The sequence below is a fragment of the Bacillus manliponensis genome (assembly GCF_000712595.1).
Lineage (GTDB): Bacteria > Bacillota > Bacilli > Bacillales > Bacillaceae_G > Bacillus_A > Bacillus_A manliponensis.
Genome location: NZ_JOTN01000018.1, coordinates 1 through 89,535 on the forward strand (window position 1 = coordinate 1; position 89,535 = coordinate 89,535).

Sequence of the window (89,535 nt, forward strand, 5' to 3'; positions counted from 1 at the left end):
AATATTATTCCGCAGTAGCTCAGTGGTAGAGCTATCGGCTGTTAACCGATCGGTCGTAGGTTCGAGTCCTACCTGCGGAGCCATGCTTCCATAGCTCAGCTGGTAGAGCACTTCCATGGTAAGGAAGAGGTCACCGGTTCAAGCCCGGTTGGAAGCTTGCGAAAGGTATTGAAACTTTTTGGCCCGTTGGTCAAGTGGTTAAGACACCGCCCTTTCACGGCGGTAACACGGGTTCGAATCCCGTACGGGTCACCACTTTTGGAGGATTAGCTCAGCTGGGAGAGCACCTGCCTTACAAGCAGGGGGTCGGCGGTTCGATCCCGTCATCCTCCACCATATATATTTTAAGTCGGAGGGGTAGCGAAGTGGCTAAACGCGGCGGACTGTAAATCCGCTCCTTCGGGTTCGGCAGTTCGAATCTGCCCCCCTCCACCATTTGTATAAAATACAAATAAGTTGTAAAAAATAACCTTAAGAAGGTTTATTTTTTTGGTGAGACAAGCTAAATCAATGGGCTATAGCCAAGCGGTAAGGCAACGGACTTTGACTCCGTCATGCGCTGGTTCGAATCCAGCTAGCCCAGCCATTTAAGAGCCATTAGCTCAGTTGGTAGAGCATCTGACTTTTAATCAGAGGGTCGAAGGTTCGAGTCCTTCATGGCTCACCATTTTTTGCGGAAGTAGTTCAGTGGTAGAATACAACCTTGCCAAGGTTGGGGTCGCGGGTTCGAATCCCGTCTTCCGCTCCAACTTGGGGCCTTAGCTCAGCTGGGAGAGCGCCTGCCTTGCACGCAGGAGGTCAGCGGTTCGATCCCGCTAGGCTCCATACGATGTAAAAACCGTAAGTCTTTTGAAGACTTACGGTTTTTTTGTGTTTACAATAGAAATAAGTAAGTCATGATTATATGGAAAAGATGTGTACGAATTCGCGTCTGTATAAAAGGAGGGAATAGTGAATGAAAGTTGTGATTGCTTCAGACTCGTATAAAGAAAGCTTACGGGCAATAGAGGTATGTGAAGCGATTCAAAGAGGCTTTACACATATCTATCCAAAAGCTGAATATGTAAAGATTCCAATTGGTGATGGGGGTGAAGGAACCGTTCAATCGCTTGTTAATGCTTCTGATGGGGAAATGGTTATGGTATATGTGACAGGTCCATTAGGAAGGGAGATAGAGTCCTTTTATGGTCTTTCTGGAGATAGGGAAACAGCCTTTATCGAAATGGCAGCAGCCTCTGGTTTACAGCATGTTTCAGTAGAAGAGAGAAATCCACTTATTACAACGACTAAAGGCACTGGAGAGCTCATTTTACATGCACTAGAACAAGGCGTAAAGCGAATTATTTTGGGGCTCGGAGGAAGTGCAACAAACGATGGGGGAGCTGGTATGCTATCTGCACTAGGAATTCAGTTTTTAGAGCAAGATGGGAGCAAACTAGAACCCGTTGGTGGTAACTTACATAAAATTGCTACAATCGATACAACAAATTTTGATAAGCGTCTCGCATGTATTCAAATAGAGGCTGCATGTGATGTAAATAACCCTCTTATAGGAAACACAGGAGCAACATATGTATTTGGTCCCCAAAAAGGGGCTACAGCTGAAATGCTGGATATATTAGAGCGGAATTTACAGCATTATGCTATCGTTATTCAACAAGCTTTACAAGTTAATGTATCTTATATTTCTGGAGCTGGAGCAGCTGGCGGTTTAGGAGCAGCTGTTGTTGCCTTCTTGGATGGCACATTACGAAAAGGCATTGATATTGTCTTGGATTATACAGAATTTGATAAGCATGTACAAAATGCAGATATAGTGGTTACAGGAGAAGGTAGAATAGATGAACAAACAGCATATGGAAAAGCGCCAGTTGGTGTAGCAAAACGGGCTAAAAAATATGAAGTACCTGTTATTGCAATTGCAGGCTCTGTTTCTCATAATTGTATACCAGTGTATAAAGAGGGCATCGATGCTGTTTTTAGTGTGGTTACGAGCGCAATGACATTGGAAGAAGCGTATGGTACAAGTAAAGAGAATATAGAACTTACAGCACGAAATATAGCGGCTGTATGGAATATTTGTGAGCGGAATTGTTTATATTCAAATTAATATAGTTAATAGGGGGAAAATATAATTTAACCGGTTCTTCGATATGAAGAACCGGTTATTTATTCTACCATTTGTGGATTGTGTGAGAAAGTTAGTACATAACAGATAATATGAACATCATATAAGAAATAAAAAGAGTGATAAGAAGAAAACATATAAATATAGTATCTTTCACGTTCATTTTGTTATTTCTTTAAGGGCGTTCAGTATGAAGTGGAATTTGGCCTTGCCAAGAGCCAGAAACTTTACCAATTTTATTTATTTCTACATCTAATGTAAGTGGTTGTTCAAAAGAACCTTTTTTATCAAGATCTTCAATAAATGTAACAACACCTTCTGGTCGATCTTTATCACGAATTGCAATCCGTTCTGATTTTTCCCCTGCTACTTGGAGTTCAAAAGGAAGGTTATCTGATGCTTGAATAAAAGATACTACACCATCCTTACTTTCTGGATGTTCACTTTGGCTTCCATTCACGACGCCATCGTTTATTAAATCTAGTCCAGCCGTATCAAATTCAAATGGAACGAGACTCCCATCTTCTTTTTCAATCCTATAATGGATAGATATACGTGAATCTGCTACATACAATTCTTTGAAGTGTACTGTAATTCCTTGATCTGTTATTTTTTCATCTAAGGGAAGAAAATGACCATTTTTCGTCATGTCTAGTGTGACGCCATTTTCATCTGTTATCCCTTCATTGACCACTTTATCATTGGCAACTTCATTCATAAAATAAGAAGCGAGATTAGTAGCTGCAACTTGTACTTGTGGAATCATTGCTGTCGCAAAAAGTCCTACAGCAGCTACCGCTGTATACATTAAACGTTTTGATTTTGAATTCATATTAGTAAACCAGCCTTTCTTTTTCTCTGTTTTAAAGTGTATATGAGACACATTTTCTTTTTTAGAACGATCTTCAAATGTTTTCCATGCTTGTTCTACATCAACGTGAATTTCCTTTGAGGCGTGTGTATACTCATCTTGAAATATCGAACTTTCCCATTCCTTTAGCTCATTAGCCTCTGTTAATAAACTTTGGCAATCTTTACATGTATTAAGGTGTTTTAAAAATTTCTTTTTTGAATCACTAGAAAGTTCACCATCTATATAAGCTTGAATAAACCCAATATCATTACAATTCATTTGTTATACATCCTCCGTCTCATTATAAATTTTACGAAATTTTACTTTAGCTCTTACTAATAATGTTCCAATAGAAGATAAGTCAATTTGGAGCACTTGTGCGATTTCCTTATATTGAAATCCCGAAAATTTCATTAATAACATTGTTCGCTCTTGATCATTCATCTTTTTTAATATTGTTTGTACTTTTGTAATTTCTTCTTTTCGTATCCACTGATCATCTAATGATGAGCTGCTTTGTGTCCCGTGGTATTGTATTTCTTTATCGACTCTTGCTTGATGTCTCTTTTCTGAACGTAAGTGATTATAAGCGACATAAGTAGAGGATTTAATTAGCCAGCCAGGTAAATTTTCGATTTGTTTCCAATCAGTTCGATATAATTGTAAAAATACTTCTTGTGCTAGTTCTTCAGCGATAGTTTGTTTTTTGACAATCCATAATATTTGTTTCACAACGTAAACATAGTATCGTTTGAATATGTCTTCAAATGTCACATCTGAAATATGCCTCTCTTCATTTTTTATAGTTAACATGTAAGTTAAAACCTCACTCTCATTTAATGCCTGCATTATAGAGAAACCAGAAAATCAAGTTTTGTGACAAAAAAATTATTATCTACAAAAAAAAGCCATCTAATTTAAAAAATAACTGACAGTATTGACTTTAGATGGTAGCAAATTCATTGTAATCAATAACTATTACTATGAGGAAGGGATTGTAACCCTTAGTAAAATATAGTCTCTAGTTGACTGAAAATAATGTATATTAATGCAAAAAAATGTCGAGTTGAGTCAGATTATAGAAAAGATTTAAAATATTTAGTGAAGGCATAAAAGGGGGAGACTATCTATGAAAAAACAAATTTCAATTATTGGGGTTCCGATGGACTTAGGACAAATGCGCCGTGGCGTGGATATGGGACCAAGCGCAATGCGTTATGCAGGTTTAATCGAAAGAATTAAAGAAATCGGTTATGACGTAGAAGACATCGGTGATATTTGTATTGAAAGAGAAGAAGAAAAAGAGGCAAATACGAAATTACGTAATCTTACACAAGTTGCAAAGGTTTGTGAAGAACTAGCAACAAAGGTTGATAATATTATAGAGAAAGATCATTTTCCACTTGTTTTAGGTGGCGATCACAGTATTGCAATTGGAACGCTTGCAGGAGTAGCAAAGCATCATGAAAACTTAGGGGTTATTTGGTATGATGCACATGGTGATTTAAATACAGAAGAAACTTCACCATCAGGTAATATCCACGGTATGTCGTTAGCAGCAAGTTTAGGATATGGTCATTCATTATTAGTAAACTTATTTGGAAAGTATCCAAAAGTAAAAAAAGAAAACGTTGTCATTATTGGAGCACGCTCTTTAGATGAAGGAGAGAAAGACTTCATTCGTGAACAAGGAATTAAAGTGTATACGATGCATGAGATTGATCGTATGGGCATGACTGCTGTGATGGAAGAAATAATTGCATACTTATCACATACAGATGGTGTACATTTATCATTAGATTTAGATGGATTAGATCCTCATGATGCTCCGGGTGTTGGGACACCTGTTATCGGTGGTTTATCATACAGAGAAAGCCATTTAGCAATGGAAATGCTTGCAGAGTCAGGCGTCGTTACATCTGCTGAATTTGTAGAGATTAACCCTATTTTAGACGAGAAGAATAAAACAGCAGTTACAGCTGTTGCATTAATTGGTTCTTTATTTGGTGAGAAGTTAAAATAAGTGAGAAAAAGCAGCTGAAAAGCTGCTTTTTTTGGTTACAATAAAGCTAATCGCCCTCTTATGGATTGCCTGTCTCCTGCCTAAACTTCTTTACTCTTCTTAAGTTATAAGCTCGAACTTTTACAGCCTGCAGATAGTGGGGGAAAATCAGACATTTAGTAATATTATATGAAAGAACGTATAGAGGTTTGTAATTATAGTGTGCGTGATGTATGTTATAATTATTAAGTTGTTGTAAATTCATACAAATGGAGGAAGGGTTAGGATGCCTTTTGGAGATATGAACTTTTTGAAATATCTCAGTACCATATTAGATATCGCCATTGTGTGGTTTGTTATATATAAATTAATTCTCGTGATTCGAGGCACAAAAGCCGTTCAACTTTTAAAAGGAATTACAGTTATTATCGTTGTTCGTATTTTAAGTTATTTATTCGAACTTCGTACACTGCAGTGGTTGATGGATCAAGCGTTAACATGGGGATTCTTAGCAATCATTATTATTTTCCAGCCAGAGTTGAGACGTGCGCTAGAACAATTAGGACGTGGAAGTCTATTCTCACGTGGTAATTATCAAGAAGAAGATGAACATGAGATTGTTGTGAGCGAAGTTGTAAAAGCAACAGAATATATGGGGAAACGACGTATTGGCGCGCTAATTACGATGGGAAGGGAAACTGGAGTAGGAGATTATATTGAGACAGGAATTGCTTTAAATGCCAACGTCTCGTCAGAGCTTTTAATTAATATCTTCATTCCAAATACACCTCTCCATGATGGTGCTGTCATTATGCAAGGAAATATTATTCGTGCAGCAGCTTGTTATTTACCTCTATCAGAAAGCCCATTCATTTCTAAAGAGCTTGGGACACGTCACCGAGCAGCTATGGGAGTGAGTGAAGTAACAGATAGTATAACAATTGTTGTATCAGAAGAAACAGGTCAAATTTCATTAACAAAAAACGGTGAGTTACATCGTGATTTAAAGATAGAACAACTAAAAGAAATGCTTTTAAAAGAGTTAAATGGAAATGAGAAGACATCTTCTTCGTCTTTATGGAATTGGAGGAGAAAGCGCGATGGATAAGTTAATGGATAACCACTGGTTTTTAAAAGGGATTTCGTTATTGCTAGCGCTCATGCTCTATATGTCAACAGGACTAGAAAAGAACGCAGCAGGAGATTTGAAAGATTCTTTTTTCCCGCTAGGAGATACAACGGAATCGATATCTGATGTGAATTTATCAGCATACTATGATCAAGAAAAGTACATAGTGAGTGGTATTCCTTCTACAGTAGATGTTACAGTACAAGGGCCAAATACTGATTTAGCTCAAGTGAAAGTAAAAAAGCAGTTTGAAGTATTTGTTAACTTACGTGGTTACTCCACAGGGACGCATACAGTTCCTGTACAATATAGTGGGATTCCGAGTAATTTAAAAGTCAAAATAAAACCAGAAAAGATACAAGTTACTATCCAGAAGAAGGCTACAAAATCATTCCCAGTAGAAGTGAAATATTTAAATGAAAATCAAGCGGCGGCAGGAGTCACGTTTGAAAAGCCAGTCGTAAAACCAAATGTAGTAGAAGTAATCGGGACAGAAGAGGAATTAGCTCAAATTGCTCTTGTGCGAGCATATGTTGATTTAAAAGGTGTTAATAAATCTGTGACCCGAGAAGCTGAAGTTGTATTGTACGATAAAAATGGAAAACGTTTAGAATTAAAAACAAATCCATCTAAAATAAATATTACAGTCCCTGTATCTGCAGCAAGTGCAGAAAAAACGGTTCCTATAAAAGTTGTTCAAAAAGGTAGCTTACAAGAAGGTCTTACGGTTACAAATATAAAAGTGGAACCAGCAGAAGTGAAAATTACAGGGCCACAAGAAGTGTTAAATACTATAGAGTTTTTAGAGGGCGTCGAGGTAGACTTGAGTAAAATTACTGAGTCTACAACCTTCGATGCCTCTGTTTTATTACCGAAGGATGTAAGAAATGTAACGCCTAGTAAGGTAAAGGTAACTGTTAATGTGCAAAAACAGGCTGAAAAACAAACAAGCAAGACATTTGATGACATTGCACTACAAGTAAATGGTTTGTCAGAAAAACTGAATATAAAACTTTTAAGCCCTGAAACGGGTAAAATAAGTGTTGATATTATCGGAGAAGCTAGCATTATAGAAAAGGTGACTGCAGAACAAATTAAAGTCTCTATTTCGCTACAAAATTTAAGCGCAGGAACACATAATGTTAAGATTGAAGCTAGTGGTCCAGAAGGTGTCACAATAAAATTAAAACAAGAAAATGCCAAAGTCGAACTTGTGGAGAAAGAAAATCCAGATCAAGAAACGCAAGGGCAAACGAACCCAGAAGAAGGAACCGAACAACAACCTGATAAAGAGAATCAGGAACAATAAAGGAGCGAATAGCAATGGGAAAATATTTTGGTACTGATGGTGTGCGCGGTGTTGCAAACGAAGAGTTAACACCAGAATTAGCATTTAAGATTGGTCGTTTTGGAGGATATGTATTAACAAAAAATACAGAGCGTCCAAAAGTTATTATTGGCCGTGATACACGCATATCTGGTCATATGCTTGAAGGGGCTTTAGTAGCTGGTCTACTATCCATTGGCGCAGAAGTTATGCGCCTTGGTGTTATTTCTACGCCAGGTGTTGCATATTTAACAAAAGCGCTAGATGCACAAGCTGGTGTGATGATTTCTGCATCTCACAACCCGGTTCAAGATAATGGAATTAAATTCTTTGGTCCAGATGGTTTCAAACTAACTGATGAACAAGAAGCAGAGATTGAAGCATTATTAGATAAAGAAGTGGATGAATTACCACGTCCAACGGGAACAGCTCTTGGACAGGTAAATGATTACTTCGAAGGTGGACAAAAGTACTTACAATACATCAAACAAACAGTAGAAGAAGACTTCTCTGGCTTACATATTGCACTAGATTGTGCACATGGTGCGACATCTTCTTTAGCACCGTATTTATTTGCGGATTTAGAAGCTGATATTTCTACAATGGGGACTGCACCAAACGGTATGAATATTAACGATGGTGTTGGTTCTACGCACCCAGAAGTATTAGCTGAATTTGTAAAAGAAAAAGGTGCTAATATTGGTTTAGCATTTGACGGTGATGGCGATCGTTTAATCGCTGTTGATGAAAAAGGAAATGTTGTAGATGGCGATCAAATTATGTACATTTGTGCAAAATATATGAACGAAACAGGTGCTTTAAAACATAATACAGTTGTTTCAACTGTTATGAGTAACTTAGGTTTCTATAAAGCAGTAGAAGCACAAGGTATTACAAGTAATCAAACAGCCGTTGGTGACCGTTACGTAATGGAAGAAATGAAACGCGGTGGCTTCAACTTAGGCGGCGAGCAATCTGGCCACATCATTTTCTTAGATTACATTACAACTGGTGATGGTATGTTAAGTGCACTTCAGCTTGTAAACATTATGAAAATGACGAAAAAATCATTGTCTGAACTTGCAAATGAAATGACGAAGTTCCCACAGTTGCTTGTAAATGTACGTGTAACAGATAAAAAGCAAGCATTAGAAAACGAAAAAATTAAAGAGGTTATTGCCGTTGTAGAAGAAGAAATGAACGGTGATGGACGTATTCTTGTTCGTCCTTCTGGTACAGAACCATTAATTCGTGTTATGGCAGAAGCACCAACACAAGAGCTTTGTGATCAGTATGTAAACCGTATTGTTGAAGTTGTAAAAGCAGAAGTTGGGGCAGAATAATCCACTTTTATATGAACTAAAAGGAGCACATTTCGTGCTCCTTTTTCATATATTTTATATGAAAAAGGAAAAAATTTAATTGACGGTTTTGTATGTTTGTTATAAGATGGTGTTGTTCTTTTTCTCAAAGTAAATATCTAGAAATACAAAGCGCCAGAACTACATGATGTGTAGTTGACGAGGAGGAGTTTTATCGAAGTTTCGGCGGATGACTCCCGGTTGTTCATCACAACCGAAAACTTTTGCTTAAAGCGTTAAGGTGACTTAATGGACAAAGGTAAAAGTGTGATGAGAGAAAAGGAACGGATTATAACTAGCTGTATAACGTATACGGACTGAAACCAAAGTGAGAGGAAGGTGAATGCCGTTACAAGCTTACAAGGCTAGCAATATGTAAATCCGTTTTGAAATGAATAATGAGATCGGAATATGTCGTTACATGGTTGTGAGGCAGTGTAAGCAATTGTAACGGCGACTAAACATGTGTGGAATCGTAGGATTTATTGGTGAGCAAGATGCAAAGGAAATTTTATTAAAAGGGTTAGAGAAATTAGAATACCGCGGATATGATTCAGCGGGTATTGCAGTACAGGCTGAGAATGGTGTTGTTGTATTTAAAGAAAAAGGCCGCATTGCAAAACTTCGTGAAATTGTAGACGAAAATGTAGCAGCTAGCGTGGGAATCGGACATACGCGCTGGGCGACGCATGGTGTTCCAAGTAAAGTGAACGCACACCCGCATCAAAGTGCATCAACGCGTTTTACATTAGTTCATAATGGTGTAATTGAGAACTATGAACTAGTGAAAAAAGAATATCTACAAGATGTAACGTTCTTAAGTGAGACGGATACAGAAATTATCGTTCAGCTTGTAGAAAAGCAAGTAGCGGCAGGATTAGAAGTAGAAGAAGCGTTCCGCAAAACGTTAACAATTCTACACGGATCTTATGCATTAGCACTACTTGATGCTGAAAACCCAGACATGATTTACGTTGCTAAAAACAAGAGCCCACTATTAGTAGGTGTTGGTGACAACTTTAACGTTGTTGCAAGTGATGCAATGGCAATGTTACAAGTAACAGACCAGTTTATCGAGTTAATGGATAAAGAAATGGTTATTGTAACAAAAGAGAATATTACAATTAAGAATTTACAAGGTGAAACGATTGAACGTGCACCATTTACAGCAGAAATTGATGCAAGTGATATTGAAAAGGGAACATACCCTCATTTCATGCTAAAAGAAATTGATGAGCAACCACTTGTAATTCGCAATATCATTCAAAAATATCAAAATGAAAATGGCGAAATTGAACTAGCAGAAGAAATTCGCAGTGCAATTTTAGAGAGCGACCGCATTTACATCGTAGCATGTGGAACGAGCTATCATGCTGGTCTTGTTGGAAAGCAGTTCATTGAGAACTTTGCAAAAGTACCAGTAGAAGTACACGTAGCAAGTGAGTTCTCTTACAACATGCCATTATTAACAGAAAAACCATTCTTCATTTACATTTCACAAAGTGGTGAAACAGCAGATAGCCGTGCTGTACTTGTGCAAACAAATGAAATGGGTCATAAAGCATTAACGATTACAAACGTACCAGGCTCTACGCTTTCTCGTGAAGCTGATTACACATTACCACTTCATGCAGGTCCAGAAATTGCAGTAGCTTCTACGAAAGCATACACAGCACAGCTTGCTGTTCTTGCAATCTTAGCAGCTGATATTGCAAAAGTGAAAGGTGTAGCAGCAGAGTTTGATTTAACAAAAGAGCTTGGCCTTGTTGCAAATGCAATGGAAGTACTATGTAACGAAAAAGAAGAAATGGACGCAATCGCGAAAGAATACTTAGCGACAACGCGTAACTGCTTCTTCATCGGCCGTAGTGTAGACTTCTACGTAGGTCTAGAAGGTGCATTAAAGTTAAAAGAAATCTCTTACATCCAAGCAGAAGGATTTGCTGGTGGAGAGTTAAAACACGGTACAATTGCCCTAATCGAAAAAGGTACACCAGTTATCGCATTAGCAACGCAAGCACATGTAAACTTAGGTATTCGCGGTAACGTAAAAGAAGTAGCAGCGCGCGGGGCAAACCCATGCATCATTGCTATGAAAGGCCTTGAAATGGAAGGTGACCGTTTCGTATTACCAGCTGTACACGAAGCACTTGCACCGCTTGTAGCAGTTATCCCATTACAATTAATTTCTTACTACGCAGCACTTCACCGTGAGTGTGACGTTGATAAGCCACGTAACTTAGCGAAGTCTGTTACGGTTGAGTAAGGTGTAGATTTGAAATAAGGCTTCACCCCTTTAGATAATTTTGTCTAAAGGGGTGTTTTTATGTTGAAAAGAAAAAGTGTTAAGTGACAAGAAAGTTGTTTAGTTTACAATAAAGTCGTTTGAAAAATAATAAAGTTGTTTGGGGAAATTGATTTATTTCTCTTACTAGATGCGAGGCACTCCATTCAATTAGAAAGAGGACACTGCACATTAAATTAAATATAAAACAATAGAAAAACCTGTCAATTTCGACAGGTTTTTTATTGTTAAAGAAGGAATATTATGGTAAATGTCGAATACTCTTGTTTAATAGACTATATAGAGAAAGTTTTAAAAAATATAGTGAATAAAATAATCATACTGCTTACTGTTCGGAGAGGAAATCATGGGAAATACGATTACTCCTTTTAGTTATGGGAATCATTCCGATAATAAAGGTCAAGATATTCGCAAGTTTTATATTGGGATAGATATTGGCAAAAAGAAAATGATGATCAAAATGAAATCTTCTCGGATCGCCAATCAAAGAGTAATTATTATAAAGGGTTGATGGGTTATTCATTTGGGTTAGGTATACTGTGTTTGTTTTTTTCTTATATGCTTTACAAGGATTCAGGTTTATATTTAGCGGAAGGTCTTTGGAGTATGAAAGGTGCATTATTTTGGAAAGCATTTTTATTTGAAACTTTATTTTCCCTTTTGAGGTCGCTTCCCGCCCTTATGGTTGTCTTCTTTGGTAGCAGTTTCTATAGAGCTTATCGAAAGCATTCAATGTTAAAAGAAAAATAGTAAACGGAGGGATTTAAAGATGCACTTTTCTAAAAAGAAACCTTTCTTATTGATTGTTATTTGTCTCATGATTATTTTATCAGGGTGCAGTAATAATGATAAAGTGTTTGTTGAAGCAGAAAAATATATTTCGTCTGTTAAAAAAATTAATATTCCTGATGATGTAAGAATAATTAGCTTGGGAGAGGCAACACATGGGAATTTAGAACTTCAGAAGTTGAAAAAAGATGTATTTGAAGCATTAATTAAAAATGAAAATGTCCGTGTGTTTGTAATTGAAGGGGATTTTGGAGGCGGACAGGAAATTAATCAGTTCATTTTAGATGGAAAAGGTACTGCAGAAGAATCCGTGAACGCACTTGATTACGGCATCTATAAAACGGAACAAATGATCGATTTTGTTCAATGGATGCATGATTATAACGCTACGGCTAGTAGCGATGAGAAAATATATTTTTACGGAAATGATATGCAGCGATATGATTACAGTAAAAAAAGGTCTGCTTGACTATTATGAAGTTGTTAACAAGGATGTGAAACAACGATATGCAGAACAACTGGAACATGCTTCAAATAATAAAATGAGGTCGTTATCGGCGAAGCAACTGAAGGAAATTGATGATGTGCTCGACAATATCCTTTTGGATTTGCAATCTAATAAAGATGCGTATGTGGAACAGTCATCTTCGGATACTTTTGCTTTTGCTTTAAAATACGCACAACTTATGAAACAACGAACAGAGCTATTTTTAAATGAGGGGGATTACCAAAAACTTCGCGATCGGTATTTAGCTGACAACTTGCAATGGATTAGTGAATTTGAAGCAGCTCGTGGTCATGATAAGGTATTCTTCTCCGGACATAACGGGCATATCGAAAAAACATCAGCTTCATTAACTGGTTATAAATCGATGGGAAGTTATTTAGATGAGTTATACGGGCCCAAATATTTTGCAATTGGTACCGACTTAATGAACAGTGAATTTCAGGCCTTAAACCACGGATCTGATAAAAGAGAGAATTATAAGATAAAGAATCATAATGGTTTAGTTGATGCATTTAGTGAGGTAGAGCCAAATATCTTTTACGTCGATTTTGAAAAAGCTAGTGAGTCAAAGGAATTATTGGACATTATAAAAAGTGAACAAAAAATGGTAAACGTGGGTGACGATTTTCGTTCTTGGCAAAAGCTATTGAAAATGTTTTACACAATTGAAATGATACCCAATAAGGCCTATGACGGCATAATTATTTTAAAAGAAGCAACACCAACAGATGTAATTGATTAAAACAAGTTGTTTTTAAAGAAACTCCATTTTGATTAATCTTTTTTCAAAATGGAGTTTTTGTATTTTCACTTGTTATTATAAAGATCTACGATTAGTCGTTTTGAAAAAATTAGTATGAAAAGCTATAACTATAATCTTCTTTTTAGATTAGTAACTACTTGTAATAAAAGGAAGAAAATGAAATTCATATATGTTATGATATGTAATGGATTCTGAAAAGAATGACTATTTCGGTTGTTCTTTTTTTCTTTTACAAAGGGGGACCAATTAAGTTATGAAGGTGAAAAAGTTAATAACCGCAGCTGTGCCTATGATGCTATTGTTCGGTTGTGGGGTAGAAAAGACAGATTCAACTAATAAAGAGAAAGCGGCACAATCGCAAACTGTAGTAAAGAAAGAGAAAGTTTCAAAAGAGGATTATCCAAACAAGATTAACGATTTATGTGTGGAATTTGATGAAGTATTTGCAGAGTATAATGCAGTGACAGAGGATTTTTTACAAGGTAAAAAAGAGAAAGAAGATGTAATCGCAAAGTTAAAAGAGTTGAATGGAGTGGTTGATAAATTTCTAGCAATTGATCCACCTAGTGAGTATAAAGACACACAAAAAGACGTAGAGAAAGCAATGAATCATTATATAAAATCGTTCAAATTTGCTGAGGATAGCTTTAATGCTAAAAAAAATGCAAAGCCTAGCGCTAAAGACTTCATGGATAAAGCTACTGTAGAGCTTGAAGAAGGTGACAAGTACTGGAAGAAGTTTAATAAGGCTCTTGAAGATAAGGTGACGTTTGGTGATGGAACAATCACAATTAAAGATTTAAAAGAGTTAGATAAGAAAGCTGGTATTGATGTAGATGCAATAGAGAAACACTTATCAAAAGATGGTAAGGAATTAATAGGCGTATGGGGATTTAATGACCCTAGTGGTTTTATGGTTTCATTAATTTTAAAAGAAGATAAAACGTTTGAAACATACGGTAAAGGTGAGTATCCAGATAAAAAAAATCTTTTAACAGGGAAGTGGGAGTATATCCCTAATACGCACACGTTTGTACTTCATATTGAAAAGATGTTTGAAGAGAGTGTAGAAGTACAAGATGCACAGCGAAGTGTGCGTTATCAAATTCAAAATTTCGATGGTGAAAACATCCAACTATTTAATGCAGGCACATTTAATACGATTAAATATGTTAAGCAAAAGTGAAGGGGCTAGCTGTAATCTACTTAGTCCCTTATATACGTTTTAAATTTAAATAGTTTCAAATTTTGTAGAGCATTTCTTATTACAAAGAAATGCTTTTTATTTTTCTGAAAACATTTGTATTATAATAAAAATATAATTATAATTAATAAAAATTTATTGTTTAACAATAAATTTTATGTTAAGTTCAAGTTGGAACTAAATAAGTGAGGTGTTTTTTATGAAACAAGGTTCAACACTCTTTTTAAAGATAGCTATTTTTATTATTGGAACTCCAGTTCTTGCTTTATGTATATTTGGATTGCCTGAGATGGCCGCTAGAGATGCAGCAGCGCACCCAGAGACTACTTACTTGCAGTATCCCTTTTTGATAGGTTCTTATATAACGGTAACACCGTTTTTCATTGCCTTGTATCAGGCTTTAAAACTTTTACGCTATATTGATCAGAACAAGGCCTTCTCGGAATTATCTGTTACAGCTTTGAAGTATATAAAATACTGTGCAATCACCATCAGTACCTTGATTGTAGTAGGAATAGTATGTGGAGTGATATTGATTGCAGGTAAAGATGAAGACATAACAGGTTTTATAAGCTTAGGATTCATACTCACTTTTGCTTCAATGGTAATTGCAGTATTTGCTGCTGTGCTTCAGAAACTGTTAAAAGAAGCAATTGATATAAAATCAGAAAATGACTTAACAGTCTGAGGTGATGAATATGGCGATCTTAATTCATATTGATGTGATGCTGGCTAAAAGGAAAATGAGCGTAACAGAACTTTCGGAGAAGGTTGGCATAACAATGGCTAACCTTTCCATAATGAAAAACGGAAAGGCAAAAGCAATTAGACTTTCCACTTTAGAAGCAATTTGTAAAGCATTAGAATGTCAACCTGGAGACATTTTAGAGTTCAAAATTGACGGAGACAATCAAGATTGAAAAAGTAGGAGTATTTAACATGAAAAGAAAGTTATTGGGCGGTGAACTTATGTGCATAGCCATAAATCTATTTACTGAAAATCTTTGGAGTTACAAATTATGAGAGCACTAAAACAACTTGTTCGTTTTGGGTGGATACAGGCTCTATCATGTTTGTTTCCTGTTGTTATCTTTGTCTCTTTGGCTGTTACAGAAATTATATCCCTTCCTTTTCTGCCACGGTATGACTGGCTACTTATCATCTGTCTCCTAATGCAGTGGTGGATGGTGCGTTCTGGGCTTGAAACGCGGGATGAACTAAAGGTTATCACATTGTTTCACATTATTGGACTTGCTCTTGAACTTTTTAAGGTACATATGGGCTCTTGGTCTTATCCAGAGGAAGGGTATTTCAAAATTTTTGGAGTGCCTTTGTATAGCGGATTCATGTATGCAAGTGTAGCGAGTTACCTTTGTCAGGCGTGGAGGATGCTGAAGGTTGAACTGGTTAATTGGCCACCGTTTTTAGTAGTTGTAACGCTTGCAGCTGCAATTTATTTGAACTTTTTCACCCACCATTATTGGATTGACATTCGTTGGTGGCTATCTGGACTTGTTATTATCGTCTTTTGGCAATCATGGGTTACATATGAAGTGGGTGGAACTCGTTATCGTATGCCACTCACACTTTCTTTTGTACTCATCGGATTTTTTATATGGATAGCTGAAAATATCGCAACGTTCTTTGGGGCCTGGGAATATCCAAACCAAACTGATGCGTGGAGTCTTGTTCATCTTGGAAAGGTGAGCTCATGGCTCTTATTAGTGATTGTTAGCTTTCTTATAGTTACGACGTTAAAGCAGGTTAAGGGGAAACACTCTACTGGGGTAGATACTGCTAATAATCATTTTTGAGATTCTGCTGTATAAATGATTTTAAAATTCATATTTATTAAATCGTCTGTTAGAGGAATATATAATTCCAATAGGCGATTTTTTATATGTCAAATAAACATGTTTTTATTTGACTGAAAAGTCAGATTATTATATATTGTGTTAAATGATTATAACTACCAATAATTGTGAAAAGGAGGTGTTTATTACATGTTTTGAGTTTTGTAAATTATTTGTGTGGATTGAGTTGTGAAGACTATTGAAAATGAGGTGACGGAATGGAAACGGAAAAGAATACTGTACCTGTTGAGAAAAAGGCATGGATAAAAGTACCGCATACATATACGCTCATCATGATCATTATTATAATCGCCGGGCTTGCATCATATGTCATTCCTGCCGGGGAATTTGAACGTGTAGAGGATAAAGAATCTGGGAGAATACTTGTTGTAGACGGTAGTTATCATACAATTGAGAGCGATCCAGTAAGTTTGTTTGATATATTTCGTTCCATTCCACTAGGATTAGAAAAGGGAGCCCCTATTATTTTTTATATTTTTCTTGTAAGTGGCGTATTTGGAATTATTCAAGCTACAGGGGCGATTGAAGCTGGTATACATAAAGGGGTACGCTCGCTTGAAGGAAAAGAGAAATTATTAATCCCGGCTAGCATGATGCTGTTTTCCATTGGAGGTTTTACGATGGGGATGGCAGAAGAAACTATTATTTTCGTACCAATTGGTATTGCAATAGCTAGGGCAATGGGATTTGATGCAGTTACTGGAACAGCAATGATTACGCTCGGTACGGCTAGTGGTTTCTTTGGTGGTATGATGAATCCATTTACAGTAGGAGTTGCACAATCGTTAGCGGAAGTACCTTTATTTTCAGGTATTGGTTTTCGCTTTGTAGTGTATTTTTTCGTACTAGGTTTTGCGATTTGGTATGTGAATCGTTATGCATGGAAAGTAAAGCGAAATCCTGAAAAGAGTGTCATTTATGATATTGAGCAGCAAAAGAAAAATATAACACCTTTAACTGAATTTCCACATTTAACTGTTCGGCATAAATTTGTTTTTTGCGTGATGGTCTGTGGTTTATCTTTTAATATTTATGGCGTTTTTAAGTGGGGATGGTTTTTAACAGAACTAACAGCATCTTTTTTAATTATGGGTATCCTTTGTGGGTTAGTTGGTGGTTTGAAGCTAGGAAAAGTATTTGATTCGTTTATTGATGGCGCGAAGGCTGTTACATTTGGAGCACTAATTGTAGGATTTGCAAGGGCAATTACAGTTGTTTTAGAAGAAGGAAAAATTATAGATTCATTAGTTTATATTATGACTTCCGGAATTAGCCATTTGCCGGAATCATTAAATGTCGTCGGGATGTTTTTCATTCAAGCACTTTTAAATTTATTTATTTCATCGGGAAGTGGACAAGCTGCGGCGACAATGCCAATTATGGTGCCAATTACTGATATTTTAGGATTAGAAAGACAAATCGCTGTACTGGCTTTCCAATACGGAGACTCTGTTACAAACTCTATTATTCCAACATCCTCTGCTTTAATGGGATACCTTGCTGTTGCTGGAATTCCATATGAACGATGGGTGAAATTTATTTGGAAATTAATTGTTGGCTGGGCAGTTGTTGCTTGTATTGCATTAGTTGTTGCTGTGGCTATTGGTGTTTCTTAAATAAGAAAACTTGGATTTCAAACGATATACTCATTAAAAGGTGCAATGCATGTTGCGGTAGAGTACCTTGTGAATCGAATGAAATAGTCAAGCATGCTAGAAAATAACAAGAATTGAAGTTGGATGCAATCACCTCCCAAGGGGGGTGTTTTTTTATAGGTACTTCACAAATCATTTCTACAACTGTCACAAAAAAGTACTATCATTTTACTGGCGTATGACATAGTAAAAATGACACAATATACATATAAGGTGAAAGTCCACTGCAAATAGAAGGTAGAAAATCCAACGAACAAGGAGACTTGAAATGGAATTTTATCAGAGTAGGACAGAAGACGTACTAGAAGCAATTCATACGACAGAAAATGGTTTATCGAATGAGGAAGTGAAATCTCGCCTTGGGCGAGATGGTTATAATGAGATTACGGATAAAGAAAAAGTGCCAACATGGAAGTTGTTTTTAGAAACATTTAAAGATCCAATGGTAATTGTTCTTCTTGCTGCGGCGGGGGTACAAATTTTAATTGGTGAAGTTGTGGAGTCCGTCATTATCTTTCTTGTATTACTTCTTAATTCAGTGATTAGTGTAGTGCAAACAAGGAAGGCCGAAAGCTCTTTAGAAGCATTAAGAGACATGTCTGCTCCAGAAGCAAAAGTCATTCGAGATGGGGTGAAACAAACAATCCCAGCAAAAGAGCTTGTACAAGGCGATATTGTTTTTTTAGAAGCAGGAGATTATGTTCCTGCTGATGGACGTGTCACTGAGAGTGGCTCTTTGAAAGCAAATGAAGGGATGTTAACGGGTGAATCTGAAGCAGTTGAAAAGAATACAGATGCAATTGAAGGAGAAGCTGCACTCGGAGACCGCCGCAATATGGTCTTTAGTAGTTCGTTAGTTGTTTACGGCCGTGGTACATTTGTTGTGACAGGTACTGGTGAGAAAACTGAAGTTGGTAAAATTGCTCATATGCTCTCAACAGCAGAGCAAAAAGATACACCGCTTCAGCGAAAGTTAAGCGATTTTAGTAAGAAGCTTGGTATCGGTATTTTATTACTTTGTATTGCTATTTTTGCGGTGCAAGCGGCGCGCATATGGTTTGGTGGTACAGATGCAGATATGACAACTGCTTTAGTGAATGCATTAATGTTTTCTGTAGCAGTAGCGGTTGCCGCAATACCAGAAGCATTGCAGTCAATTGTAACCATTGTATTGTCTGTTGGGACAAATAAAATGGCGAAGCAACATGCGATTATTCGTAAGTTACCTGCTGTTGAAACGTTAGGGTCAACAAGCATTATTTGTACAGATAAAACGGGTACATTGACGCAAAATAAAATGACTGTTACTGATCATTTTTTGCCGGTTCATAAAGCGGAGAGGTTGCCTAATAACTTAGAAGAGTGGGATGAATCAGAGCGTTTGCTTGTTCGAATTGCTGCGCTTTGTAACGATTCCTATATAAATGAAGATGGAAAAGAAGTTGGAGATCCAACAGAAGTAGCGTTAATTAACTTTGCAAATAAGCATGCTCACGAATACGAAGAACTACGTGCAACGTATAAACGGGAAGCGGAGTTACCATTTGATTCTGATCGTAAGCTCATGTCTACGGTACATACGATAGATGGACAGAAAATGATGTTAACAAAAGGTGGACCGGATGTCATGTTTAGCCGTGCTAGCTACGTGTTAGTAAACGGTGAGGAACAACTAATGACTGACGACTTGCTCGAACGATTTGAGGGAGCAAATGAAGAGTTTTCAAATCAAGCTTTACGCGTGTTGGCCTATGGGTATAAGAGGGTATCAGGGAACGCACATATTACGCATGACGATGAGCATGACCTTGTGCTAGTTGGCTTAACAGCAATGATGGATCCACCAAGAGAAGCAGTGTACAGTGCAATAGAGGAATCGAAAAAGGCTGGTATACGTACGATTATGATTACTGGTGATCATAAAACGACTGCGCAGGCTATTGGCCGGGACATCGGACTTATGGACGAAGATGATATTGCGGTTACTGGTAAAGAGTTAGATGCGATGTCTGAAGAAGAGTTAGAGAAAGTGTTAGATAAAATTTCTGTATATGCTCGTGTATCACCTGAAAATAAAATTCGAATTGTACGAGCTTGGCAAAAACGAGATGCTGTCACAGCGATGACTGGAGACGGTGTGAACGATGCCCCAGCGTTAAAACAAGCGGATATCGGTATTGCGATGGGAAGTGGTACCGACGTTGCGAAAGACTCTGCTGCTATGATTTTAACAGATGATAACTTCGTTTCGATTGTAAATGCTGTTCAAGTTGGTAGAACAGTATTTGATAACATTAAGAAAGCGATTAGTTATTTATTTGCTGGAAATTTAGGGGCGATTATTGCCATACTGTATGCAGTTATGTTTAATTTACCGAACCCGTTCACGGCGTTGCAACTGTTATTTATTAATCTTGTCAACGATTCGCTACCTGCGATTGCGTTAGGTGTCGAGAAACCAGAACCGGATGTTATGAAACGAAAACCACGTTCGGTTGATGAAGGTATTTTTGCAGGCGGAACGATGAGAACAGTGTTAACACGTGGTATTTTAATTGGAATTGCTGTAATCATTTCCTTTTATATTGGTCTATCCCAATCAGATGAAATGGGCGTAGCAATGGCATTTACGACATTAATATTATCACGAACACTACAAACTTTTGCTGCTCGTTCTAATACGCAAACTGTGTTTGGATTAGGATTCTTTAGCAACAAATATGTTGTCGGTGCGGTTGCACTTGGTTTTGTATTGTATGGTATTACCGTTTTACCATTTGCCCGTGATGTGTTTAACATTCCGGCAGCATTTGGCTTAGCGGATTGGTTCATTGCAGCAGCGCTGGCATTAGGGGCTGTTATTGTAATGGAGATTGTAAAAGTGATACAAAATCCGAAGCGTTAACTTCAAAAGGTGTTTTCCATGAGGAAAACACCTTTTTGTATGTGAGAGTAGCTTCGTTCATCTTCGTGTAATAAATTTAATTAGCGCATCTATAATCATCGCTAAAAGCGTTCCGCAAAAAGCAAAAGCAGCGATAAACCCAACGCCCATACCTGTCCAGCCACCTATGAGAAAAAAACTGGCCAATACTGTGAGGATGCTTAATAGAAGAAGTGAGACTCCAACTACGTGTTCATAATTTTTGCCAGGGAAAAAGGTTCTTATCATTGCAAAGATGAACAGGATAAAAAGTGTAGTGACTATGAATATGATTATCATGCTTGCAGATTCACTCATACATTCTCCTCCTTTTTTACTCTATAAATATTTTAAGGGAAGCGCTCTTATTCTTCTAATATAAATATCCCATAAGATCGAGCTCTCCGCCTTGCCAATCCATATTTCCAACCTTCTTAATCATGAGTTCGTCTATTTGTTCGGTTCCAATAGCAAAAGATGTTAACTGCTCGTCATCTACTTTTAGCCATTTGCATGTGTTGCGAGGTGACCAAAAACCATGTTTCTCATAAAGTCTCTTATTGTCGGCAAACAGAAGTGAAAAGTCAATGTTGCGTTCAATTGCAAATTGCTCTATTTCTTTGAGTAAAGCTGAACCTATATGATTTGAGCGATACTCTTGCTTTACGCATAAATCAATAATTCCAAGAACTTTCACGGGCGTTGTACCATTTAAGTTCATTATGCGATAGTCTAAGCCGACTTGTCCGATTATGTTGTTCACTTCGTCAAGGGCAATAAAACGGAAGTGAGGGATTTGTTTAAAAAAGCTTCTATTTTTAGGGTAGTCTGGTGAAAAGCAGTCTGCTAGTAGTGTACATAACTCATGATGTCTGCTTGCCTTTATATCATAATCAAAAATTTTTTTAATTTTTAAGTGCAAATTTTGTTACCTCCTTTTCTGCTTACTCGATATATTCGTCTTTTGTAAGTAACAACCCTTGGTCAGATGGAAAAGGACAAAATAAAAAGCTCAAGCAACATTACTTGAACTCCTCATTCTCTAATATAACTAATTGTGCATCTGTCGATTTTCCCTTTTCTTTTGTATGTTGTACAAGCCTCATAATGTTGTTGCAGCATTGTTTAGCACCTAACACGAGTAGCGGTACACCGATAAAATCAATCTTTAATCGTCTAGAAAATAATCCGCCGATTGTCATTGCAAATGGGACGGTTGGAGATGTGTTGGAGAATACAACCTTTTCATGAAAGTGATGTTGATTTTGTAATAGAGCGATTAAGTTTTGCATCACCTTTCTAGCATTTTTTGAAGCGCCACAACCTACTGTATAAACGTGGTTTCCATCTTCATCAATACCACGAAAAATTAAGTTCCCCATATCAGCAGTTGTTAATTGATTGAAATATGGTACAGCTAATATTTCTTCTTTTGTCAGCGTACGATTTGTAGGCAGTTGATTAAAATGATATGCAGCGGCAAGAGAAGTTGTATGTGTTCCACCGAAATCGTTGTATATGTAAATCACGGTATCATCCTTTACTGTATTTGTGTTTATCCCGTATTAAAGGCCTGATTGATCAGGCTAACACTCAATGGGAGATGAAGAAAAGCCCCGCTGAGTGAAGTTTCACTTTATTATCACCGTTCATTTGTATGTTCAGTCCAAGCATATAGAATCTTTTTGGATTATTTCTCACTTTTTTGGAGTTGTTCATTCCTCTTCATATTTATTTAAATGAAAGAGTAAAGTGATGATGGAAATGATGTTCATGAACTACATAAAGAATCTATGAAGGAGGAAGAAACGTGGATCCAAAGCGAGTGATTTTCTATTCAATGATTATTTGTTATAGCGGATTTGGTGTGATCAATCCATTACTTGCACCACTCATTCGTGAAGTTGGTCTAGATGAAAGGCATGCGGGGTGGATGGTTTCAATTGCGGCACTTGTTTTGTTAGTAGCTGCGCCAGTATGGGGAAGATTAAGCGATCGACATGGCCGGAAAAATATTATATTAATTGGCTTTTTAGGGTTTTCGTTTAGTTTAGCGTTATTTGCTTCTATATCGTGGATTGGGATGGAACAACGTATCAATGTAACAATAATTTTCTTGTTACTTATGCTTTCGCGTATTTTATTTGGATTCTTTTTCCCGGCTATGATTTCTTCTTCACAAGCATTAATGGCGGATTTAACGGATATACAGGAACGTTCTGCTGGAATGGGAATGATTGGGGCGGCAACAGGAATTGGTTTTATTATGGGACCAGCAATGGGAGCGATATTGTCAGGAGTTCATCTTGTGTTTCCGATTTTTATCTCTTCTGTACTTGCGTTACTTGCAATGTTTTTTGTCTATAAAAAAATTCCGAAATTGAAACCAAACATACGTGATAAAAAGACAAAAATTGATTTTCGCAGAGCAGGCCTTAGGCCATATTTAATCGTATGCATCAGTGTAATGAGTATTTTTATGACGCTTCAAATTGTAGGTGGATTTTATGTGCAAGATACATTTGGATTAAGTACAACAGAAACAGCGATTTGGCTTGGCGTTTGTTTGTTTATTGTTGGGTTTATGATGGCGCTTGTACAAATGACGTTTGTGCAAAAGCGTCAATTTATGCCACTTACATTATTAAGAATTGGACTACCGTTATTTATTATTGGTCTTCTCTCTCTCATTTTTATTAACCATTTAGCAGGATTTGCATTTGCTTATATGGCTATTGGAGCGGGGAGTGGTTTTGTGATACCTGGTTATACGGCAGGTATTTCAATTGCGGCAGGAAAAGAAGCACAAGGTGAAGCGGGTGGATTAACTGCAGCAGCTTCTGGAATCGCATCACTTATCGTTCCAATTGCAAGTACGTCGCTATATAGAATGGAGGCATTGTTACCTTTTTATATCGGTGCAGTCATTATTGTATTGCTTCTCCTATACGTGTGGAGTGGGCATAAAGGATTGATTTTAGAAGAAATAGAGCTACAAGCAGTAAAATAAACAAAATGAAAGAGCACTGCGTTATGTGGTGCTCTTTTTGTAAAGAAATAGGTTATGTCAAATGAATGTAACAAAAAAGGAGTATGCTAATAAGTAGCAAAGAGTGATGGAGGAGCGGTATGAAAGTATTAATTGCAGATGATGAACTAGATATGTTGAAAATTTTAAAGGCATACTTTGAGAAGGAAGGCTTTCAAGTATATATTGCAAAAGATGGTGCAGAAGCACTAGAGGTGTTCTACCGAGAACGAATCGATTTGGCTGTTTTAGATTGGATGATGCCAAAAGTAAATGGAATTCGCGTTTGTCAGGAGATGAAACAACAAGCAGATATAAAAGTGTTAATGTTAACAGCGAAAAGTGAACATGAGGATGAATTGGCTGCACTACAAAGCGGGGCGGATGAATATATAAAAAAGCCATTTCATCCAGGGATTTTATTAACGAGAGCGAAAAAGCTTCTTCATCAAGAAGATGTGATTGAAGTACAAGACTTGAAAATAAAGATGGTAAAAAACAAAGTATATAAAGGTGAACGAGAGTTAGATATGACAAAGACGGAACTAGATCTTCTAAAATGTTTCTTACATCATAAGGGAACGATTTTGACACGGGAGAAGCTATTAAATATGGTGTGGGGATTTGATTATTTTGGAGATGAGCGTACAGTGGATACGCATATTAGAAGGTTAAGAAGAAAAATAGGTGAAGATATTATTAAAACACATCGAGGATTAGGATATAGCTTGGAGGATAGACGTGAATAAACTTGGTAAAAAATTATTTATTAGTATTTCTATTACAATTGTTTTTATTTTTACGATTTCGTTGTTAGGAACAAATTATTTTTTACCGAAGTATATGATTTATAAAACCCGGGAGAAGGTACAAAGTGTTACAGAGCAGCTCCAGGTGATATCGATAGAAGAACTGGACGACTTTATTGATGAAGTGGAAAAAGAAGAGCATGTCACGATTGTATATACGTCGATTAAAAGTACAGAAGAAGCAATTAACGAATCATTACGGTCACAACTTACTAAAAAAAGAGTTACATTAAATCGCCTATGGATTACAGAAGACGAGATAATGAAGGTGAGAGATAAAGGAAAGACGAATAAGTTGTACGATCAAGAAAAATTAAAAGCGAGCTTTTTTGCGAATTATACTGTAAAAGGTGATTTATTAATTTTAACAGGTATTTCTATTGCACAATCTCATGAGATTATTGAGATGTTAAATACGTTTAATGCATATATATTTGGACTCTCTATGTTGCTCGTTATCATCATTGTTTGGATATTATCAAAGGCGATTACTACACCTTTAAAGGAATTAAGCGAGGTTGCTGAAGATATTTCGAACTTGCATTTCAAAAGGACAGATGTGAAAACAAATGATGAGATTGGTGATTTGGCACAAAGTATTAATCGTATGAGTGCCACTTTACATGATGTACATCAAGACTTAATAGATCGAAATGCTCATTTAAAACGATTTATGGGCGATATTACTCACGAACTTAAGACACCTATTGCACTTGTGAAAGCTTATGCGATGGGAATACAAGATGGATTAGATGATGGAACGTATGTAGATACAATTATTAAGCAAACAGACCAACTTTCAAATTTAATCGAAGAGTTACTGTGTTTCTCAAAGATGGAAAGAGATCGTTTACAGAAAGAAGAGTTTGAACTGGTTCCGCTTATTCAGCGAGTAATAGGTAAATATAAAATTGAGCTGCACTCTAAAGGGATCATGCTGAAAGAGCAGTATCCTAAACATCCAGTTCTTATCACTGCTGACGCAGCGAAAATGGAAATGGTGTTTAACAACTTAATTTCTAATGCGATGAAGTATACAAATAATAATCAGATTGAAGTGTGGATTGAAGATTGTGGGGGTGAAGTACGATTTACTATTCAAAATGGTATAAATGAAGTATCAGAAGAAGACATCATGAAGTTATGGGAGCCGTTTTTTGTATTAGAGTCCTCTCGTAGTAAAGAAGTATCTGGAACAGGATTGGGATTAGCGATTGTGAAAAGTATTTTAGAGAGGCATAGCTTTCAGTATGGTGTTTCTAAAGTGGAAAATGATATTCGTTTTTATGTGTATATGAAAAAGAGTTTGTAATTCCTTTTTAGCATCTAAAAAGGAATTTTTTACGTATTGTAGGAAATGAGTGAAAAGCACGGAAGAATTATAATATAATTGATAATAATTATCAATTAAGGGGTGACTGAGGTGTACGATAGTCTTTTAAAGAGTCACTATGAAGGATTAAAGAAACAATATATGCACAAAGTTGGGGATACTTGGCTTGGAGAAAGGTATGAGGTTTGTCCGAATTATGGAAGTGGATCTGTCCTGCATATTATAATTGAGCCAGGTGTTGAACTTGTTATTTTTCAAGACTGTACATCAAAGAGAATGCAATCGGATACGTTTAGTTATGAGCAAAACATGATTGAAATTACATGTATTACAGCAGGATGGGCGAAAATGAGGTTTTCCACTGAAGAAGATTTTGTAACGGTTCATAAAGGAACATTATTGTATTTTGATTGGTCAAACCCTTGGGCTTATTATGAAGGAGAAAGTGAAGGGTTTTCGGGTATTTCTGTTTATTTCAATATAGATGTACTGAAAGAAAATTTAAATGTTCAAAGCTCTTTTGTTATTGAAGAGAAATGGTCGCAGCTTTCAACATTGATGTTTAAGAAAGACGATCCTCTTTATATTGTCCGGAGTTCGCCGATACATGGAATCATTGCACGCCAATTGATGAATGGCTTACATGAAGAAATGACAGATTATTTATCTCTCAAATCAAAAGTGCTTGAATTTTTATCGTACTGTATGAAGGAAGAGCTCGGAGGAGTAAATATACAAGGTAAACAATTTGAGAAACTCATAGAAATAAAAGAGAAAATTGATTGTGATATTACAGAGCCACTTCAAGTGAAGCAGTTAGTACATATATATGACATTCCTATTTTAGAGTTACAAGAAGGATTTAAACAGTTGGTAGGCTGTACCGTTTATCAATACATTAAGAAGAAAAGGCTAAAGAAGGCAGCGCAATTATTGCAAACAACAGATGATTCCATTACGAAAATTGCAAATGAAGTTGGTTATAGCAATCCGAGTAAGTTTACGAGTGCTTTTAAAGCGATGATGTTTGAAACACCTTTGCAGTATAGGAAGAAATATAAGAATTGAAAAATATCTAGTTCTCTATAAAGGGGACTGGATATTTTTTGGATTGATTTCTATTTTTTTAGAGTGGTAAATGATGTCTGTTATCAATTACATTAATTGATAACAGAAGGAATACAAGGGGGGATACGTTCTGTGAAGGAGGAAACGAACATATCGTTTTTATGGAAAGAAACGAAGGGAGAGCGAGGTAAACTATTATTCGCAGTTCTTTTTAGTGTGTGTAGTACCATCCTTACTTTTGCGCCATTTCTATTTGCTTATCAAATTTTAAATGAATTACTGCTTGAAAATCCTAATTATACTCAAATAAAAGGATGGGCCATTTGGACAGCAGTATTTGTACTCTTAAAGTTTTTGTTACTTACCATTTCGGGTGTTTTCTCTCATATCGCGGCTTTTAACATATTATACAAACTAAGAGTAAAGACGATTGATCATTTAGCAAAATTACCACTTGGTTATTTCACAAAAAAAGCTTCTGGTGAACTAAAAAAATCAATTAATGAAGATATTGAAAAGATAGAAGGTTCATTAGCACATCAACTTCCGGACTTATCAGCAGCAATTGCAGCGCCATTTGTCATATATAGTTATTTATTATTTGTTGATTGGAAATTATCACTTGTGTTACTCGTTCCATTGCTTCTGAGTTACATTTTACAAGCGCTTATGTTCAAGAACTTTAATCAAAACATGAACAGTTACCATACGCATTTAGAACGGATGAATGCAGCTTTTGTTGAATATATTCGCGGTATGTTTGTGTTTAAAGCCTTTAATATAACAGGAGCATCTTTTGAAAAATTACGAGTAGCCATTGAAGGATACCAAAAGATGTGGGTTGAAATCAGTCGGAAACAATCGCCGTATTATGCGCTCTTTTCATTAGTAACGGAGTCGTCATTATTATTTGTTATTCCAATTGGTGGTTTGATGATGGTAAACGGAGCGATTGAGGCAAGTGCCTTTTTATTATTTTTAGTACTAAGTATTACATTTTTGTCTTCCTTGAAACAGCTACTAGACTTTGGTGGAAATGTGGCGGTCATTTTAGAAGGAGTGTCACGTTTAAAACATATATGGGCTGAAACACCACAGCGTGTTGGTAAGATTGAAATTGAAAAAGATAAGGTGGAATCCTTATCTTTTCGTAACGTTTCTTTTAAGTATGAAAACCATTATGTGTTGCGAAATGTTTCGTTATATGTGGCAAAAGGTGAGACGATTGCTTTTGTTGGTCCTTCTGGTGCGGGGAAAACAACAGCCGGTGAGTTAGCAGCTCGTTTTTTTGACTTGGAAGAAGGGTGTATTCAAATTAATAACGCTAGTATTCAAGATATTAGGCAGGAAAACGTAATGGATCTTATCTCCTTTGTTTTTCAAGATACATTTTTAGCAGAGGATACGATTTGGAATAATATTGTGATGGGAAGAACATATACGAAAGAGCAAGTAGAACAAGTGTGTAAAGATGCTGAAATTCATGAGTTTATTACATCATTGCCAAATGGATATGAAACTCGCCTCGGTGAGAATGGTGTGAAAGTGAGCGGTGGACAAAAGCAAAGAATTGCGATTGCAAGGGCAATGCTAAAGGATTCACCAATTGTCATTTTAGATGAAGCAACGTCACACTCTGATATTGAAAATGAAAGGAAAATTCAGCGAGCTTTAAACCGCTTGTTAGTAAACAAAATGACAATTATTATTGCGCACAGGTTGCATACAATTGCTGAGGCAGATCGGATATATGCTTTTAAAGAAGGTTATATTGTTGAAGAGGGCGATCATCTCTCTTTAATGAAGCGAAAAGGATTGTATGAAAACATGTGGAGAAGTTATAAGAAGTTCGAAGAGGAGGTGGTTTGAAATGATGCTGAAATTGCAAACGATTTTAGGTGGGAATTTGAAACGTCTCTACTTTCCGATTTTTTTAACGGTGCTTGATACAATTGGTGCAGGGACCATTTATGGTGTGCTCTATTATGTGTTATTGCATATAGTGGGAGGTACTTTCACACTTGATACGGTCAAAACGTCTCTCGTTATTTTAATTGTAGCCTATGTATTTCGTTTACTTGTTATTACTTCTTCACAATATATGTTACAAGTGAGAGGGTCTGAATTGATTCGTGATGCACGTCTAAACTTATCAAACCATCTCCAACAGTTACCGCTTGGTTATTTTTCAAAACAAAGTGTCGGTACATTAATAAATTCCTGTACAGCTGATATGGTTAGTATTGAACGTGTTATTACCCACCTTATAGGAGAAATGATAAAAGTTGTGATGATTACAACGTATATTCTTGTTGTATCATTTTTTATAAATCCGAAGCTTGCATTTGCTCAGATAATAATGGTTTTATTATCAATACCATTATTAGTGATTGCTGGTCGTTTAGGTAAAAAGGGTGGGAAAATAAAACAGGATATTGTTGCCGAAGTCTTGTCTCGTGTAATGGAATACATTGATGGAATGAAAGTATTTCGTGCTCATAATCAAGCTGGCATAGCATTTGGACGTTTGCGGTCTTCATTTCAAAAATATCGAGATATAAGTATAAAGTTAGAATTATCGTTAGCACCAGTCAATTTACTATTTTTTATTTTAATTGATTTTATTGTACCGCTCCTATTTCTACTTGGTTCTTTTTCTTTAATAGACGGTACGATTACACCGGAAGTTATGGTGACATTTATTATTATTTCACTTGGTATTTCCACATTGTTTAAGCCGTTTAGCGTGTTATATTCAGAATATTTCGTTTTATCGGCTGCTGTTGATCATGTAAATAGTATTTACGAACAAAAATTACAACCATATGAACAAGAAGAGGTGGAATTTCCGAATTATAACATTCAATTCTCCAATGTTTCATTTTCATATGAAGCAAATCAACCGGTGTTAAAACATATGAATTTTACAGCAAAAGAGCATGCAATGACAGCATTAATTGGCCCTTCAGGATCAGGGAAAAGCACAGTGTTTAATTTGCTGACACGTTTTTGGGATACAGATGAAGGAGATATAACAATTGGTGGTATTTCAATTCAACAAATACATCCTGATTGTTTGTTAAAGCATATAAGCATGGTGTTCCAAAGTGTATTTCTTCTAAATGATACAGTATACAAGAACGTATTGATGGGGAAACCATCAGCGACAAAAGAGGAAGTCATTGAAGCTTGTAAAAAGGCAAACTGCCATGAGTTTATTGAGAAGTTAGCAGAAGGATATGACACAATGATTGGAGAAGGTGGTTCGACATTATCAGGTGGAGAAAAACAACGGATATCTCTTGCTAGAGCATTTTTAAAAGGTGCGCCAATTATTTTGTTAGATGAAGCAACGGCTTCGCTAGACCCTGATAATGAAATGGAAATAAAAGAAGTTATCGATACATTAATTGAAGGGAAAACAGTCATTGTTATTGCTCATAAGTTAAATACGACGCAAAATGCAGATCAAATTGTGTTATTACATGAGGGATGCATTGATGAGCTAGGGACACATGAAGAGCTAATGGAACAGAGAGGTTACTATGCAAAGTTATACAGTGAGCAGCTTGCAGCAAAGGATTGGAGAGTATTGAGTGAATAAAGTAAAGCTTCTACTGATGGTTAGTTAAACGAACTCCGCATTTCCGAACTGAACTGTTAATCTTCTAGCTTAAACTAAGTTTTAAGGTGGAGTTTTTGGCTTGTAAATAGAAGAAAAAACCTCTTTCATCATAAAAGAGGTTTTTTTAATGGAAGTTTAAAATATTGCTGTAAATAAATAATTGACTTTATTTACCTCTAGTGATAATTTAATACCTATAGGAAAACTCGGCATTAAATCATAGTTTTCTTATAGGTATTAAATGTTTATTAGGGGGACATAAGATGAAAAGAAAGTTAGCAACGGTATCATTTATTTTATTTTTATTGATTGGTTTAGTTGCTTGCTCAGGAGGAAAAGAGAAAGCAAAACAAGCTAGTTCAAATAGTACAAGTGAAACAGGGAGTCCAAAAGATGGGGGCACATTAACAATTGGTGTGAGTGATAACCCGGATGCCATGAATCCACTTTATGCAAATGATCGTGTATCATTAACAATTCAGCAAGCGTTATATGCACCGTTATATCACATGCATAATGGAGAAAAGAAATTTGTTCTTGCTGAAAGTTTTACGCCTTCGGAAGATCAATTAACGTGGACATTAAAGTTAAAAGATAATTTAAAGTGGCATGATGGTCAAAAAATTACAGCGGACGATATTGTTTTTACAGTTGAATCGATTTTAGATGAAAAGCAAAGTAGTTCAAGACGTGAAAACTTTATTTTTAAAGGGCAACCAGTTCAGGTGGAGAAGGTCGATGAACTCACGGCTCAGTTTGTATTGCCACAAGTTAGTGCTTCATTCGAAGGAGTATTAAATGACTTCTTCCCGATTCCAAAACATGTATTTGAAAATGAAACGGATTTAATGAAGAGTGAAAAAAATAATCATCCTATCGGTTCAGGACCGTTTAAGTTTAAAGAATTTAAAACAGACGAGTATGTTGTGTTAGAGCGCTTTGATGATTATTTTGCAGGAAAGCCAAAGTTAGATTCCGTTGTATATCGTGTTGTAAAAGACCGTAACACAGCAAATGTATCGCTGCAAAATGGTCAAATTAATATGAAGATGATTGAACCGCAAGACTATAAGAAACTAAATGAGACAGACAAATTTTCTATGGTGCTATTCCCGGAGGAAAGATTATTCTACATGTCTTATAACTTAAATAATGAGTTAATGCAGAAGAAAGAAGTGCGCCAAGCGATTGCGCATGCTTTAGATAAGAAAGAGATGATTCAATCTGCGTTTGTCTCTGATCAGTTTGCAGAACCAGCGCATTCGATTTTAACGCCAGGTACACTTCACTATTCTTCGGATGTGAAAAAATACAAACATGATCAAAAGAAAGCAAAAGCATTATTAAAAGAAGCTGGTGTGAAAGAAAACGAAACGGTTCGTGTCATGTATGTGACGAACAATAAAGTAATGGAAAGCTTAGCGCTGTACACGCAACAAAAGTTAAAAGAAGTGGGCTTAGAAGTTGAGTTGTTAGCATTGGATGCGAGTGCAGCAAGTGAGAAGAGTTTAGATAAAGAAAATAAAGATTATGATATCACGTTTGGTGGCTATATTATGGGACCAGAACCAGACGTATATAAGAGTCTATATTTAAGCGATGCAGAATATAATTATGCTCGTTATAAAAATGCTGAACTAGATCAGTTATGGGCAGATGCAGCTGTAGAAACTGATAAAGAGAAGCGTGCAAAACTGTACCATGAAATTCAAAAAACGATTGCTGAAGATGTACCATACTTTCCAATTGCATATCCAAAAGCAGTAATTGCAGTGGATAAAAAGTATGGTGGGTTAGAGGAAGCACATGCAATTCCTGTCACAATGTTTGAAGATTTATCGAAGATTTATGAAGTACAATAGTGCATTTGAGTACAAATAAAAAAGCTGGTATTTTATCAGCTTTTTTATCATGACTTTTTACGGTATGTAATGAGGGGGAGGCACAAGCATGAGGACAGTAATTGTGAAACGGCTTTTAAATGCGATACCGCTATTATTTGTCATTTCTATTATTTCTTTCGTATTAATTAAGCTCGCTCCGGGGGATCCGGTTCGAAACTTTGTAACACCAAATATGAGTCCGGTTGATGTTGAGCGTATGCGGGCAAGTTTAGGATTAGATCAACCCATTTATATTCAATATGTATTATGGCTGAAAAGTATTTTAAGTGGGGATTTTGGCTATTCACTTTTAAGTCATAAGCCTGTGTTTGAGCTAATTGTAGAGCGGTTACCAGCTACAATTGGGCTTATGGGTTTATCTCTTATTCTATCGTTTTGTATTGCTATTCCGTTAGGGTTATTGAGTGGAATTAAGAAAAATTCTTTATTTGATCGAATAGTAAACTTTATTTCATATGTTGGGATTTCGATGCCTGTTTTTTGGTTCGCTTTATTATTAATTTATTTATTTTCATTAAAGTGGAACCTTCTTCCGAGTATGGGGATGCGTACAGTTGGGGAAGATTCTATTTTAGATGTAATCAAGCACGGTATTTTACCATGTACGGTCCTTGCCTTTCAAAATGTATCGGTGTACGTGAGATACATTCGTTCTAGCACAGTTCAACAACTAGGAGAAGAGTACGTGCAAACACAATATGCATATGGTGCTTCGAGGAGAAGTGTATTATTTGGCCATGTGTTACGAAATGTGTTAATTCCAATTGTAACGATTTTTGGGTTGTCTATTCCAAGCTTAGTTGGTGGAGCTTTTATTACGGAAACAGTATTTTCATGGCCAGGGCTTGGTTCCTTAGGGGTAAATTCTATATTTAAGTTTGATTATCCAGTTATCATGGCAATCACATTGTTATCATCAGTTATGTTAATTCTCGGTAATTTAATTGCTGATATTTTATACGGCATTGTTGATCCGCGTATTCGAATGAGGGGGTGAGTAGAGATGAACAAACGGAGATTACAAAGTGTAAAGAAAGAGTTAACGCAAAATAAATTTGTACTTATGGCGATAGGAACATTGACGTTGTTAACGGTTGTTTCTGTATTTGCATTTCTATCACCTTATGACCCTAGCAAAATGTCAATTCCAGACCGACTGCAGACTCCTAGTCTCACACATCCTTTTGGAACAGACGACTATGGCAGAGATTATTTAACGCGTGCTTTATATGGAGGGCAAATCTCTCTTGCAGTTGGCTTTTTATCTATGATTGTTTCTGTTTCAGTAGGGACGTTAGTTGGAACAGTTAGCGGATATTTTGGCGGGAAAATAGATAATTTTTTAATGCGGATTGTAGAAATATTAATGTCGATCCCTTCATTTTTCTTGATGTTACTTTTAAATGCATATTTAAAGCCAGGGATTATGACGCTCATCTTAATTATTGGATTTATGACGTGGATGGATACGGCACGCATTGTACGGGCAGAAACGTTATCCGTGAAGGAACGCGAATATGTTTTATATGCAAAAGTATCAGGCCAAAATTCATTTGCAATTATTTTTAGACACATTATCCCAAATATCGCTTCCACAATTATTATTGCAGCAACATTAACAAATGCAACTGCGATTTTAATGGAGTCATCGCTTAGTTTCTTAGGATTAGGTATTCGAGAGCCGGACTCTTCATGGGGAAGTATGCTAAATAATGCACAAGGATACATTGGTGAGGCTTGGTATTTAACACTTTTCCCAGGTTTTCTTATTTTATTAACCGTTCTAAGCTTTAATGTACTAGGCGACGCATTAAAGACGGTATTTTCACCAAAGCAAAATAATTCGTGAAGTGAATAAGGGGGAGTGAAGAACGTGTCAAATAAACTATTGCAAATAAAAGGGTTAAAGACATCCTTTTTTACGGAAAACGGTGAGGTTGAAGCGGTTCGAGGAGTTACTTTCGATATAAATAAAGGAGAAGTCGTTGGGATTGTAGGGGAATCTGGAAGTGGTAAAAGCGTAATGGCAAAGTCTATTATGGCGCTTATTAATCGTCCGGGAAAAATAAAGGAAGGCGAGATTCTGTTTCAAAATGAAAACATGTTGAATAAATCAGAAAAAGAGTTGCGAGCTGTGCGTGGAAACCAAATCTCTATGATTTCGCAAGACCCAATGTCTTCATTAAATCCAGTTATTAAAATTGGAAAGCAGCTTACAGAAGTCATTATGCGTCATCAAAAAGTAAAGAAAAAACAAGCTTTTGATATAGCTGTTAAGTTATTGGAACAGGTTGGGATTTCTTCACCAGGAGAAAGGATGAAACAGTATCCACATGAACTTAGCGGAGGAATGAAGCAACGAATTATGATTGCGATGGCGATGTCTTGCTATCCAGAGTTGTTAATTGCAGATGAGCCTACAACTGCTTTAGATGTAACGATACAAGCTCAAATTTTAGATTTAATGAGAACATTAAAAGATGAAACGAATATGTCACTACTATTAATTACACATGATTTAGGAATTGTGGCGCAAAACTGTACAAAAGTTATTGTCATGTATGGAGGTTTAGTAATGGAGGAAGGGAATGCAATTGATATTTTCCAACAACCAAATCATCCATATACAAAAGGACTATTGAATTCATTGCCTAAAGTAAGAAATGGGGTGAGAGAAAGACTAGTTCCCATTCAAGGTGTTACACCAAGCTTACTAAATCCACCGAAAGGTTGCCCATTTGCAGAGCGTTGTCCATATAAGATGGAAATCTGCGGGAGTGAACGTCCACCTTATTTTGAGCTAGGTAAAGAAAGGCGCTCGATGTGCTGGTTAAATGACGGAACAATAGATAGAAAAGTAGGTGAGCTTGTTGGAGCACAATAATTTAATTGAAGTTCGAAATATAAAAAAATACTTTCCTATAAAAAAAGGATTGTTCGGTAGAAAAACGGAGCAATTAAAGGCAATAGACGATCTTAGCTTCACGATAAGAAAAGGTGAGACATTTGGGCTTGTAGGAGAATCAGGCTGCGGAAAATCAACAACAGGTAGAAGTATTATTCGTCTGCACAATGTAACTTCAGGAAGTATTATTTTTGATGGAGAAGATATTACGAAGTTAAAAGGGAAAGATTTAATGGAGTATAGAAAAAGGATGCAAATTATTTTTCAAGATCCATATGCTTCTTTAAATCCAACAATGAATGTATTTGAAATTATTAGTGAACCGATGAATATTCATGGTTCATACTCGGTTGAAGAGCGGAAGGGAATTATTTTAGATCTTTTAAAAAAGGTTGGCTTAAAAGAAGAACATTTATATCGATATCCACATGAGTTTAGCGGAGGGCAAAGACAAAGAATTAGTATTGCACGTGCGCTGTCAGTGAAGCCAGATTTTATTTTATGTGATGAACCTATTTCAGCATTAGATGTTTCTGTACAGGCGCAAGTTATTAATATGCTTCAAGATATTCAAGAAGAAACAGGAGTAACATATTTATTTATCGCTCATGATCTATCAATGGTAAGACATATTTCGGATCGAATTGGTGTGATGTATTTAGGTAACATCGTTGAGATTGCCGGTAGTGACGATTTATATACAAAACCAGCTCATCCGTATACGAAGGCTTTACTTTCATCTATTCCGGATATGGATCCAACAAAAGTAGCAAGTGAACGTATTATTTTACAAGGAGAGGTACCGAGTCCTCTCCATTCACCATCAGGATGTAAATTTAGAACAAGATGTCCTCATGCCATGGAGAAATGTGCAACAGCTGTACCCCCTATGATTCAAATTGATCAAAATCATCAAGTAGCATGTCATTTGTTTGGATGACATGTATAGAAGAAGTGTTATAAAACGCTTCTTTTTTTTGAAAAAATGTGGACGTTTTTTTAAAAAACAAATCATTTAATATAAATTTATAAATTTTTATATTATAATATAAAAGGTTTCTTAAAAAACTAAAAAAGAGAGGACCAAACGATATGGGAAAACAAAAAAAGAAATGGAACAAAACATTATTAAAAACAGCACCGCTACTTGTAGTGTGTGGAATTATGGGAACGGCATTTGCAGAGACAGCTTCTGCCCATGGTTATATTGAATCACCAACAAGTCGTTCTTATATGTGTAAGACAGGGCAAAACTTAAATTGTGGACCAGTGCAATACGAGCCTCAAAGTATTGAAGCGCAAGGGACGTTTCCAAAGCTTGGACCAGCAGATGGACAGATTGCAAGCGGTGGTATTTTCAAGCAACTTGACGTTCAGACTGTAGATCGCTGGAATAAGGTAACGATGAAGGGTGGTAAGAACACGTTTACTTGGCGCCTTACAGCACCGCACAGTACAGCTGAATGGAAATATTATATTACAAAAAAAGATTGGGATCCAAATAAGCCGTTAACACGAGCTGATTTGGAGCAGATTGGTTATATTCATGAAGGTGGAAAAAAGCCATCATCTTACGAATCTCATGAGATTAATGTGCCAACGGACCGTGATGGATATCATGTTATTTTAGGTGTGTGGGAAATTGCAGATACACCAAATGCTTTCTATCAAGTAATGGATGTGAATTTAATCAATGATGGAAGTGTTCCTGCGGATAAAGAAGCACCAACAGTACCAACTTCTATTCTTTCACCAGGGCAAACTGCGAATAGTGTTGAGCTAAAGTGGTCGGCATCTACGGATAACGTAGGTGTCATGAAATACGAAATTCTTCGCAACGGAGAGGTTGTTGGAGAAAGTGGAAATGTAGCGTATACAGATCAAGGATTACAAGCAAATACAGAATATACGTATACAATACGCGCAGTTGATGCAGCAGGAAATAAATCAGATGAAAGTGCAGCATTTAAAGTAATAACGAAAGAAGCTGCAGCTATCGATAAAGAAGCACCAACAGTACCATCTACTTTTACAGGTGCTGAACATGAAATGCATGGTGTTTCTCTAGCATGGAATGCGTCTACAGATAATGTAGGAGTGGTGAAATATGAAATTGTTCGCGATGGCAAAGTAATTGCAGAAACAGCAAGAACATCTTATGTAGACCATAGCGTGCAAGAAGATACAGAATATAAATATGCAGTACGTGCAGTTGATGCAGCAGGAAATACGTCAGCACTTACGGAAGAAGTAGTTGTAAAAACGAAATCAAACTCTCATTCACATGTAGAACAGTGGAACCCCACAAAAGTATATGTAGGTGGAATGATTGTAGAATATAAAGGACTTCAATATAAAGCCAACTACTGGACAGTAGGAAATGAACCGGAAAAATCTGATGCATGGAGACTCATTAGTAATGTTGTATTAGCATGGGAAAACGATAAAGTATACTTTGGCGGAGACCGTGTAACATTTGAAGGTGTTACATATGAAGCAAAATGGTGGACAAGAGGAGAAACGCCAGGTAAAGCAGATGTTTGGAAAAAAGTAATGTAATGTGAATAGAAGACTTTCTCTATGAGAGTCTTCTATTTTTATATAAAGTGAAACTTCACTTAGTGGTGGTTCTCTTTATCCTCACTGAATGTAAGTCTGTTAATAAGGAATAAATCCATTTTAATTTTTTGAAATCTAAATTCCTGATACATAGAATACAGCGGAATCTACACTCTCTAGATTTTTTTTTTCACTTCACATGTGGCTGAAAAAGGCCCTGACCGCTTCTATGCATGGCCAGATGCTCTCTCCGACCTAAAAAGAGGGGGTGTTATGTCCTTTCTTTACTTGGCATTTATATGTACTAAAAATAGATAAAAAGAAAAAGAGTTTTCTTTTTACCAGTTTTGGATTATCTCTCCTATTTTCGGTATACTAGAAGAAATACACAATAGAAGGAGACGGTGCCATTGATTAAATTTATTATTTTAGCTGTATTAACATTGTTTATGATTCCATGGACAAGAAGTGGCGGGGGGCTTCGTACTGTTGATGGGGACAAACAGAAGGTTGTAAAACGGAAGTCTTCACCTATTTGGATTATTCCTGCTTTATTTTGGATTGGGGTCATAGTCTATGAATATTTGTGGTTAATTGATGATCGAGTAGATTCAATCATTACATATTATGCAGTGGCAATCGCCATCTTAATTTTATTAAGTTTTTTAGGACAGGCCAAAAAAGGGAAGCTAGAGTCACAAATAAAGGGAGCTACTGTATTCATTTTATTTGCCGTTTACGGTTATTTTGGATATATACATGATATTGTGATTTCTAAAGATAAGTATGAATCTGTTGTGAAAGAAGAAAAAGATATTTCTGAACCGTTTACAGAGGAAGATCAGCCGTTTACGGTACCGCCAAAAACAGCGGCAAATAAAATGAAGAAAGTATTTGGAGATATTCCAAAAGTTTCTTATTTTGAATTAGGAGAGCTTACACCACAAATGGTTAACGGTGAAGCCTTATATGTTGCACCAATTGAAGTGTCTGGATTTTTTAAGTCACGTAAAGCTGAAACGATTCCAGGTTATGTAACGATGTCTGGAACAAACCCAGATGCCGAAGCAAAGTTACATTTAGGATATAAGATGAAATATGTTCCAAGTATGTTCTTTGGTGATAACTTACAACGTGTTGTTCGTAAGGCAGAACCAGACTTGATTTTTAAAGGAAAACCAAAATTTGAAGTAGATGATAATGGAAAACCATTCTACACACTGACATATGGAGAGTTTGTATCTGGTCGTTCGGGGTTTGTACCAAAAGGTGTTGTTGTTGTAAACGCTGAGACTGGAGATGTGAAAAAGTATGAAGGTGATACAGCACCAAAGTTTATTGATGGTGTATTAAATTACGAAACAGCTTCTACTTTAAATACATACTTTGGTAAATATATACATGGTTTTTGGAATACGAAGTTCTCTCAAACAGATGTTAGAGAACCAACAGCTTGGGGAACGAAAGAAGGAGTAACACCGATATTTGGGAAAGATGGGAAGTTGTATTACTTCACAGACTTTACTTCACCGAAAGAAGGAGTAGACTCTGCATTAGGATATTCTTTAGTTGATGCGAGAACAGGAAAATTGTCTTACTTTAATGGAGATCAGGTAAAAGGGATTATGGACGGATCTGCTGCAGAGGAAGTTGTAGATAACTCATTTAAACGTGAGAAATGGCATGGGACGATGCCTGTTATTTACAACGTATATGGAAAACCATCTTGGGTTGTACCAGTTGTAGATGACGGTGGATTAGTACGTGCATATGCCGTTGTTGCAGCTTCTAATGCAAAAGTATTTGCAACTGCTCCATCACAAAAAGAAGCTTTTAAAAAGTATAAGAGTGTACTAACTGGAAGTGGTGATGCAGCACGTCCAACTTCTGATGGAAAAGAAGCGAAAATTGATGGGACAGTGCAGCGTGTGTATAAAGAGAAGACAGGCGAAAATACAATTGTTTTTGTCTTATTAGAAAATGAAGAAAAAGTGTTTATGGTCTCTGCAAAAGATTTCCCATATGCAATGTTTACAGAAGTAGGCGATGCAGTGCAGATGACATATTTAGATACAGGTGAAACAATGTCTTCTGTTTCCGAGTTTACAAATAGTAATTTACAGAAGTAAAGCGATAGATTTTCTATCGCTTTTTCTTATCGTATAAAGTGTCAATACTGTGACAAAAATGATGGTATGTATAAAAAGAGTTGCTTGTCAGTGTCATTTTAAGTTTGTTCTCGTTATAATGACAAGAGATGATGTTTTATAAAAGGAGTAGTTGAGAATGAAGTACACCATTTGGGGCAGTGTTCTACTTGGGAGTATGTTACTATTAACAGGCTGCGTCGGAAATGAGCCGAAAAAAGAAGTGACAGAGAAAGTTGAACAGCCAAAGCAGAGTAGTGAAGATAATGCGGAAGATTTGAAAGTTTATAATGAAATACATGAGAAGTATGAAGATAAGTTAAATAAAGACGTTAATGAAGCGATGCAGCTTTGGGAAGTTGCAAATGAAAGAAGTGGGAAAGCAATCTTTCATCCAGACTTCAAAAAAGATGTACAAGAAGTAACAGAAAGTGCTTTAGCTGATATAGAGCATATTCGAAGTGAGATTCGAGTGCCAGAATCAAAAAAACATGAGCATGGATTATACGTAGGTTTTTTAGATGAATCGGAAAAGGCACTGAAAAAACTAGACAGTTTAGCGAAAGATGAGGATGTTGCATTACTTCGTGATATTGAAGTGCATTTAGCAACAGCCGTTACATATTACAATCGTTTTAAGGCTGAACAACAATCGAATAAATAAAAAATATCCTCTTTCAAACATGTGAAAGAGGATATTTTTATTACATACTTAAGTTACTTTTCATTGTCCAATACTTTGTTCCGTCAGCTGTAAAGGAGAATTCTACAAATCCATTTGGATCTTCACGATACACTGTAATAGAAGCCCCGGCTGTTAACGTACCAACTTTATTTTCTTTTACATCTACATCTGAACTTTTAATTGTGTAATTAAATGGGTACGGTACTTGGTAGTAAGCACCAGCAGAGCGAACAGATGCAACAGAATTAGCCGCATATGTTGTATATGGAATTTCTTCTCCTAATGCATTTACATTTAGTATTTCAGGATTTTGTTTTAATTGTTTTGCAAAACGATAATCCGTTGCTTTATAAGGCTTCATACGTTCCATAATGCTTGCAATTTTTGTACCCCATTCTTTATCAGAGGCGTACATTACATTCATACCAACTAGAGTTGGACCGTTATAGTATTTTCCATCTGCTTCTAAATAAAATTCACGTACATAGTTGGCATTGTAGGCAATACTATCCCCAAAAGTAGGTAAATATTTTGCGTGTTTAAAAGGATCGCGGTCATAGGCACGTAACCCAAATAAATTATGCTTTCGGTAGGCAATTTCTGATTTCCCATAAGCAGATTCTAAAATAGCGTGTGCAGCTAAATAAAGAGCACTTACACCGTGATTTGTTTGTGCATTTACAAAGTCTTGACCATGTCCAATGAGTGGACTATCTGGATGATATTTCGCAATGAAATTATCAATCTCTTTTCCAGTAATAGTAGAAGCTAGTGTTAAATCTAGGTCTACGTATGATGCTGCGGTAATATGATTATCTGGACGCCACTCACCGTTTTCTGCAAAGTAATATTCATATGCACCTATTGTAGTGAGACCGGTTTGCATAGTGCCACTATATTGGAAGTAGTACCAAGTATCACCAAGTTGAAGCCATCCTGTATGCATAATACCTTGATCATTTATGTAGTACCAAGTGTTATCAAGCTGAAGCCATCCCGTATGCATAGCGCCGTTATGGTTTAAATAATACCAAGATCCATAAGAAGGAAGCCAACCCGTATGCATTTTACCGTTTCCTTGTAAATAGTACCAAGTATTACCTAGCTGAAGCCATCCTGTATGCATTTCACCATTGTTTTGTAAATAATACCAAGTATTATCAAGCTGAAGCCACCCGGTATGCATTCCACCGTTATTATTTAAGTAGTACCAAGCGCCGTTATAGGAGAGCCATCCGGTATACATCTCACCGTTATTATTTAAGTAATACCAAGCGCCGTTATAGGAGAGCCATCCCGTACGCATGGCACCGTCCTTTTGCATATAGTACCAAGAATCACCAAGTTGAAGCCACCCAGTGTGCATAGCACCGTTTTTGTTTAAATAATACCAAGATCCATTGTAAGAGAGCCACCCGGTTTTCATTTTTCCATCATTTTGGAAATAATAATATGTATTTTCAATTGTCGCCCATCCTGTTTTGAATGTACCGTCTGGATTGAAATAGTACCAATTATTATTTTTCTGTACCCATCCAGCTTGTTTTGAAGAAATTTCAAGAGTATTTGTTTTGTCTGCTGACACCTCGGCATAACTATTAACAGGAATAGATACAATGCTAGATGCTAGAACAAATGCTATAGCTTTCTTAAACATAATGTCACCGTTCTCCTTTTTATAGTATTTTTCCTATATACTATTCTATCAAGTAAATAAAGAAAAACAATGACATTAAAATTATTTTATGTATATATTTGGATTTTTTTGCAGGGTAATTTGTTATAGGGGAAGTGGAGATTAACTATAAGTAGGCCGACTTTTTGGATTGTTAGATTGATTTAAAAAAGTAGCATAGACCAAAGTTAGGGTCTATGCTACTAAGATTAAGATGTTTTTTATTGTAAGCTGTAACATTGCTACCTCAACGTTTGAGAGAAACGAAGAGGTTTAGTGGGAGGTAAAGAAAACTCCCACTGAGTGAAGTTTCACTTTATTTTTGAACTTTATATTCTTTCTTTGTTCCGTCTGTAAAGACAACTTCTAAATCGAACTTTTGATAATCTTTATCTAACTGAAATACATTAATTACTTCATCAATTACTTCTTGATCTGTAGTATTTTTATCAAATTTTAGTTGCTCTAGAAGTGGCTGTACTTTATTCATCGCTTCATCGCCAGTTAAAACCCCATTTGCTTTTGGATCTTGAATTTTTGCTTCCATTGCTTCAGTATCTGTTTTTGCTTGATACTCCGCTTCGTAGTCTTTTGCTGCATCTTGATAGTCGACACCTAAGTCAAAGTTGTTAAAATTAAGTTTTAAATCTTCACCTCTATTAGTAGTTTTATCATCTACGTTGTCTTTTGTTGTATCTTCAGTTACTTTTTTATCACCATTATTATCATTTGTATCTGTTGCCGTATTGTTACAACCAGTAATAACAGGTACTAACATAAGTGATAGTAAAATTGAAAATAAAATTTTCATGACATAATCCTCCTTAAGAAATGTTATTCAATAAAAGTTTTACCAATTTTTCTCTATTTATGTATGTGAAATAAAAAAGGTATCCTAAAGAGGATACCGTGTAAAATTATTTTTCAATTTTTGCCCATTTAAAGTTTAATGGACCTGCAAAATCAACTTCGACAATTCCTTTTACATATGAGCGTTCTAAGTAAGAAGATCCGTTTTGGTACAGAGGCGCAATAACAGCATCTTCAAATAGAATTTTCTCAGCTTCTTTTAATGCTCCCCAACGTGCTTTTTCGTCACTAGCTAAGTCTGTTTTTGCTTTGTTAATTAAATCATCAAATTTTGGATTAGAATAATGATTTAAGTTATAAGGGTTATTTGTTTCAAATAGATCTAAAAATGTAATTGGGTCTGCGAAATCAGGGCTCCAACCATCAATGCTAATTTCATATTGTCCATCTAATAGTAATGTAACTTGCTGTTTACGAGGTTGTGATTTAATGTTAACTGTTAGTCCATCTAAATTTTTTTCTAATTGCTCTTTTAAATATGAACCCGTCTTTTTTGATAAGTCGCTATCGCTTGTTAATAGCTCAAGTGTTACTTTCTCTACTCCTAATTCTTGTTTTGCTTTCTTCCATAATGTTTTTGCTTCTTTTGGGTTTTCTTTCGTTAAATCACCATTTTCAGCCCGGAAGTCTTTTCCATCAGGGCCTTGTACAAAGTTTTTTGGTACAAGGGAGTAAGCAGGAAGAGAGCCGTCATTGAGTAATACATTTACAAATGCTTTCTTATCGATACTTTGATCGATTGCTTTACGAGCATGAACATTTTTAAGTACGTTATTTTGTTGGTTTAAGCGTAGAAATTGTACACCAACGTCTGGTCTTTCTTTAAAGTTTTTATCAGTTCGATATTTATCAACAAGATCTGATGTTAAACCGATTCGATCAATTTGGTTTGATTCATATAAGTTTAATGCAGTTGAATGTTCTTTTACGATATTAAAATTAATTTCTTCAAGGTTTACAGTATCTTTGTCCCAGTAGTTTTCATTCTTTTTAAATTGGAAACTTTGTTCATGCTTCCAGTTTTCTAATGTAAATGCACCGTTATAAATAAGAGTATTCGATTCTAATGCGTATTGCTCACCTTGTGATTTATAAAATTCTTCATTAATTGGTAAGAATGTAGGGAACGCTGTTAAACTAATAAAGAAGGGAACAGGACGTTCAAGTTCTACCTCCAGTGTATAGTCATCGATTGCTTTTACTCCTAATTGATCTGGCGTGAGCTCACTGTTATTAATTTTCTTCGCGTTTTTAATGTCGAAGAATAAGAATGCATATTCAGATGCGGTATTGGGATCAACTGCGCGTTGCCAAGCAAATACGAAATCTTTTGCTGTAACAGGTGTGCCGTTTGACCATTTTGATTCTCGTAAATGGAATGTATACTTTGTTTTATCTTCACTTACATCGTGAGACTTAGCAACGCCAGGAACAGGTTTATTCCCTTCGCCAAGATTGTATAATCCTTCAAATACATTACGCATTACTTGTCCAGAATCAGTATCAGTAGCGCGGGCCGTATCCATTGTACGAATCTCAGTGCCAGCCACTAAGTTTAATACTTGTTTATCGGGTGCTTTTTCTTTTGCACCTGCACGTTTTGTATCATCTTTTGTATTTGAGCATCCTGTAAATAGTAGGCTCACTCCTAAAATAGATGCAATTGCTGATTTGTACTTTCTTGTCATCATAAATTCCTCCTCAAATTGTTTGTCTATTTGCCTGTATATTTTTGTTGGCCAACAATTGTGAGGGAAATGAAAAAATCCCTCTTTTCATATGAAGAAAGAGGGATTTACATGTTTAAAACGTGCGCACATTTATAAACAAAGTCCCTCATTCTATCTTTCGAGCAAATTGCTCGCAGGAAGTGGCACAGTATTCGCACGCGAACCTGTTGCCGAGGTTTCAAAGGGCCAGTCCCTCCACCTCTCTTGATACAATGAGTAAACATAATAGACAAATATTAATTTTTTGTTTCTTTGATTATTCAAAATCTTATCACCTGCATAAACGAAATGTCAACAAACTAAATATATTCATAATTTTCAGTTATAATAAATGGAAAAAACTCCCACCGTATAGGTAGGAGAGAGTTTTCTTTATATTAAAAATCAAAGTTATCTGGATCTGGACCAACGCGATGATTTTCATTTAATGCTTGAATCTTTTCCATGTCTTCGTTCGTGAGTTCAAAATTAAAGATATCCGCATTTTCTATAATACGATGTTCTTTTATAGATTTTGGAATTGTAACGACTTCGTTTTGTAAATCCCATCGTAAAATGACTTGAGCGGTAGATTTATTATATTTTTTTGCAATCTCTTGTAAAACAGGATGATCAAGAAGCTGTCCTTGCATTAATGGTGACCAAGCTTCTAGTTGAATGGTATGCTCTTTACAAAAAGCATGTAGTTTTTCTTGTGTTAAGCGTGGATGATACTCAACTTGATTCACCATCGGTTTAATCTCTGCACCTTCTAGTAAGTCTTGTAAGTGATGAATTTGGAAGTTACTCACGCCAATTGCACGAACACGCCCGTCTTTATATAGTTTTTCTAGTGCTTTCCATGTTTCTTTATACTTTCCTTGAACTGGCCAGTGCACTAAGTATAAATCTAAGTATTCTAAGCCAAGCTTTTGCAAACTCGTTTCAAATGCTTGTAACGTAGATTCATAGCCTTGATCGCTATTCCATACTTTTGATGTAATAAATAGTTCTTCACGAGGTACATTACTTTCGCGAAGCGCTTGACCAACACCATCTTCATTGTTATAAATTGCTGCCGTATCAATGCTGCGATACCCATTTTGAATTGCTGTTTTTACAGAATGAATGACATCAGAACCATCCTCTACTTTAAAAACACCTAAGCCAAACCATGGCATTTTTACACCGTTATGTAGCGTAGCATAGTCTTGTAAACTCGTGAACTTCATTGTGATTCCTCCATTTTATCTTTTTGAAAAAAAGTAAGTTGCTTACAATATAACATTTGAGAGGTGGGAATGTAAAAAGAAATGCCTTGTAATAATGAGTGGGGTGGAGTTTATGCTCACAGTACAGGAAAATGGATATAAAAAACTCCTAGTTCTAGAAATAGAACTAGGAGTATGTTTAACCTTTTGTCATTCCAAGTAAAACAGCACCGCCGATAATTAAAGCACTACCAAGTGCAATAAAGATCATTTGGCGTTTTGTTTTCTTCTCACCTAAGAAGAGAATTGCACCGAATGTTGAAATGATAATCCCTGTTTGAGAAAGAGGGAAGCTGATTGCAACGCCAACACGTGTTAAAGAAAGAAGTAGGAATAAGTTTCCGATACCCCAGAGTAAACCAGATAATGTGTTGCGAACTGCATATTTGTTAAATGGCTTATGTTTAGATGTCAGTACAACCGCTCCGACAAACATGCCGACTGCTTGTGGTAAAATTGCAGCCCATCCATCAATATTAAACCAACGAATAATAATTACATATACAAGGTAACCGAACGTAGAAATAATAAGAGTAACGACCCCTTTTTTCAGTTGTCCAGGTGGTTGTGCATTTTCTTTATCATCTAAAGAAGTAAAAATAACACCGATTACAATAAGAATGATTGCAATCGTTCCCATAATGATTGTAGTTGTCGTTGACCACTCACCGAATACAATTACACCAAACAATGTAGTAGCTACAAGTTGCATACCTGTTGAAATCGTAACAGTTGTTGAAACACCTAATTTCTCAACGGTTTTTAATTGGTTTACTTGTCCTAGAGCCCAAAATAGACCAGAAATGAAACCGACAATCATAATTGTTAATGTTAAAGTAGGTGTCGTGAAAGCATACATAATTGTTGCAAAGAATAGTGCACCGATTGTCATACCAACAGTTTGGCTGTAAGCACCGCCACCCATTTTTACGCTTACTAATAAAATATTTCCCCATGCTAATGCAGGAAGAAGCGCTAATAAAATGTCCATTAGAAGACTCCCTTCTTGTTATATGAAAATAATTTTAATTGTGTAACCGGAAAAAGTTTCACGTGAAACTTTTTAAAGATTGTGCACTTTGAAAGTGAAGTAGACATTTATCTCGTATTAACGTGCTAAGTGAAGTTTCACTTTATATGAATCTATATAAATGCGTTTTCATTCCAATTTATGCGTTTTCATTTTTTGGCTTTTTTATGCACTCCAATATAATAGCAGGAAAGTGTGTATTTTAGAAAGTAAATTCAAATAAAATATATATTTAAAAGATTTATTAAATTATTTCATTTCGCGGGAAATAAAGTGAAACTTTAATCATGGGGAGGCCTTCGTCTTTCGTTAATTATCAATTCGACCGAGCATGTTAATGTGAGATAAAAAACAGCAGCATATGACATAGCTGCTGTTATGTAGAAGTGATCCGTTTATTAAGGAATTGAACAAGTAATAAAAACAACAGCGACATACCAACAGTTGTTAAAACAAGCATCCATGCAAGCTCCATGTTACTTGCATCGATTGCCATATAAATAGCGGTTGGGATGGTTTGTGTCTTTCCCGGTATATTTCCAGCAAACATGAGTGTTGCTCCAAACTCTCCTAAAGCACGGACAAAACTTAAAATGATTCCGCTAAGAAGAGAAGGGAAAGCAAGTGGCAATGTCACGTGTAAAAATACTTGTAATTCATTTGCCCCAAGGTCTCGCGCTCCATCTTCAATTCCTCTATTTGTTGTAGAAAATCCTGCTTTTGCTGATTGATACATGAGTGGAAAGGCGACAACAGTAGAAGCGATAATTGCAGCTACTGTTGTAAACATGATGGATTGTTGAAATAGTGTTTCAAACCATTTACCAAAGATACTATTTCTACCAAAGATAATAATTAAGAAAAAACCAATTACAGTTGGAGGTAATACCATTGGTAGTAAAAATACTGTTTCTAACAGTGTTTTATAGCGCCATGTGGAGCGAGATAATGCTCGTCCAATAATGGTGCCAAACACTGTGACGATAATGGTAGCACAAGTAGCAACTTGTAAAGAAAGCAAAATAGGTGACCAAAAATTATGAAATGAAATCATTGTGGTAATACTTTAAATCCATGTTTTTGAAAGATAGCCGTTGCTTCTTTTGATTGTAAGTACTGATAAAATGCAGTCGCTTCTTTTTTATGTTTTGTGTTTTTAATTACTCCCAGCGGATAATGAATTGGCTCATGGGCGTCACTTTGTATTGTGCTTGCAATTTTTACTTTTTCAGAAATCAGTGCGTCTGTTTTATAGACAATACCAGCCTCAACATTGTTTGTTTCTACATATGTTAAAACTTGTCGTACGTCTTTTGTATAAATCAGTTTATGTTGAACGGCATCCCATACATGTAAATGGATCAGAGATTCCTTTGCATATTGTCCAGCGGGTACAGATTCAGGTGTACCAATCGCAATTTTTGTTGCCTGTGCACTTTTTAGTGCCTGTAAATCGTGTATAGAGCTATTTTTAGGTACGATTAATACAAGTTCATTTCCCAATAAGTTCTTTGCTTCTTTTTGATCAATAAACCCTTTTTCAACAAGAGTTTGAAATTTATCTTCTGCCGCAGAAAAGAAAAGATCAGCCGGAGCTCCTTGTTCAATTTGTTGTTGAAGAGCACCGGATCCTCCAAAATTAAAGGAAAGTTTTATATTCGAATTACTTTTCTCGTATTGCTTTTGTATATCTTGCAGAGCATCTTGTAAACTAGCTGCAGCTGAGATTGTTAATTCCACTGTTTTTTCTTCTTTTGCATTTGTTTTTTTAGTGCCGTTTGTATTACTACAACCTGTGCTCAGAACAAGTAGTAGCAATATGCAAAAAAAGAAACGAAATAGCTGTGTATTCATTTTCCATCCCCCTAATCTGTTACTCGTTTTTATTATAGCGAATAATAGATGTGGAATGAGATAGAAAGTGAAACTTTAATCCGTGGAGGCTTTATCCCCTACGGATGATTAGCTCGACCAATCGGGCTTTTATAGCATATTCATATGATGATGCTCCTTCACAATTTGGAGAAAGCTTTGCATAGAGCTTGTCATATAAGCATCTTTTCTACGGATAAATACAGTTGAAAACGTTCCATACTTTTCAGGGATTGAATGACAATATACTTTCCCAGTTGTTGAAAGATATTTGACGGCTGATTGTGGTACAAGCGTAATTCCGAGACCAAGTGCCACGCTATGTAACATCGTCTCTAATATATTAAATTCCATGATGCGTTTTGGTAACAACCCTTCATCTTTTAGCCAGCGTTCTAATTTAGAGCGATATCCACACCCTTGATTAAATACAAGAAGTGGCTCTGTAATAAACTCTTCTATATGAAAAGCTTTATTTTGGGTTACTAGCACAAGTTGTTCTGTGCAAACGTCATACTGTTCAATGAGTGGATGTTTAATGGGGCCGGATATAAAAGCGCCATCTAAACGATGTTCGAGTACATCTTGTATTAGCTCTTCTGTAAGTCCTGCTTGAAGAGATAAATCAACATTTGGATATTTTTTGTAGTAGGAAGCTAAAATAGTCGGCAATGTTCGAACTGTATCAACTGTACCGATTTTTAAAATGCCAGCAGGAGCTCCAGAATCTCCAAGTACTTGTTTTAACTCTTCTACATCTTGCAAAATTTTATTTACGTAAGTGAGCATTTTTCGTCCTTCAGCATTTAATGTCATGCCACGCTTATGACGGTAAAAAAGTGGTGTACCTAGTTCTTTTTCTAGTTGTTTAATGCGTGCTGTTACATTGGACTGTACATAATTTAGTTCAACTGCTGCTTTGCTTACGCTACCGTGATCTGCCACGCTTCGGAAAATTTGTAAATCGCGTATTTCCATAATAGGAACCTCCTTTAATGTTAAGTATCATTATAAATGATACTTAACATCATTTTTAATCATTTTACGTGATATCTTTTTTCTTTTACAATTCTGATTGGGAAATACATAGAAAAGAGGGATTGTGGTGAAGAAAAGTCAATTTATGTTAGGAGCACTAGCATGTTTAGTTGCTAGTATGTCTTGGGGGGCAATGTTTCCGGTTGCAGATCATGCATTAGAATATATAGATCCTTTTTATTTTTCATTAATACGTTATGGTGCAGTTGCCATTGTATTGGTACTTTTATTATGGATGAAGGAAGGAAAGAAAGCATTTCGTTTAGAAGGAAAAGGGAAATTACTTCTTTTCTTTGGAACGATGGCATTTACGGTATATAATGTTCTTCTTTTTTTAGGACAAATGTTAATGGGGAAGCCAGGAATTATGGTTGCTTCGATTATGGAATCCCTTATGCCCATGATTTCGATTATGATTTTATGGATGTTTAAAAGTGTGAAACCAAAAAAATACATGATTACAGGTATGGCGATTGCTTTTCTTGGTGCTTTCTTTGTTATTACAAAAGGGGATATGAGTTTCTTCTTTACATTGCAAGATCATATGCTTTCATTATTCTTTATGTTTATCGGTGTCGTTGGTTGGGTTGTATACACGATGGGCGGTAAGTCGTTTAGTGATTGGTCTACATTGCGATACTCAACGTTAACATGTGTGTTTGGTACAATCGTTACGGGTATTATTACATTTGTTGTTACACAGCTTGGCTATATTGCAGTACCAACTGTGGAGACACTTTCGATTGTAAAATATGATTTATTATTTATGATGACATTACCAGGAATTGTTGCGTTACTTGCTTGGAACTATGGTGTGAAAGTTTTATCATCAATTAATGGGATTTTATTTATTAATTTCGTTCCGATTACAACGTTGCTTGTTATGATGTTCCAAGGATATGAAATTACAATGTTTGATGCAGTAGGGACATTGCTCGTTATGATTGCGTTAATTCGAAATAATATATATCAGCGCAGGGAAGAGATGTTGCATGTCAATGTAGTAGGAAATAAAAGTGTTGCATAAAGTGAAACTTCACTCAGTGGGGGGGTCTTCATCCCCCACTGAGTGTCAGCCCGTTAATGCGGGATAAAAGGTTATAAATTGTTTGGAGGATGTATTATGCTTGAAAGTTTCTTGTTTTTCTTTATCGTTGCGGTTGTATGTGAATTGGCGATGATCAATCGTAATGGAAGAAAGACACAAGAACAAAATAAAGAAATCATTGAGTTATTAAAAGAATTACGAGAGCGAACAGAATAGAAAGAGCCGATTGCAAATGCAATCGGCTCTTTATTATATAAAGGGGAAAGGGGACACAATGTTATATGAAGACGGCGATAAATGTTGTAAGAAGAGCTGCGCCGCCTACAAGTCCTACGTAATCAAGTACGTTAAATGTAGTGTTATTCATCTTTTTCTCTCCTTATTGATTTAATTCCATAGAAACAGCTTTTGCATCGATTAAGGTGAATAGCACCATGCTCATTGTATTTACGATTTTGCTTATTTTTAATTTGTTCATCATGCGTATCCGCTCCTTTTCGATTTGTGACTACCTTGTTTCTGTCTTCATTATAGGCTATATAACAAAGCGGAACTATCGTATTACCTTACAACGGCATTACAGTTTTGTAAGGTTGTAAAAATAAGTTATTACCAACTACTAAAACTTAGTGCTATAATCGATATAAAGTTAATTGATAAGAGAGTAAGAAATTCGATGTGAAATTGCATTCTATCTGTACAATTGAATGAGAGAAGGGAACGAATCGCATGTATAAAATGATTACAAATATATTAAGAACAACTTTTCATACGTTTGGAAAAGTAGAAACGTACGGAAAAGAAAATTTACCTGAGAATGGTCCATATGTTGTAGCTTGTACACATACGAGCTGGATGGATGTTGTCATGCTTGCAAATGAAATGTTACCGACAGAAATTCATTATATGGCCAAGAAAGAATTGTTTGAGAAGAAATTTACAAACTGGTTTTTCAAAAATGTAAATGCGTTTCCCGTTGATCGTGAAAATCCAGGACCGAGTACATTGAAAATACCATCTCGTTTATTGAAAGAAGGAAAGGTAGTTGGGATTTTTCCAAGTGGTACGAGAACAGCAGAAGACGTTTCATTAAAAGCGGGAGCTGTGACAATTGCACTGCGCTCTAATGTTCCATTAGTTCCAGCCGCTTATGTTGGCCCAACAAGTCTAAAAGAGCTATTGAAAGGGAAAAAAGCAAAAATTATTTTTGGTGAGCCGATTCAAGCGCAAGAGTCAGAACAAATGAGCCGAAAAGAATTGATGCAACATATGACAGAAGAACTAAATGCTGTATTTGGAAAACTAAAAGCACAGATTCAATGAAACATAAAGCAAGCACCCCTATGTATAGAGGTGCTTGTTTACGTTCAAAAGTTGTATGGAGCAATAGTATTATGTAAGAATTTTTATAAGGTATATTTCGGTATAAATATACGTTTGCAAAAATAATGTTTCTTAATATAGAGAATCAAGAATGGTGATAAAAGATGGTTTTTATTTACTATGTTTTTGCACATTGTATTTATTTTTTGGATAATTAATCAAACATTTGTTTAAACATAATAATATAGAAACCATGAGAGAAATCATCCCATAAAAACAACTTCTAAATCCTTAATAGATAGTGGTACAATGGCAAATGGAGGGAGGGAGGATCATGATTGATCAACGTATTAAAGAAGTTGTCTTAATTCTCATTGGTTCCTTATTATTTGCAATTGGCATTAACTATTTTGCAATTCCAAACCGGTTATCCGAAGGTGGAATTATCGGTGTAACAGTTATCACATATTATTTGTTTGAATGGTCGCCAGGTGTTGTAAACTTTATTATCAATGCCATTTTATTAGCGTTAGGTTATAAATTTTTTGATAGGAAAACGATGGTTTACACAATTCTTGGAATTGTTTCATCATCTTTCTTCTTATATATAACAGAAGATATTGGATATCAGTTAAATAGCGATACTTTATTAGCAGCGCTTTTTGCTGGGTTATTTGTAGGGGCTGGACTTGGGTTTATGTTCCGCGCGGGTGGAACGTCCGGAGGATCAGCAATTTTAGCACAGTTAGCGAATCAGCATTTAGGCTGGAGCGTTGCAAAAGGTGTTCTTATTATTGATATTGTCGTTGTTGGAGGATCTGTCTTCATCATCGGACAAGAGAACACAATGTACACGCTTGTTGCTGTATTTGTTGGTGCAAAAGTGATTGACTTTATTGTAGAAGGTTTAAATACAAAAACAGCAGTAACAATTATTTCCGATCATCCTGATGTCATCCGTGATACCATTACGAAAAATATGACACGTGGTGTAACTGTATTAGAAGGGCGCGGCGGTTATACAGGACGAAATAAAGAAGTACTGTATATTGTTATTAACAAACAAGAGTTAGTAAAGTTAAAACAAGTTATTGGTAAAGCAGATGAAGATGCTTTCGTCGTTATTCATGATGTCCGAGATGTGCTTGGTGGCGGCTTTAAAGCGAGTTAAAAACAAGAGCGTGATGCTCTTGTTTTTTTATTAATTAAAACAATCCTTACAAAACTGTAAGGTGAATGTAAGCCCATTCGATGGTATGTGTTTTGAAATCTTTCTACAATGAAAGTATAGAAACCGTAATTTGTGCAAAGGAGGAATTTGCATTGGAATGGGAGGTTGTCAGAAAACGCTTGCTCACTATAGTAATTGTAGTAAGCGGGATCATTGTATTACTATTACCGACAGAGTTAGGGCCATATATTGATAAATATAACCCATTTTATAAAACAAAATCGTACTATACACTCGTAAATGATGTTGGATATCACGTTGGTGATGGCTGGTATGAATATGAGTTTGTGGCCTACGATGAGGAAGGAAGAGAAAAGAAGATTACAAAAACAATTAAACAAATGTTAAAACGTAACGAACCGTTAAAAATCGTAGCGAAAGGTCGCTACGGAGAGGCTTTAGTTTCCATTGAAAAAGAAGATATTCCTATAAAAGCACGTGGGTTTTTACGGGAAAGATAAAGAACGTGACAACATTGTAAGGTAACTGTCATGTAATTCGATGTTTACACGCATGTATTTTCGTTATAATAAAAACAAGAAAGGCAAGGACCCTTTTTCTGCCTTATTGCTAGTAATGAAAAGGATTAACAACTCGCGAATAGCCTCATCTCTTCTTAGAGATGAGGCTATTCGCGTGAATCTTACAAAACTGTAAGGTAATTGTCACGTAATTCAGTAGATTTTTCTATTTATTTAGAGGATAATGAAAGTAATCAAAAAGTTAGGGAGACTAAAAAGAAGGGAGAAACATGTGATGCAAAAAGAAGAAGTAGTTAAATGGACAGAGTATATTGGCTACTTTACCGTTGCGATAGTATGTATTGGGATTTTTGACGCGATTACAAATTTACTTGTTTAATAAATAACATATAAATAGATGAACAAGAAGGATAACCTTCTTGTTTTTTTGTGCTTTAAATTTCTATTTATGATAATATATGTGAAAAATACTGAGTTCTCAAAAAAAGAGTACTCAGTAAATGAACTGAAAATCGTAAGACACTGGGTAAAAGAGTAGAGGGAAAAATGATGAAATGGTTTGATAGTCATATACACATTGATCAATATTCACAGGAAGAGCAGAGAAAATTAATTGAAGATGTAAAGAATGATAAGAGAATTGCTGGTTTGATTGCTGTATCAATGGACGAACCTTCTTGTCAAAGGACGTTGCAATTAGCGAAAAAAGAAAGTTTTATCCACCCGGCACTCGGATATCACCCAGAGCAAGAGGTTGATGTGCAGCAATGCGAAAGGATTTATCAATTAATTGAAAAGGAATCACATCGTATCGTCGCGATTGGTGAAGTGGGGTTACCGTATTATTTACGTCAAGAACATCCCAATTTTTCTTTAAGTCCATATGTAGAAGTGCTTGAGCGATTTGTATATTTAGCAAAGAAATATGACTTACCGATTATTTTACATGCTATATATGATGATGCTGAAATTGTATGTGATGTAATAGAAGCGTATCGAGTTAAAAAGGCTCATTTTCATTGGTTTAAGGGGAGTAAGAGTACGATGGAGCGTATGATCGAAAATAATTACTTTTTGTCTGTTACACCGGACATCTTGCAAAAAGAAAAGATAAGAGACATTGTATCGTTTTATCCTCTTACAAATATGATGGTTGAAACAGATGGGCCATGGCCATTTCAAGAAGGTGTGATGACACATCCAGTTATGATATATGATGTGTTGGCAAATGTAAGTGATATAAAAGCGATTCCTGTTGAAGAAGTGGCTACAATCATATACGGAAATACGTATAATTTTTATTTGCGTAAATAAAAAATGCCAAGCAAATTTGCTTGGCATTTCTCTTACTCAAACTTTTTAGCACGTCTTACAAGCCATAAAAAGATAAGGACGCAAAATGCTAATATTATGAAGAAACCGTATTTTTTAAGTAAATACGTAACATCATCTGTAGAAAAGGGCTTGTCTACATGAATGCCGTTTTGATCGGATGTAATATGAATATCGCCCATTCTCACTACATTTTGTTCTTTTTGTAAGTCAATCCATTTGATGTTAGGGATGCTTTGTAGTTCTGTAACCAATTCTTCTAGCTTCTCTAATCCTAAGTAAGGATGATAGAAGGCTCCAATCATTCCATCAGATAATTTAGTAGTGTCTATTGCTAGCTCTTTCATATGATTAATATGATTGGGTTTCTCTACTTCTACAAATCCAATTGTCTCAGGAAGTAGCTTCATACCATGTAGAAAAGATGGTTCACTTGTAAAGGCCGGTGCATGCATTCCTTTCCACGTTTCATCGCTTAATTGTAGCTGTCCAACATACGTTGTGAAATAATCTGATAAGATTTCATAGCCTTTTTGAGACATCGTATAGTGAGGTGCTTCAAAAGCGAGTGGATATAACCTAGCTGCAACAGCTTCCTCAATTCCTTTTTCAATATGCTCTCTTGTATATGATTCTTCAAACTTTTTTCCTTTTTCTATGTATGCTTCATATGCTTCGTTTGAAGGGAAATCTTCTCTTTTTTTCGGTTCTTCATCATTTGGTTGACGAATAGGATTATCTGTTTTTACGTCCCAAAACTCAAATCCTTCTCCAGTTTCACTTTCATAAAATTGATGTGTGTATCCATGAAGGACGATAGAAGCACCATTGTCTTGCATATCACGTAGTAAGTGTACGAGTTTTGGCTTATCTTTTAAATGTATTGTTTCACCTGTTTTTGGATCTTTATAGACAGGGATAAGTGTAACCATGTAAGGAATCTCTTCATCCTCTAAGTAGTTTGCAATTTCTGCTAATAAATCTACATCGACAGCAGGATGAACATCTTCTAAGCGTAAGTAAGCAAGCGTTTCTTTTGTTTTCGGTTGTTGTTTAAAATATGAAAAGAGCATTTCACCAATATAGTGAGAGGTTTCACCAAATAGATTATCTGTAGCAACATAATAAGAATTCTCATGTTGCATAATGAATGGATAAGAAGTGTCGCTTTTTGTTCCGTAAGCAAGGGTTTCCCCTGTTGTTTCAACTTGTAGTATGAGTTTCTTTTTATCTAGTTTTTTCTGTAGTTTTATAGATGGATATGAAAGAGTATCAACTGTAACCTCTTCTTGATTTGATTGAATAAAATGAAAGCGATTTGGTAGTTGTTCTAGATTGTTTCCAAGAAGGAGTACGGGACCAGAAAAGTGTTCTAAGAAGCTTTTTGTAGTCTGTGATAGAGTTGTTTTCTTAATTCCGATATAAACGACATGGGTATATTGGGATAATGTTGTTACATCTTTTAGGATTTCTTCGTTCATTATCGTAATGTCGTTTGTAAAGTGCCCAAGCTCATTATCTAAAATGCGTATATTACTTGTTATGTTTCCGTCTTTTGTGTTGTATAAAACAAGAACTTTTGGTTTTGCGGATGTGTCTGCATCCGCATCTGCATACACAGTAAGAGGAGTGAGCAGTAGTACGATTAGAAATGAGTATATATATCTTCTCATTGATTGGATCTCCTATTCTATTATGAAGTTTTTTACATTTTTAGATTATATCAAAATCATCAAAAAAGGGAAATGAATGGGTAATATTACATTTCATATCAAAAATCGGTCTTTAGCACGATATGCAGTTGCTTCATTTTTTGTTATGATTCAAACTGAAAATAATAGAAAAGTAGAATGCTTACAGTTGTAAGTTGCTGAAAGGGGACAAATATTTCAGCAAAGAAAGAGGTAAGTATATTGAAAAAATTCTTTGTCATTTTTCTCGTTTTTTTAGGAATATATATGTTTTTCCGGAATGAGTCAGAAGGTATAGAACAAGAACAGTATTTACAATCAGAAGAAGTAAAAGAGATTAAGCAAATCATTACAGAGGAAGCAAAGAAGCATAATATACCAGAATGGATTCCGCTTACAATTGCCGAGCATGAAAGTCGCTTTAATCCGAGAGCGATTGGAGATAATGGTACTTCATTTGGCTTGTTTCAGCTTCATCGCGGGGGTGGACTAGCTCCGGAGCATTTAACTGATGAACAATTGAAAGACCCACGTACGAATACTGAAATTGCGATGCCACACTTAGCAAGAGGATATAGAAAAGGAATGGAAAAAGGATTAACAGCATTTGAATTGTTAAAGTATACAGCAAATACAACTGGATGGCCTGGTAACCTTGGTCCAGAATGGACAGATGCAAATATGAAGTATAACGTTGGTTTAAAAGACGTGTACTATCGAAATATGGGTGTAATGAAAGAGTAGGTGCTGCACCTACTCTATTTTTCTCGTAAAAACAGTTCCATTTCATTTAGTTTATGAGAGAAGCCTTTCTTTTGATATAATAGTTCTCCATCTTCAGAAGCATGGAGCCATATCCGTTTTACCTGTCTTTCTTTACATTCTTCTATACAATACTCTAGCAATTGTTTTGCTAGTCCTTTTCCTCTATGTTCAGGAAGAGTGTACATATTTAAAATATAAGCTTCTTTCCCTTCTAAATTTCCGATATATGGCGGTCGTTCAAAAAATGTAATGCCGCTCATACTAATCACTACATCGTCTATCGTAGCGATATAGGCGATAAATAACTCTGTTTGTAATGCTGCTTGCAAATAGGTTTCTGTCGCAAGCCGAAAAGATTGTTCTTCCTCAGCAGAGCGAAGTTCATTTACTTCTTTTAGTAAAGAAATACGTAATGAAAGTAATGCTTCTATATTATGAATCGTTGCTTTACGAATGTTATCATTCATCGCGTTATCCTCCGTTATTGTCTTTCGAAATAGTTGGCTAATTGTTCTTTTACTTCATGAAGTTTCGTGGAAACTTGCGGGATTTTATAACCAACATATAACGGGGAGACGACAAAGCGTGGTACGACTTTACAAATAATTTTTCCGTTTATGTGATAGAAAAATAAATTATAGCTGCTACATCCTTTATGAAAATCGGTTAATATGTAACGTACAGTTTGCTGAATATAATAAGCCATCCGGCATGTAGCTGCCGTATCTTCAATAATAATATTAAATTCAGTAAAACCGATAATTGGTCGTGCGGAAATATTAAGTTCAATTTGCTCATCTTGTTTAACGATGATTCCTTGGAAATTGTCATCTGTTACATTTTGACGATAGTCGACATGCTTCATTCCGATAATTTGCATATGTGCATGGTGAAGGCTACCACCTGAAAACGGTCCGTGATTTTTGTACAAAATAACAGACTCATATTCATTAGACTTTTCTAATGTAAGCCAGCGATTGATGGAGAATTGAATTAATTGTTCCATATGTTCTTTTGTATAGGTTGCGATATGATCATTACAATTATCCGTCTCAATCAAAACAGTTTGAAATGTATCTTGTAACGTCGGAAACTTATTCATGAGCCAAATGATTGAGTCATTTTTCTCTAAAATATTTGTAAGCTGATCAACAGCACAAAACGGACAAGCTGTATTTTTATTATGGATACTTTCTGGTTTTTGTTTACCGATGTCGTTTAAGAAATAAAGTTGTTCTTTGTCCATTGATTTATACCCCTTTGAAAAAATATGTAAAATTCCCGTTCTTTATATTCGTTACAAGAGTGAAGAAGTCCTTTAAAACAAATAAAAGACGAGATATCCTCATTTGATGGGTATCTCGTCTTTTATTCGTTCATTCTGTTTAAGTTTATGTTATATATGGCTTTCATTAATATTCAGTACCCCTTTTTATTGCTCGTTTAATTCTTGGCTAACAGCTTTTGCATCAATTAAAGCGTGAAGAATCATTTTTACCATGCTCATCATAGGTAATGCCTCCTTTTATAATTCGTTTAGTTCTTTTACAACTGCTTGTCCATTCACTAATACTTCAAAGATTGCTTTTACGATTTCTTTTACCATTGTTGTTTCCTCCTTTTTCTTGTGCTCTTGTTTACATCTTTATTGTATAAGGAGATATATTTTCGTACGATCGATTTCCATTACGTGAACATAACAGTTTTGTAAGATTGGATGTCATATACTGAAATGTTTATTCTATTTTTATTATTTTCAGAAAAATGACTATCCAAACATGAGATTGGATAGTATAATACAAGAGATAAATAATTTTCGTACGAAAGGAGTGAATGAGATGAAACGTTTTCTAGCTATGCGCACGCAACTATTACAATTTCTTTATATTTGTCGTGCAAAATTTGCGGATGTAGTTGTTAACGGGATACGTGTGTCCTTTTTTAACAATTGCATAGTAGCTATAAAACGATAGAAATCTCTTCACCCATTATATAGACGTGTGAAAAGGGAGCGAATCGGCTTCCTTTTTCTATGGAAAAAACCATGGGGAATGTGTATTTCCTCATGGTTTTTTTACGTTGAAAGGAGTACGGAAAATATGACAATTTGTAGTGTAAATCATGTAACGAAATCTTTTGGTGGAAACATCATTTTTGAAAATATATCACTTGAAATAAAAAGCGGAGAACGCATTGGTTTAGTTGGCCGTAATGGAAGCGGGAAGACAACAATTTTTCAGTTATTAACAGGAATCGAAGCGGTAGATAGCGGGGCAGTTCATATGAAAAAAGGCACACGTATTGGGCATGTCGCGCAAATTCCAACGTTTGAACAGGACGTGACCGTCTATGATGTACTGCAGTCTGCATTTGCAAAAGAAAAAGAATTAGAACAAGAAATGCGCCGATTAGAAGAACGCATGAGTGAAACGGAACATGAAGTGAATATGGAACAGTTAATGGAGCGATATGGAACGGTTCAAGAACAATTTTCTTTTTTAGGCGGATATGAAATCGAAGCAAATATTACGAAAGTCGGAAATGGATTACAAATTACAGATTTATTTTCCCGTTCCTTCGCGGAGTTAAGCGGAGGAGAACAGACGAAAGTAAGTCTTGCTTATATGTTGCTGCAAAAACCTGATTTACTGTTACTAGATGAGCCGACGAACCACTTAGATTTATTTGCAGTGGAATGGCTAGAAGGTTTTTTAAAAGAGTACACAGGAACAGTTGTAGTGATTTCACATGATCGCTATTTTCTTGACGAAGTTGTCACGAAAATATTGGATTTAGAAGATGGTGAAATTCATGTATACCATACAAACTACTCGCAGTTTGTAAAAGAAAAAGAAGAGCGTTTATTACAAGAGTTTCAATCGTATCAAGAGCAACAAAAGAAAATAAAGAAAATGAAAGAAGCAATTAAGCGGTTAAGAGAGTGGGCAAACCAAGCGAATCCTCCAAATGAAGGGCTTCATAAGCGGGCAAGAAATATGGAGCGTGCTCTTGAAAGAATGGAGAAATTGAAGAAGCCAGTTTTAGAAAGAAAACAGATGGGGCTTCAGTTTGAAGGGCATGAGAGAAGTGGTAAAGACGTTGTTGTAATGAAGGGTGTTTGTAAACAATTTTGGAATCGTACATTATTTGAAGATGTAAATTTACATGTGCGTTTTGGGGAAAGAGCGGCAATTGTTGGCCGTAACGGTACAGGGAAAACGACGTTATTAAAATTATTGTTAGAGGAAATAAAAGCAGACGCTGGAGAAATTCGTGTTGGTAGTAATGTGAAGATTGGATATTTATCACAGCATGCCTATAAAAATGTGACATGTAGCGTACTTGAAGCATTCCGTAAATATGTAGCAGTGACAGAAGGAGAAGCGCGTCACATATTGGCAAAGTTTCTTTTTTACGGACCGGCCGTTTTTAAAAAAGTAGATGGGCTGAGCGGAGGCGAACGAATGAGACTAAGGCTTGCACAGCTTATGTATCAAGATGTGAACTTCCTCGTATTAGATGAGCCGACCAATCATCTTGATATTGAATCAAGAGAAGTGTTAGAAGAAGCTTTAGAACAGTACAATGGAACCATTCTTGCTGTTTCACACGATCGGTATTTGTTAAACAAGTTATTTCATCAAACATATTGGATTGAAAAAAATATGCTTCATGGATTTGCAGGAAATTATGCCTGGGCACGTGAAAAATGGTCCGAATTGATGCCTGACAAGAGTATAGAGAATCCTCAAGTTGTAAAGGCGACAATGCCAAGAGAAAAGAAGTCAAAAGATCGTGGATTCGAAGAACTTGAACAACAATTGATGGAAATTGAAGAAAAGATTTACGCATTAGAGGCACAAATGGGAAATGTTGTAGAAGCGGAAAGGCTTGCGAAATTGTATGAAGAAAAAGAAATACAGGAACGTCTGCGATCGGAATTATATGATGAATTAGACAATATAATAGAATAGATAAAGTGAAACTTCAATCAGTGGGGGCTCAATCCTCCACTGATTGTCAGCCCGTTAATGCGGGGTAAAAGTAGGCCATTCTTCTCTTTTATAGAGGAATGGCTTATTTTTTCGTGGAATGGTAGCAGGTGATTTCTGAAACAAAAGCGAAAAGTAATATAGTGAAATAACTTTATATATTGAGAGGCGAAAGCGATGTTAGCATATGCAAGGATTGTTACAATTCTCGTTATTTGTGCAATTTATGCTGTTCACGATTCTGTAGGTATGGTTTGGGGGAAATGGTTTGTCGGCTTGTCAGCTTTTATTTATATTGTGAATCATATTATATTCATAAAAATGTGTGAAAAAAGCAAACTTCAATTATTTGTCTTGCTTGTAAATGGAATCATCTCGGCTTTATTTGGATTTCTTTTTCCAGGGTCTACATTATATTTAATTTTATTTGGAATTGATGCGGTAGTGTTATTTATGAGTGTTTACCGAAGAGAAGTGGTTTTCTTCTTCTTAAGCTTTTTCTTTTTATGTTGGTTTTCTATTTTGTTACGTACATATCAATATACAAGAGAAGTAGATATTTGGAGTAACCTTGTTAATTTTATGTTTGCTGTATTTTGTGCTTTAGCTGGGGAGCTTATTAAGAAATTAACAGTAGCTCGTCAAACAGTAGATGAACAATACGAAAGATTAACATTGTCACATGAGGCGCTTCATGAGGCGCATGAACAATTGCGGCATTATGCGAAAGAGGTAGAAGAGCTTACAGCTGTTCGAGAAAGAAATGATATTGCAAGGGAGATTCATGATACGGTAGGCCATAATATGACGGCACTCCTTGTGCAACTTCAGTTAGCAGAAGCTTTATGGAAAGAGCGGTCGAGTCATACAGAACAAATTTTACAAACTTGTACAGAGCTTGCAAGAAAGTCTCTGCAAGATGTAAGGACGTCAGTTCGTACATTAAAAGAAGAAAGTGAAGGGAATATAATTGAGCGTATGCGCAATATGCTTGATGAATTTTCAAAAGTAACAAATGTAAAAGTTACATTTCAGGTGCAAGGCGATCCAGCCATCATTCCCCTCTCACTACAACCGACTATACTGCGCATTTTACAAGAGTCTTTAACGAATGCAAAACGTCATGGAAAAGCAACTGTATGTAATGTCTCGCTCTGTTGTTTAGAAGAGAATGTAACATTAACAATTTCTGACGATGGGGTAGGAACAAGCGAAGTTAGTCCTGGATTTGGGCTTATGAATATGAAAGAGCGTGTAGAGGAGCATGGGGGAGCAATCCATTTTGAAAGTGAAAAGGGAAATGGATTTCAATTACTTGTCCAGTTTCCGATAAGAGAGAGGAAATGGGTTATAGGGGGGATAAAATGATTCGGCTTATGATTGTAGATGACCAAGCACTTGTCCGAGATGGCTTATCCATGTTACTGCAACTGAGGCCAGAGCTTGAAGTGGTAGGAACAGCTGGAGATGGCAGGGAAGCCATTCAAAAAACATCGGAATTACAACCGGACATTATTTTAATGGATATTCGTATGCCACATGTAAATGGCGTAGAAGGAACACGATTAGTAAGAGAACAATTTCCTCATATAAAAGTGCTCATGTTAACGACGTTTAATGATAGTGAACTGATTTTAGAGGCACTAGAGCAAGGAGCAAGCGGCTATTTATTAAAAGATATGGAGATGGACGTTATCGTTCAAGCTATTTTAACGGTTCAAGGAGGAGGTGTAGTACTTCCGGAAAATATGACGGCTCATATTATGAAAGAGCTAAGGCAAACAAAGTTAGGAAATAGTATTGAGAAAACACCAAAACAAATGGAGCATTTAACAGAGCGAGAAGTAGAAGTACTGAAAGAGCTTGGTCTTGGATTAAATAATAAAGAAATTGCTGAAAAGTTGTTTATTACAGAGAGGACGGTAAAAAACCACGTCTCCAATGTAATTAGTAAATTAGAACTAAGGGATAGAACACAGGCAGCTATTTTTGCTGTAAGGTATGGTGTTACGGCATACACATGACTTTTGGCATAGAGGAGTATGAAAAGCAGCGAATAAAAGCTGCTTTTTTATTTTGAACTTCTATCTGAAGAGAGATGGAGGAGAGAGAAAATGAAATTACAATGATGGTATAGATTTAAAAAGGAGCTGAACCGATATGTTAGTGGTGGAGCAGGTTACAAAGTCTTTTGGAAAGATGGAAGTTGTAAAAGGAATATCGTTTACGGTTCAAAAAGGAGAGACATTTGGTTTGCTTGGTCCAAACGGGGCTGGAAAATCAACAACGATTGCGATGATTTGTGGTTTATTACCATATGACAGCGGAGATATAAAAGTTGGTGGTAATTCAGTAAAAGAGCATCCTCTTACAATTAAAAAGAAGATAGGTGTTGTTCCGCAAGATATTGCACTATATCCTACTCTTTCTGCAAGGGAAAATTTAATTTTCTGGGGGAAGATGTATGGATTAAAGGGAGAGGTTGCAAAGAAACGTGCCGATGAAGTATTAGCTTACGTTGGCTTAGAAGATCGAGCGAAAGATAAAATTGAAACATTTTCAGGTGGGATGAAGAGGCGCATTAATATTGGGGCAGCCCTCATGCATGAACCAGAATTACTAATTATGGATGAACCAACCGTTGGGATTGATCCGCAGTCTCGCAATCATATTTTAGAAACTGTAAAGAGTTTAAATGAACAAGGGATGACCGTAATTTATACGAGTCACTATATGGAAGAAGTTGAGTACTTATGCGAACGAATTGCCATTGTGGATCACGGAAGGATGATTGCACTAGGGACGAAAACAGAGTTATGTAACCGCCTTGTCGATGGGTTCATAGTGAAGTTGCAAGTGAATCGTTATCAAGAAGAATTATTACAGGCATTAATAGAAAATACAGTTGTTGAACGTTTATCAGTTGATGAAGATACAAATACATTAACGATTGCTTTGCAGAGCAGCGAAAGTATGAGTGAAATTGTGTCACAAGTTATAGCGAGGAACGTGAAAATTTTAAAATTAGAAGTACAAGAGCCGAATTTAGAAGCACTCTTTTTGCAGTTAACAGGGCGTTCACTACGTGATTAAGGGGGATAGCAAATATGAAAAGTTTTATTATTGCTTGGAAAGATGTGAAGATTCTTCTAACTGATCGTCGTGGTTTTATGATGATGTTACTCATGCCTATTTTGCTTACAGCGATTTTAGGATCAGCATTAAGTGGTGTATTCGAGAGCGGGACAATACCAAAGACAACCATTGGTTATTATCAAGAGGATGAAGATGAGCTTGGAAGGATGTTTTATGAAGATGTATTACAATCACAAAAAATAAAAGCTGATATAAAAGTGAAGACCGCGTCTTCTCCAAGAGAATTAGAGGAGATGATGCGAAAAGAAAAGGTTGATGTTGGTATGATTATACCAGCAAATTGGAGTGAACAATTACAAGAAGGTAAGTTAAGAGAAGTAAAGCTTTTGACAGACCCATCTAAAAGTATACAAATAGATATTGCGGAATCTCTCATTCATGCATTTTCAGAACAAGCGCAAACAGTGGCTTCTACCACAAAGAATGTTATGGAAGTGTTTGCTCAGTCTCAACCAGAACAGGCAGGGAATATGATAGGAAAGCTTCAAGTGGAATTGGAGAAAGCGATAACATCTGAAGAAGAACAGGTAATAAAAGAGGGATTGGGAACGGAGCCGGTAAGTTCTATGCAATACTACGCAGCAGCGATGCTTGTTATGTTTTTATTATTTAACATTACAGTTGGCGCAAAATCAATTGTAAAGGAAAAGCGTACAGAAACATTAGCAAGATTGTTAAGTACCCCGACAAGCTCAGTATCGATTTTACTAGGGAAATTTTACGGAACATTATTGTTTGCATGTATTCAATTTTGTCTTTTCGTTTTTGTAACAATCTATATGTTTGGAGTGTCTTGGGGAGATAATATATGGAAAGTTCTTGCCATTGGTTTTTCGTATGCAATTTGTGTTTCTGGATTGTCAATGTTACTAGCAGCTTTTATTCGAGAAGAGGAGACAGCTGATATGTTAGGTGGCACAGGTATCCAACTATTAGCACTACTTGGTGGTTCGATGTTACCGATTTATGCATTTCCAGAGGTGATGAAAAAGGTTGCAAACATTGCTCCTAATAAATGGGCGTTAACGAGCCTTTTAGATGTAATGTCGGGTGCCGCTTGGCAGACAATAATCCCTGTCATTGTAACTTTAATGCTTATTGGGATTATCACGGTAAGCGTTGGAACATTTCGTTTACGTGTGCGATAGGGGGGGAAGAGATGAGAACAATTTGGGCACTTTGCGTGTTAGAACTAAAGCAAATGTTTACAAAACCAAGAAGTTATTTCGTGATGCTTGGTATGCCGCTTCTTTTCACACTCATTTTTGGTGGTCTATTAGGGGAAGAAAGTAAAGTTTCAATTACTATAACAGATCGTGATCAAACAACATTATCAAAATCTTATTATGAAGAATTAGAGAAGAGTGATTTATTTCATGTAGAAAAGGCAACATATGTGGAAGGGAAGAAAAAGATAGAAGATAAGAAAGCAGTTGGTATTATCGTTATTCCAAAAGGGTTTCAGCAATATATGTTAGAAGGGAATCCAAAATCAGTAGTGTTTCAAGCAAGTAATGAATTTACAGGCGGTTCTTCTATTGAGCAAGTATTAGAGAGTAGTATGAAACAAATAGAAATAGCAGCAAAGGGATCGCAAATGGGATCGGTAGAAGTTGGAGCTGATTGGGAAACAATATATAAAAATATTCATAAACAAAATGAACCAGTTGTAATTACTAAGGATACTGTTATAAAAAATGAGCAATCGATGAGTAATATATCTGGAAGAGCAGTTGGATTTTCTATTTTATTTGTCATGATTGTTATGTTAACGGCAACAGGTGCAATTTTGAAGGCGAAGCAAATAGGAGTATGGAAGCGTCTATTAACGACCCCCGCTACTCGAATGCAAATACTTGGTGGTTATGTTCTCTCTTTCTTTTTAATTGGGTGGATTCAATTTGGACTTTTAATGGTATTAACAAATATGCTCTTTCATGTGGAGTGGGGAAATATATTTGGTGTACTCATTCTCGTTTCAATGTTATTGCTTGCTGTTATCGGCTTGGCATTATGGATTGGGAGTATTGTAAAAACAGCGGAGCAACAATCTGCTTTTGGCACGATCGTTATTATTTCAACCTGTATGATTAGTGGTCTTTACTGGCCGATTGAAATCGAACCAGAATGGATGCAACAGCTTGCTAATTTTGTGCCACAGACATGGGCGATGCGAGGATTTACAGAATTAATGGTAAGGGGTGGGGGCTTGGTAGATATAGCTGGATATATTGGCGTATTGTTCTTATTTGCGATTATATTCTTTAGCTTAGGTTTATGGAAAATACGCCATGACTAAAAAAAGAAAGCAGAGGTTACAGCCTAGCGCGCTGACCGCTGCTTTCTTTTTGTTTTGTTTCTTCTGTACACGAAATGACAATGGCGATCCCGAGCATACATGTGAAAGCAAAGAAGAGGGTAAATATCGGGAAGAATGGAAAGAGAAGCAAAGCTCCTAATATAAATAACGTTAGAAGGATATAGTTTAAGACATATAAAAATAGCTTATCCATAGTTTCTCCTCTTTGTTTAGAATCTATTATTATCGTATGCTCATGCTAGTGATAATAGAATAAAACTTTTTTATATTAGAGAGTAGGTGTAACGCGAGAAATAGTGAAAGCGGCAAGGAAGAATAAAAATTACATAAAACAACACAAATCGCCTAATTTATGTAATTTTTTGTATGTTATGTATTGTATTTTCACTCTATCTTGTTACAATTATATCTGTGTGTATTGGATTATATTTCTAGTAAAAGGAAGTAAGGTGAGATGAGCATGTTGAAAAAGACTACAGCAGCGGTGTTGACGCTTAGCTATTTATTAAGCCCGGTTCAAGCTTTAGCTGAAACACACGGCAACGATTTGCCTGTAGAACAAGAAGGACTTGTAAATGAGCAATCGTCTTCTGAGAAGGAAGAAGTACAAGGAAAAATGAGTGAACAACCTTCTTTAGAGAAGGAAGAAACGCAAGAACAAATGAATGAACAATCTCCTTCTGAGAAGGGAGAAGTACAAGAACAAACGAAGGAAGCTCCTTTAAATCAAGAAGGGAAAATTTCTGAATCTTTAGAGGATGTTCCAAAAGAACAATCAGAAGTAGTTACACCAGAAATTGTAGATTCAACGCAACCAGCAGAAGTTGAGCCAGCAGAAGTTCTTCAGTTACAGGTTGGATGGGTAAAAGAAGACAATGTATGGTACTACTTTGAAGAAGATGGGGCAAAGAAGACAGGTTGGTTGTATGAAAGTGAAAAGTGGTACTATTTAAAAGATGATGGCACTGTACAAGTTGGTTGGTTCAATAAAGATGGAAACTGGTACTACTTGGATTATAGCGGTGCAATGCAAACAGGTTGGATGTATGACGGTGCAAACTGGTACTACTTGGATTATAGCGGTGCAATGCAAACAGGTTGGATGTATGACGGTGCAAACTGGTACTACTTGAATCATAGCGGTGTGATGCAAACAGGATGGTTGTATGACAATGAAAAATGGTATTACTTGAATCATAGCGGTGTGATGCAGAAGGGTTGGTTATATGACAATGAAAAATGGTACTATTTAAAAGATGATGGTACTGTACAAGTTGGCTGGTTCAATAAAGATGGAAACTGGTACTACTTGAATCATAGCGGTGTAGTGCAAACAGGCTGGTTGTATGATGGTGCGAACTGGTACTACTTGAATTATAGCGGTGCAATGCAAACAGGATGGATGTATGACGGTGCAAATTGGTACTATCTGAATGATAGTGGTGTGATGCAAACAGGTTGGATAGAAATAGATGGAATTAAATACTATTTTGAAGCAAATGGTGTTTGGGTTGAAAAATCAACAGTATTTGCAAAAACAGTAGTTGTCGATCCAGGTCATGGCGCACATGATTCTGGGGCATATTACGGTGGTGTTATGGAAAAGACAATCGCCTTATCTGTAAGCTTAAAGTTAAAGAGTTTACTAGAACAAGGTGGTTTAAAAGTTGTTATGACAAGAACAACAGACATTTATCCTTCACTAAATGATCGTGTTAATATTTCAAATAAAAATAATGCAGATATCTTTGTGAGCGTACATGCGAATGCTGCTTCTTCAACAGCTGCACATGGTATTGAAACATTATATTATTCAAAGCATCCAAAGGCAAAGGAAGCACGTAGTTTAGCTAACTCTGTACAAAGTGCTTTAATTAAGAATACAGGTGCAACAAATAGAAAATTGAAGGATCGTGATAATCTTCGCGTATTAAAAGGCGACAATAACGCTCCTCCTATTTTAGTAGAAACAGGTTTCGTTTCAAATCCAAGTGAAAGAATGAAATTAGTTTCTGATTCGTATCAAAATGTGTTAGCGCAATCTGTATTTGAAGGTGTTCAGCAATATTTTTCTAAATAATAGATTGTAAGAAAATAAGAATCCGCAAAGCGGATTCTTATTTTTGTTTTGTTTCTTGTAACACATATTGATAGATTGCGTGAGCCACACCATGTTCATCGTTTGTAGTCGTGACTACATTACACAATTGTTTCACTTCTTCTTCTGCATTCCCCATTGCTATAGACAATCCAGCAGCTTTTAGCATTGGTACATCATTAAAGTTATCACCAATCGCAACAGTATTTTCCATTGGAATGTTAAAATAATGAGCCATTTCGCGTAATCCGTTTTCTTTATGACCATACTGGTCCATTACTTCTAAATTGGTTGATGCCGAAGCTGTTACCATAACTTCTGTATCTTGTTGTAGTAATTGTAACAATTGCTTACGTTGTTCTTTATGGAATGTTAAAATGAAAAATTTTGATACATGCAAATCCGTATTTGTCATCATCTCTTCAATATCTTTGAAATAAGTAATTAAATTAGAACGTTCTTGTTTCGCTGTAATTCGTTCGAACTCATCTACTGAAACATCTAACGTATGCTTATTTAGTTGATAAGATTTCATTACTTGTTCTTTCCAATTATGCGGAGCGTATACACCTTCATTTGTATACAGTTTATATGGGAATCCAATAGATTCTATTTTTTTAGCAACTTCATATACTTTTTCTTTTTTTAAATAACGAGCATTAATGACTTGTCCATCAGCATATACAATAGCACCATTACTAGAACCAATTGGAAGAGAAAGATTGAACTCTCCTAGTAGGTTTAAAGCGTCTTCTTTTGCTCGGCCTGAACAAATCATTATGGTATGTCCAGCTTCCTGTGCATCTTTAATTGCTTCTAAGTTCTCTTTGGAAATTTTTAGATCGGAGGACAGTAATGTGCCATCCATATCAAGTGCGATTAACTTCAAATCGATCAGCTCCTTCCCTTTCATCATACTATATATATACAAATTGAAAAACCGGGAGAGATATTTTCTTCTAAATAACATGTATATTACGCGTTGTGTTGAATTTATTACAGTAATGTTACACGAAATATAAAAGATTTTTTATGTGTTAGAACCTTCATAGAAATGGGATAATCCCTTAAATAGCAAGCTATAGGAGATTGAGTGATAAAAATAGCTTTTCATTTCTATGAAAAAAAATTGTAATAAATAGAGAAGAACTATTGCATAAATAAAAACCTTATGTTACATTAATGTTACAAACGTTACACAAACAAATTAAATGTAACGCTAACTTCAAAACTATGAATTTAAGATTTCTTATTAATTACATATAAATTTAAATAATAGATACATATTTAAGAAAAGGTGGATGAAACAAATGGAAAACAAAGAAGTATTACAATTAACGAAAATGGATTTCATTGGATCAGCGGGAGGCGCAGCAGTATTAACGGCATTAATCGTAATTCTTTCTAGTGTTTTAGTATAATAAGTCATTTTAAATAAGGAGAGAGCACAAATGGAAAAAAAGGAAATGTTACAACTAACAAAAGCAGAATTTGTAGGATCAGCAGGAGGCGCAGCAGTATTAACAGCACTTATTGTATTTCTTTCTAGCGCTTTAGTGTAATAAAGAATCATATAAAACAATTAAGAAAAGATAAAGGAGATGCGTAAAATGGAAAACAAAGAAATGTTACACTTAACAAAAATGGATTTCGTAGGATCGGCAGGAGCGGCAACGGTGTTAACGGCCTTTATCGTATTTCTTTCAAATGTTTTAGTATAATTCTTTTTATAATATGAACAGAGCTGTATTGCTCTTTTATATAGAATAGTCCGGACTCAAAAGAACCTCCTTTTCAAGGGGGTCTTTTTGTATAGAAAAAAGTCGAATAATATAATGAAGAAAAAAGAGGATTTTGACAGAAAAGATAGAAAATTTAGAATGTCAGAAAATAGTTAGCTTGCTAGCTTATTTTTTTATGTATACTGAAAGCGTTTCCTAGAAGCTAGACTATAAGACTTTGAGATTATATTTACAGGGGGATGAAAAAGTTATGAAACAAAAATCGATGGATGCAGTAGCAGCACAAATGGAAGATTTTTTCCCAGTACGAGATGTAGATCATGTAGAGTTTTATGTCGGCAATGCCAAACAAGCAAGTTACTACTTTGCAAGAGCTTTCGGGTTTAAAATTGTTGCGTATTCGGGGTTAGAAACGGGTAATCGTGAAAAGGTTTCTTATGTACTCTCGCAAAAAAATATGCGTTTTGTTATTTCTGGAACGTTAAATGCTGATACGAAAGTCGCAGAATTTGTAAAGAAGCATGGTGATGGTGTAAAAGATGTCGCTTTGCTTGTAGATGATGTTGAAAAGGCATATGGAGAGGCTGTAAAGCGTGGGGCAGTGGCTATTGCACCGCCAAAAGAATTATCTGATGAGCAAGGTACATTAAAAACAGCAATTATTGGTACTTATGGTGATACAATTCATACACTTGTTGAGCGTAAAAATTATAAAGGTGTATTTATGCCAGGTTATAAAGAGGCAAACTTTACTGTCCCAAGTGATGAGACAGGATTAATTGCAGTTGACCATGTTGTAGGAAACGTGGAACAGATGGAAGAATGGGTTAGCTATTACGAAAATGTTATGGGCTTTAAGCAAATGATTCATTTTGATGATGATGATATTAGCACAGAGTACTCGGCGCTTATGTCAAAAGTAATGACAAATGGAAGTCGTATTAAATTTCCAATCAATGAACCAGCAGAAGGAAAGCGTAAATCACAAATTCAAGAGTACTTAGAGTTTTATAACGGCGCAGGTGTCCAACATTTAGCTTTGTTAACAAATGATATTGTAAAAACGATAACGGCATTACGTGCAAATGGTGTAGAGTTTTTAGACACACCAGATACGTATTATGAAGAGTTAACAGCACGTGTTGGCAAGATTGATGAGGAAGTAGAAAAGTTAAAAGAACTAAAAATCCTTGTAGACCGTGACGATGAAGGCTATTTACTACAAATCTTTACGAAACCAATTGTAGATCGTCCGACTTTATTTATTGAAATCATTCAGCGTAAAGGTTCGAAAGGATTTGGAGAAGGAAACTTTAAAGCACTATTTGAATCCATTGAAAGAGAACAAGCACTTCGCGGTAACCTGTAAGGGAATAAGGAGGGGAAACCCTCCTTATATGTGCAGGCAAAATTCACTTCATTTTTTTATGTGAGGAGAACAAATAATGAAGTTTATTACATTTCAACATTCTTCATCAGAAATGAGAGCAGGGTGGCTTGAGGATAATCGTGTCATTGATATGAACATTGTAAGTAATGGTGCATTGCCATCTACGATGCTTTCTTTTTTAGAGAAAGCAGATGAGTATATGGATGTAATCCGTACGATGAAGATTTCACAAAACGGAGTATATCCTTTGCAAGAAGTTACGTTATGTGCACCACTACCGAACCCTGGAAGTGTTCGTGACTTTTATGCATTTGAAGAGCATGTAAAAACAGCTAGAGGGCGCCGTGGGCTGGATGTTGTGCCCGAATGGTATGATATTCCGGTTTTTTATTTTACAAATCACCGTGCAATAGTAGGGCCGGAACAAGATGTAATAAAGCCAAAAGCGACTCAAAAGTTAGACTATGAGCTGGAAATCGCTTGTGTAATTGGAAAAGAAGGAAAAAATATTTCACATGAGCAAGCGGAAGATTATATTTTCGGTTATTGTATTTTAAACGATTGGAGTGCACGTGATTTACAAGCAGAAGAGATGAAAGTTGGGCTTGGCCCTGCGAAAGGAAAAGACTTTGCAACTTCAATTGGACCATATATTGTAACGAAAGAGGAATTACAGGCCTATCGTGTGGGGAAACGTCATAGCTTAGAAATGACGGCTTCGATTAATGGAGAAATCTGGTCGAAAGGCAATTTCCAAGATATTTACTATACATTTGCAGAAATGATTGAAAGAGCGTCTCAAGATGTAACGTTGTATCCAGGAGATGTCATTGGTTCTGGCACAGTTGGAAGTGGTTGTATTCTAGAGCTTGGGACAGAGAAATGGCTTCGAGATGGAGATGTAGTTGAACTGAGTATTACGGGGCTTGGGAAGTTGCGTAATACAGTAAGAAATCAAAAGAAAGCGGGGGGATGAGCATGTATTATCGTCACATGGGGGAGCTTCCTCGTAAGCGACATGTACAATTTCGCAAGGAAGATGGTTTGCTTTATCGTGAACAAGTAATGGGTACGAAAGGCTTTTCTGGCACGCAATCTATTTTGTATCATCATTATATGCCAACAGAAGTTGCTAAGACAAAGCTGGATAATTCTTGTCAGCTGCAGTATGAAGAAGAAGTAGCGTTAGCCCACCGTCATTTCCGTACAAAAAAGTATAAGAAAACGGGGGATGCTATAAAAAGTCGGAACTTCATCTTAGGGAATGAAGATTTGTTAATCGGGACGGCCAACGTAACGGAGAAAATGGATTATTTTTATCGTAATGGTGATGGGGATGAAATGTTGTTTGTCCATTATGGATCAGGAAAGATTGAAACGATGTTTGGTTCCATTCATTATCGAAAAGGGGATTATGTAACAATTCCGATTGGCACAATTTATCGTGTTATTCCAAACGAAGGTGAGACGAAATTCCTTGTTGTAGAAGCAAATAGTCAAATTACAACGCCACGTCGTTATCGTAATGAGTATGGGCAGTTATTAGAACATAGTCCATTTTGTGAAAGAGATATTCGTGGGCCAGAAGAATTAGAAACATACGATGAAAAAGGTGAATTTATTGTTTTAACAAAGTCTAGAGGTTACATGCACAATCATGTAATGGGACACCATCCGTTGGATGTTGTTGGTTGGGATGGCTATTTATATCCTTGGGTATTTAATGTAGAGGACTTTGAACCGATTACGGGACGTATCCACCAGCCACCTCCGGTGCATCAAACGTTTGAAGGGCACAACTTTGTTATTTGTTCATTTGTACCACGTTTATATGATTATCATCCGGATGCAATTCCAGCTCCTTATTATCATAGTAATGTAAACAGTGATGAAGTTCTTTACTATGTAGAAGGGAACTTTATGAGCCGAAAAGGTGTGGAAGAAGGTTCCATCACACTGCACCCAAGTGGCATTCCGCATGGGCCACACCCAGGGAAAACAGAAGCAAGTATCGGGAAAAAAGAAACGATTGAACTTGCTGTTATGATTGATACATTCCGTCCTTTACGCGTTGTAAAACAAGCGCATGAAATGGAAGATGATCAATATATGTATAGTTGGTTAGAAGAAGGAACATATACAGTGCAAAAATAGGTATGCTCATTTCGAGCGTACCTATTTTTATTTAATTAGTTCAGAAAATTTACATTATTGAGATAATATAATATGATTATGGAGGGGATAAGGAGGAAGGATACACGTGAAAGGGATATGGAAAGATTTAAAAGGCATGGATCGTAACGTGTGGATACGGTTTATTGGCGAAACATTGAACGGCATTGCAATGATGATGTTAATGCCATTTTTTGCTCTATATTTAAAGGACAAAGTGGATTCACTACTACAAGTAGGGATTATTATGGCACTTTCTCCTCTTGCAGCTAGTTTTGGTTCTTTAATTGGAGGAAGGATTGCTGATACATACGGAAGAAAACCTATTATGATATTTTCGATGGGAACCAATGCCATTTTGTTGCTTGGTTTTTTATTTATTGATGGTTTCATTTCATATGCTATTTTGTCTATTCTTTTAGGATTAAGTAATTCTTTATTTCATCCGGCGGCTTCGGCGATGGTAGCGGATGTAACTGAACCGGAGAAACGAACAGAGGCATATGGTTTATTACGGATGGGACATAATATTGGCGCAGCAGTTGGTCCGCTTCTAGGCGCATCAGTTGTAATTGTTTCAAAAAATATTATTTTCATTGCTGCGTCTTCTACTATGCTGTTATACACACTTCTTGTTATATTTTTTATTCAAGAAACGATGCCAAAAGATGCGGTGAAGAGTGAAAAAGAAGAACAATCTGTCAAACAAAGTGTATGGAAAGTGTTGTTGCAAGATAAAATTTTACTCATCTACATATTAGCGGGGATTGTCATTTCAATGGGATTTTCTCAAACGGAAGGAATGTTGCCGCTGCACTTTGATAATGAGATGCGTCACATCTTTGGAAGTCATAATCCATTTCCGTATTTAATGGCTTTAAATGGTTTGCTTGTTGTTTTATTTCAATTTCCAATATCAAAATGGGCAACTAACAAGCCGGTGGGCAGGGTTATGTTATATGGGGCTTGGTTATTTGGCTTTGGATTACTTGCAATTGGTTGGTTACCGAAGTGGTTTGGTGAATTAGGGATAGATGGAACGACTATTCTAGCTACATTGCTCGTTGTATACGCGATATATACATTAGGTGAAATGATTATGTCACCTGTACAAATGACATTTATCGCAAACTTAGCACCAGAGCATTTACGCGGGACATACATGGGAGCTGCTAGTTTACAGTGGATTACCGGAAATGCTATTGGCCCTATTTTAGGCGGGATATTACTTGAACAATTACTTGGTCATGTGTTATTCACTTTTTTAGGGGTGGGGTGTGTAATAGCAGGAATTATCTATATTTCATTGGACCGACTTGTAGAGAAAAAGGAACAGCCACCAGCTGTAAAGGAATCTTCATAATTGAGGGTACCATACACAAAAAGGATTATTTCTTCATATGATTTAGGTACATAACTATATCAATCCAATGTCATTTTTATTTTTAAATAGGAACTACCTATTTTCGTAAAAAGTGCTACAATAGAGGAATGAAAACAAACGATTAGGGTGATTTCATTATGAAAATTAAATTAGGTTTATTATATGGTGGAAAATCAGCAGAGCATCAAGTTTCTTTACAAACGGCTCTTGCTGTTATTAAGGCGTTAGATCAAGAGAAGTTCGAGATTCATCCAATTTATATTACAGAACAAGGCCAATGGATGCGCGGTGAGCGTATTGAAGGCGAAGTAGCAACTGTAGAAGCATTAAAAATGAACGGAGAAGAAAATGCGATTTCTCCTGTTTCGTTAAGTACAGAAATTATTCCAACTGCATCTAACCAAGAAGATGCAATCGATGTAATTTTCCCGTTACTACATGGTCCAAATGGTGAAGATGGAACGGTACAAGGAATGTTAGAATTAATGAATATTCCTTATGTTGGAAATGGTGTGTTAGCATCTGCAGCAGGTATGGATAAAGTTGTAATGAAAAATATCTTCGCAGAAGCAGGTTTAAAGCAAGCGAAATATGCTTCTTTCATTCGCAGTGTATGGGAGAAAGATCGCACTTCAGCATATGAACAAGTGGAAGAAAAATTAGGTTATCCTTGCTTTGTAAAGCCAGCTAACCTTGGTTCAAGTGTTGGAATCAACAAGTGTAAAGATCGTGAAGAATTAGAAAGTGCCTTTGAAGAGGCATTCCAATTTGACCGTAAAATTATTGTTGAAGAAAATATTGTTGGTCGTGAAGTAGAAATTGGTGTATTAGGTAACGATGAGCCCAAATGTTCTGTCGTTGGAGAAATTGTGCCGAAAAAAGAATTTTACGATTACAAGTCGAAATACATCGATGGTGATACAGCGCTTATTATTCCAGCTGAAGTTACAGAAGATGAGTATGAAAATATTAAGAGTGATGCGATTCGTGCATTCCAGTCTTTAGATAGCGCTGGTTTAACGAGAGCGGACTTCTTCTTAACAAAAGATGGAGAAGTGTATATTAATGAAGTAAATACAATGCCTGGATTTACGCCATTTAGTATGTTCCCATTATTATGGCAACATACTGGTTTATCTTACCCAGGGTTGATTGAAGAATTGGTTCACTTAGCAATTGAGCGCCATGAAGAAAAACAAAAAATTAAATACACGATTTAATAAAAAGGAGGGAAACACTATTCAAAGGAATAGTGTTTCTTCCATGTAAGGAGTGTTTCTTATGATTCAAAGAACGTTAAAACAAATTGAACAAATGGTCGGCGGGACTGGTTTGTTAGAAAAATGGAAAGATGTAGTTGTAAAAGGTGTGGCGATCGATACGAGAACAATTGAGCATGGTAATTTATACACTCCGATTCAAGGCGAACGTTTTGACGGCCATTCTTTCGCCCGAAAAGCAATGGAAAATGGTGCGGTAGCAACTCTTTGGAAGAAAGATGTACCAAACCCTCCAAGTGAATTGCCAGTTATTTTTGTAGAAGATACGTTAGAAGCGCTACAAACGTTAGCGAAAAGTTATCGTGACCAATTACAGGCAAAAATTGTTGGTGTGACGGGGAGTAACGGTAAAACGTCTACAAAAGATATTGTGATGAGCCTCTTAGAAACGACATTTAAAGTACAAAAAACAGAGGGGAATTTTAATAACCATATCGGTCTTCCACTTACAATTTTAAAAGTAGAAGAAGATACAGAAATTGTTGTATTGGAAATGGGAATGTCTGGACTTGGTGAGATTGAATTGTTATCTAAGATTGCTCGTCCAAATGCTGCTATTATCACTAACATTGGTGAAGCGCATCTTATGGATCTTGGTTCTCGCGATGCAATTGCAGATGCAAAGCTAGAAATTGTAGCGGGATTGCAGGCGGATGGTTTATTTGTTTATAACGGAGATGAGCCACTGTTAACAACGAAAGTACCAAGCATGAACCTTGCTGCAAAAACAGTTACGTTTGGAGATGGGAAGATAAATGATTATTACCCAACTTCTGTTACATTAGAAGCGACTGGTACGCATTTTGAGATGAACTACCAAGAGAATACTGTATTTTATCTTCCCGTTCTTGGGAAACATAATGTATATAACGCATTAGCTTCCATGGCAGTTGCGAAGTTCTTTGGTGTAACTTGGGATAACATGAAGCAAGGCTTACTGCAACTAAAAATGACAGGTATGCGTATGGAAATTGTAAAGACGGGTGAAGGATTAACACTCATCAATGATGCGTATAATGCAAGTCCAACAGCGATGGAAGCGGCTCTTCATTTAATGAATGGGCTAGATGGGTTCCGAAAGAAAGTAGTTATTCTTGGTGATATGTTAGAACTTGGGGACGAAGAAGAGAAGTTCCATTATGAAATTGGAAAAGCGATTGATCCAAATCATATTTCATATGTATTTACATATGGGACATTAGGTAAACATATTGCAGATGGTGCAAAAGGACAATTTTCTAGTGAATGTGTAAAAGCCTATCAGAATAAAGAAGAACTTGTAAAAGATTTAAAAAAGATTGTGGATGTAAAAGATGTCGTATTAGTGAAGGCATCGCGTGGAATGAAACTAGAAGAAGTTATTACAATGATGCAGTAAGGAAACAGTTGGGGTTTGCTTTTTACCCCTACAAAACTTATAATTGATAAAGTGTAATAACGTTTAGAAGTATTTTCATGAAGAATATACGCCCGTTTATATACGAAAAACATTCAGGAAAAGGGCTTTTCCGAAATCCGGAAAATGCCTTTTTTTAGATGATAAGTATAGGATAGAAAAGGAGAAGTAACATTGACAACATTTCGAGAATTAGGATTAAGCGAGTCTTTACTGCAATCTGTTGAGAGCATGGGCTTTGAAGAAGCAACGCCAATTCAAGCTGAAACGATCCCTCACGCATTACAAGGTAAAGATATTATTGGGCAAGCACAAACAGGTACAGGAAAAACAGCAGCATTTGGATTACCATTATTAGATAAAGTAGATACGAGCAAAGAGTTAGTACAAGGAATCGTAATTGCACCAACTCGTGAATTAGCAATTCAAGTAGGTGAAGAGCTTTACAAAATTGGTAAGCATAAGCGTGTACGTATTTTACCTATTTACGGTGGTCAAGATATTAACCGTCAAATTCGTGCATTGAAAAAACGTCCACACATTATTGTTGGTACGCCAGGACGTATTTTAGATCACATTAACCGTAAAACACTTCGTTTACAAAACGTAGAAACGGTTGTTCTTGACGAAGCGGATGAAATGTTAAACATGGGCTTCATTGAAGACATTGAAGCAATTTTAACAGATGTGCCAGAAACACATCAAACGCTATTATTCTCAGCAACAATGCCAGATCCAATCCGTCGTATTGCTGAGCGCTTTATGACTGAGCCACAACACATTAAAGTGAAGGCGAAAGAAGTAACAATGCCAAACATTCAGCAGTTCTATTTAGAAGTGCAAGAGAAGAAGAAGTTTGACGTATTAACGCGCTTATTAGATATTCAATCCCCAGAGCTTGCGATCGTATTCGGTCGTACGAAGCGTCGTGTTGATGAATTATCAGAAGCATTGAACTTACGTGGTTATGCAGCAGAAGGTATTCATGGTGACTTAACACAAGCGAAGCGTATGTCTGTATTACGTAAATTTAAAGAAGGTTCTATCGAAGTTCTTGTTGCAACAGACGTTGCGGCACGTGGTCTTGATATTTCAGGCGTAACACACGTATACAACTTCGATATTCCACAAGATCCAGAATCTTACGTTCACCGCATTGGTCGTACAGGCCGTGCTGGTAAAAAAGGTATTGCAATGTTATTTGTAACACCACGTGAATCTGGTCAGTTAAAAAACATCGAGCGTACAACGAATCGTAAAATGGATCGCATGAACGCACCGACATTAGATGAGGCGTTAGAAGGTCAACAACGTTTAATCGCAGAAAAAATGCAAAGTACGATTGAAAGCGAGAACTTATCTTACTACAAGCGTATTGCAGAAGAAATGTTAGAAGAAAACGATTCTGTGACAGTTGTAGCAGCAGCGCTGAAAATGATGACAAAAGAGCCGGATACAACTCCTATTTCTTTAACATCAGAGCCACCTGTTGTATCAAAAGATCGTTCTAGAGGCCGTGGTGGTAACGGTGGAAGAGGATCTCGTGATGGCAACCGTAATCGTGATGGACGTGGACGTGACGGTCGTAACCGTGACGGACGTGGACGTGATGGACGTGATCGCGATGGACGTGATCGCGATGGCAACCGTGGACGCAAAGGTGAAGGTCGTCAAGGATCTTTCAACAAAGGTCGCGGTGAAAGAAAAGGCAATAACGATAGCCGTAAACAACAGCAACCTCGTTAATTTATATGAAAAAAGACAGTCTTTTTATAAAGGCTGTCTTTTTTTGTGTTCAAATGAGACATACTACGTAATAACTAAGTAAAGAAAGAGGGAGGAGTATGTTAGTAAGACTTGGCTATGTAGCGATGAGTGTCTACTTGAAAAATGCGTCTCCATCCCAAACGATGACGTTTGCGCAGTTTCAGCGTATAAAAGATCGAGAGGCGGGGATGCGAAAACTAGAGCGCATCGCAAATTCGAATTTAGAAAACTGTTTGCGGTTATTAAAGCATAACCGTGCGCATGATATTACTTTTTTTCGTCTTAGTTCAAAATTAATCCCATTAGCAAATCATGAGGAGTTATTAGATTGGAACTATATCTCTCCACTTAAAGGTAATTTGAAAAAACTAGGAGAGTATGCGAAGCAAGAGAAGATGCGTATCGATTTTCATCCTGATCATTTCGTTGTGTTAAATTCTCCTAAGAGTAATATTTTGAAGCAGTCTGTTAAGACTCTGCAGATGCATAGGAAATTACTAAAGGGTATGGGGATCCCTCCCAAGCATCGGTGTGTTTTGCATGTAGGAGGGGCTTATAAAAATAAAGAAAAAGCATTAGAGCAATTTATTGAAAATTGGTCCTATGTTCCGGTGAATATACAAGAAATGATTATGCTAGAGAATGATGATATAACCTTCTCTGTAGGAGAGACGTTGTATTTAGGAGAAAAATTAGCAATTCCCGTTGTGTTTGATCTTCACCATCACATTGTAAATGATGAGGGGGAGAAGTGGGAAGAACATTGGGAGCGTGTTGTAGGTACGTGGGAAAACTCTCCTCTACCGTTGAAAATGCATATTTCTAGCCCGCGGAATGAAAAGGATCTACGTGCGCATGCTGATTTTATTGATGCAGGAACCTTTCTTTCGTTTTTGCAAAGTGTAAAAGGAAGTGTGCCGCAAATAGATTGTATGATTGAGGCGAAGAGAAAAGATGGTGCCCTCTTTCGGCTTATGAGCCAGCTGAAAGAGAGTAAGCAAGTAGAGATTGTAGATGGTGCTAGTTTTTATGTAAAATAAGAAAAAGCAGTGGAGAACTTGTTCTTCACTGCTTTTTTGTAAGTGTTACTCCTAAAAGTCCACCTGTTAATAATCCGAAAAGGTGACTAATTGGATTAGCGCTCGGATTAATAAAGGTGAAGCTAAGTAACACGAACAGAATGAAAAAAAAGAACAAGACTGCTTTTTTATGAGTGAGTTCATATTGCATGTAGAAGGTGTATAATTGTGTACCGAATAGACCGAAAATCGCTCCGGAAGCACCACTATGTACATAATGTATAGGTAATAAGAAGTAAGAGGCGATATTTCCGAAAAAACCAGTAAAAAAGAAGATGGTCGTAAAACGAAGGCGGCCTATTTGTTTTTCGAGTTGTATTCCAAGTAAATATAAGCAGAAGCAGTTAGATAAGAAATGGTGCCAATCTTTATGTGTAAAGATTGAAGTAAGGAGGCGCCACCATTCTCCATTCATAATGCATATATGACAAGAAACGGTTTTTGAAAAAATTAGGTTTGTTAATAAAAATAATATAAGTTGTATGGTGAGTAGAAAGGTTGTTACTGGTGGGAAAAAAGAAGTTGGATATTTGAATGAAATGTTCATATGCTCACACCTTTTCCATCGTACAAGTTGTCTGTTATTCTTACAATATGAAAGAAAGAGGTAAAGTAGAAGGAAGGAACGAATGAAAATGATTGTTGGCATAGGGATCGATATTATTGAGCTAAATAGAATTCAAAAGATGTTAGATGGAAAACTAAAGTTTATGGAACGTATTTTAACAGAGAAGGAACGTGAAGTTGCTAGCCAGCTGAAAGGTAAGCGTCTTGTTGAATTTGTAGGAGGAAGATTTGCAGCAAAAGAAGCATATTCAAAAGCTGTTGGAACAGGAATTGGGAAAGAAGTGAGCTTTTTGGATATTGAAATATTAAATGATGAGAGAGGAAAGCCGGTTTTAATTGCTAATACACAGAATTGCATACATTTATCAATTAGTCATAGTGATCAATTTGCAGTTGCACAAGTAGTTTTAGAAAGCCCGTCAAGCTAGTCTGCATATTTCAGCTCTTTGTCTCATATATTGGATTAGCGTTAAGGAAGAGAAATCTTCTACTTACTTATTTGAGGTGAAGGAGCTGAGAGGATGAAAAGGCGCTTATTTTTGTTCATCGCCGGTTTGTTGACCGTTTTCTTACTAGTCGGCTGTGCAGAGAAGAAACCAGAGGATGTTGTTCGTGATTTAGATGAGAAAGTAAAAAGTATAAAGAGTTATGAAGCGGAAGCAAAATTGTCTATCAAAACAGGCAATGAGCCACAGGAATATGATGTGGAAGTTTGGTATAAGGAACCTAATTACTATCGTGTAAATTTAAAAAATGCGAAAAAAGATCAAAGTCAAATTATTTTACGAAATGATGAAGGGGTCTTTGTTCTGACGCCAGCTTTGAATAAAAGTTTCCGCTTTCAAAGTGACTGGCCGCAAAATAGTAGTCAAGCGTACTTGTATCAATCTCTTGTAAAAGACATATTGAAAGATAAAAGTCATGTGTTCAAAAAAACAAATAAACATTATGTGTTTGAAACGAAAACAAACTATCACCATCAAAATATGCTCCCGAAACAGAAGATTACATTAAATAAAAGAGACTTAACACCGGTTTCTGTACAGTTGATGGATAATGATCAAAATGTTCTAGTGGAAGTGAATTTCTCAAAAGTGAAATTCGATGCAAAGTTTGATAAAGGAGCATTTGATACGCAAAAAAATATGTCTAGAGCACAGGTGGACGTACAAGTAGCAGCAAAAGAAGAAAAGCCATTCGCTATTTTGTATCCGCAAGATACACCGCAAGGAATGACATTGAAGGATGAGCAAGAATTTAAAATAGCTAATGGTAAGCGAGCTATTTTGACATATGAAGGAGACAAAAAGTCTTTTACGTTAATACAAGAAAAAGCGAAAGTTACACCGGCAACTACAGCAATAGGTGTAAGTGGTGAACCAGTAGATTTAGGATTTACAATTGGTGCGTTAACTGAAGATTCTCTTATGTGGTCTCATAATGGTGTAGATTACATGATGGTTTCAAAAGGTCTAGAAGCGGAAGAGTTATTAATGGTAGCTCGCTCCGTAACTGAAAAGCAAGAGAAGTAGAATGGTAAAGCGTGGTGAAAAAAGAGCACCACGCTCTTTTTCATTTTAAGGGATAGATTATAAAAGAAATGAATATAACAGTAATAGTGTTCTATTGTGGTTGAAGGAAGTGTTGTGATGAACTTTGCTCCTTTTTATCGTGATACTTGGGTGGAAGTGAACTTAGATGCGATTTATAACAATATCATTCGTATAAAAAAGTTGATACCAGAGAATGTTGAATTTATCGCTGTTATAAAAGGAAATGCATATGGTCATGGAGCGATTCAAGTTTCAAAAGTGGCATTAGAAGCAGGAGCTACAAGGTTGGCTGTCGCTCTCTTAGATGAAGCACTTCTCCTTCGCAGAGCCGGGATTGGGGTTCCGATTTTAGTTATGAGTCCTACAAGGCCTGAAGATGTGAATATTGCTGCTGAAAATGAAATTTCTTTAACGATTTTTCAAAAAGAATGGGTAGAGAGAGCAAAAAAGATTTGGATGTCTTCTGTTCCTCTTTATTTTCATTTAAAGTTTGATAGTGGGATGGGGAGAATTGGGATAAGGAAGAAGGGTGAGTTATGGGAGGTTCTGCAAAGTTTCAAAAGTGCTCCTTATTTTAAAATGGAAGGCGTATATATGCATTTTGCAACGGCAGATGAATTCCAAACAGATTATTTTTATAAGCAATATTATACATTTGTAGAGCAGTTGAGTTGGATGAAGGGATTTGGAGTGGAACCGAATTTTATTCATGCAGCCAATAGTGCGGCAACATTACATTTTCGAGGTATTGCGCTTGATGCTGTACGCATAGGGATTGCGATGTACGGATTATCACCATCAGTACAAATGGAGCCGTTTCTACCGGTGAAGTTAGAACCAGCTCTTTCTTTTCATACAAAGATTGCTCATGTAAAGTTAGTAGAAAAGGGAGCGGCAATTAGCTATGATATTACGTACCGAGCACCGGAAGTTGAATGGATTGCTACTGTTCCTGTTGGGTATGCAGATGGTTGGTTTCGGGGGATGGAAGGCTTTACAGTATTGGTAGAAGGTATTCGTGTCCCGATTGTAGGAAGAATTACAATGGATCAACTCATGATTCGTCTTCCATATAAAATGCCGATTGGTACGAGGGTAACTTTTATAGGAGAGCAAAAAGATAGTTGTATTTCCGCTTCTGAAGTAGCTTCACATATGAATACAATACATTATGAAGTTGTAGCAGGAATTCATTTTCGTGTTCCACGTCTTTATGTAAGAGGTGAAAAAGTAGTGGAAGTGGAGAATTATATGAGTGAGTTATAAATAACTTTTTGCTGCATATGAGAGTTTATTATAATTATAAAAAATGTGAATATGTAAGAATGAGCAGTGCATATCGTATAACTGAGGAGGTTATCCGAAAGTCTGTTAATTGTCCTAGATGCACGGATAAAAATATTGGATCGTGAATGTTTTATGTTTCAATTGGAAAACATAAGCAAGGAATGAGGAAGTCTTTGCAACAGGCTCCATACAATGGTATTATTACAATAGGTGTCATATATATATTTGTGTGTGTAGTTGACGGTGGAGGTGTATTTTTGTGTCCGAATCAAGTGTAACTACTGAAATCGTTGTCCGGTTGCCAAAGCAAGTGGTAACAGAATTGGACGGGATTGGAAAACAAGAGAATAAGAATCGCCATGAACTGATTTGCCAGGCAACACAATTGCTATTGCGCCAACATAAAACGAAGAAGCGCTATCAGCATGAATCAATGCGACGTGGGTACATTGAAATGGGAAAAATTAATCTTGGTATTGCATCGGAAGCTTTCTTAGCAGAGTATGAAGCAGCTCATACAGTAGAACGCTTAGTTAGCGGGGGGTAATCTCTTGATTGTAAAACGCGGCGACGTGTATTTTGCAGACCTTTCCCCAGTTGTTGGTTCTGAGCAAGGAGGCGTTCGTCCGGTTCTTGTCATTCAAAATGACATCGGGAATCGTTTTAGTCCAACTGTAATTGTAGCGGCGATCACTGCACAGATTCAAAAGGCGAAATTACCCACGCATGTGGAAATTGATGCGAAAAAGTACGGATTTGAAAGAGATTCTGTTATCTTGCTCGAACAGATTCGAACGATTGATAAGCAGCGCTTAACGGACAAAATCACTCATTTAGATGAAATGATGATGAGTCGTGTAGATGAAGCTCTGCAAATTAGTTTAGGACTGATAGAATTTTAGTTCAGCATAGAAGTTGCTCTTTTACGGGGCAACTTTTTTTTATCCCGCATTAACGGGCTGGACTGTAAAACTCCCATCTCAAAAATTGAGAAATACGGAGTGATATAGGTGGAGCGTAAAGCACACTGATAGAAGATTTACTTTATAAAAAATTCGGTAATGCCTTTAAGTATATTGCTGAATAAGGAGGATTTTGTTGGCATGGAAATGGTACATAATACGCAACTATTAATTAAGACGTTAGCAAAAGAATTGAACTTATTAGAAAAGCAAGTACGTAATGTTATTCAATTAACAGAAGAGGGAAACACAGTTCCGTTTATTGCAAGATATAGAAAAGAGTTAACGAATTCGTTAGATGAAGTGCAAATTCGTGCCATTTTAGAAAGATGGCAATATGTGATGCAATTAGAAAATAGAAAAGAAGAAGTACTTCGCCTTATTGGAGAAAAAGGAAAGTTAACAGATGAGTTAAGGCATCACATTATATCGGCTACAAAGTTGCAAGAAGTAGAAGACTTATATAGACCATATAAAGAAAAACGAAGAACAAAAGCAACGGTTGCAAAAGATAAAGGATTAGAACCACTAGCAGAATGGCTTCTTTTATTTAAAAATGAAGATCCTATAAAATATGCACAGCAGTTTATAAATGCGGATAAAGAAGTACAATCTGCTGAAGAAGCGTTGCAGGGGGCAAAAGATATTATTGCCGAGCAAGTGTCTGATACAGCGTCTTATCGTAGCTGGATTCGAGAAGCAACGATGAGAAAAGGAATCATCTCTTCTCAAGTGAAAGATGAAGAGAAGGATGAGAAGAATGTATATGAGATGTATTATAGCTATGAAGAGCCGTTGTTAAAAGTTGTTCCGCATCGTGTGTTGGCAATGAACCGCGGAGAAAAAGAAGAAATTTTAAAAATAACTGTTATCCCTGAGATAGAGGCTATTATACAGTTCTTAAATAAAAAAGTGATTTCTAACTTTAACACCCCTGCTACAAAATATGTACAGGAAGCAATTGAAGATGGTTATAAACGATTAATTCAGCCGTCTATTGAAAGAGAAATCCGTAAAGAATTGACGGAGGTAGCAGAAGAGCAAGCGATACATATTTTCTCAGAGAACTTACGAAATTTATTGTTACAACCACCGATGAAAGGGAAAGTTGTATTGGCAGTGGACCCAGCATATCGGACAGGTTGTAAGTTAGCTGCTGTTGATGATACAGGGAAAGTACTTCATATTGATGTTGTATATCCGCATCCGCCTGTTAAAAAATATGAGGCAGCGAAAGAGAAGGTATTATCTATTATAGAGAAGTACGGAGTAGAAGTGATTGCAATTGGAAATGGTACCGCTTCTCGTGAAACAGAAGAGTTTGTTGTAGATGTGTTGCAAGTAGTAAAAACGGATATCTTCTATATTATTGTCAATGAAGCGGGGGCAAGTGTATATTCAGCTTCGGATTTAGCGCGTGAAGAGTTTCCAAATCTACAAGTAGAAGAAAGAAGTGCTGTTTCAATCGGAAGACGCTTGCAAGACCCTCTTGCAGAACTAGTGAAAATAGATCCGAAATCAGTTGGTGTCGGGCAATATCAGCATGATGTTTCTCAAAAAAGGTTAAACGAATCGTTAACATTTGTTGTGGAAACAGCTGTAAACCAAGTGGGGGTAAACGTGAATACAGCTTCTGTGTCATTGTTGCAGTACGTTTCAGGCTTATCAAAAACTGTTGCAAAAAACATTGTAAAGAAACGTGAAGAGAATGGGAAGTTTATAAAGCGTACGGAATTAAAAGATATACCGCGATTAGGTGCGAAAACATATGAACAGTGCATCGGTTTTTTGCGTATATTGGAAGGGGAAAATCCACTTGATCGAACGAGTATCCATCCAGAGCAGTATAAAAATGTGCAACTGTTATTAAAAAGCTTAGGATTATCATTAGATGATTTAGGAACCCCTCGCTTACAAGAGCGTTTAGAGGAAGTGGGAATAGCTGAGCTATCTATTCAAACGAGTATTGGAGAGCCAACCTTGCGCGATATCATTGATGCATTAATTCGCCCGGAGCGAGATTTACGCGACGAATTACCGAAGCCTCTTTTAAAGAAGGGTATTCTAAAATTAGAAGATTTGCAGCGTGGAATGGAACTAGAAGGTACAGTTCGAAATGTTGTTGATTTTGGAGCGTTCGTTGATATTGGTGTGAAACAAGACGGTTTAGTGCATATTTCAAAAATGAGTAAGCAATTTGTAAAACACCCGTTAGACGTTGTAGCTGTCGGAAAGATTGTAAAAGTGTGGGTAGACGATGTGGATATGAAAAAAGGACGCGTTGCATTATCGATGTTACCAATCGCCTAATTGGATAAGAAAAGGGAGTAGGGTAATACTGCTCCCTTCATTTGTTTAAGCGTTTTGACGCTTTTTCTTATAAAAGAACCAGCATTCATTTAGTAATTTGATTTGATAACGATTTTTTTCATAGTATGCACGCATCATTTGTTTTTGAAGCCATGCAGGCATAATGATCCCTCCTTTTATAACTGAGGATGGGTATATGTACTACTTAATGTATGCAATGGACGGAAAAGAAGTGTGAGTTTATTTTAAGTAGGAGAGATTATTAATGAAGGAAATAGATGTACAAATGTTAGTAGAGAAAGTGTCCACCGAGTATTTTAGGAGACCTTTTTTACATAAAGCGATATTCAATAAACGATTACGTACTACGGGTGGACGGTATTTGTTGAAGAGCCATAACATAGAGCTGAATTATCATTATTATAAAGCTTATGGTGAAACGGAGCTTATTGAAGTGGTTAAACATGAACTTTGCCATTACCACCTACATATTATGGGTAAGGGCTATAGGCATAGAGATAAAGACTTTCGAGTGTTGTTAAAACAAGTAGGTGCACCGAGATTTTGTAAAAGAATTAAGGAAGAGAAAAAAGAGGGGAAACGATATATATATAAATGTAAGAACTGTCAGTTTCAATATGAAAGAAGGCGTAAAGTGGATACGAAGCGTTATGTATGTGGTAAATGTAGAGGTGAATTAGAAGTCTTTAAAAATCTTGACAGTTAAATACAAGTTTAGTATATTATAAGCACGTCACTTTCTTGCAAAATATTGTTAAGAACTGCTTGACTTTGAAAAGAAGTTTTTATAAGATATAAATTGTCTTCAATATTCCGCAGTAGCTCAGTGGTAGAGCTA

Annotated in this window: 82 protein-coding genes, 9 tRNA genes, 2 pseudogenes and 1 riboswitch; of the genes and pseudogenes, 72 read left to right on the plus strand and 21 right to left on the minus strand. The window is 36.3% G+C overall.

Annotation, left to right across the window (positions count from 1 at the left end; all coding sequences use genetic code 11):
* Positions 1 to 8 precede the first annotated feature (8 nt).
* The 10 genes from BAMA_RS17710 (at position 9) to BAMA_RS17755 (ending at position 2,110) form a co-directional block, all read left to right on the plus strand.
* A tRNA-Asn gene (locus tag BAMA_RS17710) sits at positions 9 to 83 on the plus strand.
* Between the two features lies 1 nt (position 84).
* Positions 85 to 157: transfer RNA gene (locus BAMA_RS17715), tRNA-Thr, on the plus strand.
* A 23-nt stretch (positions 158 to 180) separates the two neighbouring features.
* Positions 181 to 255 (plus strand) — tRNA-Glu (locus BAMA_RS17720).
* A 5-nt stretch (positions 256 to 260) separates the two neighbouring features.
* Positions 261 to 336, plus strand: a tRNA-Val gene (locus BAMA_RS17725).
* A gap of 15 nt (positions 337 to 351) precedes the next feature.
* Positions 352 to 435, plus strand: a tRNA-Tyr gene (locus tag BAMA_RS17730).
* 76 nt (positions 436 to 511) lie between these two features.
* A tRNA-Gln gene (locus tag BAMA_RS17735) sits at positions 512 to 586 on the plus strand.
* A gap of 5 nt (positions 587 to 591) precedes the next feature.
* Positions 592 to 667 (plus strand) — tRNA-Lys (locus BAMA_RS17740).
* A gap of 6 nt (positions 668 to 673) precedes the next feature.
* Positions 674 to 748 (plus strand) — tRNA-Gly (locus tag BAMA_RS17745).
* Between the two features lie 4 nt (positions 749 to 752).
* A tRNA-Ala gene (locus BAMA_RS17750) sits at positions 753 to 825 on the plus strand.
* A gap of 130 nt (positions 826 to 955) precedes the next feature.
* Complete coding sequence (locus tag BAMA_RS17755; RefSeq protein WP_034641869.1) at positions 956 to 2,110, plus strand: glycerate kinase family protein; 1,155 nt, start codon at positions 956 to 958, stop codon at positions 2,108 to 2,110.
* Between the two features lie 193 nt (positions 2,111 to 2,303).
* On the opposite strand, the gene BAMA_RS17760 is transcribed toward BAMA_RS17755, so the two are convergent.
* Together BAMA_RS17760 and BAMA_RS17765 are read right to left on the minus strand one after the other, a co-directional pair.
* Entirely contained in the window at positions 2,304 to 3,260 is a 957-nt protein-coding gene (locus BAMA_RS17760; protein WP_034641870.1) for a DUF4179 domain-containing protein, read from the minus strand.
* A 3-nt stretch (positions 3,261 to 3,263) separates the two neighbouring features.
* Positions 3,264 to 3,794 carry an RNA polymerase sigma factor SigX gene (locus BAMA_RS17765; protein WP_034641873.1) on the minus strand — a complete coding sequence of 177 codons (531 nt, stop codon included), beginning with the start codon at positions 3,792 to 3,794 and terminating at the stop codon, positions 3,264 to 3,266.
* Between the two features lie 316 nt (positions 3,795 to 4,110).
* Here BAMA_RS17765 and rocF point away from each other — a divergent pair, with 316 nt between their 5' ends.
* From rocF to BAMA_RS17830, 15 genes and pseudogenes are all read left to right on the plus strand, one after another.
* Entirely contained in the window at positions 4,111 to 5,004 is an 894-nt protein-coding gene (rocF, locus tag BAMA_RS17770) for an arginase (protein ID WP_034641875.1), read from the plus strand.
* A 265-nt stretch (positions 5,005 to 5,269) separates the two neighbouring features.
* The gene (gene cdaA, locus BAMA_RS17775) at positions 5,270 to 6,091 is read left to right on the plus strand and encodes a diadenylate cyclase CdaA (RefSeq protein WP_034641877.1); all 822 of its coding nucleotides are present in this window, start codon (positions 5,270 to 5,272) and stop codon (positions 6,089 to 6,091) included.
* Positions 6,084 to 7,421 (plus strand): CdaR family protein, encoded by a 1,338-nt coding sequence (locus tag BAMA_RS17780; protein WP_034641879.1) that lies wholly within the window; start codon positions 6,084 to 6,086, stop codon positions 7,419 to 7,421. Before cdaA ends, BAMA_RS17780 begins: the two co-directional genes overlap by 8 nt.
* Before the next feature lie 14 nt (positions 7,422 to 7,435).
* The gene (gene glmM, locus BAMA_RS17785; protein WP_034641880.1) at positions 7,436 to 8,782 is read left to right on the plus strand and encodes a phosphoglucosamine mutase; all 1,347 of its coding nucleotides are present in this window, start codon (positions 7,436 to 7,438) and stop codon (positions 8,780 to 8,782) included.
* Positions 8,783 to 9,263: 481 nt separating this feature from the next.
* The gene (glmS, locus tag BAMA_RS17790; RefSeq protein WP_034641882.1) at positions 9,264 to 11,066 is read left to right on the plus strand and encodes a glutamine--fructose-6-phosphate transaminase (isomerizing); all 1,803 of its coding nucleotides are present in this window, start codon (positions 9,264 to 9,266) and stop codon (positions 11,064 to 11,066) included.
* 385 nt (positions 11,067 to 11,451) lie between these two features.
* Complete coding sequence (locus tag BAMA_RS24600) at positions 11,452 to 11,616, plus strand: hypothetical protein (protein ID WP_157406037.1); 165 nt, start codon at positions 11,452 to 11,454, stop codon at positions 11,614 to 11,616.
* A pseudogene (locus tag BAMA_RS25215) lies at positions 11,535 to 11,855 on the plus strand (DUF2812 domain-containing protein); the annotation flags it as partial. The gene BAMA_RS24600 and the pseudogene BAMA_RS25215, both read left to right, overlap by 82 nt.
* A 19-nt stretch (positions 11,856 to 11,874) precedes the next feature.
* The gene (locus BAMA_RS25435) at positions 11,875 to 12,363 is read left to right on the plus strand and encodes an erythromycin esterase family protein (RefSeq protein WP_265182751.1); all 489 of its coding nucleotides are present in this window, start codon (positions 11,875 to 11,877) and stop codon (positions 12,361 to 12,363) included.
* Entirely contained in the window at positions 12,335 to 13,144 is an 810-nt protein-coding gene (locus BAMA_RS17800) for an erythromycin esterase family protein (protein WP_265182752.1), read from the plus strand. Before BAMA_RS25435 ends, BAMA_RS17800 begins: the two co-directional genes overlap by 29 nt.
* A 274-nt stretch (positions 13,145 to 13,418) precedes the next feature.
* Complete coding sequence (locus tag BAMA_RS17805) at positions 13,419 to 14,351, plus strand: DUF3994 domain-containing protein (RefSeq protein WP_034641883.1); 933 nt, start codon at positions 13,419 to 13,421, stop codon at positions 14,349 to 14,351.
* A 217-nt stretch (positions 14,352 to 14,568) separates the two neighbouring features.
* On the plus strand, positions 14,569 to 15,057 hold the full coding sequence (locus BAMA_RS17810; protein WP_034641885.1) for a DUF2975 domain-containing protein: 489 nt from the start codon (positions 14,569 to 14,571) through the stop codon (positions 15,055 to 15,057).
* A 10-nt stretch (positions 15,058 to 15,067) separates the two neighbouring features.
* On the plus strand, positions 15,068 to 15,289 hold the full coding sequence (locus BAMA_RS17815) for a helix-turn-helix domain-containing protein (RefSeq protein ID WP_034641887.1): 222 nt from the start codon (positions 15,068 to 15,070) through the stop codon (positions 15,287 to 15,289).
* Between the two features lie 99 nt (positions 15,290 to 15,388).
* Positions 15,389 to 16,183, plus strand: coding sequence for a DUF817 domain-containing protein (locus tag BAMA_RS17820; protein ID WP_034641889.1), 795 nt, complete (start codon positions 15,389 to 15,391; stop codon positions 16,181 to 16,183).
* 257 nt (positions 16,184 to 16,440) lie between these two features.
* Positions 16,441 to 17,859 (plus strand): YfcC family protein, encoded by a 1,419-nt coding sequence (locus BAMA_RS17825; protein ID WP_034641891.1) that lies wholly within the window; start codon positions 16,441 to 16,443, stop codon positions 17,857 to 17,859.
* Positions 17,860 to 18,166: 307 nt separating this feature from the next.
* A complete protein-coding gene (locus tag BAMA_RS17830) occupies positions 18,167 to 20,803 on the plus strand; it encodes a cation-translocating P-type ATPase (RefSeq protein ID WP_034641892.1) in 2,637 nt (878 codons plus the stop codon).
* A gap of 57 nt (positions 20,804 to 20,860) precedes the next feature.
* On the opposite strand, the gene BAMA_RS17835 is transcribed toward BAMA_RS17830, so the two are convergent.
* The 3 genes from BAMA_RS17835 to BAMA_RS17845 form a co-directional block, all read right to left on the minus strand.
* The gene (locus BAMA_RS17835; RefSeq protein WP_034641894.1) at positions 20,861 to 21,139 is read right to left on the minus strand and encodes a YesK family protein; all 279 of its coding nucleotides are present in this window, start codon (positions 21,137 to 21,139) and stop codon (positions 20,861 to 20,863) included.
* 55 nt (positions 21,140 to 21,194) lie between these two features.
* Positions 21,195 to 21,743, minus strand: coding sequence for a GNAT family N-acetyltransferase (locus tag BAMA_RS17840; RefSeq protein WP_034641896.1), 549 nt, complete (start codon positions 21,741 to 21,743; stop codon positions 21,195 to 21,197).
* A gap of 100 nt (positions 21,744 to 21,843) precedes the next feature.
* Positions 21,844 to 22,350, minus strand: coding sequence for a DUF3189 family protein (locus tag BAMA_RS17845; RefSeq protein WP_034641898.1), 507 nt, complete (start codon positions 22,348 to 22,350; stop codon positions 21,844 to 21,846).
* A 281-nt stretch (positions 22,351 to 22,631) separates the two neighbouring features.
* Between BAMA_RS17845 and BAMA_RS17850 the strand changes: the two genes are divergently transcribed.
* From BAMA_RS17850 to BAMA_RS17915, 14 genes are all read left to right on the plus strand, one after another.
* Positions 22,632 to 23,831, plus strand: coding sequence for an MFS transporter (locus tag BAMA_RS17850; protein WP_034641899.1), 1,200 nt, complete (start codon positions 22,632 to 22,634; stop codon positions 23,829 to 23,831).
* A 119-nt stretch (positions 23,832 to 23,950) separates the two neighbouring features.
* Positions 23,951 to 24,598 (plus strand): response regulator transcription factor, encoded by a 648-nt coding sequence (locus BAMA_RS17855; RefSeq protein ID WP_034641901.1) that lies wholly within the window; start codon positions 23,951 to 23,953, stop codon positions 24,596 to 24,598.
* On the plus strand, positions 24,591 to 25,970 hold the full coding sequence (locus BAMA_RS17860; protein WP_034641904.1) for a sensor histidine kinase: 1,380 nt from the start codon (positions 24,591 to 24,593) through the stop codon (positions 25,968 to 25,970). The genes BAMA_RS17855 and BAMA_RS17860 overlap by 8 nt, the downstream gene beginning before the upstream one ends.
* Positions 25,971 to 26,081: 111 nt before the next feature.
* Positions 26,082 to 27,059, plus strand: a complete 978-nt coding sequence (locus tag BAMA_RS17865; protein ID WP_034641906.1) for a helix-turn-helix domain-containing protein — start codon at positions 26,082 to 26,084, stop codon at positions 27,057 to 27,059.
* A gap of 132 nt (positions 27,060 to 27,191) precedes the next feature.
* Entirely contained in the window at positions 27,192 to 28,928 is a 1,737-nt protein-coding gene (locus BAMA_RS17870) for an ABC transporter ATP-binding protein (RefSeq protein ID WP_034641908.1), read from the plus strand.
* Between the two features lies 1 nt (position 28,929).
* Positions 28,930 to 30,663, plus strand: coding sequence for an ABC transporter ATP-binding protein (locus BAMA_RS17875; RefSeq protein WP_162176071.1), 1,734 nt, complete (start codon positions 28,930 to 28,932; stop codon positions 30,661 to 30,663).
* Between the two features lie 284 nt (positions 30,664 to 30,947).
* Positions 30,948 to 32,546: an ABC transporter substrate-binding protein gene (locus BAMA_RS17880; RefSeq protein ID WP_034641910.1), complete on the plus strand. Its 1,599-nt coding sequence runs from the start codon at positions 30,948 to 30,950 to the stop codon at positions 32,544 to 32,546.
* Between the two features lie 88 nt (positions 32,547 to 32,634).
* Positions 32,635 to 33,585, plus strand: coding sequence for an ABC transporter permease (locus BAMA_RS17885; RefSeq protein WP_034641912.1), 951 nt, complete (start codon positions 32,635 to 32,637; stop codon positions 33,583 to 33,585).
* Between the two features lie 6 nt (positions 33,586 to 33,591).
* Entirely contained in the window at positions 33,592 to 34,437 is an 846-nt protein-coding gene (locus BAMA_RS17890) for an ABC transporter permease (protein ID WP_034641914.1), read from the plus strand.
* 24 nt (positions 34,438 to 34,461) lie between these two features.
* On the plus strand, positions 34,462 to 35,472 hold the full coding sequence (locus BAMA_RS17895; protein WP_034641916.1) for an ABC transporter ATP-binding protein: 1,011 nt from the start codon (positions 34,462 to 34,464) through the stop codon (positions 35,470 to 35,472).
* Positions 35,459 to 36,433: an ABC transporter ATP-binding protein gene (locus BAMA_RS17900; protein ID WP_034641918.1), complete on the plus strand. Its 975-nt coding sequence runs from the start codon at positions 35,459 to 35,461 to the stop codon at positions 36,431 to 36,433. The genes BAMA_RS17895 and BAMA_RS17900 overlap by 14 nt, the downstream gene beginning before the upstream one ends.
* Before the next feature lie 152 nt (positions 36,434 to 36,585).
* Complete coding sequence (locus tag BAMA_RS17905) at positions 36,586 to 38,052, plus strand: lytic polysaccharide monooxygenase (RefSeq protein ID WP_034641921.1); 1,467 nt, start codon at positions 36,586 to 36,588, stop codon at positions 38,050 to 38,052.
* Between the two features lie 413 nt (positions 38,053 to 38,465).
* Positions 38,466 to 40,181: a DUF3981 domain-containing protein gene (locus BAMA_RS17910; protein WP_034642014.1), complete on the plus strand. Its 1,716-nt coding sequence runs from the start codon at positions 38,466 to 38,468 to the stop codon at positions 40,179 to 40,181.
* A gap of 157 nt (positions 40,182 to 40,338) precedes the next feature.
* Positions 40,339 to 40,863 (plus strand): lipoprotein, encoded by a 525-nt coding sequence (locus tag BAMA_RS17915; RefSeq protein WP_034641923.1) that lies wholly within the window; start codon positions 40,339 to 40,341, stop codon positions 40,861 to 40,863.
* 40 nt (positions 40,864 to 40,903) lie between these two features.
* On the opposite strand, the gene BAMA_RS17920 is transcribed toward BAMA_RS17915, so the two are convergent.
* From BAMA_RS17920 to BAMA_RS17955, 8 genes are all read right to left on the minus strand, one after another.
* The gene (locus tag BAMA_RS17920; protein ID WP_034641925.1) at positions 40,904 to 42,541 is read right to left on the minus strand and encodes a glucosaminidase domain-containing protein; all 1,638 of its coding nucleotides are present in this window, start codon (positions 42,539 to 42,541) and stop codon (positions 40,904 to 40,906) included.
* Between the two features lie 334 nt (positions 42,542 to 42,875).
* Entirely contained in the window at positions 42,876 to 43,370 is a 495-nt protein-coding gene (locus BAMA_RS17925; RefSeq protein ID WP_034641926.1) for a YusW family protein, read from the minus strand.
* A gap of 106 nt (positions 43,371 to 43,476) precedes the next feature.
* Complete coding sequence (locus BAMA_RS17930; protein ID WP_034641928.1) at positions 43,477 to 45,117, minus strand: peptide ABC transporter substrate-binding protein; 1,641 nt, start codon at positions 45,115 to 45,117, stop codon at positions 43,477 to 43,479.
* A 150-nt stretch (positions 45,118 to 45,267) separates the two neighbouring features.
* Positions 45,268 to 45,373: riboswitch (SAM riboswitch) on the minus strand.
* Positions 45,374 to 45,536: 163 nt separating this feature from the next.
* Positions 45,537 to 46,370: an aldo/keto reductase gene (locus BAMA_RS17935; protein ID WP_034641930.1), complete on the minus strand. Its 834-nt coding sequence runs from the start codon at positions 46,368 to 46,370 to the stop codon at positions 45,537 to 45,539.
* Positions 46,371 to 46,548: 178 nt separating this feature from the next.
* Complete coding sequence (locus tag BAMA_RS17940) at positions 46,549 to 47,400, minus strand: GRP family sugar transporter (protein WP_034641931.1); 852 nt, start codon at positions 47,398 to 47,400, stop codon at positions 46,549 to 46,551.
* A gap of 415 nt (positions 47,401 to 47,815) precedes the next feature.
* Entirely contained in the window at positions 47,816 to 48,493 is a 678-nt protein-coding gene (gene modB / locus BAMA_RS17945) for a molybdate ABC transporter permease subunit (protein ID WP_200874697.1), read from the minus strand.
* Positions 48,490 to 49,293: a molybdate ABC transporter substrate-binding protein gene (gene modA, locus BAMA_RS17950; RefSeq protein WP_034641933.1), complete on the minus strand. Its 804-nt coding sequence runs from the start codon at positions 49,291 to 49,293 to the stop codon at positions 48,490 to 48,492. Before modA ends, modB begins: the two co-directional genes overlap by 4 nt.
* A gap of 129 nt (positions 49,294 to 49,422) precedes the next feature.
* Entirely contained in the window at positions 49,423 to 50,289 is an 867-nt protein-coding gene (locus tag BAMA_RS17955; RefSeq protein ID WP_034641935.1) for a LysR family transcriptional regulator, read from the minus strand.
* Between the two features lie 145 nt (positions 50,290 to 50,434).
* On the opposite strand from BAMA_RS17955, the gene BAMA_RS17960 reads away from it, so the two are divergent.
* Positions 50,435 to 51,376 carry a DMT family transporter gene (locus BAMA_RS17960; RefSeq protein WP_415782926.1) on the plus strand — a complete coding sequence of 314 codons (942 nt, stop codon included), beginning with the start codon at positions 50,435 to 50,437 and terminating at the stop codon, positions 51,374 to 51,376.
* Between the two features lie 96 nt (positions 51,377 to 51,472).
* Positions 51,473 to 51,613, plus strand: a complete 141-nt coding sequence (locus BAMA_RS24145; RefSeq protein ID WP_084158048.1) for a YrzO family protein — start codon at positions 51,473 to 51,475, stop codon at positions 51,611 to 51,613.
* Positions 51,614 to 51,674: 61 nt separating this feature from the next.
* On the opposite strand, the gene BAMA_RS24605 is transcribed toward BAMA_RS24145, so the two are convergent.
* Positions 51,675 to 51,764: a DUF3948 family protein gene (locus BAMA_RS24605; RefSeq protein WP_157406038.1), complete on the minus strand. Its 90-nt coding sequence runs from the start codon at positions 51,762 to 51,764 to the stop codon at positions 51,675 to 51,677.
* A gap of 362 nt (positions 51,765 to 52,126) precedes the next feature.
* On the opposite strand from BAMA_RS24605, the gene BAMA_RS17965 reads away from it, so the two are divergent.
* From BAMA_RS17965 to BAMA_RS17985, 4 genes are all read left to right on the plus strand, one after another.
* A complete protein-coding gene (locus BAMA_RS17965; protein ID WP_034641939.1) occupies positions 52,127 to 52,720 on the plus strand; it encodes a lysophospholipid acyltransferase family protein in 594 nt (197 codons plus the stop codon).
* A 334-nt stretch (positions 52,721 to 53,054) separates the two neighbouring features.
* The gene (locus BAMA_RS17970) at positions 53,055 to 53,891 is read left to right on the plus strand and encodes a YitT family protein (protein WP_034641941.1); all 837 of its coding nucleotides are present in this window, start codon (positions 53,055 to 53,057) and stop codon (positions 53,889 to 53,891) included.
* 152 nt (positions 53,892 to 54,043) lie between these two features.
* On the plus strand, positions 54,044 to 54,412 hold the full coding sequence (locus BAMA_RS17975) for a YxeA family protein (RefSeq protein WP_034641943.1): 369 nt from the start codon (positions 54,044 to 54,046) through the stop codon (positions 54,410 to 54,412).
* A 570-nt stretch (positions 54,413 to 54,982) separates the two neighbouring features.
* A complete protein-coding gene (locus BAMA_RS17985) occupies positions 54,983 to 55,747 on the plus strand; it encodes a TatD family hydrolase (RefSeq protein WP_034641945.1) in 765 nt (254 codons plus the stop codon).
* A gap of 32 nt (positions 55,748 to 55,779) precedes the next feature.
* Here the strand turns inward: BAMA_RS17985 and BAMA_RS17990 are convergent, their stop codons facing one another.
* A complete protein-coding gene (locus tag BAMA_RS17990; protein ID WP_034641946.1) occupies positions 55,780 to 57,438 on the minus strand; it encodes a polysaccharide deacetylase family protein in 1,659 nt (552 codons plus the stop codon).
* 240 nt (positions 57,439 to 57,678) lie between these two features.
* Between BAMA_RS17990 and BAMA_RS17995 the strand changes: the two genes are divergently transcribed.
* A complete protein-coding gene (locus tag BAMA_RS17995; RefSeq protein ID WP_034641947.1) occupies positions 57,679 to 58,200 on the plus strand; it encodes a transglycosylase SLT domain-containing protein in 522 nt (173 codons plus the stop codon).
* Positions 58,201 to 58,214: 14 nt separating this feature from the next.
* Here BAMA_RS17995 and BAMA_RS18000 read toward each other — a convergent pair whose 3' ends face one another.
* Positions 58,215 to 58,688 (minus strand): GNAT family N-acetyltransferase, encoded by a 474-nt coding sequence (locus BAMA_RS18000; protein ID WP_034641948.1) that lies wholly within the window; start codon positions 58,686 to 58,688, stop codon positions 58,215 to 58,217.
* Between the two features lie 14 nt (positions 58,689 to 58,702).
* Positions 58,703 to 59,467, minus strand: coding sequence for a DUF4931 domain-containing protein (locus BAMA_RS18005; RefSeq protein ID WP_034641950.1), 765 nt, complete (start codon positions 59,465 to 59,467; stop codon positions 58,703 to 58,705).
* A gap of 610 nt (positions 59,468 to 60,077) precedes the next feature.
* On the opposite strand from BAMA_RS18005, the gene BAMA_RS25550 reads away from it, so the two are divergent.
* From BAMA_RS25550 to BAMA_RS18035, 7 genes are all read left to right on the plus strand, one after another.
* The gene (locus tag BAMA_RS25550; RefSeq protein WP_415782927.1) at positions 60,078 to 60,194 is read left to right on the plus strand and encodes an RAxF-45 family protein; all 117 of its coding nucleotides are present in this window, start codon (positions 60,078 to 60,080) and stop codon (positions 60,192 to 60,194) included.
* 126 nt (positions 60,195 to 60,320) lie between these two features.
* The gene (gene abc-f, locus BAMA_RS18010; protein ID WP_034641952.1) at positions 60,321 to 62,195 is read left to right on the plus strand and encodes a ribosomal protection-like ABC-F family protein; all 1,875 of its coding nucleotides are present in this window, start codon (positions 60,321 to 60,323) and stop codon (positions 62,193 to 62,195) included.
* 195 nt (positions 62,196 to 62,390) lie between these two features.
* A complete protein-coding gene (locus tag BAMA_RS18015; protein WP_034641953.1) occupies positions 62,391 to 63,581 on the plus strand; it encodes a sensor histidine kinase in 1,191 nt (396 codons plus the stop codon).
* Entirely contained in the window at positions 63,578 to 64,237 is a 660-nt protein-coding gene (locus BAMA_RS18020; protein ID WP_034641956.1) for a response regulator, read from the plus strand. Before BAMA_RS18015 ends, BAMA_RS18020 begins: the two co-directional genes overlap by 4 nt.
* Positions 64,238 to 64,373: 136 nt before the next feature.
* A complete protein-coding gene (locus BAMA_RS18025) occupies positions 64,374 to 65,306 on the plus strand; it encodes an ABC transporter ATP-binding protein (RefSeq protein ID WP_034641958.1) in 933 nt (310 codons plus the stop codon).
* Positions 65,307 to 65,320: 14 nt separating this feature from the next.
* A complete protein-coding gene (locus tag BAMA_RS18030; RefSeq protein ID WP_034641960.1) occupies positions 65,321 to 66,517 on the plus strand; it encodes an ABC transporter permease in 1,197 nt (398 codons plus the stop codon).
* Positions 66,518 to 66,528: 11 nt separating this feature from the next.
* Positions 66,529 to 67,668, plus strand: a complete 1,140-nt coding sequence (locus tag BAMA_RS18035; protein WP_034641963.1) for an ABC transporter permease — start codon at positions 66,529 to 66,531, stop codon at positions 67,666 to 67,668.
* Positions 67,669 to 67,684: 16 nt separating this feature from the next.
* Here BAMA_RS18035 and BAMA_RS24155 read toward each other — a convergent pair whose 3' ends face one another.
* Positions 67,685 to 67,882 carry a hypothetical protein gene (locus tag BAMA_RS24155; RefSeq protein ID WP_084158050.1) on the minus strand — a complete coding sequence of 66 codons (198 nt, stop codon included), beginning with the start codon at positions 67,880 to 67,882 and terminating at the stop codon, positions 67,685 to 67,687.
* 267 nt (positions 67,883 to 68,149) lie between these two features.
* Here BAMA_RS24155 and BAMA_RS24160 point away from each other — a divergent pair, with 267 nt between their 5' ends.
* The gene (locus BAMA_RS24160) at positions 68,150 to 69,769 is read left to right on the plus strand and encodes an N-acetylmuramoyl-L-alanine amidase (RefSeq protein WP_034641965.1); all 1,620 of its coding nucleotides are present in this window, start codon (positions 68,150 to 68,152) and stop codon (positions 69,767 to 69,769) included.
* Positions 69,770 to 69,806: 37 nt separating this feature from the next.
* Here BAMA_RS24160 and BAMA_RS18045 read toward each other — a convergent pair whose 3' ends face one another.
* Complete coding sequence (locus BAMA_RS18045) at positions 69,807 to 70,676, minus strand: Cof-type HAD-IIB family hydrolase (RefSeq protein ID WP_034641967.1); 870 nt, start codon at positions 70,674 to 70,676, stop codon at positions 69,807 to 69,809.
* Between the two features lie 421 nt (positions 70,677 to 71,097).
* Here BAMA_RS18045 and BAMA_RS18050 point away from each other — a divergent pair, with 421 nt between their 5' ends.
* The 11 genes and pseudogenes from BAMA_RS18050 to uvsE all read left to right on the plus strand — a co-directional run bounded on the left by BAMA_RS18050 (position 71,098) and on the right by uvsE (position 81,958).
* A complete protein-coding gene (locus tag BAMA_RS18050; protein WP_034641969.1) occupies positions 71,098 to 71,208 on the plus strand; it encodes a DUF3948 family protein in 111 nt (36 codons plus the stop codon).
* A 30-nt stretch (positions 71,209 to 71,238) separates the two neighbouring features.
* Positions 71,239 to 71,349 (plus strand): DUF3948 family protein, encoded by a 111-nt coding sequence (locus BAMA_RS18055; RefSeq protein ID WP_034641972.1) that lies wholly within the window; start codon positions 71,239 to 71,241, stop codon positions 71,347 to 71,349.
* Between the two features lie 48 nt (positions 71,350 to 71,397).
* Positions 71,398 to 71,508: a DUF3948 family protein gene (locus BAMA_RS18060; protein ID WP_415782925.1), complete on the plus strand. Its 111-nt coding sequence runs from the start codon at positions 71,398 to 71,400 to the stop codon at positions 71,506 to 71,508.
* Between the two features lie 271 nt (positions 71,509 to 71,779).
* Positions 71,780 to 72,898 (plus strand): 4-hydroxyphenylpyruvate dioxygenase, encoded by a 1,119-nt coding sequence (gene hppD, locus BAMA_RS18065; protein WP_034641974.1) that lies wholly within the window; start codon positions 71,780 to 71,782, stop codon positions 72,896 to 72,898.
* A 76-nt stretch (positions 72,899 to 72,974) separates the two neighbouring features.
* Positions 72,975 to 73,932, plus strand: a pseudogene (locus tag BAMA_RS18070) (fumarylacetoacetate hydrolase family protein).
* Positions 73,898 to 75,073 (plus strand): homogentisate 1,2-dioxygenase, encoded by a 1,176-nt coding sequence (locus BAMA_RS18075; protein WP_034641976.1) that lies wholly within the window; start codon positions 73,898 to 73,900, stop codon positions 75,071 to 75,073. Before BAMA_RS18070 ends, BAMA_RS18075 begins: the two are co-directional and overlap by 35 nt.
* Positions 75,074 to 75,179: 106 nt before the next feature.
* On the plus strand, positions 75,180 to 76,454 hold the full coding sequence (locus tag BAMA_RS18080; protein WP_034641978.1) for an MDR family MFS transporter: 1,275 nt from the start codon (positions 75,180 to 75,182) through the stop codon (positions 76,452 to 76,454).
* 155 nt (positions 76,455 to 76,609) lie between these two features.
* Complete coding sequence (locus tag BAMA_RS18085; RefSeq protein WP_034641980.1) at positions 76,610 to 77,695, plus strand: D-alanine--D-alanine ligase; 1,086 nt, start codon at positions 76,610 to 76,612, stop codon at positions 77,693 to 77,695.
* Between the two features lie 61 nt (positions 77,696 to 77,756).
* Positions 77,757 to 79,133 carry a UDP-N-acetylmuramoyl-tripeptide--D-alanyl-D-alanine ligase gene (locus tag BAMA_RS18090; protein ID WP_034641982.1) on the plus strand — a complete coding sequence of 459 codons (1,377 nt, stop codon included), beginning with the start codon at positions 77,757 to 77,759 and terminating at the stop codon, positions 79,131 to 79,133.
* A gap of 192 nt (positions 79,134 to 79,325) precedes the next feature.
* On the plus strand, positions 79,326 to 80,897 hold the full coding sequence (gene cshA / locus BAMA_RS18095) for a degradosome RNA helicase CshA (RefSeq protein WP_034641983.1): 1,572 nt from the start codon (positions 79,326 to 79,328) through the stop codon (positions 80,895 to 80,897).
* Between the two features lie 98 nt (positions 80,898 to 80,995).
* Positions 80,996 to 81,958, plus strand: a complete 963-nt coding sequence (gene uvsE, locus BAMA_RS18100) for a UV DNA damage repair endonuclease UvsE (protein WP_034641985.1) — start codon at positions 80,996 to 80,998, stop codon at positions 81,956 to 81,958.
* Positions 81,959 to 81,983: 25 nt separating this feature from the next.
* On the opposite strand, the gene BAMA_RS18105 is transcribed toward uvsE, so the two are convergent.
* On the minus strand, positions 81,984 to 82,544 hold the full coding sequence (locus tag BAMA_RS18105; RefSeq protein WP_051759014.1) for a rhomboid family intramembrane serine protease: 561 nt from the start codon (positions 82,542 to 82,544) through the stop codon (positions 81,984 to 81,986).
* Positions 82,545 to 82,632: 88 nt separating this feature from the next.
* On the opposite strand from BAMA_RS18105, the gene acpS reads away from it, so the two are divergent.
* From acpS to BAMA_RS18135, 6 genes are all read left to right on the plus strand, one after another.
* Positions 82,633 to 82,992, plus strand: coding sequence for a holo-ACP synthase (gene acpS / locus BAMA_RS18110; protein ID WP_034642023.1), 360 nt, complete (start codon positions 82,633 to 82,635; stop codon positions 82,990 to 82,992).
* A 93-nt stretch (positions 82,993 to 83,085) separates the two neighbouring features.
* Positions 83,086 to 84,096, plus strand: coding sequence for a LolA family protein (locus BAMA_RS18115; RefSeq protein ID WP_034641987.1), 1,011 nt, complete (start codon positions 83,086 to 83,088; stop codon positions 84,094 to 84,096).
* A gap of 117 nt (positions 84,097 to 84,213) precedes the next feature.
* Entirely contained in the window at positions 84,214 to 85,383 is a 1,170-nt protein-coding gene (gene alr / locus BAMA_RS18120) for an alanine racemase (protein WP_034641989.1), read from the plus strand.
* Positions 85,384 to 85,663: 280 nt separating this feature from the next.
* Positions 85,664 to 85,951, plus strand: a complete 288-nt coding sequence (locus BAMA_RS18125) for an antitoxin EndoAI (RefSeq protein ID WP_000004571.1) — start codon at positions 85,664 to 85,666, stop codon at positions 85,949 to 85,951.
* 4 nt (positions 85,952 to 85,955) lie between these two features.
* Positions 85,956 to 86,306, plus strand: a complete 351-nt coding sequence (gene ndoA, locus BAMA_RS18130; RefSeq protein WP_034642002.1) for a type II toxin-antitoxin system endoribonuclease NdoA — start codon at positions 85,956 to 85,958, stop codon at positions 86,304 to 86,306.
* Positions 86,307 to 86,507: 201 nt separating this feature from the next.
* Positions 86,508 to 88,676 carry a Tex family protein gene (locus BAMA_RS18135; RefSeq protein WP_034642003.1) on the plus strand — a complete coding sequence of 723 codons (2,169 nt, stop codon included), beginning with the start codon at positions 86,508 to 86,510 and terminating at the stop codon, positions 88,674 to 88,676.
* A 45-nt stretch (positions 88,677 to 88,721) separates the two neighbouring features.
* On the opposite strand, the gene cmpA is transcribed toward BAMA_RS18135, so the two are convergent.
* Complete coding sequence (gene cmpA / locus BAMA_RS24165) at positions 88,722 to 88,838, minus strand: cortex morphogenetic protein CmpA (RefSeq protein WP_019779237.1); 117 nt, start codon at positions 88,836 to 88,838, stop codon at positions 88,722 to 88,724.
* A 103-nt stretch (positions 88,839 to 88,941) separates the two neighbouring features.
* Here cmpA and BAMA_RS18140 point away from each other — a divergent pair, with 103 nt between their 5' ends.
* Positions 88,942 to 89,403 carry a SprT family protein gene (locus BAMA_RS18140; RefSeq protein ID WP_034642006.1) on the plus strand — a complete coding sequence of 154 codons (462 nt, stop codon included), beginning with the start codon at positions 88,942 to 88,944 and terminating at the stop codon, positions 89,401 to 89,403.
* Positions 89,404 to 89,535 lie beyond the last annotated feature (132 nt).

Bases quoted from the DNA above. Each gene is read 5' to 3' on its own strand.
- BAMA_RS17755 (WP_034641869.1), top strand. From the start codon at position 956: ATGAAAGTTGTGATTGCTTCAGACTCGTATAAAGAAAGCTTACGGGCA.
- BAMA_RS17760 (WP_034641870.1), bottom strand. From the start codon at position 3,260: ATGAATTGTAATGATATTGGGTTTATTCAAGCTTATATAGATGGTGAA.
- BAMA_RS17765 (WP_034641873.1), bottom strand. From the start codon at position 3,794: ATGTTAACTATAAAAAATGAAGAGAGGCATATTTCAGATGTGACATTT.
- rocF (WP_034641875.1), top strand. From the start codon at position 4,111: ATGAAAAAACAAATTTCAATTATTGGGGTTCCGATGGACTTAGGACAA.
- cdaA (WP_034641877.1), top strand. From the start codon at position 5,270: ATGCCTTTTGGAGATATGAACTTTTTGAAATATCTCAGTACCATATTA.
- BAMA_RS17780 (WP_034641879.1), top strand. From the start codon at position 6,084: ATGGATAAGTTAATGGATAACCACTGGTTTTTAAAAGGGATTTCGTTA.
- glmM (WP_034641880.1), top strand. From the start codon at position 7,436: ATGGGAAAATATTTTGGTACTGATGGTGTGCGCGGTGTTGCAAACGAA.
- glmS (WP_034641882.1), top strand. From the start codon at position 9,264: ATGTGTGGAATCGTAGGATTTATTGGTGAGCAAGATGCAAAGGAAATT.
- BAMA_RS24600 (WP_157406037.1), top strand. From the start codon at position 11,452: ATGGGAAATACGATTACTCCTTTTAGTTATGGGAATCATTCCGATAAT.
- BAMA_RS25435 (WP_265182751.1), top strand. From the start codon at position 11,875: ATGCACTTTTCTAAAAAGAAACCTTTCTTATTGATTGTTATTTGTCTC.
- BAMA_RS17800 (WP_265182752.1), top strand. From the start codon at position 12,335: ATGATTACAGTAAAAAAAGGTCTGCTTGACTATTATGAAGTTGTTAAC.
- BAMA_RS17805 (WP_034641883.1), top strand. From the start codon at position 13,419: ATGAAGGTGAAAAAGTTAATAACCGCAGCTGTGCCTATGATGCTATTG.
- BAMA_RS17810 (WP_034641885.1), top strand. From the start codon at position 14,569: ATGAAACAAGGTTCAACACTCTTTTTAAAGATAGCTATTTTTATTATT.
- BAMA_RS17815 (WP_034641887.1), top strand. From the start codon at position 15,068: ATGGCGATCTTAATTCATATTGATGTGATGCTGGCTAAAAGGAAAATG.
- BAMA_RS17820 (WP_034641889.1), top strand. From the start codon at position 15,389: ATGAGAGCACTAAAACAACTTGTTCGTTTTGGGTGGATACAGGCTCTA.
- BAMA_RS17825 (WP_034641891.1), top strand. From the start codon at position 16,441: ATGGAAACGGAAAAGAATACTGTACCTGTTGAGAAAAAGGCATGGATA.
- BAMA_RS17830 (WP_034641892.1), top strand. From the start codon at position 18,167: ATGGAATTTTATCAGAGTAGGACAGAAGACGTACTAGAAGCAATTCAT.
- BAMA_RS17835 (WP_034641894.1), bottom strand. From the start codon at position 21,139: ATGAGTGAATCTGCAAGCATGATAATCATATTCATAGTCACTACACTT.
- BAMA_RS17855 (WP_034641901.1), top strand. From the start codon at position 23,951: ATGAAAGTATTAATTGCAGATGATGAACTAGATATGTTGAAAATTTTA.
- BAMA_RS17875 (WP_162176071.1), top strand. From the start codon at position 28,930: ATGATGCTGAAATTGCAAACGATTTTAGGTGGGAATTTGAAACGTCTC.
- BAMA_RS17880 (WP_034641910.1), top strand. From the start codon at position 30,948: ATGAAAAGAAAGTTAGCAACGGTATCATTTATTTTATTTTTATTGATT.
- BAMA_RS17885 (WP_034641912.1), top strand. From the start codon at position 32,635: ATGAGGACAGTAATTGTGAAACGGCTTTTAAATGCGATACCGCTATTA.
- BAMA_RS17890 (WP_034641914.1), top strand. From the start codon at position 33,592: ATGAACAAACGGAGATTACAAAGTGTAAAGAAAGAGTTAACGCAAAAT.
- BAMA_RS17905 (WP_034641921.1), top strand. From the start codon at position 36,586: ATGGGAAAACAAAAAAAGAAATGGAACAAAACATTATTAAAAACAGCA.
- BAMA_RS17915 (WP_034641923.1), top strand. From the start codon at position 40,339: ATGAAGTACACCATTTGGGGCAGTGTTCTACTTGGGAGTATGTTACTA.
- BAMA_RS17920 (WP_034641925.1), bottom strand. From the start codon at position 42,541: ATGTTTAAGAAAGCTATAGCATTTGTTCTAGCATCTAGCATTGTATCT.
- BAMA_RS17925 (WP_034641926.1), bottom strand. From the start codon at position 43,370: ATGAAAATTTTATTTTCAATTTTACTATCACTTATGTTAGTACCTGTT.
- BAMA_RS17930 (WP_034641928.1), bottom strand. From the start codon at position 45,117: ATGACAAGAAAGTACAAATCAGCAATTGCATCTATTTTAGGAGTGAGC.
- BAMA_RS17935 (WP_034641930.1), bottom strand. From the start codon at position 46,370: ATGAAGTTCACGAGTTTACAAGACTATGCTACGCTACATAACGGTGTA.
- BAMA_RS17940 (WP_034641931.1), bottom strand. From the start codon at position 47,400: ATGGACATTTTATTAGCGCTTCTTCCTGCATTAGCATGGGGAAATATT.
- modB (WP_200874697.1), bottom strand. From the start codon at position 48,493: ATGATTTCATTTCATAATTTTTGGTCACCTATTTTGCTTTCTTTACAA.
- modA (WP_034641933.1), bottom strand. From the start codon at position 49,293: ATGAATACACAGCTATTTCGTTTCTTTTTTTGCATATTGCTACTACTT.
- BAMA_RS17955 (WP_034641935.1), bottom strand. From the start codon at position 50,289: ATGGAAATACGCGATTTACAAATTTTCCGAAGCGTGGCAGATCACGGT.
- BAMA_RS17960 (WP_415782926.1), top strand. From the start codon at position 50,435: ATGTTAGGAGCACTAGCATGTTTAGTTGCTAGTATGTCTTGGGGGGCA.
- BAMA_RS24145 (WP_084158048.1), top strand. From the start codon at position 51,473: ATGCTTGAAAGTTTCTTGTTTTTCTTTATCGTTGCGGTTGTATGTGAA.
- BAMA_RS24605 (WP_157406038.1), bottom strand. From the start codon at position 51,764: ATGAATAACACTACATTTAACGTACTTGATTACGTAGGACTTGTAGGC.
- BAMA_RS17965 (WP_034641939.1), top strand. From the start codon at position 52,127: ATGTATAAAATGATTACAAATATATTAAGAACAACTTTTCATACGTTT.
- BAMA_RS17970 (WP_034641941.1), top strand. From the start codon at position 53,055: ATGATTGATCAACGTATTAAAGAAGTTGTCTTAATTCTCATTGGTTCC.
- BAMA_RS17985 (WP_034641945.1), top strand. From the start codon at position 54,983: ATGAAATGGTTTGATAGTCATATACACATTGATCAATATTCACAGGAA.
- BAMA_RS17990 (WP_034641946.1), bottom strand. From the start codon at position 57,438: ATGAGAAGATATATATACTCATTTCTAATCGTACTACTGCTCACTCCT.
- BAMA_RS18000 (WP_034641948.1), bottom strand. From the start codon at position 58,688: ATGAATGATAACATTCGTAAAGCAACGATTCATAATATAGAAGCATTA.
- BAMA_RS18005 (WP_034641950.1), bottom strand. From the start codon at position 59,467: ATGGACAAAGAACAACTTTATTTCTTAAACGACATCGGTAAACAAAAA.
- BAMA_RS25550 (WP_415782927.1), top strand. From the start codon at position 60,078: ATGCGCACGCAACTATTACAATTTCTTTATATTTGTCGTGCAAAATTT.
- abc-f (WP_034641952.1), top strand. From the start codon at position 60,321: ATGACAATTTGTAGTGTAAATCATGTAACGAAATCTTTTGGTGGAAAC.
- BAMA_RS18015 (WP_034641953.1), top strand. From the start codon at position 62,391: ATGTTAGCATATGCAAGGATTGTTACAATTCTCGTTATTTGTGCAATT.
- BAMA_RS18020 (WP_034641956.1), top strand. From the start codon at position 63,578: ATGATTCGGCTTATGATTGTAGATGACCAAGCACTTGTCCGAGATGGC.
- BAMA_RS18025 (WP_034641958.1), top strand. From the start codon at position 64,374: ATGTTAGTGGTGGAGCAGGTTACAAAGTCTTTTGGAAAGATGGAAGTT.
- BAMA_RS18030 (WP_034641960.1), top strand. From the start codon at position 65,321: ATGAAAAGTTTTATTATTGCTTGGAAAGATGTGAAGATTCTTCTAACT.
- BAMA_RS18035 (WP_034641963.1), top strand. From the start codon at position 66,529: ATGAGAACAATTTGGGCACTTTGCGTGTTAGAACTAAAGCAAATGTTT.
- BAMA_RS24155 (WP_084158050.1), bottom strand. From the start codon at position 67,882: ATGGATAAGCTATTTTTATATGTCTTAAACTATATCCTTCTAACGTTA.
- BAMA_RS24160 (WP_034641965.1), top strand. From the start codon at position 68,150: ATGTTGAAAAAGACTACAGCAGCGGTGTTGACGCTTAGCTATTTATTA.
- BAMA_RS18050 (WP_034641969.1), top strand. From the start codon at position 71,098: ATGGAAAACAAAGAAGTATTACAATTAACGAAAATGGATTTCATTGGA.
- BAMA_RS18055 (WP_034641972.1), top strand. From the start codon at position 71,239: ATGGAAAAAAAGGAAATGTTACAACTAACAAAAGCAGAATTTGTAGGA.
- BAMA_RS18060 (WP_415782925.1), top strand. From the start codon at position 71,398: ATGGAAAACAAAGAAATGTTACACTTAACAAAAATGGATTTCGTAGGA.
- hppD (WP_034641974.1), top strand. From the start codon at position 71,780: ATGAAACAAAAATCGATGGATGCAGTAGCAGCACAAATGGAAGATTTT.
- BAMA_RS18075 (WP_034641976.1), top strand. From the start codon at position 73,898: ATGTATTATCGTCACATGGGGGAGCTTCCTCGTAAGCGACATGTACAA.
- BAMA_RS18090 (WP_034641982.1), top strand. From the start codon at position 77,757: ATGATTCAAAGAACGTTAAAACAAATTGAACAAATGGTCGGCGGGACT.
- uvsE (WP_034641985.1), top strand. From the start codon at position 80,996: ATGTTAGTAAGACTTGGCTATGTAGCGATGAGTGTCTACTTGAAAAAT.
- BAMA_RS18105 (WP_051759014.1), bottom strand. From the start codon at position 82,544: ATGAACATTTCATTCAAATATCCAACTTCTTTTTTCCCACCAGTAACA.
- acpS (WP_034642023.1), top strand. From the start codon at position 82,633: ATGATTGTTGGCATAGGGATCGATATTATTGAGCTAAATAGAATTCAA.
- BAMA_RS18115 (WP_034641987.1), top strand. From the start codon at position 83,086: ATGAAAAGGCGCTTATTTTTGTTCATCGCCGGTTTGTTGACCGTTTTC.
- alr (WP_034641989.1), top strand. From the start codon at position 84,214: ATGAACTTTGCTCCTTTTTATCGTGATACTTGGGTGGAAGTGAACTTA.
- BAMA_RS18135 (WP_034642003.1), top strand. From the start codon at position 86,508: ATGGAAATGGTACATAATACGCAACTATTAATTAAGACGTTAGCAAAA.
- cmpA (WP_019779237.1), bottom strand. From the start codon at position 88,838: ATGCCTGCATGGCTTCAAAAACAAATGATGCGTGCATACTATGAAAAA.
- BAMA_RS18140 (WP_034642006.1), top strand. From the start codon at position 88,942: ATGAAGGAAATAGATGTACAAATGTTAGTAGAGAAAGTGTCCACCGAG.